The organism is Aeromonas sp. R9-2 (assembly GCF_040908025.1).
Taxonomy (GTDB): domain Bacteria; phylum Pseudomonadota; class Gammaproteobacteria; order Enterobacterales; family Aeromonadaceae; genus Aeromonas; species Aeromonas veronii.
The window spans coordinates 1-112,395 of sequence record NZ_JBFOCX010000031.1; the positions used below are offsets into that span (position 1 = coordinate 1).

Sequence of the window (112,395 nt, forward strand, 5' to 3'; positions counted from 1 at the left end):
GGAGCGGTAGTTCAGTCGGTTAGAATACCGGCCTGTCACGCCGGGGGTCGCGGGTTCGAGTCCCGTCCGCTCCGCCACTAATTTGAAGGCCTTCCAGATTGGGAAGGCCTTTTTGCTATGTACGATTTTTGCCCAGAGACCCAAGACTTTCACACCAGAACGAGTACAAAAGCCCAGTCTCACGACCGGGCTTTGTGTTTTTAGCGTGTTAAACAGCCAGTGTTAGCATTTATCTAGAGGAAGAGAACTAAAACCTTGTCATCTCCTCCATTTTGTATCCATATCAAGCCCTTATCTAATGGATTACTGGCCATTTTAACTGGTTTACTTTTGGCCAAACTCTGTTCATGGCGCGCGATTAGGGTTGTATCTCGCTTATAACTCGGTAGAGTAAGGGCATCTTGAGTTTGCCTGTCCCGCGCCGAGTTTGCAGGGTTCCAGGTGTAACTTGGCCAGTTTTTATCAACCTTAAGTCAGTGGTATCGATATGGAACAAGTAAACAAGTCCACCTTCAGCGATGTACTGGAATATGTGCGTATGTCCCGTCGCCAGAACAAACTCAAGCGTGAAATTGCGGATAACGAGAAGAAGATCCGTGACAACCAGAAGCGCGTGCTGCTGCTCGACAACCTGAGCGACTACATCAAGCCGGGCATGAGCATTGATGATGTGCAGGCGATCATTGCCAATATGCGTGCCGACTATGAAGAGCGCGTGGATGATCACATCATCAAGAACGCCGAGCTCTCCAAAGAGCGTAAAGAGCTGAGTACCAAACTGAAGGGCATGAGCTCTCACAAATAAGCGTTCAGCTTTCGCTTAAGAGACACCGGCCACTGGCCGGTGTTTTGTTATCAGCTCGGATCTCTGCCACTCCTGCAACAATCGGCTCCCCTTTTTAGAATTGCCCTGTTACCATCACTACAAAGCGGTCAATAGTTTCAAGCCATTGACTTGAAAAGACTAAGCTTGAGTGAAACACAATAAATTGCGCAACCATGGTGGGGCTGATATGGGCGCATCAGAACAGACGGATTTGACACAAGTGGCATCTCAAGATTCATCTGTCCAGACCTCGGACGGGAACCCAAAGCGTAAGCGTCGTCCCTGGTGGCGTTGGCTGTTCTGTTTTCTCTTTTTATTGTGCCTGGGGGCGGTGATCGCTCTGGTTGGCTATGAGATGAAAACCTCGAAGCTGCAATCTCAGGAGATTTCCCGCTATGCCGCCAAGCTCACGTATCAGGTCGAGCCTGGTCAGAGCAAGCAGATCGCTTTCCCTGAGGATGGCCCGTTCGACAAGCGGCTCGGCTATGTGCAACTGCCGATGATGCAGGAGCGTTTGCTGCAGCGGGGCTATGAAGTCAGCAAGCAGGTGCATTTCTCCGACGCGCTCTATGACTACGCCAGTCGAGGCTTCTTCGTGCCCTATACCGAGAAGGTGCAGGCTGGCCTGACGTTGCACGATTGCCGCGCCGAGCCCTTCTATCAATTCAAGTATCCGACCCATCACTATCCGGATTTTGACTCCATTCCGCCTCTTGTCATCCAGTCGCTGCTGTTTATCGAGAACCGCGACTTGCTGAGCAACGAAGAGCCGTTGGCCAACCCGGCGGTCGACTGGCCCCGTTTTGCCAAGGCCGCGCTCTCTCAAGTGGGCAAGGCGCTCGATATGCAGGATCAATCTGCCGGTGGCAGTACCCTGGCGACCCAGGTGGAGAAGTACCGCCACTCGCCGGACGGGCTGACCCTGTCGCCGACCGAGAAGATCCGTCAGATGGCCTCTGCCAGCGTGCGGGCCTATCGTCTCGGGCCGGAAACCCTCGAAGCGCGCAAACTGGTCGCCTGGGCCTACCTCAACTCGGTACCGCTCTCGGCTGCGCCGGGATATGGTGAAGTGCATGGTCTGGGAGATGGTCTCTGGGTCTGGTTTGGTGCCAATGTCGATGACGTGAACCGTCTGCTGGATCCTGCCCGCAACCAGAACGCACCGCTGGCCGAACAGGGGCTTGCCCTGCGTCAGGTGGTCTCGCTGATGATTGCGCACCGCCGTCCCTCTTACTATCTGGCTCAGGGGCGAGAGGCATTGGCTACCCTGACCGACAGCTACCTGCGCCTGTTTGTGCAGGAGGGGATGATCACGCCACCTCTGATGGAGGCGGCGCTCAAGGCCAAGATTACGTTCCGTGACTTCCTGCAGTCCCCTGCTATCACCCGGGTGAACAATAACAAGGGGTTGCAGGTTGCCCGTACTCGCCTGAGCCGCCAGCTCGGGGTGCAGCTCTATGACCTCGACCGGATGGATCTGACCGCCGATACCAGCCTCAACATGCCGTTGCAGAACGAAATCTCCCGTTATCTGCAACAGCTGGCCGACCCGACGTTTGCCGCTCAGGTAGGGCTGTTTGGTGAGCGCCTGCTCTCGCCGGAGAAGACTGGCGATGTGCGCTACAGCTTCACCTTGTTCGAGAAGTCGCCGGAAGGGTTCAAGGTGCGGGTACAGACCGACAACACCGATCAGCCGTTCGATATCAACGAAGGTTCCAAGCTGGAGTTGGGCTCAACCGCCAAGTTGCGGGTGCTGACTACCTATCTGGAGATCGTGGCCGAGCTGCACGACAACTATGCCGGGATGCCGGTCGAGAATCTGCGCAAGCTGGCTGCCGTCTCTCAGGACAACCTCAGCCGCTGGGCCATCTCCTATCTGATGACGGCTCAGGACAAGAGCCTGCCTGTAATGCTGGAAGCGGCGCTGGATCGCAAATACTCCGCCAGCCCCAACGAAGGGTTCTTTACCGGTGGCGGCATGCACACCTTCAACAACTTCCGCCGCGAGGATAACAATCGCATTCCGACGTTGCGTGACTCTCTGCGTGAGTCGATTAACTTGCCCTTTGTACGGCTGATGCGCGATATCGTGCGCTACAGCCTCTACAAGGAGGGCAACCGTGCCCAGTTGCTGAAGGATGACAAGGATCCCCGTCGTCAGGAGTATCTGGCCAAATTTGCTGACAAAGAGGGCCAGACCTATCTGCTGCGCTTCTGGCGCAAATATCGCGGCAAGACTCCCGAGGAGCAGCTCGATACCTTCCTCGACGGTCTCAAGCCGAGTGCGGTACGTCTGGCGGCGGTTCACCGCTACCTGATGCCGGAAGCCAGCGAAGCCGCATTTGCTGCCTTCCTGGCGGAGCGGTTGCCGCGGGAGAAGTTGAGTGCGAAACGGGTTAATCAGCTCTACGTCAGCTATGGCCCGGGCAAGTATTCACTGCCGGATCAGGGCTACATCGCCCGGGTTCACCCGCTGGAGCTGTGGCTGCTGGCCTATCTCAAGGAGTTCGACAAGGCGACCTTTGCCGACGCGGTAGCGGCCAGTCGTGACGAGCGGCAGGAGGTCTACAGCTGGCTGTTCAAGACCCGTCATCGCAGTGCCCGTGACAGCCGGATCCGCACCATGCTGGAGGTGGAAGCTTTCCTCGATATCCATCAGCGCTGGGCCAAGCTCGGTTATCCGTTCGACCATCTGGTGCCTTCGCTGGCGACTGCCTTGGGTAGCTCCGGCGATCGCCCGGCTGCACTGGCCGAGCTGATGGGGATTATCCAGAATGGCGGTATCCGCTCGCCAACCTTGCGTATCGAACACCTCTCGTTCGCCAAGGGGACGCCCTTCGAGACCGAGTTTGAGCCGCAGCATACCGAGGGAACCCGGGTGATGCCGGCAGAGGTGGCGGCAGCCCTGCGCAGTGCGCTCTCCAAGGTGGTTGAAGGGGGCACGGCAAGACGTATCGCCGGTGCCTTTACCCTGCCGGATGGCACTGTGCTGCAGATGGGGGGCAAGACCGGCACCGGGGATAACCGGATTGAAACCGTGGGCCGTTATGGCAACGTGACCAGCTCGCTGGCGCGCAACCGCACCGCGACCTTCGTTTTCTATCTGGGTGAGGATCACTTCGGTACCCTGACCGCCTATGTACCGGGTAGCCAGTCTGACAAGTTCCGTTTCACCTCGGCACTGCCGGTGCAGGTGCTCAAGGGGATGGCTCCTCTGCTGACGCCTTACCTGCAACCGGGCTCCCATACCCAGTGTCTGGCGAACCAGTGATGCGAGCGAATTACCGCTCATCACGCAGATAACTAACCAGAGAAAAAACGGGGAGGCTGACAGCCTCCCCGTTTTTATTTCCTTATCGGACGCAGCGGCGCTCGATTATGATCAGGCGCTCAGTACGAACTGCTCGATCACCTGAGCCACACCATCTTCATCGTTGCGGGCGGTGGTGTGCTGGGCGAGAGCCTTGATCTCGTCGGTGGCATTGCCCATCGCCACACCGAGGCCTGCGTATTCGATCATGTGGCGATCGTTGCCCGCATCCCCGACGCAGATCACCTGATCGGCGGTCAGGCCAAGGTGCTCGGCCAGTGCGGCCACGCCGGTTCCCTTGTTGCTCTGCTTGTTCATGAATTCGAGGAAGAAGGGGGCGCTCTGTACCACGGTATAGCGCTCATAGAGCTCAGCAGGCAGTCGCTCGATGGCGCGGGAGAGCTGGGGCGGCTCGTCGATCATCATCACCTTCATGATCTGCTCGTCGGCAGGCAGGGTAGCGAAGTCGATCAGATTGATCGGCATGCCGATCAGGCGGGATTCGTGCTCGGTGTAGGTGCTGACACGGGGACTGATCAGGCCCTGGGTGACTGAGAAACCGTGGACGTTCACCTCCAGCTCGTCAGCCAGTTTGGCGACGGCGCTGGCGTCACTGCCGGTCAGCAGCTGGCTGCGGATGATGCGCTGATCGGCAACCTGCTGTACCAGAGCGCCGTTGTAGCAGATGACGTAGTCATGCTCTGTGGTGAGGCCGAGCTCTTCCAGATAGCGGCTCATCCCTTCCAGCGGGCGGCCGGAGGCCAGCACAACGGTTACCCCTTTGGCGCGCGCGGCGCTGATGGCGGCGTGGGTGCGGGGAGTAATCTGGCCCTGCGGGTTGAGCAGGGTGCCATCCATATCCAATGCGATCAGCTTGTACATCTCTCACTACCTGAGTCTGGGTGGCCCGCCCGGTGGGGCCAAGGAAGTGGCGAGTGTAGCGAAAATCGGCGGCGGGATCACGGCCGGTTCAGCGATGGGGCCGTGCCGGTTGAGCTATTTGTGTCCCTCGTAAGGGGTCATCTCCAGGGTTTCATCATGGATGATCAGGCGGGTAGGGCCTCGGGTGATGGTAACCTTGCGTTTGAAGCTGGCCATCTCGACCTCGAGGCCGGAGTAGAGGTGCTGGGTGGCAATGACCTCCATCTGAGCCATCAAGTTTCGCAGCTCCTCCTGGTTGGCGGTGAGCTGCTCATCGAGCTGGGCCAGTTCGGCCAGCTGATGGTCCCGGATCGGTTTGAGCTTGAGCAGGGTATCCGGATTGCGCTTGTCGCCGGGCAGTTGCAGCAACTTCATGACCAGCTCCTTGATTTTCTCCAGCTGGGCCTGACACGCCTGCTGGCGTAGCTTGAGCTGGTGTTCCTGCTCCTTGTGGGTGAAGTAGCCGCCAAGGATCTGCAGCCGGGTATGGTTGGCGGCCTCGGCCCCCAGGCTGGGGGCCATGATCAGGCGATTGGCAATGCTGGTGCCCCCCAGCAGAGTGCCTTTGCGCATGTTGCTATCGCCCACCTTGATGTCTTGTCCGCTGCGGGAGTAGCAGTGGCTGAGCTGGCTCTGGATCTGGATATCCCCCCCCGCTTCCAGCTGGGCATACTGGGCGTAGCTCGCGTGGATCTCCCCCTGCGCATTGAGTTGGCAAAGGTACTCCCCCTGCTCGTTGCGGCGGCCAATGATGCCGTGGCGTACCGTAATGCTGCCCCCCGCCTCGATCCAGCCCCCTTCGATAAAGCCGCCAATCACGATGTCACCGCTGACCCGGATCTTCATGCCCGGGTTGACGTCGCCGCTGACGATTAAGCCCCCTTCAAAATCAATATGGCCGTGGCGGGCATCCACCTGTTTTACGCTGAGCACCTCGTCCACCTTCATGCCTGCTTTCTCCTGACAGGGCAGGCCAGCCCGACCGGCAATCAGCAGGTCGGGATCGTCGGGGGAGATAAAGGTACCCTCGCCAGCACTCATCGGACTGTCTTTGCCATCCTTGGCTGGTAGGTCCTGACCGGTCACGGTAAAACCGGGCACCCCGACGGTGGCCGGATGACGGCGCATCAGCGGAGCGCCGGCCTTGACGGTGACGATGGAGCCGAGATCCCGCAGGTCGACCTTGCCATGACCCAACTCCTGCGGTTTGAGGATCCGTTCGGCCGGGGTCTCCACCAGCCGCTCATAGCGAGTGTCCTGACCATTGACGGCTGGCTGGCCGTTGGCAATCACCAGCTTGAGCTGACTGCCGGGGGCGGCCTCCTTGGCCGACTGGATGGCAGCGGTGAGCAGTTGCTCACTCACCCCCTGTTTGATTTCGCTGATGGCGATCGCCTCTTTCAGCTGTTCCAGCGTCACATACTTGCCCCCCCAGTCGGCAGTGATCTGGGCGATGGCGCTCATGCGATCCTTCTCCACTATTACGGCGAGTCGGGCATCCTGACGCTTGCCGACAGGGATGGGGTTGGCGGGGACGGGGGCGGCAGGGTTGGTGAGCAGGGTGTTGAGCAGGCTGATGGCCTGTTTGATCCCCTCGGGCAGCGGCTGATAGCGGCGACAGTTGGAAGCGAGCAGCAGAGCCTGCACATCCTGTTCCGTGACAGGTTTGGTGAGACCGGCGGCAATCCGCAGGCAGACCAGTTCCATATCGCTTGATAGCAGCAACCACTCTTTGCTTAACACCGCATCTCCTTGCTGGATGAGAACGGAGCGATCGGCTCGCTCCTCTACTGTCATTTAATCTCTCAATGATTAATAAAGCGAGTCGCCAACCCTGAGAGTGGGCAGTATTCAGATATTTCCTCTGAATGGTCAATGAATTGAAGTCAAATCGGTGATGGCGGCCAGATAAATGTGGGCGCTGTTTGGAAACGGAGTGAAAAGACGGATCGCAGCGCCAGCGACATAGGGTCGCTGGCAGGGGGGAGGTGGTTATCAGCTGCGCTGGGCTGTTCTGGCCAGGGTGAGGTAATCGCCGAGCACCGGTTCACCCAGCATATGGCGGCGCAGCATGTCGAGGGCGGCAAAGGCGAGGATCTTGCGGCGGCTCTCCGGGTCGGGGTGGCGGACCTTGACCGTCTGACCGACGTGTTTTCCATCGGCGCTGAGCAGCAGTGGCACCCCCTCTGCGCCCTCTCGCCCTATGGTCAGTTGCAGGCCCGCATCGGCGGTCGGCAGTTGCGCCAGCTCATCGGCCAGTAGCGTACTGAAGTTGGCCTCCAGCCGGGAATGGCCGTGACAAAGCGCCAGCAGAGCGCCGCCACTCTCTCCCTCCAGCAGAGCCAGCGGTTTGCCTTGCAGCAGCGCGAGGATCTGCTGCGCCGGTTCCGTATCTCCGCTGCCAACCAGCCAGGGGCGGATCGTATCCAGCAGTCGGCGCTCGGCACTCTCCATATCAGCGGCACTGGCGCTGTGGCCGATCAGTTTCAGCTCGATAAGGGGCATGGAGGATCGGTAACCCAGCTCGATACCCATCGGCCAGGGGGCGCCATCCAGCATATCGCTGAGGGCTGATTCCGAGATGCCGAAGGTGTAAAAGCGACGCAGCTCGGTATCGATCTGCGCACCGGCCAGCTGTTTGAGGCGCGGCAGAATTTGCTCGCGCACCATCTGCTTGAATTCGAACGGCACGCCCGGGGTGAAGAAGAGCTGGCTCTGGCCACTTCGCACCACAAAGCCGCAGGCGGTGCCGACCGGGTTGTCGAGGATTTCGCTCCCCTGCGGCAACCAGGCCTGTTTGGCATTGCTTTGTGCCATGGGGCGACCACGGCTGGCGTAGCGGGCTGTGATGGTAGCAAGCCAGTCGGGGAAAAGGGTGAGCGGCTGTTCAAAGGCTTCAGCTGCCGCCTGAGCAGTGAGGTCGTCGGCAGTGGGCCCGAGCCCGCCACACACCAGCACCACCTCGGCGCGGCTGGCACTCTCTTGCAGCACCGTTTTCAGGTCGGCGAGGTTGTCCCCCACCGTCAGGCGACGGCGCACCTGCCAGCCCTGCTCCAGCAGCAGAGCGCTGAGCCAGGCCGCGTTGGTATCCACCACCAGACCCGTCACTATTTCGTCTCCGGTACTGATGATCTCGATACGCATGGCAGGCTCCTTGGATTAAACGGGTGGCAATGGTTGGCCTCGGGCCAACACAATCAGGCTTTGTTGTGCTCGAAGTAGTAGCTGATCCGGGTACGCGGATTGAGGTACTCGAACACGGCGGGTGGCAGCCGTTTGGGGTGGATCACCTTGGCGATCGACAGTTCGGCTTGCTGCAGGTCGATGATGGCCGCTTCCTGACGGGGAATGCGCGGATCGTAGACCAGCACCGAGGGGTAGAGCAGGCGGGAAGCGTTGACCGACATCACCAGCCCCACCTGACCGTTGGAGAGTTGCACCACGCTGCCGGGGGGATAGATCCCCATCAACCGGATCAGCATGCTGAGGTACTCCGGATTGAACTGCGCCTTGCGCTGCTTGTAGAGGCCGCTCAGGGCCGAGTAGGGCACCTTGGCCTGCATGTGGCAGAGGTTATCGTACTCGTTGATCAGCGACACCATCTGAGTCAGCGGATCGAGCTGGCCACCCTTGAGCCCTTCCGGCCCGCTGCCATCGAGATATTCATGGTGATGGAGCACGATCCCCTTCGCCTCGGCCGGGAAATCCTTGGCCAGATTGAGCAGATCCAGCCCGTAGCGCGGGTGCTGGGCCATCAGGTTCTGCTCCGGCTTGGTCAGCGGCTCGGTCTTGCGCAGGATCTGGCTCGGGATCTTCAGCTTGCCGATATCGTGGAACAGCGCCCCCATGCCGACCTGACGGATCTCGTCGGCCGTCATGCAGCACTCCTTGGCCAGCAGCATGCTGAGCACGCTCACATTGAGGGAGTGGAAGTAGAGGTTGTTGCCATCCTCGCTGTCGGAGACCAGATGAAGCACCATCTCGTCAACCGAGAGCAGCTGCTCGGTCATGGCGTTGACCAGCTCCTGCGCCTCGCCGATGGCATTGAGGGGGCGTGACTGGATCTTGCTCATCACGCTGCGCACCTGCGCCAGCGACTGCTGGAACTGCTTCTCGCACTGCTGCAGATTGCGGCGATAGAGTTGCAACTGCTCGATGCGGCGATCTTTCTCCTGCTGCATCTGGGCCTGGCGCTGGGCGGCGTCTGCGCTCTCTTGTTGCTGAGGCTGTACCTGATTGAGGGGCTTGGGCGGAACGTCGCTCTTGTCGGGAATGATGGTGACCAGTTTCAGGCCGAGACGGCGGATCAGCTCGATCTCTTCTTCACTTTTGATCTTGAAGCTGGAAAACAGGAACGGGTGTTCGCGCCACCCCAGTGGCAGGGATACATAGTTGCCGACTTGCAGTCGATCTACGGAAATCTTGATACCGGTCATTATCTTGGAAGCAGGAGACACACTGAGCCGTATGCTAGTCAAAGGCGGGGGTGAATACAAAAGGTATCTGATGACAGGGCAGGAGCTTTATTATAGGCTTCTGGATGTCCAGACATATTTACTGATGCAGTACAGGGAGTAAGCATGCCGATCAAGATCCCGGATCAGTTACCCGCCGCCGAAGTGCTGGGGCAGGAGAACATCTTCGTGATGACGGAATCCCGGGCCGTCACCCAGAACATCCGTCCGCTGCGGGTGCTCATCCTCAACCTGATGCCAAAGAAGATTGAGACCGAGATCCAGCTGATGCGGATGCTCTCCAACTCGCCGCTGCAGGTGGATGTGGATCTGCTGCGCATCGATGACAGGGAGTCAAAGAATACGCCGCAGGCCCATCTGGAGAACTTCTATCACGACTTCGATCAGGTGCGTGGCAACAACTACGATGGCATGATCATTACCGGCGCGCCGCTCGGGCTGGTGGAATTCGAGGAGGTGGTCTACTGGCCGCGCATCGTAGAGATCATCGAGTGGTCCCATCAGCATGTCACCTCCACCCTGTTCCTCTGCTGGGCGGTGCAGGCCGCGCTGAAAGCCTTGTATGGTATGGAGAAGCAGACCCACGGCGAGAAGCTCTCCGGGGTTTACCGCCACCATCGTCTCGATGAGCATGAGCCGCTGCTGCGTGGTTTCGATGACGAGTTCGTCGCCCCGCACTCCCGTTATGCGGCGTTTGATGGCGATCTGATCCGTGCCCATACCGACTTGCAGATTTTTGCCGAGTCAGAAGAGGCGGGGGTCTATCTGGCGGCGACCAAGGATTGTCGTCAGGTGTTTGTCACCGGGCACCCGGAGTACGATGCCCTGACGCTGGACGGGGAGTATCAGCGGGATCTGGCGGCAGGGCTCGCCCCGGCCATTCCGGTCAACTACTACCCGAATAACGATCCGAGCCGGACGCCGCGCGCCAGCTGGCGCAGCCACGGTCATCTGCTGTTTGCCAACTGGCTCAACTACTACGTCTATCAGCTCACCAGCTATCGGGTGGAAGATATCGGCAAGGTCTTTACCTACGCTCAGGGAGGCAAGTAGTCAGTCGCCCTGCGCCAGCCGCTCGGCCAGCTGGTCGAGCCATTGGTGGTGGCAGGCCAGGGTAAACGCCTTGGGTCTGTGGGCCTTGATGGCGGCCATCGCCTCTTTCTGTGGCTGGCCGAGGGTCATCAGCAGCGCGGCGGCGACCAGACCGGTACGACCGCTGCCCCCTTTGCAGTGGATGACCAGATGTTTGCCATCCCCCAGCAGCTCGCGCAGCTGCGGCAGCGCCTGTTGCCAGGCCGCCTCGAAGTCGGTGTCGGGGGCCAGATCATCCTCGATGGGCAGATGGAACCAGCGCATCCCTTCGTGCTCGACCTGCTGGCCGAGCTGCGCCAGTTCGAGTCGGATCAACTCGGCGCTTGTCATCAGGGTCACCACTCCGTGGGCACCGGCCAACCGCAGTTGATCGAGCGCCAGGGTCAGCGGCACCTGCTGGGTGCCGGGGCAGGGGGTCAGCAGCAGCTGACCGTCGACACGGGGAACCTCAAGGCTCCAGAAGGGGTGATACGGGTGCATGGCGGATCCTCGCGTGGTGGCCGCAGGGCTGCGGCCGGTGAATGGCGCCAAGGATAGGCGGGGCAGGGGGGATGTCAATGGCCGTTGTGTTTGCCCCGGTTTACGGGCAGAGTCTAAAAAATTGAGCGGTTCAAGGAGTTAAGATGAGAAACCTGGATCAACTGGATTTGGATATCCTGGCCCATCTGTTTCGGGATGCGGGCATGACCAACAAGGATCTGGCCGCGCTGGTGGGCGTTGCCCCCTCCACCTGTCTGGAGCGGGTGCGCAAGTTGCAGCAGGATGGCGTGCTCAAGGGGGCGCACTGCGAAGTGGATTATCAGGCCCTCGGTGGTCACATTCAGGCCATGGTCTCCCTGCAGCTGGCCCGCCACAGCCGTCAGATCATCGATGCCTTCCGCGATGCCATTCTGGCGCTGCCTGAAGTGATCAGTCTGTTCCACATGGGCGGCAAGGATGATTTTCTGGTGCACCTCTGTGTCTCCGATACCGAGCACCTGCGCAACTTCGTCTTTGATCACTTCACCTCCCGCGAAGAGGTGGTGCACCTCGAAACCTCGCTGGTATTCGAGCACAAGTTCAGCCGCTCCCTTCCCTGCTTTCCCCAGCCATAACGGCCTGCGGGCTGACAGTATGAATAGATGGAAAAACCGCCAGCTGGCGGTTTTTCCATTCTGCTATCGGCTGAATCAGCACGGGCGGCTCAATTGGCGGCGGTGCGTTCATCCTTGGCCGTCTGATAGAGACTCTTCTGATAGGCCATGCTGCCCCACAGGGCAAGACCAAGGGCATCCTCTTTCAAAGCGTCCGGCTGCGCCGCCAGTGTCAGCTTCTCGCTGGCATTGTCGTAGACATAGCCCTCTGCCGCCCGCTCCGGTTGCAGGATCACCACATCCTTGCCGCGCATCAGGGCGAAGTTCTTGTCGTACTGCATGATGGCCCGACCCGGCCAGTCGGCAGGCATGCGGGTCAGATCCTTGCCGAGCATGGGGTAGTCGGCACTGATACCCATCAGGGAGAGCAGGGTCGGCGCCATGTCGATCTGGCTGACGATGCGCGGATCCTTTCTCGGCGCAATACCGTCGCCCACGATAACCCCCGGAATATGGAAGCGGGGAATGGGCACCAGACTGGCGCCACTGACCCGGCTGTCGTGATCGGCGATGACCAGGAACAGGGTGTCCTGCCAGTATTCGGACTGTTTCGCCCTCTTGAAGAATTCGCCGATGGCGTAATCCGCATACTTGGCCGCGTTGTTGCGGGTCTGTTTGGGTTGTTCGAACAGTTCGATGCGCTTGTCCGGGAATTCGAACGGATCGTGATTGCTGGAGCTGAACACCAGACTGAAGAAGGGTTTACCCTCCTTGTGCAACGCCTTGAAGGTCTCGTCGGCCTTGGCCATCAGATCCTCGTCGGAAGCCCCCCATGACCCTTTGAACACCGGATTGTCGAAATCCTTCTGCTCGACGATGGTGGTGAAGCCATTGCCGAGGAAGAAGCTGCGCATGTTGTCGAAGTGACTCTCGCCGCCATAAATAAAGCTGGTGTCGTAACCCCGTTGTTTGAGCAGATCCGCGATGGTGAAGAAGTTGGTCTGGCTCTTGCCGAGTTTGACCACCGACTGTGCCGGGGTTGGCGTGAAGCCGGTCAGTACTGCCTCGATACCGCGCACCGAGCGGGTGCCGGTGGCGTAGAGCTGCTCGAAGGCCCAGCCCTGCTGCGACAGGGCATCGATGTTGGGGGTGAGCGGCAGGCCACCGAGGGAGCCGACAAACTGGGCACCCAGACTCTCCTGCAGCAGGATCACCAGATTCTTCGGTTTACCCTGGAAGCTCGCCTCGTTGAAGGTCTGGCTGGGCAGCAGCTCGGAGTTGAAATCACTGGCCGGACGGCCACTCTCCTTGCGCATGACCTCGAGCACCTTCTGAGGGGTCATCTCGCCGTAAAACTGGCCGGCATCCTCCTCGGCGCCCATCTGCTTCATGGCAAAGAAGAGGGAGTAGGCGGAGTTGACGGTGAGCGAGTTGACCAGCGGATCCTCGGCAAAGGCGACCATGGCCGGGTTCAGGGCGCGGTGGCCGAGACTGGAGCGGGCACCGAGAAAACCTATGGCCAGAATGAGCAGGGCGAAGGCCGGACGCAGATACCAGCGGGGGAAGCCGATGCCACGCACCAGACGGCCGCTCAACCACCAACCGCCGGTCAGCACGGCGCCACTGAAGAGTACAGCCAGCAGCAGTTCGGCTTTGCGGCCCGCCCACAGCATGGCGAATACCTCTTTTGGATAGATGAGGTACTCCACATAGAGGCGGTTGGGGCGCACGCCATACTCGGTGACAAACGAGGGGGTGGAGATCTCGAGGAACAGCATCAGCCAGAGTCCGACGGTCAGCCAGACGCGCATCAGTTGCAGCCAGCCTCGGCCGATGGCATTGGGGCCTGCCAGCAGCAGAGTGAGCATGGCGGGGACACCCCAGACCCAGCAGAGGGTCGCAAAGTCGACCCGGATCCCTTGCAGCAGCATCTCCTGCCAACCGGCCACGGCATCCACCCGTTCCAGTTGCCAGAGACCGAGGGCGATTCGGCTGAAAGAGAGAGAGAAAAGCGCGAGCGCGCAGAAGACGGCGAAGGGCCAAAACGGGCCGAGTCGCTGTTTTAGGTCTGTCATGTTTGTTCCTGAATGAGACTGTAAACGTCTGTCCACAGACGTTTTTTTAGTTGTTGTGAGGTTATGACAGATCGAATTGGTTAAGGTTGCATTCAAGTTTGTTAAAAGTTGGCATTAACACATTTATCATCTAAAAATGTGATGTCGCGCCACTAATGAGCACAGAATAATCTGCTGGATAAAATGTGAGCCACAGCGTGTATGGATGGGGAACCGGTGTTTATAATTGCCGCGAATTATCTCAATCGGAGCCGAAGGGATGCCGGTCTTTATCGATGTCGAGTATGTGCGGGGATGGCGCCTGTTTCTGGTGTTATCGGATGGCACCACGGGGGTGCTGGATCTGACCCCCTGGCGAACCCAGCCGCTGTTTGCAAAGCTGGAGAGCGAGCGTCACTGCGCCCGGGTCTTCATCAACCGTCACCACCAGCTGGAGTGGCCTGTTGGCTGCACGCTATCCGCTCATGAGGTCTATCACCTCATCTCTCCCATTGATGAGCGGGAAGCCTTCAGCTAATCCCCATTTTTTGTGAGCCAACGCCAGATTCCTGTTGCTGGAATGTTTGCCCGTTTGCCTTTCTGAGCCAACTTGGGTAAAACCTGCGCAACATTTTGCCAACTTGCCTTCGCTTCACCTGACAGAGGCTTGCCGCTTTCGCGCCGCAGGCCTTTTTTGCGGCCAGATGGCAAACCTTTCCCTTGCTGAAAGGTTTGGTTGGTTGAATGAAAATAACAAAACAAACAAATACATAAGGAAAATGTATGGCTTGTCATATGCGCACCCCCCTTGCCCTGCTGGTTGGTGGGCTCGCCTGTCACGGCGCTGCCGGTCAGGAGTCGGTTCAACAGCTGGATCCCATGGTGGTGGTGGCAACCCGCCCCGCCAGCACCCTGGAGGTGACACTGGATCCCAAGAAGCCCGGTTCCCCTATGCCCGCTGCCGACGGCGCCGGTTATCTGAAGAATGTCACCGGCATGAGCATGGTGCGCAAAGGGGGGCTCGGTGGCGACCCTGTACTGCGGGGGATGGGGATGTCCCGTCTCAACGTGCAGATGGATGGCGGCATGCTGGCCGGTGGGTGTGGCGGTCGGATGGACCCGCCCACGGCCTATGTGTTCCCCCAATCCTTTGACCGGATCCGGGTGCTGAAGGGGCCGCAATCCCTCGAGCAGGGTGCCACCCTAGCGGGAACCGTGCTGTTCGAGCGGGACAGACCCGAGTTCACCGCACCGGGTCTCAAGGCCGATGCCTCGGCCCTTTATGGCAGCTTTGGCCGTGATGACCAGATGGTGGATATGACGGCGGGTTCGACCGATGGTTATCTGCGCGGTCAGTTCACCCACTCCGACAGCGACGATTACCGCGATGGTCACGGTAACAAGGTGCGATCTTTCTATCGCCGCGAGAACGGCACCGCCCAGCTGGGCTGGACGCCGGGGGAGCACACCTGGCTGGAGCTCACCGCCGAGCGCAGCAACGCCCGCGCCGCCTATGCGGATCGCACCATGGATGGCCCCATGTTTGATCGCGAATCCTTCGGGCTGAAGCTCAAGCAGGAGCAGATCACCACTCACTGGCAGCGCAGCGAGCTGACCCTGTGGGACAACTACATAGACCACATCATGGACAACTTCAGCCTGCGGCAAAACAGCGGCATGAAGATGCTCTCCAACCCGGATCGCCGCAACACCGGCGGTCGCTGGGCCAACGACATCGCCTTGCCAGCAGACTGGCTGCTGACCGCCGGGCTCGACAGCAACCGGGATCAGCACCGCAGTCGGAGTGGGGTCGACTATGCCACCAAGGATCGCCAGCGCACCCTGCGTTTCGAGCAGCAGGGCGGCTTCGCCGAACTGGGTCGTCAGCAGGGGGCTCACAGCTACAAGGGTGGTTATCGTCAGGATAGGGTCGAGACCACCCGCTATGGCGCCGGTGAACAGACCCTCTACAGCGATACCCTGAGTCTGAACAGCGGGTTTGGCCGCTATGAGTACCAGTGGTCGCCCCGCTGGTCCAGCTATCTGGCCTGGGGGCAGGCGGAGCGGGTGCCGGACTACTGGGAGCGCAGCAAGGACAGTACCCCGTTTACCCTCAACCCGGAGCGCAGCCGTCAGTGGGATGCGGGGCTGGCTTTGCGCAGCCGCGAGCTGGACCTGACCCTCTCCCTCTTTAGCGCTGACATCAAGGACTACCTGCTCTACAACAGCAAGTCGAACAAGGTGCGCAATATCGATGCCCAGACCCGAGGTGGCGAGTTGGAAGGGCGCTGGCAGTTTGCCGAGCAGTGGCGTCTCGATGGTGGTCTGGCGGTGGTCTATGGCGAAAACCAGAGCGACAACAAACCGCTGGCCCAGATGCCACCGCTCGATGGCAAGTTGGCGCTGGGCTGGCAGCCGGACGAGGCGCTGAACTTCACCCTGCTGGGACGCGCCCTAGCGGCGCAGGATCGGGTTGATCTCTGGTCCGGCACCGTTGCGGGTCAGGATCAGGGGGAGACTCCGGGCTTCTTCACCATGAACCTGAGCGGCGCTTGGCAGTTTGCCAAAGGGTGGCAGCTTTCGGCCGGGGTGGACAACCTGTTCGACACCTTCTACTACGAGCACCTCTCCAAGTCGGTGCACGCCAGTCAGGCCGGGTTGGGCTATGAGCAGAGCGGCCGCATCCCCGAGCCGGGTCGCTCCTACTGGCTCTCTGTCAACTACCGCTTTGCCTCGGCAGGTGTGCTCTAACCAGTTGAGTCAGATAACGTTTTCAGTCACAGACACCGCTGTGTGAGCATCGCTATCATGGTGAAAAACAGGCGTATAAGACGCCTGCTCTCACAGCGGGAACATAACAATGAAACAGGGAACGTTGCGCTATGGCGGCCTGCTCGGGGCCGCCCTGTTACTTGCGGCTTGCGGCGGCAGCGGGAGTTCAGGCGGGGAGAGCGCTCCCCCCGTCGTCAATCCGCCGGTCACCCACCCTCCGGTCGCCACGGCCAGTCGTGCCTGCTATGGCGACGATCAACCCGCCTGCAACCTGCGCATCTATCAGGTGATGGTGGAGTCGTTTGCCGATGGTGACGGCAGCGCCAACTACGGCGTTGGCTATGGCCCCTCCCAGCACAACGGCGATCTGCAGGGGATCATCGACAGTCTCGACCACATCAAGAGTCTCAACGTCAACGCTATCTGGCTCACCCCGGTGTTCGACTCCTGCGCGGGGCAAGGCGGCGATAACAAGCTCGATGCCACCGGCTACTTCGCCTGCGACTTTTTCACCGTGGACCCCAACTTCGGCAGCAATGCCAAGCTCAAGCAGCTGGTGGACGGGGCGCACCAGCGCGGCCTCCATGTCTTCCTCGACGGGGTGTTTGGCCACGTCAACAAGGTGGGGGTGAGCAAGCCCTCGCCAGAGGGGCGTCTGCCAGCCCTCACCAGCGGCGGTGCAGGTTATCCCGGCCAACTGGTGGATTACAGCAAGCCGGAGAGCCTCGCTTACTTCAAGGAGGTAGCCCGCTACTGGGTCGAGCAGTACGGCATCGACGGCTGGCGCCTCGATCAGGCCTATCAGCTTGGGCTGGATGATTGGCGCGCCATTCGCAGCGAGGTGGAGCAGGCCAGCGCAGCGCGCAAGGCGGCAGGGCAGCAGTGGGGCACTCTCGGCTATATGGTGGGCGAGGTGTGGAAGGGGGCTGACGACATTCGCGCCCAGGCTTACGGCAGCAGCGACAATCCGGCGCTCTCCTCAGCCTTTGACTTCCCGTTGCGCTACGGCATCGTGCAGGCGCTGGCAGTGGAGGAGTCCGGCAAGGGCGGGCAGGGGGCCAGCGTGCTCGACGCCAGCTGGAACAAGGTGGAGAACTACCCGAATCACGCCATGCCGAACCTGATGCTGGGCAACCACGATCTGGTGCGTTTTGGTGATCTGCTGGAGCGTGGCAACTTCAAGTCGACCGAGTACTGGCAGCGCCACAAGGCGGCCTTCAGTTTCCTCGCTGCCCGCTCCGGCCCCATCACCTTCTACTATGGCGAGGAGTTTGGCGACGAGGTGCCGGGCTTTGCCGCCAAGGTTGGTGGTGACTGCGCAGCGCAGGGCTTGTGCGACGATCATGTGGCCCGCAGCGATGGCAAGGTGCCCGCTGTCACCGGTTTTGTGCCAAGTAGCGAACAGGCCGAGCTGAAAGAGTGGCTGGCCCAGCTGCTGGCGATGCGTGCCGCGCACCCCGCTCTCTATCAGGGAGAGCGAGTCAAACTGGTGGCCGAGGGCAGTCTCTATGGTGACATCAAGCAGACGGCGGGGGAGCAGATAGTCTACCTGCTCAACCTCTCCACCACGGCGCTCAGCTACAACCTGCCGGCGGGCAAACTGCGCAGCGGCAGCGCGCTGGTGGATCTGCAAAGCGGCGAGAGTCTGGCCATTGGCGGCAGCAGCGTGACGGTGGAGATACTGCCCTTGAGCGGGCGTTTCCTGCGTCTGCAATAAGTCAGCCACAGCACGCTTTGATATGAGAGAGGGTCCCATCGCGGGGCCCTCTCTGTCATTGTGGGCGACAAAGTCATGGCGGGGTTATGCGGTGCTCTGGCCCCGGTTTTCCAGCCGCTGGCGGAAGGCGCGGGCCAGTCGCTCGTAGAGATCCTGCGCCTCCTTGTCTTCGATATCGCCGCGGATCCAGGGGTTGTCGACGATCTCCAGCAGCACGCAGTCGCGCCCCTGCTGGCGCAAATCGAGCCCGTAGAGGCCATTACCGAGCTGATGGACGGCGCGGCGAGCGGTCTGCAGTACCCGCTCCGGCACCTCGTTAAGCGGCAGCGCCTCGATGCGGCTCATGTCGAGGGGGTGCTTGCGGCGGCGGATGCGGTTGCCGGGTTCGGGCCGGTAGCGGCGGCAGGCAAACAGCGGCGAGCCGTCGAGAAAGCCGATGCGCCAGTCGAACTCGGCGGGGATCCGGCTCTGCACCAAGAGCAGGGCGGAGCGGCCCAGCCCCTCGTCCAGCAGGCGGGCCAGCTGCTGCTCATCGCTGGCCATGGCCAGATCCCGTCCCTGCGCCCCGTCGGGCACCTTCACCATCAGCGGCAGGCCGAGCCGCTGTACCAGCTCGTCCACATGGTGGCGGCCGCGGCGGGTGACCACCATGGTGGGCGGCATGGGCACGCCGCTGCGCACCATCAGCTCGTAGAGGTAGAGTTTGTTGCTGCAGGCCAAGATGGCGCGGGAGCTGTCGATCACCGGCATCTTGAGCTGTTCGGCGCGATGGGCAAATTCGAAGGTGTAGTGGCCGACTGCGGTTTCGGCGCGCAGCCAGAGGGTATCGAACTCCGGCAGCCGCTCTATGGCCGACGGTGGCAGGATCTCGGCCCGGATGCCTTGGGCTGCAGCAGCACGGATAAAGCGCTCCAGCGCCAGCCCGTCACTGCTGGCACGGCCGTCATCGGGATCCACCAGAATGGCGAGCTGGTAGAGCTGCGCCGCCTGCTCCTCGTCACCGGTCCCCACCAGTGCCTGAGCGTGGTGCAGCATCAACTCTTTCTCGCTTGGGCTCAGCTCCAGCGGCGACAGGCTCTGCTGCTGGCGCACCGACCAGCCGTGGCGGCCGCGCTTGAGGGTCAGCTCCTGCAGCGGCAGCTGGCTCAGGCCATAGTAGTAGCGGGCCAGCCCCGCCAGCTCGCTCTGTTCACACTGGCCGAAGATGGCGCGTACCCGGATCCGATCCTCGCTCTGCTGGGCCAGCCACCCCTGTGCCTTGCGCCACAGCTTGGCCGGTGGCTGCTGGGGTTGCAGTCGGCTGATGGCCTGCAGACCCGGCAGGCAGTGGTGGCCGCGGGCCTGGGCCAGCAGCGAGCAGTAGTAGCCTGCGCTCAGGTGCTCCAGATTGCGGCAGAGGTTGATGATGCGGGGTCGGCCGCCGGTGGTCGGCACGCCATGTTGCAGATAGGTGCGGGCGGTCAGCAGATAATCGGCATGGCAAGGCCAGTCGCCCAGCTCTTCGACGATGACATAGGTACTCATATTTTCGGCTCCACAGATCAGACTGCCTGAACAGGCAGGATCCCCAGTGGGCTTCGATGCACCGACAAGCACGACAATGGCGCGAGGGGAAACAAGAGGTTACAGTGCCTAATATGACGCCTTGGTAACTTGTGATACAAGTCGCATTTTTGGTGCTGAGGATAAATAACCGAACAAGGACTCCCCGTGTTGACCGTACGTGCGGCCCGAACCGATGATCTGGGCGCCATCGTGAATCTGGAACGCTATTGTTTTCCTCCCGAAGTCGCCTTTGGCCGCAGCCGCTGGCACTATCTGCTGGCCCACGCCAAGGGGCGCACCCTGTTGCTGCTGGACGAGAAACATCAGCTGATGGGCTATCTCTGCCTGCTGGAGCACAGAGGCTGGGATCGGCTGGTCATTCAGGCGCTGGCCATCCGCTGGACGGTGCGCCGTCTGGGCTGGGCCCGCCGTCTGCTGGAGCAGGTGATCCGCGAGGGCAAGGCCGCTGGCTGGGGGGCGATTCGCCTCGAAGTGGGGGACGCCAACGAAGAGGCGCTGGCGCTCTATCAGGGATTGGGATTTCGCCCCCAGCAGCGGCTGGCGGACTACTATGGCCGCGACCAGCACGCCCACCGGCTGGTGCTGCCGCTGGTGAGCGACGAGGAGCGTGAGCGGCGCAGAGTGGCTCGCACTCAGGCGCGCAAGCCCTCTGCGCAGGCCAACTGATCATGTTGAACGAGCAGAATCGAGGAGCAGGATGAGCTGCGACAACTGTCTTGCCACCGCCATAAGGGCCAAGCTGGGGCGCTGTCCGGTCTGCGCCATCCAGACCTTCGTCATCGGCCTGATTGGCTGGCTGGTCTGGTGGTGGTGCGGTGCCGACACTTCGGTCAACGCCCTCACCGGCCTGTTGTTTGCGCTGGGTGGCTCGGGCTTGTTGCTGCTCCATCTGGCGGTTTTTGTCTGGCGCAAGGCGACCGGACGTGAATTGAGCGATGAATAAATCAGATTGGTTTCAACAACATAAATAACAATATCGGTTGAGATAATGGAGGTTCAGATGATAGCAATGGTAACGGGCGCCTCGTCCGGTTTTGGTGAGTCCATCAGCCGCCAGCTGGTGCAGGCGGGCTACAAGGTGATCGGTACCGGTCGCCGTGCCGAGCGGCTGGCTGCGCTGGCCGACGAGCTGGGCGAACAGTTCCTGCCGCTGGCATTCGATGTGCAGGACAAGGCGGCTACCCGCGCCGCCATCGCCGCTCTGCCAGCCGAGTGGAGCGAAGTGGATCTGCTGGTCAACAACGCCGGTCTGGCGCTGGGGCTGGAGCCGGCCCACAAGGCGGATCTGGAAGATTGGGAGCAGATGATTGCCACCAACATCAGCGGCCTGACCCTGCTCACCCGACTGCTGCTGCCGGGCATGGTGGCGCGCAATCGCGGCCACGTCATCAACATCGGCTCCATCGCGGGCACCTACCCCTATCCGGGCGGCAACGTCTACGGCGCCACCAAGGCGTTCGTGAAGCAGTTCAGCCTCAACCTGCGCGCCGATCTGGCGGGCACCGCCATCCGCGTCACCAACGTGGAGCCGGGCCTGTGCGGCGGCACCGAGTTCTCCAACGTGCGCTTCCACGGTGACGATGCCAAGGCGGCCTCCGTCTATCAGGGGGTGGAGGCGATCCAGCCGGAAGATATCGCCAATACCGTGCTCTGGGTGAGCCAGCAACCGGCCCACGTCAACATCAACAGCATCGAAATCATGCCGGTGGCGCAGACCTTCGGCCCGCTCAATATCAGCCGTCGCTGATCGCTGCATTGGTTGAAACAAAGAGGCTCCCGTGGGAGCCTCTTTGCATTGGCGAGCCGATTACAGGCTCATGATCTTCTTGAACTCCTCCGGCGAATACTTCTTCTCGCTGCGCTTGGTCAGGTCCGTCATCAGCTTGTAGCGCAGCGTTTTGGCCATCTGATAGGTCTGCTCCAACTGGCCATAGGAGTAGTCGGCAGCCAGCCCGATGGCGGTAGCCTTGTCGCTGGCATAGGCCTGCTTCAGGCTCTGGTCGAGCACGGCGACCTCCTTGTAGAGCTTGTTGCTCTCCTTGCTCCAGACGCCGCGCAGCAGCGGCAGATACTTGTCCGGATCGGCGCTGGCCAGCGCAGTCAGGCTGCGGAACTGCCAGTAGGCGGAATCATCGGAGTAGCTGTCGCTGCCGGTGCGATAGGGCAGGGGGTAGGATTCCAGCGCGTTGTAGATCGGCACCATCACAGATTCGGCCAGCACGCCGTAACTCTGCCAGATCAATCCCTGCAGCTCTTTGGGCATCTCCTTGCGCAGCTGGATGACGTGGGATTCCAGCTGGCGATCGACGCGGATCGGCCGCTCCGCCTTGCCTGCCAGCAACGTGCCGTCATAGGTGGCGCTCAGCAGTCTGGCCACGTCCGGCACGGCGATGGGGGAATCCGGCTTCATAAAGAGCGGATATTGTGCCTGCCGGGTCGCCTGTTTGTGGGAGGCGGTCAGCATGTTCTGGCCGAGCCACTCCCGATCCACGTTGTAGGGATCGGCAATCACCCCGAACGCTTTGGCGAAGTTGAAATCTTTCGGATCGGCGTTATCCAGCAGTTTGTGTGCGCGTACAAATTCCAGCAGCTTGGGCGAGTGCAGCACATCGGCGCTGTCGAGATTGACGCCGTGGATGCGCAGGCCGTTGGCCACCATGGCGTAGCTGTCGTCCGGCACCCGCACCGCGATCCAGTGGTGGCCGGAGCCGATCTCCATCAGCCAGGCTTCGTTCACATCTGCCAGATAGAGGCTGTTGCCCTCACCGGCGCCATATTGCTCCACATAGCGTCCAAGCAGCTCGACCCCCTCTTTGGCCGTCTTGGCCTGCGGCAGGATCAGGGTCGGGATGATGGCTTCAATCACTCCCTTCTCGATCAGCGGATCGGCTTTCCGGGCCTTGTCGTTGACCTCGGCACTGGTGGTGGCCGAGATGGCGACGTTGAACTCGTTGATGCCGCGCTCCTCATAATATTTGCCTGCCGGGTCGTTGGTTGTGGCATCCCAGTCGTGGATGGCGGAGTAGGCGAAAAATGCCTTGGGCATCGGCACTTCCAGCCCGTTGCCCAACTTCCAGAGTTTGCCCTCGTTCTGCTGCGCGGGCCGGAAGGCGAGGTACTTGTTCCAGTTGTTGACGCCAAAATCCTCGTTTCTGGCGATCATCACGCTGCCATCGGCACTGGCGCCCTTGCCGACGATAAGGCCGGTACAGGCGTCGGCACTGGTGCCAAGCAGGGTGAGCAGGGTGGCTGAGAGAAGACTCAAGGTGTGTTTTTTCATAGGTGTACCCGAAGGGTTGCGGTGAGTGAGAGTCAGACGAGGGGATGAGGTGTGGGGAGGCTGCAACTCCGAACTGGCAGCGGAGCGAGCACGGCAGATTGGTCTGCCTGTTATTGGTTTGACGAACAGATCATCCATGACACGGCTGGCTGGTTGTGATGTGCGCTAAAATTGTATGCCTCGCTGGTTGTTTGTTTTGTGATCGAACGGCTGTTCCTGACTTTTCTCTGGCGTCGTGGTGCGTGGACGGCGAAATGTGCCAAAACAGCGAGAACCGGCAGCAGATGAGTCATGATTCTGACGCCAGCCTTGCGTGTGGGGCGTGGTGAGATCCGCCATAGCGCGGGATCTTGCACCATCTGACAAGTTGGCCTGTAACTTGCTGGTTTAATTGATAATGGTGGGGCATGACGCCCCATGTGACCGGATCAGCCTGTGCCCATTGCCGCAGATGCGCACTGAATTGGAGCCCCCATGGATATCAAACCCTACAGCCAGCAGCTTGCCCAGAGCGCATCCAACAACCGCGCCCTCGCTACCCTCAACAGTGCCAGTAGCGGCGGTCAGGGCGGTGGCTGGGAGGAGATGGTCAGCCTCTCCACCCAACGCATGACCGGTCAGGCCCAGCAGGTGCTGACCTATGAACATCTGGCCAAGAACAACAAGTTGCCGCCGGCGCTCGATATGAGCTCCGACAAGGGGGGCGTGGTGCAGCAGTTGGTGGACAAGGCGCTTGGTTTCGATCGCAAGAAGTTCAACGAGATCGAAGAGAAGCTCAAGACCATCGCCGATAACAAGAAGCTGACGCCGGAAGAGCGGGCGGAGCAGAGCAAGCCGCTCAACGAGCAGCGAGAGGCGATGCTCAAGGAGGCGATGGATCGCCTGACCGGCAAGAAGAGCTCATCCAAAGATGAGGCCAAAACTGCCTGATCCTGCCGCTGTTCTGAGATCTACCCGGTCGGCACCGATGGGCCAGTGTCGACCGCCGATGGGCAAGCTTCTGCCACCTCTTTTGACCTCACCTCCCCACAGGCGCACAATGTCCGCGCATTGAGCCAGTCGAGGAGTCCGCCGTGTACAACTTCCAATATGCCAATCCGACCCGCATCTGTTTCGGCGAGGGGCAGATCGCCAGCCTGCCCGAACTGATCCCGTCCGGCAGCCGGCTGCTGGTGCTCTACGGTGGCGGCAGCATCAAGCAAAACGGCGTCTATGAGCAGCTGACCCGGGCGCTGGAAGGGGTGACGTGGCAGGAGTTTTCCGGCATCGGCGCCAATCCCAGATACGAGCTGTTGATGGAGGCGGTGGCGCAGGTGAAGCGCGAGCGCATCGACTTCCTGCTGGCGGTCGGTGGCGGCTCGGTAGTCGATGGCACCAAGTTTGTTGCGGCGGCCGCCTGCTACGAGGGGGATGATCCTTGGGATATCTGTGGCAAGCAGGCGAGCGTGCACAAGGCGCTGCCGATGGGCTGCGTGCTGACCCTGCCGGCGACCGGCTCCGAGAGCAATCCCACCTCGGTGGTGAGCCGGGGGGATGTGAAGATCTCCTTCAGAAGCTCGCTGGTGCAGCCGCAATTTGCGGTGCTCGATCCGGCGACCACCTACAGTCTGCCGCCTCGCCAGACCGGCAATGGAGTGGTGGATGCCTTCGTCCATATTGCCGAGCAGTACCTCACCTTTCCGGTGGGAGGCGAGGTACAGGATCGGCTGGCGGAAGGTTTGCTGCAGGTGCTGGTGGAGAATGGCCCCAGGGCGCTGGCGGAGCCTACCAACTATCAGGTGCGGGCCAATCTGATGTGGGCGGCCAGTCTGGCACTCAACGGCCTTATCGGTTGTGGAGTGCCGCAGGATTGGGCCTCTCACGCCATCGGCCATCAGCTGACGGCGCTCTACGGGTTGGATCATGGCCAGAGTCTGGCGGTGGTGCTCCCTTCGCTGCTCCGTGAGCGGGCGAGCCAGAAGCAGGACAAGCTGGCCCAGTTTGCCGAGCGGGTGTGGCATTCGACCCGCGAGGACAAGGCCCTGCGCATCGAAGAGGCGATTATCCGCACCGAGCAGTTCTTCCAGAAGATGGGACTGAGTACCCGGCTGGCCGACTATGGCCTCAGCGAAAGTTGCATTCCGGCGGTCTGCTCCAACCTCAAGCGGGTGGGGCGCACTGCGCTCGGTGAGCAGCAGGATATCGACCCGGATCGGGTGGCACGCATTCTCGCCCGCGCGCTATAAGCCAGCGTCGATTTGTTTCCCTGGCTGATGCATTTTCCCAATTAAAGAGGGCCGCTTGTTGCGGCCCTCTTGCATGACGGGTTAGCCGATCACTCGGTACGCGCCTTGAGGTAGCCGGCGTAGTCCGGGATCTGCACGCTGAACGCCTGTCGCATATGGGGGCTGTCCATGATGAAGTCGGCGGTCGCTTCGTTGGTGGCAACCGGGATGTTCCACACCGCAGCAAGTCGCAGCAGCGCCTTCACATCCGGGTCGTGCGGCACCGCATTGAGGGGATCCCAAAAGAAGATCAGCACATCGATCTTCCCTTCGGCAATCAGTGCGCCAAGCTGCTGGTCGCCACCCATGGGGCCGGAGAAGAGGCAGGTGATGGGCAGCTCGGCCTTTTTGCCGAGCATGGTGCCGGTGGTGCCGGTGGCATAGATGTGGTGGAGCTTGAGCTCCTCCTTGCGGCGCATGACCCAGTTCAGCAGAGGGTTTTTCATGTTGTCGTGAGCGACCAGTGCCACCCGTTTGTGGGGCGCCATCTCGCGTGCAATCTGTTCCATGGAAATCGTCCGTAGCATTGTTATTGGAAGAGAGTCGTATCCTAATCGAAAGCCATGACAGATGCTGTGTCGGGCGTATTAACTGTGATCCTGTCGAAAAGTTTTCGGGTCATGGCTGCTCAAATGAAGAGACCCGCGCTGGCGGGTCTCTTTGCTTGCTGGCCTGCTGGCTCAGGAGCCGTGATGCAGTTGCGACTGCTGGTAGTTCTCCAGCCCGATGCGATCGATAAGATCGAGCTGGGTCTCCAGCCAGTCCACGTGCTCCTCCTCATCCTCCAGGATCTCCTGGAACAGGTCGCGGCTGATGTAGTCCTGCACCGACTCGGCGTAGGCGATGGCTACCTTGAGGTCGGGGATGGCATCCATCTCCAGCGAGAGGTCGCAGCGCAGCATCTCTTCCACCGTTTCACCGATACGCAGCTTGCCCAGATCCTGCAAATTGGGCAGCCCTTCGAGAAACAGCACGCGCTTGACCAGCTCGTCGGCGTGTTTCATCTCATCGATAGACTCGTGATACTCCTTGTGCCCGAGCGCCTTGAGGCCCCAGTCATCGTAGATGCGGGCGTGCAGGAAGTATTGGTTGATGGCAATCAGCTCATTGGCCAGCACCTTGTTGAGGTGGGCAATGATCTTGGGATCTCCTTTCATCGACAGTGCTCCTTGGTTCGTGCCTGAGGCTCCGATCGTTAGAGCTTAGTCCAGAAAAGTGACAACAAGAGGTCTGGCGAGCCAGCTCGCCTGAGAAAAGGGGTGATCCTGTTGGCGGGTCACATCAGAAAAGAGGTGTCCGGATCAGGCCACTTCGTAGTAGAGCACGTGTTGCTCCTGCTCCATCTTGTCGAGCTCGGCGGCAATGATCTCCATGGTCATGCGCACGCATTTGCCACATTGGGCGCCCACCTCGAGCGACTGCTTGAGTTGGCGGAATTCGCTTTTACCTGACTGCACCGCTTTGCGGATCTGGGTATCTGTGATGCCGCGGCACAAACAGACGTACATGATGATCACCTCTTGTGTAATGAGATGAAATCTAAATGAGAATGGTTCGTAGTGCAAATAACCATTGGTAATAAGATCCCCTGCTTGCCACTGTGCAACCCCTTGGGGACAATGCTGGCAACCAGAGGAGATCACCATGCTCAAGAAACTGTTCAGCGCCCTGTTCGGGGGGGAGCCGACCAAGGCGCCGGAAGTCACTCCCACCGAATATGCCGGCTATCTCATCTATCCGGAACCCATGGCCGAAGGTGGCCAGTATCGGCTGGCAGGCCGCATCACCAAAGAGGTGGACGGCGTGCTGCAAACCCACCGCTTTATCCGCTCCGATCTGTTTGCCAACCCGGCCGATGCCGAGCGCTTCATGGTGCAGAAGGCTCACACCTTTATCGATCAGATGGGGGAGCGCATGTTCGAGCCCCGCAAACCGGCTGACAGCCAGGCTTCATGACGCCGCAAGAGCTCAACAGCCTGCGCGAGGCGCTGGCCCGCGCCGGTGAACGGCGCCTGATCTGGCTGGAGGGGGAGGAGGCCGACTGCATTGCCCGCGCCCAATCCCTGCTCGGCGAGACGGTCTTCTGGCTGGGAGCCGGGCCCGAGTGCTATGCCCCGCAACCGGCCGCCAAGGCGCTGCAGCGGCTTGGTCAGGAGTGCGACACGCTGGTGTTCAACGCCTTCAGCGGCTTTCATCCCGACGCCTTCGGGGCGCTGGCTGGCACTCTGCGCGCCGGTGGCTTGCTGTTGCTGTTGACGCCACCCAGAGCGCAGTGGCCCGCATGGCCGGATCCCGACCGGATCCGGCTGGTGGCCCAGCCGGAGGAGGCCAGTCGGGCCGGTCACGGCTTTATCGCCCGGCTGGTGCGGTTGCTGGACGGGGATCCTGCCCTCTCGCTGGCGCCGCCGATTTGCTCGCAGCCGTGGCAACCGCTTGGGCCCGAGCAGCCATTGAGCTGCGATCAGGCGCGGGCACTGCCCGCCATCCACAAGGTGTTGCACGGTCATCGCCGCCGGCCGCAGGTGCTGAGTGCCGACCGCGGTCGTGGCAAGAGTGCGCTGCTGGGGCTGGCCGCCGCCGAACTGCTGCGTCAGCAGCCCGCGCTGAACATAGTGGTGACTGCCCCATCGCAGGCAACAGTGGCGACCCTGTTTGCCCACGCCGCTCGCGGGCTCGATACCACGCCTGAACAGCTGAGTGGGCTGAGCTACTGTTCGCCGGATCGGCTGGTGCACGAGGCGATGAATCCCGATCTGCTGCTGGTGGATGAAGCGGCCGCCATTCCGACACCGCTGCTTGAAGCCATGCTGGCCCGCCATAGCCGCATTGTGTTTGCCACCACCGAGCACGGTTACGAAGGGACGGGGCGCGGTTTTCATCTGCGCTTCAAGCGGGTGCTCGATAGCCAGACCCCGGAGTGGCAGGAGATCCACCTCTCTGAGCCCATTCGCTGGAGTGAGCGCGATCCGCTGGAGCCGCTGATCTTCCGCCTGCTCGGCCTCAATGCCGAAGTAGCAACTCCCTTGCCGCCGATCAGCCCGAGCTGGCGTCTGGTCAACCAGGAGGCGCTGGCGAGCGACGAGGCGTTGCTCAACCAGCTGTTCGGCTTGCTGGTGCTGGCTCACTACCAGACCACACCGAGCGATCTCAGGTCCCTGCTGGAGAGCCCGGATCTCGATATCCATCTGCTGGAGCAGGATGCGAGCCTGCTGGGAGTGGCCTTGGTGGCGCGGGAAGGGGGGATAGAGCCCGAGCTGGCCGAGGCGATCTGGGCCGGGCGTCGCCGTCCTCGCGGCCATCTGCTGCCCCAGTCGCTGCTGGCCCACGCCGGTTTCAAAACGGCGGGGGGGCGCAGCTACGCCCGGGTGATGCGCATCGCCATCCACCCCGAGCTGCATCGCCACGGTCTGGGGTCGCTGCTGCTTGGCAAGCTTGAGGATCACTATCGCCAGATTGACACCGACTACCTCGGCTCGGCCTTTTCGGCCAGCGCCGACCTGCTTCCCTTCTGGCGCAAGGCCGGACTGGCGGTGCTGCGCATCGGCCTGCAGCGGGATGCCGCCAGCGGCTGCCACGCAGCTCTGCTGCTCAAAGCGCTGAAACCCGAGCATGAGCCCGAGCTGGATCTGTGGCAGCAGCGTTTTGTACGCCAGCTGCCGACCCTGCTGGCCGGCGAGTTGAGCTTGTTGGATCCCGAGTTGGTATGGCAATGCCTGCAAGGCAGTGCCGTCACCGCGCCGGAGCTTGGCGAGTTCGAGCGCGACGAGATTGAATGCTTTGCCCTGCACCACAAGCCGTTCGAACTGAGCCAATCCAGCCTGCAGTTGTGGCTGGCGGGCAATCTGGATGTGTTGGCTTCACTGACTCCTGACGAGCGTGCTCTGCTGATTGCCCCCATCTGGCAATACGCAGAGTGGGGGGCGCTGGCTGCGAGGTTGCAACTGGCGGGCAAGCCCGCAGTGATCAAGAGTTTGCGGGCACTGCTGGCGCGTCTCCTGATCTCCCCTACCACTCGATAGGTTTGCCTTGCCAGTCGAGAAAGCTCAGTTCGCCATCCGGTTGCAGCCGGTTCATCAGGTTAACCAGATGGCCGGCCACCAGCTCGGGACTCTGCACATTTCCCGCCGGTACATTGGCGTGAAACGGGCGGGAGAGTTGGGTATCCACGGTGCCGGGATGGAAGGCCAGCAATTTGACGCCGGGGGCCCGCCGGGCCAGCTCGATGGCGGCACACCTGAGCAGCATGTTGAGGGCTGCCTTGGATGCGCGATAGCCATACCAGCCGCCTGCTCGGTTGTCGCCAATGCTGCCGACCCGGGCACTGAGAACGGCCAAGGTGCAAGGCTCGCGGCCAAACAGCGGTAACAACTGGCTGATCCAGCGCAGCGGCAGCAAGGCATTGGTCTGGTAGACGCGGGTCATGGCATCGAGATTGATTGCTTCGAGTCGCTTCTCTGGCTGGATCTCCCCCTGATGCAGGATGCCATTGCAGATCACCACCCTGTGCGGTCTCGGCACCACTTCCGCGATGCGCGCCACCACTTCTGTCATCTGCTCATCGCTGTAATCACAACATAGCCAGTGCAGACTCGGCGATGAGAGGCCAGCAGGTGCGGGCTGGCGGCTGATGGCAATCACTGGCCCGACACCCGCCGCCAGCCAGTGTGTCACCAGAGCCGCCCCGATACCGCCAGAAGCGCCAATCACGACGATACCTTCACTCATCTCAGGCTCCTTGTGAGTGCATGATGGATTTCACCATCCGCCAATGTTGTTCTGATTGGCAGATACGCTCCCGCCAGTCTGCGGGATCAAGCGGTTAACGGTGCAATCTTGCCGAGATCCGAGCCGTTGGGTGAAATCCATTCCTATACTGAGGGAAAACCGCAGCGGTCTGCTGCCCGCGCAACCAGAATGAGAGTCACCATGATGTCCAAAGATGGGGAAGAGCGTAAATCTATCCTGACCGAAAGTGGCACCAACGAGCTTGAGATCATCGAGTTTCACCTCAAGAAGCAGCTACCGGACGGTCGTGAAAAAACCGCTTATTACGGGATAAACGTCGCCAAGGTGCGCGAGGTGATCCGGGTGCCGGAGACCACAGATTACCCCAATGCCCAGCGTCATATGGTGGGGGTATTCTCCCTGCGGGATCGCCTCATCCCGCTGGTGGATCTGGCGGGGTGGCTCGGCATCAAGACCAACCCTGACCCCAGCCACAAGGTGGTGATCGTCACTGACTTCAACAAGATGGCCAACGGTTTTCTGATCGACAGTGTCAGCAGGATCCATCGGGTCTCCTGGGAGGATGTGGAGTCCCCCAGCCAGTTTCTGGAGGCGGGGGAGAACGACTGCGTGGTGGCCGTGGTCAGGCGCGATGGCAACCTTATCATGATCCTCGATTTCGAGAAGATCATCGCCGACATCAACCCCGAGCTCAGCATGGAGAAGTACGACGTCACTCAGGATCGCAAGGTGCTCATCGACGATCGCATGATGGCGCTGCGCCAGGGAAAAACCATTCTGGTAGTGGACGACTCGGCCTTTATCCGCAAGATGATCGAGACCACCCTGCGCACCGCCGGTTACAACGTGATCACGGCCAAGGACGGGGGAGAGGGGCTGGAGATGATGACGGATTTCGATCGTCTGGCCCAGGAGGAGAGAATGCCGGTGACCGGCTTCGTCAATGCGGTGATCACCGATGTGGAGATGCCGCGCATGGATGGCATGCACCTGCTCAAGCGTCTGCGGGATACCCCCTCCTACAAGGAGATGCCCATCGTGATGTTCTCCTCCCTGATGAGCGATGACAACCGCCAGAAAGCGCTGCAACTTGGGGCCAACGATACCATCACCAAGCCCGAGATAGGGCGCATGGTGGGGATGATGGATCACATGCTGCTTGGAATTGCCCCGCCCTCGCCCGCCAACAACATCTGACCTGCCATTAACTTGCCATTGGCCGGTCGAATCCACTGACCGGTTGCCTCAAGCGGCCACTCCTTGCCAAGGAGTGGCCGCGCTGTTTTGGCTGTTTACTGCGATCCCGACGCCCCTTGTCTCCCGGACATGATTCATGTAATGATAATTATTATCATTTGTTGGTGTGAAGCATATGACAGCAACCTGGGTGAAGGGGTGGGTCGAGTCGACCGAAGGTGGCAGCAGCATGAGTCACTGGAAACAGCAGACCCGAGAGGGCAACCGGCTGTTTGACTGCGGCGAGTATCATCAGGCGTTGGCCCATTATCAGCAGGCGCTGTGGCTGGCTCGTCAGCAATTGGTGCAGTGGCATGACGCCGATGAGGCGGTGGCGGCGCTGGTTGTGGCTCACCACAATCTGGCGGATCTGCTGGTGGCCATGACTCTGCCCGATCGCGCCGCCGACCTGCTCTGCTATGTGCACGACTGCCTGCTGGCGACCTGTCACTCCCCCGCTTGCTCCTCTCGCCTGCGAGAGGCTGCTTTGCGCCATACCCGCACAACCCGTGCCGAGTTGCTGACGTTCGTACAGCGCCACGGCAGCCACGCCGGGATCATGCGTTCGCTCGGTCACTGCCTGTGTCAGAGCGAGCCCTCATCCCGGCTCCATTAAGCCGAACAGAGGTCATCATGAGTCATACCCTGCCAGCCCTGAACTATGCCTACGACGCACTGGAACCCCATCTCGATGCCTTGACCATGGAGATCCACCATAGCCGTCATCACCAGACCTATATCAACAACCTCAATGCCGCACTGGAAACGGCGCCCGAGCTGGCCGCAATGCCGGTTGAAGAGCTGCTGCGCCGCTTCGATACTCTGCCAACCGCCCTGCAGGGGGCGGTCCGCAACCATGGCGGCGGCCATGCCAACCACTCCCTGTTCTGGCTGGTGATGAGCCCGCAGGGGGGCGGTGAGCCGGGTGGTGAACTGGCTCTGGCCATCGAGCGGGAATTGGGGGGATTCGATGCCTTCAAGCAGGCCTTCACTCAGGCTGCCCTGAGCCGCTTTGGCAGCGGCTGGGCCTGGCTTGTGGTGGACAAGGCAGGTAGATTGCAGGTGGAGAGCAGTGCCAATCAGGATAGTCCCCTGATGCATGGCCATACCCCGATCCTGGGGCTGGATGTGTGGGAGCACGCCTACTATCTCAAGTACCAGAACAAGCGTCCTGACTATATCGCAGCCTTCTATCAGGTGGTGGATTGGGCCGAAGTGGCCTGCCGCTATCAGGCGGCGCGAGGCTGACCTGTCGCTGGGTATGGGTGTGCAGGCTCACCGCCACAACCTGCGCTGTAATAACAAGACCTGCCAGTTGGCGGGTCGTCTGTTTATGGTGCGGCTGTGCTGGCGCTGGCGGCTGAAGGGGCCACCGGCAATGTGGGCAAGGCCGCGCTGGGCGTCTCGGCGGCGGTTTCTGCCGCGGGTTTGGCGGGAGTGACCGGCTCAGTCGTTGCCGCTGCGGATAAAGCAGGAGTGACTTGTTCAGTCGTGGCCGAGGCAGACGAAGTTGCCGACTCGGTGGCAACCGCGGCAGAAACTGCCGCTGGCTTGGCCTCATCCACCGCCGGTTTGGGCTGTTTGAGGCAGGGTTGCAGGCTGCCGATGGTGCTCAATGACTGGCAAGGCACAGGCAGACCGATGGGGACCGGTGCCCCGAGGAACTTGGGCCCCTTGTCCAGTACATAGAGGTCGAGCAGCCCCATCAGGCGGGCAAAGACTTCCCGCACCCGGGTGCGGATCCCCTGATAGGCGCTGGGATCCTCGGCATTGAAGCCGACCGTATCGATACCGAAATGGCGGGCGATGAAAATGGCCCGCTCGTTATGAAAGCCCTGGGAGACCACGGTAAAGCGATCCTGGCCGAACACCTCTTTGGCGCGAACAACTGAGTCGAGGGTGCGGAATCCGGCGAAATCCATATAGATGGCGGAGGCGGGGATGCCCGCCTTGATCAGGGCGCGGCGCATCTGGCGTGGCTCGTTGTACTGCACGGTGGCGTTGTCACCGGAGACGATGATGAAGTCCACCTTGGCATTGTTGTAGAGCTCGGCCGCCGCCTTGATGCGGTATTTGAAGTAGTGGTTGGGGCCGCCACCGGAGAGATATTTGGAGGTACCCAGCACGACCGCAACCCGGTTGTAGGGCACCTTGTCCACCTGATCGTAGGTGTAGTGACGGGCATCCGAGACGATCCACTCGCTGTAGCCCAGCAGCATGGCAATCAGGGCCAGCAGCAAAACGAGGCAGGCGAGGAGGATCTTGGCAAACTTCTTCATGCGCGGTGCGGTCAGGGTCTGAAGTTGGGAGTGGCTATCGGCATTCTATTACAACTCGGCCGCTGGCGTCAGGCTTGATAACGGGCGGGCACCTCATTCGGGCAGAGGTTGTCGCAGCAGAGGCCGGGAGAGCGGGAGGATAAAGAGAGGGGCTGCGGTGGCAGCCCCTCTGTTAGGTGAAGGTCTATCAGTGGGCGGAGTCGTTACCCTTGCAGGCGTCTGACTCCTTGTTGGCTTGCCACCAGGGCAGCAGATCCCGGGCGAGCCACGCCTGATAGGCGTCGCTGTCGTTGGCGATCAGCCGGTCCAGCTCCCCTTCGAAGTTGCTCATCGCCTGCTGGCGATCCGGATTACGCAGCGCCTGTGCCAGCGCCAGCCAGCTGGCGCCGCGACCGGTATCGTTGAGGAAACGGTGCACGGTATAGGACCAGGAGTAGACCATCTCGCCACCCTGGTCGTAGTCAAGGTGGAGGATCGCCGCCAGTGTCGGACGCTGGTTGGCGGGGCGGTTTGCCACGTTATCCAGACCCCGGGCAAAGCACTGGCCGTGGGCGATGTACTCTGCAATCCCCTCTGCCCACCAGGTAGTGCGGTTGAGCGGATAGTGGCCGAAACTGCCGTACTGGTTGAAGCGGCCATCCAGATAGTGAACGTACTCGTGGCGCAGGTTCCACACCTGGAAGGCAGGGCGTTTCCACTCCGCCTCATAGGCGAAGAAGCGGGCCTGATTGTCGGGGCGAGCCGGATCCCCCTCGATATAGATGCCGCCATTGTCGGTGGATACGCCAAACAGCGCGCTGCCGTAGCGGCCCCAGTCGGCGGAGGAGTTGAAGATCACCAGCTCCAGCGCTTCGTTGTGATCATCGGCCACCGGTTGCCAGCCTGTCTCCATCTGCTGGTGGAAGCGCTGCTCTTCATCACCCAGCTCGCGGCAGATCCCTTCGGCCTGAGCCTGGGTCAGATCCTGAGCGCGCAGACGCAGGGTTGGCGAGCAGGTGTGCTCGAACGGCAGAATATCTTCCATGCGGATCGGGGTACAAAGCCCGGCGAACTCGCCGCTGACACAGGCTTCGCTGGTGCGATCCGTGTAGGTGAGGTAGTAGCTGGAGAGGGTCAGGGATACCTCTTCCAGCATGGCAGCCGAATGCTGGCCGCCCGGGACCAGCCCCTGCTGGCGCATGATGGCGATGACATCGCGATCCAGCTGCTGGCGATAGGCGATCGCCTTATCCGGGCTGGTGTGATGGAGGTAGCGCATCATCTGGTAGAGGCGGCTGTGGGCATCGAGGATGTTGTTGAAGATAAACAGATCCCGTGAGCCATCGCGCTGTTTCCAGAGGGCCAGCTCGCTCAGGCCCAGTTGCAGCAGGCTCTGGCGCAATGCCGCCTCCTGTTGCAGCACAGCTGCGCTGAAGTCAGCCTGCTGACCGTAAGAGGCGCTCTGATCGACCAGATTGAGCAGCTCGAACAGGCCATCGGCCCAGGGTTTGTGGCCATTGATCTGCGCCGCATGTTGCACCGCATAGCCGAGCGCCTGGTTGAGCTGGGCCAGCATGGGGGCGGCACTCTGGCGGAAGGCGGCTTGGCCAAGCTGTCCCTGCGCCGCCACGCTCCAGGCTTCCAGCACTGTGCCAGCCTGATCCTGCGGTTCAGCTCCCAGCAGCAATGGGTGATTGAGCAGATCAATCATCACCCCCGCCAGAGCCCGGGCGGCCTGATCACTCTCTTTGCCAACGCCGCCGTGGTAGTTGTGGGCGCGCACATAGTAGAGCAGCTTGTCCATTGCCGGATGGGTCGGCTGGTTGGCCGCCAGCAGGGCACGCATGCCGCGCACCACCGCCATCAGCTTGGCGTCATCGTGGCCGTAATCCGCCTGCCAGGCAGGGCTGTTCTGGCCGCTCACGTCGGCCACCAGTTTGGCGGCATCGCTGTCGAGCAGATCCACATCGGGCTGCTCTGGCTCGGAGCAGAGACGACCGTTGGCGCGACGGCACTCCAGCTGCTCCTCCTTGCTGGCCAGCACGATGGGGCGATTGAGCACCCGGCTCTCCTGCCACTCTTTGCTCTCTGGCAGGGGTTGCCACTCGCCGCCGGCGACCGGGTATTGGTAGCCGCTATCTTGCAACGTTACCTGAACCTCGCTGCCAGCGGGGATCACCTGACGGCAGATGCGATAGCGGATGGTGTTGCTCCCCTCCTTGCGCTCCTGTGGCTCATCACACTCTTGCTGAGGCGTGAGCTGATCCAGCTGCCACTGATAGCGGCGCCAGACGTGGATCTCGCTGACCTGAGCGGCAGCCTGACTGCCTGCCACCGGCTGCAGACGGAAAAAGATCTGCTCCAACCGGCCATCCCGCTCACTCGGGGTCTCTTCAAGTACCTGCAACTGCTGCCAATCCTGCGGCTGATAGTGCCACTCCGACTCGGCGCAGCGGCCTTGTGCGTTGAGTTCGCAGCGATCCAGCTCCCTTTCGCTCTGACCCAGGATGATGGCTTGTGGCAGCGGCAGACGATCCTGCCGCTGGGCGGTCGGCGTGCCCGCCAGCTGCTCCCAGCGACCCTGCTTGAGGCCATAACCGAAGTCATAACTGCTGGCGGGAATGAGCTTGCCCGCCGGAATCCGATCTTCACAGCGAACGAAGCGGATCTGCCAGCCCGCATCTACCTTGAGCTGCGGCTCGCCACACTGCTGTTCGGCGAGGGCCGCGAGATCGCTGCTCTGCCAGTCGAAGCGACGGTAGACCCTAAGCTGCTGGTAAGGAGCATTGCTGCTGCGCGCCTTGAGCTCGTAGGTGAGCTCGGTGATGCGCGCGGCCAGTTGCCGGCTCGATTCGCCAGTCAGCTGATACTGTCGCCAGTCATTGGGGGAGTAGTTGGCTTGCGCCGAGGATGTCGCCAAAAGCAGGGGGCCTGCCAGCAGCAGCCACCCGGTACCTGAACGGTTCATTTTTATCCCTTTGTTGTTGTTTGTGTATTGTCTTGCGAGTAATCGCAAGGCAATTTAAACGGTTCCAAAGGGATATCAATTGCCAATTAAAAATCAGATAAATCAATAAGATGGTGACTTTTTGAGTCTGATCGAATTATCGTGGGTTGGCGCCGCAGTAAGGACTCACATGTTTCTTTTTTTGTTTTCAAAGAAGATCGGTAAATTGTGAGTCCGATCTCATTCAGCTTGTCGTGCCCGAGTGGTTTGTTGTCGGGCTACCTTGCCCAGCAGTTGGCGGGAGGGTTTGAGATTGCCGCCAAGATCGGGCCAGGGGAGCCAGTGGTCGGGCACCATAAAGCCGGGCAGGGTGCTGCGGAGCCAGGCTGCCAGTTCGGAGTCGGGAACCGGCTCGCCGTGCCAGTCGATAAAGGCGGCGGGGCGTTGTCCCCACTCATCGCTCGTCACCGGCACCACCAGCGCCTGGGCGACAGCGGGATGATCTACCAGTCGCTGCTCGATGGTTTCTGGCTGGATATTCTCCCCGCCCGAGATGAAGAGGTTATCGAGCCGTCCCTCTACCAGCAGCTCCCCTGCCGCAGTGAACCTCCCCTTGTCGCGAGTATGAAACCAGCCTTCGCCATCGAGGGGCAGATCCAGCTCGCCAGCCCGGTAGTAACCGGCAAACAGGGTGGCGCCGCGCACGCAGATCTCCTGCTCCCTGATGCACACTTCCCGTCCCGGTAGCGGTTTGCCAACTATGCCTGCATCGCCGGGGATAGCGGTGCAGACCTGGCTCCCCATCTCGGAGAGACCATAGCTCACCTTGGGTTCCAGCCCCATGGCGCAGAGGCGCTTCACCAGCGGTTGCGGGATGGCGGCGCCACCGAGCAGCAGCTCGCGCAGGCGGGTACGGGCGGGATCAAAACCCTCTGCCAGCAGACGCCAGAGCTGGGTTGGCACCAGCGAGAGGTGAGTGATGGGCTGGCACTCCAGCCGCTCCTTGAGGGAGCGTTCACGTTGATCCAGTACCAGAGTTGCGCCCGCCAGAAAGACCCGAAACAGGATGGCGTAGCCGCCCACATGAAACAGCGGCAGGGAGAGTAGCCAGCCGGACTTCTCATCGAGGGGAATGAGGGTGGCAGAGCCGCGCGCCGAGGCAAGGTGGTTGCAGAGCCGATGCACCACCGCTTTCGGTGTGCCGCTGGATCCTGAGGTGAGGATCATGTTGTTGAGCTGGGTCGATGCCAGCGGCCATGTTTCCTCGCTTGCTGGCAGTTCGCGCGTGAAGTCGAGCTGCAGGAGCTGCCAGTTGCCTGCCGGGATCTCCCCTGCCGACCAGAAGGCATCGGCATCGAGTTGTACCGCCAGCTCGCGCTGCTTTTCGAGGGGGAAGGCGGGGTTGAGCGGGCAGAACACCACGCCGCTGCGCACGCAGGCCCACGCCAGCAGTACATCTTCCAGCGCACCGCGCACCACCGTCGCCAGATGAGCGCCACGACGCACTCCGGCTTGTTCCAGCTGTTGGCACAGGCTGTTGAGGCGGGCATCGAGCTGGCGATAACTGAGAGGCGAGGCGGCGTGGATGGCAATGCGGTTCGGGGCTGTGATTGCCCGGTGGCGTACCGGGCAAGGTGTCTGTTCGGGTGAACGTGTGGGTTCAATCACGGTAATACAGTTGCTCCAGTCGGCTCAGGTCCGGTTTGCCATCTTCCCCCAGCAGGTTGCCCGCCATCCAGCGGCGGGTATCCAGACCCGGCGCCTGTTCGGGAGCCCATTCGCTCGCCAGATGAAAGAGCTGGTTCAGGCCCAGATCCGATTCGAAGCAGGAGGAGATGATCACCTTGAGCCGCAGTTCGCGGGCGCGGGCGATCAGCGCTTCGCAGTTGGCGAGTGAACCGAGCAGGGTAGGCTTGAGCACCAGCGCGCGCAGTTGCGGGATCGGCTCCCACGGCTTGCCTTGCGCCAGCAGCTCGTCCAGCGCCACCGGCATGCCGGTGCGGTTGGCGACAAAGGCGATGTCGGCAAAGTCGGCGCAAGGGTCTTCCAGATACTCGATGCGGTTCGGGTCGAGGTGGCCGCAGAAGGTCCACGCCTCCTCGCGTGTCCAGCCCTGGTTGGCGTCCAGCACCAGCTTGAGGGAGGGGAGGCGATCGCACAGCAGGCGGATCAGCGCCAGCTCGTCACGCATCGGGTAGCGCGCCACTTTCAGCTTGGCCTTGCCGGGCGTGCGGTGCAGCCACTCTTTCCAGTTGCGCAGCAGCTCCTGGGGGGAGCCTTGAATGAGGGGATAGGGCTCCGGCAGCGGGTTGCTCTGTTCGGGCCATGTCCGGCGCGCGCAGTCGAGGCCAAATTGCACCGACGGCAGCACGGGGTTCAGGTTGTCGCCGGCGGCCAGGGCTGCCAGCGCGGCAAGGGCTTCTGCCTCTGCCTGTTGCAGGCTCTCTTTCGAGAAGCCGGGCAGGGGGGCGATTTCCCCCCAGCCGTCGTTGATGCGCACCAACAGCCCCTCTCGCGCCACCTCCACCTTGCCGTGAAAGGTCAGGGGCTGGGTAAAAGGCAGTTGATAGCGATACAGGGCGAGTGTCATCAGGGGTTCCGCTTGTATTTGGAGAAGTCGGGGCGACGCTTTTCGTTGAAGGCGTTGCGGCCTTCCTGACCCTCTTCGGTCATGTAGAACAGCATGGTGGCATTGCCCGCCAGCTCCTGCAAGCCCGCCTGACCATCACAGTCAGCGTTGAGGGCGGCTTTCAGGCAGCGCAGCGCCATCGGGCTGTTTTGCAGCATTTCGCGGCACCAACGCACGGTTTCACGCTCCAGTTCCGCCAGCGGCACGACAGTGTTGACCAGACCCATGTCGAGGGCTTGCTGGGCATCGTACATGCGGCAGAGGAACCAGATTTCGCGGGCCTTCTTCTGGCCGACGATACGAGCCATGTAGGAAGCACCCCAACCGCCGTCGAAGGAGCCCACTTTCGGGCCGGTCTGGCCAAACTGGGCGTTGTCGGCGGCGATGGTCAGGTCACACATCATGTGCAGCACGTGGCCGCCACCGACCGCGTAACCGGCCACCATGGCAACCACAGGTTTCGGGCAGGTGCGGATGTCGCGCTGGAAGTCGAGCACGTTGAGGTGGTGAGTCCCCTCGTCATCGCGGTATCCACCGTAGTCGCCACGGATCTTCTGGTCGCCGCCGGCGCAGAAGGCTTTCTCGCCAAAACCGGTCAGGATGATGGTGCCGATCTGATCGTCATAACGGGCATCGGCCAGCGCCTGCAGCATCTCTTTGACGGTGCGGGGGCGGAAGGCGTTGCGCACCTGGGGACGGTTGATGGTGATCTTGGCAATGCCATCGTTGGACTTGTGATAGAGGATGTCCTCGTAACCGGCGGAGCAATCCTGCCATTCAACAGGTGCGTACAGTTCAGCTTCCGTCATTGCTTCAATCATGACTCGTCTCTTCTTGTTGGTTGACCCACTCCGCGAGGAGTCGGGCAAAGTTATCAGGCTGATGGGCGTGCAGATTATGGCCGCCATCCAGCACCAAGTGGTTGATTCTGCGATCCTGGTTCGCCAGCTGGCAAGCCAGCTGATGGAATTTGTGATCCCGCTTGCCACTCACATAAGTAACCGGCAGCTGGCTCGCCATGAGCCAGGGGGCGAGATCCGGCTGCTTGCCTAGCGAGGTGGCGCGCAGCATGGTGGCGATGCCCTGACCGTCGTTGCCAAGGCGGCGGGCGATCTGGCGGGCCCGGGCCGCATCGTCAAGATCGGCAAATACCCCTTGCCGGTACCAGTCTGCCAGCACGTCAGCCAGGGGCTCACGCTCGAAGCGCTGCGCCCACTGTTCATCGTGCTGGATGCGGGCGGCCCGTTCACAGGCCGGTAACCCCGGGTTGCAGTTCTCCAGTAGCAGCCCCCGCAGCCCGGCGGGCTCGCGGCTGGCGTGATAGAGGGCCAGTCGCCCACCCAGCGAGTAACCCGCCAGCAGATAGCGTTCAATGTTGCGGTTGGCCAGCTCGGCGACCAGCCACTGGTGGCTCTGCTCAAAGTCGCTGACGGTGAGAGCGCTATGCAGGCCGTGACCCGGCAGATCGAGGGCGATGCATCGGTTGGCGGGCAGCCGGTCGATCACCGGTTGCCAGTCGCCGCTATCCCCCAGCAGGCCGTGCAGCAGCACCAGCGGTACATTGGCATCTTTATTTGCCACGGATGGCGGCCCCCAGCGCCTTGAGATCATCGGCCACCTGCTCGCTCGGTACCCGGATCTCGATCAAGGTAACGCCATGTTGGAGAGCGGCGCTGTAATCGCGTTCGAACTCGGCCAGTGTGGTCGGCGCCCGATAGGCGAGGCCAAACATGGCGGCGGCATGTTCAAAGCTGAGACCGTGGGGCAGCCGGTAGTAGCTCTCCAGCAGCTCCCCTTCGGTGGGCACCGGCAACATACGGAAGATGCTGCCGCCATCGTTGTTGAGCAGGATCACCACCAGCGGTCGGCTCGCCTTGCTGAGCAGGGCCAGGCTGTTGAGATCGTGCAGGGCGCTGAGATCGCCAAGCAGCAGGGTAGTGGGCTCATCACTGTCCTGCTCGATTGATTGGGCAAACCCGTAGGCGGTGGCGATGAGGCCATCGATGCCGGAGGCGCCGCGGTTGGTCATCACCCGGCTCGGCCCCTTGCCCGTTTCGCCGAGCATATCCATCAGTCGGGCTGGCATGCTGTTGCCGACAAACAGTTGCCCTTCGATAAGGGAATTGAGGCGATGGCAGACCCCGAGTTCCGAGAAGTGCTCGCAGGCAGCGGCGATCTGCTGGCTGGCGTTGTGTTGCAGCTCGGCGAATGTGTGCCAAGGGGCCTGGGTGGTGACCGGATGGGCCGCAGCAAAGGCGCTGGCACTGCAGAGCAGCCGGTTGCGCAACCGGTAGTCGGGATCGAGCCGCGCCGGTTGCGGATCCACCAGCCAGTAATCTAGCCATGAATGGTGTTTTATGAACTGGCCAAGCCGCTTGGAGACAAGTCGCGCGCCAAATTGCAGCAGCACCTCGGCGCGGCCCAGCTCGGCGACGAATTCAGGGTCGTTGAGCGCCATATCCATGTGGATGAGGTTGCGGCTATCGAAGCGGATCTGGCTCTGCAGATCTGCCAGCAATGGCCAGCCAAGTTGCTCTGCCAGTTCGGCGACCACCTGTGCCTGTTCGGGGTCAGTGATCCTGCCGGCGACAATAATGCCGCGCTGTTGGCGAAAGGTTTCCCACTCCGCCTGAGGTGGGCAGCTCGGCTCGCTTTGTTGCCACGGGCTCCATGGCTTTCGCGAGCCGAGCCAGTCGCCGAGGGGGGCCAGATAGTCGGAGAAATCCTGATAGTGCTCGCCCGGGTAGAGGGGCTCGGGGTACATGCAGTTGAAGTGCACCACCCCGGGAGTGAGCGCCTGTTTGGCCAGCGCCTGATCCACCGAACTCAGCACAAACGCTGCTGGAATGGTCGGGGTGGGGCTCGGCAGGTTCTGTTGATAGACGGGGTAGCGGCCGAAGATCCCCTGCTGGTCGATCGCCTGATTGGCGCCGTTGTCGATCAGTTCGTGAGGACGATCGGCGGAGAGAATAATCAGCGGCACGCCGGTGAGCTGTGCCTCCGCCACGGCAGGCCAGAGATTGGCCACCGCGGTGCCCGACGTCATGATCACCGCCACCGGCCGGTTGCTCCCCTTGGCTAGCCCGAGCGCCATAAAGCCGAGACCGCGCTCGTCAAAATGCAGATGACGACTAAAGCCCTGATGGGCCGCGGCGGCCATGGTCAGCGGCGCAGAGCGGGAGCCGGGGGCCAGCGCGATGTCGCGCACCCCGAGGCGAAAGAGCTCCTCCAGCAAGAGGGAGGACCAGACGTGGTTGAAGGTGGCGTGCTGGCTCGAAAACGGTGTGCAGGCAAACTCTTCGCTGGCAGGCTCTTTACGGGTGGGCATAGGGGCTCTCGTAGCGTGAAAAGGGTGAATGACTATCCCAGCAGGGAGAGCACATTGGCGATCTTGTTGTCGAGTTCGGCCCACTCGGCGACAGGCTCGGAACCGGCGACAATGCCGGCACCGGCAAACAGGGTGACGCTGCCCGGCTGAATGCGGGCGCTGCGAATGGCGACCGAGAACTCGGACGTCTCCCGACTCAGCATGCCGCAGGCTCCGGCGTACCAGCCCCGATCGTAGGGCTCGAACTCGCGGATAAAGGCGAGCGCTGCCTCGCGCGGAGCGCCGCCCACCGCCGGAGTCGGGTGGAGGGCGTCGAGCAACAGCCAGTCGCAGACGCCGGGCTTGAGCTCGGCTTCGATATCGCACTTGAGGTGTTGCAGCAGTCGCAGTTTGAGAATGCGCGGCTCGGTCAGGGTGGCATCGTGGGTCAGTGGCGCCAGACGGCTGAGTATGTCGGCGTGTACCAGCCGGTTCTCCAGCCGGTTCTTGCTGTCGGCCAGCAGCTCGGCGGCCAGTTGGGCATCCACCTCTTCATCACCGGAGCGGCGAATGGTGCCCGCCAGCGCCTCGGTAAAGAGGTGGCGATCTTCCCGGCGGTAGAGCCGCTCGGGGGAGCAGGCGATAAAGGCCTGCTCGGGGGAGAATTGAAAACCGAAGTGGAAGCAGTCCTGGGCGTGGCGGGCCCACTGGTCGAGCATGGCCCAGGGATTGATATCCGCATCATGGTTCGGACTGGTCAGCACGCTCTCCCGCGACAGTACCACCTTGGGAGTGTGCGCCTGAAAATCGGAGGCGGTGACGCGCTCCACCAGCGTCTGCCACTGGGCGGGGCCGGGGCAATCCTGTCGCTGCCAGGGCTGCTTTTGCAGGGCGGGCAGCGGGGCTTCCGGGCGCAGGGCATCGAGGGCGACTTCGGCCGCCTGCAGTTCGGCCTCGAGATTGTCGTCATCCAGCCAGAGGTTGAGGCAGAGACTGACGCACTCGCCACGGCGCACCAGCTCGATGCGGGGCAGCACGAAACGGCAGGGGCCAAACCCTTGCCAGCCGGACTGGACCGGATCGAACGCCAGTCCACCATAGTAGCGAGGGCTGTCGTCATGATGCTGGTTGGCTGTGTTTGTGCACACCTGCTTGATGGCGTGCGGCTCGGTCAGTTCATGGATGGCGCCCAGCGCGACATACTCGGGACGAGCCTCTCCACGGGCCTGCCAGTAGATACGGGGATAGAGGGTTTGCGCCGCGAGCCAGCCCAGAAAGGAGCGGATTTCGATCGCCACTCGCAACCGTACGAAGCCGCTGACGTTGCTGTGACGCAGGGCGTCCAGTTGTTGCTTGATATGGGTCTGAGCCAACATGGATTCTTGTCTGAGCCGGGTAGTAACGAGCGATCCGGTAGCTGGATGCCGTAGGTTTATGCCAAAGGGCGATGATTTCCTATATATTATCTGCCCATTCGTCCATGTAAATCGCCCGCGGGAGCTTCACTCTCCGGGGCCAAGTATACCCAAATCCGGTTCGATAACCCTTAACACGATCAATATCCGATTGTTTGGCCATCACAAAATGACAAATACCTTCTCTGTTTGGTTGCTGGCGGCGCGTTTGCGAACATTGCCGCTCGCCTGCTCTTCCATCCTGCTGGGCTCGGGGCTGGCTGCCAGTCGTGGTGCCTTCGATGGCACCATCATGGTGCTCTCCCTGCTGACCGCCATCCTGCTGCAGATCCTCTCCAATCTGGCCAATGATTACGGCGATGCGGTCTCCGGCGCCGACAACGGTGAGCGGATCGGCCCGCAGCGGGCGGTGGTCTCCGGTCTTATCACCAAAAAACAGATGTGCGTGGCGATGGGGCTGACCGCGCTGGCGGCGGTGGCCAGTGGCCTGCTGCTGCTGGGCTGTGCCTTCGGCGGCCAGTGGCTGCAGATTTTGGCATTTGTGGTGCTGGGTGGCGCGGCCATTGTCGCGGCGGTGACCTACACGGTCGGCAAGACTCCCTACGGTTATCGCGGGTTTGGCGATATCTCGGTGTTCCTCTTCTTCGGCCTGCTCGGGGTGCTCGGCTCCTACTACCTCTTCACCAAGACGCTGGAGTGGGAGCTGCTGCTGCCTGCCACCGCCTGTGGCCTGCTGGCGACCGCCGTGCTCAATATCAACAATGTGCGCGACATCGAGACCGACGCCGCCAGCGGCAAGATCACTCTGGCGGTGCGCCTTGGCCGCAACCGTGCCATCGCCTATCACTGGGTACTGCTGGGGGCGGCGTTGCTGGCAACCATCGCCTTTATCCTGATCCAGCCCGCCAGTTTCTGGCCGTGGATCTTCTTGCCCGCCATGAAGCCTCTCAGCGATGCGGCCCGTACCTTGCGCGAAAGCTACGATGGCGAGGTGCTGACCGGTTCCCTCAAGAAGACCGCCATCAGCGCCTTTCTGTTCAGTCTGCTGCTCTCCATCGGGTTGGCGCTCTCCTGATGAGCGACCGGCTTGTTGTTATGTGAAACGGGCTCCCGAGGCGGGAGTCTTTTTGTGTGCCGATGCGACGCGTTGGTACTGAATCAGTCAGACAGGAAGACTGCCATGCGTGCATCACTCAAACAGAAAATCATTCAGGTATGCCAGCAGAAAATCACCCAGAAGGGGGAGACGGTCGGGCTCTCCTTTTATGCTTTTTTTGCCAATCGCAATGACAATCCCGATTTGTTGATGGAGGCGGCGACCTGGTGGATCCAGACCCACAAGCTCGATCACTTCGAGAAGGCCAAGAAAATTCTCTTGTTGGTCGAACAGGAGCGATAGTCGGCTGCCATGAAACAGAGAGGGCTCCCAAGCGGGAGCCCTCTCTGTTGGTGAATGATGTTATCGACTAGCTGGCGCGCGCCACCTTGAGGGGGCGACGGGAGAAGAGCAGGGTATCCAGCAGCCAGATGACAACCATGGAGGTGCCCACCAGCGGGAAGGCGATCCCCAGCAGGATCAGCAGGGCGATGGCACCACGCATCGGCGGGAGTTTGGCGGGCAGCGGCGGCGCGGCGAGACGGCCCTGCGGACGGCGGCACCACCAGATCCACAGGCCGCTTACGGCACTGGCCAGCACCATCAGGCAGATGAGCAGCATGGCGAGCTGATGGGGCCAGCCGTAGAGTTTGCCCATGTGCAGCATGACGCCGCTCTCCACCGTCTTGGCGACCGGGCCGTAATCCTGCCAGCGCACATCGGCCAGCACCTTGCCGCTGTATTGATCGATATGCAGGGTGGCGTCGTTGCGCGGATCGTCGGCAAACAGGGCGATGGTGTAGACGCCGGTATCGCCGACCGGCGGCGTGATGCTGTAACCCGGTTTGACGCCCCGTTCACTGGCTGTCTCGACCACCTGTTGCAGCGCAATGCGCTGGCTTGCCATCACCACTCCCTCATGTTCGCCGTGGTTCATGGCGCCATGATCGTGCGCCTCATCGACCGGCTGCGAGCTGGGCATGGGGGTGTTCTCCACCGCCCAGGGGACTGTTTGCTCGTGGGCCTGATTCAGGCTGCGGGCCAGTGGCGCCGATTTGGGCACCTCGTTCCACATGGCGGCGGGGAAGCGGTTCCAGACTGCGGCAAACTGATCGCCCCAAAAACCGGTCCAGGTCATGCCGCTCAGCAGCAACAGCAGCAGGAAACCGGCTCCCCAGAAGCCGACCACAGCGTGCAGATCCCGCCACCAGAGGCGTCCGCGCTGGCTTACTCTGGGCCAGAGGATGCCGCCCACCCTGGGCCCCTTGCGTGGCCACCAGAGGTAGAGACCGCTTAGCAGTAACACCAGTCCCCAGCCTGCAGCCAGCTCGATCAGCCGATCTCCGGTGGTGCCGAGCAGCAGGTCGGCGTGCAGGGAGCGAGCCACCGCTTGCAGATTCCACTTGTTATCCATGGTGCCGAGCAGGGCGCCGCTGGCGGGATCCATAAACAGGGTCAGTTCCTGTTCACCCCGATTGACGATGAACTGAGCGCTCAGGTCGGGAGCGACAGGTGGCAGGTATTTACGCAGGCTGGCATCGGGCATGGTCATCATCGCCTTGGCCAGCAGTTGGTCGGCACTCAGGGTCTGGCTGGCTGGGGCGACCTTCATCAGCTCGGGGTACATCAGGTTGTCGAGCTGGGGTTTGAACAGATAGACGATCCCGGTCAGTGACAGCAGGATCAGGAAAGGGGCGACAAAGAGACCGGCGTAGAAGTGCCAGCGCCAGATCCGTTGATAATGACTCGAGTCCCTGTTTTTCATTGCACATCCTTGTTGGGGTGCCAAACCTTTCGGCTGGTGGAATGTTTGTGGCGGCGCGGATAATAGCAGTAACGTTTCGTTAACTGCAATCACACATCTTGAGATCGATTCGGTGCGGGGTGTCTGTAACATGAGGTGCAGACGGTTTGCAGGATAGGATGATTACGCTTTGGGGAAAGCCTGTTTGCTGCTGGACTTTTCCTTATAAATTATTACCTTGTGGTAACAATTTGCAGGCGATGGTGGTGGTAACGGAATGGGAGCAGTCATGCAGCCACACGGGCAATTTGACATGGAGCGCAGGGGCCAGATGCTGATCTGCCGCCCGAGTGGCCCCTTCAATCTGGCAGGTGCCATGGCCTATGAGGCGCGTTTTCGTCACGAACTGGCCGGTCTGATGGATGGCCCCTGGGGGATTGTCGAGGTCGCGACCGAGTTTGAAGCGGCCGGGCCCGAGGTGTTGGCCCGTTTTCGTCGCCAGTTTGGCTGGTGTGCCGAGAGTGGCTGTCAGTTTCTGGCGGTGGTTTTCGTAGGGGGCTTCAAGCGCTATCTGGCGGATAACATCTTCAAGGGATTGCCCTTTCGGGCGGTACGTTACTTCGAGCAGGAGGCAGCGGCCATCCAGTGGCTGGGGGAGCAGCTCAACACCGCTTCCTGTGAACCTGCGAGCGCTTGACCACCCCGCTCACCGCGTGGACGGTTTTTACTCCAGCTTGATAAACCACTTGTCCCGCTCGTCAACGCAGTCGGGTTCACCCATTTCGAATTCGCGGCAGATCAGCGGTCGCACCTCGTAGATACGGCACATCATGGTGTTGCGGTCGAGGGCGGCGCACCAGCCATCGTCCAGCCGGCGCATGACCGGTATCTCGCCTTCCCGTTCCAGTACATAACGGTCCGGCACGCCGGTATCGGTAAAGAGCATCACTTCGAGGCGGCAGCAGCAGGCTTCGCAGTTCTGGCAGCTCACATCGGTTTGGATTGCTTGGGTCATGGTGCCTGTCTTGCCGCATGGCGGCATCGGAGATATGAAACAGGCGCCTGTCAGGCGCCTGTGGTCTGGCTAATGGCTTGCAAAAAAACCTTAGCCCAGTTTGCGGGCGCGGTAGCTTCGACCCTTGATCTTGCCTTCCTGCAACCGCTTGAGGGCGGCGCTCGCCACGCTGCGCTTCACGGCGACGTAGGAGTACTGCTCGGAGATCTGGATCTTGCCCACATCGGCGCCGGCAATGCCGCCTTCACCGGTCAGGGCGCCCAGAATGTCACCGGCCCGCACCTTGGTCTTGCGACCTGCATCGATGGAGAGGGTCACCATCAGCGGGGCGATCGGCTTGATGTCGCGGCCGATGCTGTCGAGATCACCCAGCGGCATCGGGGCCTGCTGGTACTCTTCGATAAAGTTGACGCGCTGGGCCTCGTTCGGTTGATAGAGGCTCAGAGCCAGACCCTGCTGGCCGGCACGACCGGTACGACCGATGCGGTGCACGTGCACTTCCGGGTCATAGGTCAGCTCGTAGTTGATGACGGCGCCCAGCTCCTTGATGTCGAGGCCGCGGGCCGCCACATCGGTGGCCACCAGAATGGTGGCGCTGCCGTTGGCAAAGCGCACCAACACCTGATCCCGCTCGCGCTGCTCCAGATCGCCGTTCAGCGCCAGCGCCGAGAAGCCCTTGGCGGCCAGATGGTCGGCTACGTCGTTACAGGCGCGCTTGGTGTTGCAGAACACCACGCAGGAGCTGGGCTGGTAGTGGCTCAACAACCAAGTGAGGGCGTCGAGGCGCTGACCGGCAGGCACTTCATAGAGCTTCTGTTCGATGGCGCTCCCCTCGTGCAGGGACTCCACGCTCACCTCGACCGGATTGCGCTGCACGCCGCGGCTCATCTGGGCGATCCCTTCCGGATAGGTCGCGGAGAAGAGCAGGGTCTGACGCTGCTGAGGGGCATAGCTGATGACCCGGTTGATATCTTCGCCAAAGCCCATGTCCAGCATACGATCCGCTTCGTCCAGCACCAGCGTCTTGAGGCCGGATAGCTCCAGCGTGCCTTGCTCCAGATGCTTGAGAATACGACCCGGGGTGCCGACGGCGATGTGGGCACCAAAGCTCAGGGTAGCGGACTGCGGTGCGGTCGGGGTGCCGCCGCACAGGGTCACCAGCTTGACGTTGGGCAGGGCGCGCGCCAGACGACGGATCTCCTGAGCCACCTGATCCGCCAGTTCGCGGGTCGGGCAGAGCACCAGCGCCTGCACTTCGAGGCGGTTGACGTTGAGCTTGGCCAGCAGGCCGAGGCCGAAGGCGGCGGTCTTGCCGCTGCCGGTTTTTGCCTTGGCGATCAGGTCTTTGCCATCGAGCACCAGGGGCAGGCTCTGGGCCTGGATCGGGGTCATCTGCAGGTAACCCAGGCTGGTGAGGTTCTCTTGCAGGGCGGGGGAGAGATTGAGGCTGCTAAATTCGCTGTTGTTCACAAAAGGACTCTATTTCGGAGAAAACGGGGATGCGCGAGCGCTAAGGCCGCGCATCATACCAGAATGTGGCACCGGATGTGGCGGATTTTTGAACGGCTGGCCACGAGGGGCCATGAAAGGTTCATTTGTTGCCAAATCGATCGCTGGCGATCACCGACATAGCAATAAGGACTATTTTTCAAACACTCATCTAATTATTTATCGCGGATAAACGTTTTCTATTTTCAGTATTTTAATATAATGACTGGAAAATATTTCACGAGTAGTTATTGCGCCATAGGGAATGTTGCAAAAATGCTGATGAAATATTTTCAAAGAACATGAAAACGGCGCCGCCATTACTCAACATGATGTTTTAAAAGGATTTATGTTATCCGTGTTGCGCGATTAATATCAGTTCATTGCACAATTAATTTAAAAACGTTTGTATTATCCTGCCTCCATAATATTGCGCGGGATTGTGATGGCTATCTGATTTTTAAATGTGCAAATGTCTATGATGGCGCCGGTCAAAAATTACAATTTACTCAGGTGCTACAGGTATGGAATACGTTCACTTTGTGCTCGGACTGGTGATGGTCCTCGCTCTCTCTCTGCTGGCTAACCGCCACAACTGGAAACAGATCAAACTGCGTTATATCGGCCAACTGCTGGTGGTCGAACTGGCGCTGGCCTGGTTCATGCTGAACTCCGAAGTGGGTCTGGCGGTGGTGGGTGGCTTCGCGGCCGGCTTCACCAAGTTGATGGAGTTTGCTAAACAGGGTACCGACTTCGTGTTCGGTGGTCTGGTCAACGAAGGGGCCTTCTCCTTCTTCCTGATGGTGCTGATGCCCATCGTCTTCATCTCCGTGCTGATCGGTATTCTGCAGTACATCCGCCTGCTGCCGCTGGTGATCCGCGGTATCGGTACCGTGCTGGCCAAGATCAACGGCATGGGCAAGCTGGAGTCTTTCAATGCCATCAGCTCGATGATCGTCGGCCAGTCCGAGAACTTCATCGCCCTCAAGAACATCCTGCCGCACCTGAACGAGAAGCAGATGTACACCCTGGCGGCGACTGCCATGTCTACCGTCTCCATGTCCATCGTCGGTGCCTACATGCAGCTGATCGAGCCGCGCTACGTGGTTGCCGCGCTGGTGCTCAACATGTTCAGTACCTTCGTGGTGCTCTCGCTGATCAACCCCTACGAGCCGGATAACTCCGTGACCGACATCAAGGCCATTGCCGAAGGTGACGAGCACCACACCCCGAAGAAAGAGAACTTCTTCGAGATGCTGGGTGAGTACATCATGGCCGGTTTCACCGTTGCCGTGATCGTGGGTGCCATGCTGGTGGGCTTTATCGCCCTGATTGCCCTGATCAACTACCTGTTCGAGATGGCATTTGGCGTGAACTTCCAGTTCGTCATGGGCTACCTTTTCTACCCGATCGCCTGGATCTTGGGTATCCCGAGTGGTGAAGCGCTGCAAGCGGGCTCCATCATGGCGACCAAGCTGGTGACCAACGAGTTTGTGGCGATGATGGATCTGGGCAAGGTGGCTGCCGAGCTCTCTCCGCGTACCGTCGGCATCCTCTCCATCTTCATGGTCTCTTTCGCCAACTTCAGCTCCATCGGCATCATCGCCGGTGCGGTAAAAGCGCTGAACGAAGAGAAGGGCAACATGGTTTCCCGCTTCGGTCTGAAGCTGGTCTACGGTTCTACCCTGGTCAGCCTGCTCTCTGCTGTTATCGCAGGCATCATGATCTGATCCTCTAGTGGTTCGCACCACTGCTTGGGCCCCTGACCTTGTCAGGGGCTTTTTTATTTCTGGCTTACAGCCGCCAGCCGCACCACCAGCCAGCGACCAGCAAGGTTAGAGTGCAAAAGCCGGTTTCGATGGCGCCGCCGCTGCGCAGCGGCCAGCCCGGCAGGCGGTAACGGCGCTTGATGGGCCAGAAGAGCGGAATGCCTGCCGGGGTGAGCCAGTCCCCCAGCAGATGGCTGAGGTAGCCGACGATAAGTGCATCCTTGACTCCCATGGGCAGGGTGTCCGGCGGCAGGCTCTGGTTCAGCCCCCAGACGGCAGCGGCGACCGCCAGCAGACTGTGGGTGAAGCCGCGATGGCCGAACAGCCGCGACAGAGGTTTCGAGATCCACGGCAGGCGCTGCCCCAGCACCGATTTGGGGTGGTCGAGGTCGGGCAACAGGGCGCTGGACAGCGCGGCAGGGATGGTCTGCCACAGGCTGGCATCGGCCAGTGCCGGAGTGAGCTGCAGTTTATGGGCGAGCAGGGTGCAGGTAACGGAGAAGAGCAGGTGCCCTTGGGCGGTCATGATGATTACGGCGTGGACAAGATGGCGGCGCATCTTACCAGCCTGACGGTTGTGGTCAGCTCTTATTTTAAAAATCAGGATGTTACGGCGAAAAAGCGCCCAAGTAGGGCGCCTTTAGGGTCTCTTTACAGCTTGCCTTTGACCAGCCACTTGTCGAGGGCGTTGGCGAAGCGCTGTTTGTCGGCAGCATTGAAGGGGGCCGGGCCGCCGGTCTGCACGCCGGCTGAACGCAGCTCTTCCATAAAGTTGCGCATGCCGAGCCGCGCCTTGATGGTCTCGCGGGTGTAGATCTCGCCGCGGGGATTGAGTGCCTCGCCGCCAGCATCGATCACCCAGGAGGCGAGGGGGATATCGCCGGTGATCACCAGATCGCCGGGTTGAACCTGCTGGGCGATGACATGATCTGCCACATCGAATCCCTTTTCCACCTGCTGGGTTTTGATGAAAGGCGAGGGGGGCACCCGCAACCCCTGATTGGCCACCAGGGTGGTGACGACCTGGGCGCGGTGGGCGGCGCGGTAGAGGATCTCCTTGACCGGAATGGGGCAGGCATCGGCATCAACCCAGATGGGCATGGCATGTTTTCCTGTAGTGAAAGCGGATAAAAAACGAGAGCGGCCATGTTAACACAGGCCTCCCTTCCCGGCGCGGGGCTGAGTCGGCCCAACCTTTGGTGTAAGCTGGGGCCAGCACATGAAACGAGAAGGAGACGAGATGGATCGGGTGCCCGGTGAAGTGATTTATGCCCTGACCCTGGATGGCAAGGGGGGCATGGCGCCGCTGACGGCGGGAAGCGAAGTCCCGGCGGCGCATCCCGGCTGGCTGCATCTGGATTACGGTAATCCCGATTCGGCGCGCTGGCTGTTGCAGACCCCCTTGCTCAGCGAGGCGGCCAGGGAGTCGCTGCTCGGCCAGAGCAATCGTCCCAAGCTGGTGCGGATGGGGGAGACGGTGCTGCTGATCCTGCGCGGCATCAACCACAACAAGGATCACAGGCCCGAAGAGATGGTGGCGCTGCGCATCTTCATCACCCCGGATCTCATCATCAGCAGCCGTCGTCGTCCGCTGCTCTCCGAACAGGATGTCTTCAACCAGCTCAAGCTGGGGGGCGGCGCCGATACCCCGGCCGACTGGCTGGTGGAGATCTGCGATGCCCTGACCGATCGGGCAGGGGAGTTTGTCGAGGAGCTGCACGACAAGATCCTCGATCTGGAGGAGATGGTGCTGATGCGCGACATGCCCGCCAATGGCCGCTTGGCGCTGATCCGCAAGCAGCTCATCATGATCCGCCGCTACCTCTCCCCCCAGCGGGATCTGGTGGCGCGCCTCGCCAACGAGAAGATCAGCTGGCTGGATGAGGATGATCGCCGCCGTCTGCTCGATATCGCCGACCGGCTGCGGCGCTGGCTCGATGACCTCGATGCCGGAGTGGCACGCACCGCCGTGTTGGCAGACGAGATCAACAATCTGATGGCGGAGGCGACTAACCGCCGCGCCTACCAGATGTCGGTGATGGCACTGCTCTTTTTACCTGCCAGCTTCCTGACCGGTCTGTTTGGCATCAACCTCGGCGGTATCCCCGGGGCCGAGAATCCGACTGCCTTCTGGGTCTTCTGCGGATCCTTGGTGGCGCTGGCCAGCGGGCTGGCTATCTGGCTCAAGCATCGGCGCTGGTGGTAAGGAGGCATAACCCATGTGGCAATCAATTGGCCTGACCCTGCTGTTGTTGCTGGGGCATACCCTGATCCGTCGGCTGATTCACAAGAGCCTGCTGGCGCTCGGTCAGAGCAGGCAGGTGAGCGAGAACCGGGTGCTCTACGTGGCCCATGTATTCCACTTCCTGCTCGGTTGCGCCACCTTGCTGGTGCTGGCCGGGGTGTGGGGGCTCGACTTCTCCCGACTGGTAGTGCTCGCCTCCTCCTTCTTTGCGGTACTGGGGGTCGCCATGGTCGCCCAGTGGTCGATCCTCTCCAACATCACCGCCAGCATCACCATCTTCTTCGCCTTCCCCTACAAGATTGGCGACCGGATCCGCATCCTCGACAAGGATGATTCGGTCACCGGCGTCATCACCGAGATCGGTCTCTTCTATGTGCGGGTGCGTGATGACAACGGCGATCTGGTCACCTATCCGGCCAACCTGATCCTGCAAAAGCCGGTCAGGAAGCTGGAGGGCAGGGTGGCGGAACCGCTGCAACCGGAATAGAAAGCAACCGGAATAACAAAAGGCTCCCTCGAGAGCCTTTTTACTGTGCGGTGGGTGGCGCTAGCGTTCGAAGAAGCGGTAGAGGTGCTCCACCTGAACCGGGCAGTCGGCCACCTGATGCAGATGTTCGCGGGCCTGCTCAACGGTGCCGAAACTGACCGGGCAGCCGAGGGTGTCGGTCAGCTCGTAGAGGGCGCCATCCTTGCCTCTGAATTCAATGATCCATCCGGGGATGGCCACGTCGTGGAGTATTTCGGCCTCTTGCAGGATCTGTTGCTGATAGAGCTTACGAAGTTCACTGACTGTCATGATGCTCTCCTGTGGGGAATATCCAGCTCCAGTCTATGCCTGCCCTTTATGTGCGGCAACAGTGGTGCGGCAACGGGATCATCCCCGCAGGACCTCCCATGCCCAGCGGATGCGGATAAAGGTATCTGCATTGCCGCCCCGATCCGGATGGTGCTGCAATGCCAGCTCCCGCCAGCGGCGGCGGATCGCCTCCTGACTCGCCCCTTCATTCAACTCGAACAGGGCTAGCGCCTCGGTTTTGTGCCCCTCACCGTCATAAGCGCGCCAGAAGCGGTTGAGCAGGGCCTCAACTTCAGCACGGTCGGTCTGCCAGAACACCTGCCAGTCGAGATAGTAGCTACGCAGATTTTCGCCAACAGCAAAGCCGTGGTTGGCCTCCTGGTTCCCGGCCAGCGGTTCGAGCCGGATATCCAGTGTGCTGATCACCAGCCACCATCCTTCTTGCCAGAGCTCGGCCTGCAACTGGTAGAGGGCGTTCATGATCAGGAAGTTGACCCGAAACAGCTGCAGCTGCTCATCGTCGGTCAGTACCGGAATTGCCCCCTGCTGGCGCAGAGCAGCCATCAGTTCATGCACCTTGTAGCTGCCCGCCGCCTGTTGCAATAGCACCAGCAGAGGGGCGATCAGCGGATTGTGGTTGGCTTCGTTCATTCGGCGCCCTGCTCTCTGGGCGGCTGCAGGGCGATCAGCAGCTCACCCGCCTGCGGGGTGACGGGGCCGGTAACGATCTGGGGCTTGCCCTTGCCATCCATGATGAAGAGCGGGATGGCGCCGGGATTGGCGGTCTGATACTGGGCCCAGTCGAACTCCTCGCTCAGGCGGGTCGCCTTGATCTGGCCACCCCGGCTCAGCAGGCTGCTCAGCCGGGCATAGTTGATGTCGGGGCCGAACAGGTTCTGGCGAGCGCGAAAGGTGGCACTCTCCCGGTTGGCCTTGCCGTGCTGCTCGCTGGAGCGCAGGGAGTAGACCTGCTCCTCGCCGTAGAGGTGGGCGAAGTGCAGCACCCCGAGGGCGTTGTTGTGGCGGTTGGGGGAGAGCGCCAGCACGGTACTGATGCTGGTGAGCGGCAGGTGCAGCTCGGCATGTTCCGACTGGGGGTTGCCGAAGTAGCAGGGGAGGTTGCTCATCCGCGCCTGCTTGCAGAACTCCCAGGCGGGATCGCAGAGTTGCACCGGCACCCCCTGATCCGCCAGCGCCTTGCCAATGGCCCGCGCCACCGAGTTGGCCCCTATGATGAGCCAGGTGTTGGGGGCGCTCTGGCGCATCTTGAGCAGGCTGGCCAGCGGTGCCGAGGTGAGGCTCTGCAACACCACGGTGGAGATGATCACCGCAAATACCAGCGGCACCAATTTGTCGGCATCGGGGATCTCGGCCTGATGCAGGCTGATGGCAAACGAGGCACTGACCGCCGCCGCAACGATACCGCGCGGGGCGATCCAGCTCAGCAGGGCGCGAGCCCGCCAGGAGAGATCCGAGCCCCAGGTCGAGACCAGAATACAGAGCGGGCGTGCCACGAACTGAACCACGCAGAGCAGTGCCAACACCATGGGGCCGAGCTGCCAGAGCTGGGCCAGATCGAGGCGGGCCGCCAGCAGGATAAACAGGCTGGAGATAAGGATGACCGCGAGATCCTCCTTGAACGCCAGCACCTCCTCCAGATCCAGCCCCTCCTGATTGGCGAGCCAGATGCCGAACACGGTCACCGCCAGCAGGCCGGACTCGTGGCTGAGCCAGTTGGAAAGGCTGAAGGTGACCAGTACCAGCGCCAGCACCCCGAACTTGTGCAGGCTGACCGGTAGCCAGTCCTTGCGAATGAGCAGGGTGGTGAGCCAGCCTGCCGCCACCCCGATCAGGGAGCCGACCAGCACTGTCTTGCCCAGCGCCAGCAGGGTATGGCTGATGAGATCCCCCTGACTGCCGAGGCGTACCGCCTCGAACACCAGCACTGCAAACAGGGCGCCGATAGGGTCGATGACGATCCCCTCCCAGCGCAGGATGCGGTCCACCTCCCGGGTGGGGCGGATCACGTTGAGCATGGGGGCGATCACCGTCGGGCCCGTTACCACCAGTACCGCGCCGAGCATGGTGGCGACCCGCCAGTCCAGCCCCAGCAGGAAGTAACCGGCGCTGCCGATGACGGCGAAGCTGACCAGCATGCCGGTGGAGCAGAGATTGCGCACCACCTTGCCGATCCCCTTGAGCTCGGCCAGATGGAGGGTCAGCGCCCCCTCGAACAGGATGATTGCCACCGACAGGGAGACCAGCGGGAACAGCAGATCCCCGAGCAGGGCATCGGGATCGAGCAGGCCGCTGACCGGGCCCAGAGTCAGGCCGGTAAGAAGTAGAAACAGGATGGCGGGCACCCGCAGCGACCAGGCAAGCCATTGGGCCAGCACGGAGACCAGGGCGATCCCGGCCAGAGAGAGGGCAATCATGCAGACCTCGATTCAGGCAGTGAGTATGGAGCTAGTGTAGTGGCTAAGTTGGTCAGATTGACACCTGAAGGAGCGTGCATCATGGCCGGGATGGGGAGATGTGCGACAGTCGGCGTCATGGTGGCTGGCGCTGGTATGAAGGGCGCCAGCCAGACGCCAACCGTGGTGACGGGTTGGCCTTGGGGCCGGATTAGATGGGGCTCTCCTTGTGGAGCTCGCCGACACAGTCGGCCAGCGCCAGTACCAGTGCGGAGCGCACCATCTGATCGAGCCGGTTGAGCTGCATTTGGTAGAAGGCCCAATCCTCTTCGCTGGCGGGGGGCTCCAGCTTCATCATGCCGCCCTGATTGACCCCGTGCAGGCGCTCGAGCAGGTCGCGGATCGGTTTGTCGCTGAAGCGGTAATCCTTGGGGTCGCGCACCAGAAAGTCGCGGATCTTGATATAGGCTTCGATATCCTGATAGCGCTCGAGGGAGATGAGGCCGAGGGCGAAGATGAGCTTGAGGCGCACCTCCAGCTGGCCGAGGGGGCCGCTCTGGTTGAGCAGGGGTTCGATGGCGTATTTGACGGCATACTCCTCCTGACGGAACGCGCGTCGCATCAGGGAGTCGACCGCCTCTTCCAGGATGGTCACGGCTTCGAGAAAGAAGCCGCGGGGGCCATCCTGCTCGTTCAGTCGTTCCAGTACTTCATCTTCCTGGTGTGTGGTCATAGGTGCATTGGGTCCAGCTGACAGGGAGAGAGTCAGCCTCTCTCCCGGTTTTTATCATATGGGGCACATTCCCTTGCCATTCAAGCGCTTGGCGCGCTATCAGTGGTGGCTGAATGCGCCGCAAGCAGGGTCATTACAGGGTTTCGTAACGGGCGACGATGGCGCGAACCACCTCGCTCTCTTCATCCAGTCCGGTGACGCGGGCCAGCGCTTTGGCCGGGCCCAGCTCCGCCAGCAGGGCTTGCAGCTCCACCGCCTGCGGGTCATCGGCATTGCGATAGTGGAGCGCAGCGGCGATCCCCTCCTGCAGTTGCTCGTTGGGCAGGCCGTACTCCAGGGTGCCCAGCAGCGGCTTCACCAGTCGATCTCCCGCCGCCAGCTTGCGCAGCGGCTGACGACCGACCCGGTCAATCTCGTCCACCAGATAGGGGTTGGCGAAGCGGGCCAGGATCTTCTCGATGTAGGCGGCGTGCAGACGCGGGTCGAAGCCGTAGCGTTTCACCAGCACGGCACCGCTCTCCTCCATGGCGCGGCGCACCTTGCTGCGGATCACCGGATCCTCGATCGCCTCGCGCACTGTGCGGTAGCCCCGCAACTTGCCGAGATAGGCGGTGACGATGTGGCCGGTGTTGAGGGTGAACAGCTTGCGCTCGACGAAGGCCATCAGATTGTCGGTGGGCTCCATGCCCGCCACCTGTGGCAGCTCTCCCTTGAACTGGGTCTGGTCGACGATCCACTCGCTGAAGCTCTCTACCGTCACTTCCAGCGGGTCATCGTTGGCAGCCGCGGCGGGCGGCACGATGCGATCCACCGCCGAGTCGACGAAGCCGATACAGGATTCGAGCGTGGCATGATACGCGACTGGCAGGTACTTGAGTACCTCCTGCTTGAGGTGGCTGGTGCCGCGCACCATGTTTTCGCAGGCGATGACGTTGAGCGGCGTCAGGTTGCCGGCATCGAAGCGGGCCTGCAGCCCCTTGGCCAGGGTGCTGGCAATCTTGTCCAGAATGTTGGGGCCGACGGCGGTGGTGACCAGATCGGCGGTGATGATGCGGGCGATCACCTCGTGACCGGCGGAGCTCACCGCTGCCACGTTGCGCACCACATCCAGCTTCTGATCCGCTCCCACCACATGAACCTTGTACTCCTGACGGTGGTTGAGCTGGTCGATCAGGGTGTCGTTGACGTCGGCGAAGGTGACCTGGTGGCTGGCATCCGCCAGCACTTTGCCGATAAAGCCGCGACCGATGTTACCAGCACCAAAATGCAATGTTTTCATGATATTAACCTCTTGAACCAAAGACGATGAAAGATGATTACGCAGCCTGTTCGGCACCCAGCAGATCCAGGAAGGCCTGGGGATCCGTGGTGCTGGCCAGCCGGTCGATGAGACCGGGTTCATCCAGTGCATTGGTCAGGCGGGTTATTACCTGCATGTGTTCGTCGTTGCGAGCGGCGATACCGATCACCAGCCGCGCCACCTCATCGGCGGCTTCGCCAAAGGCGACCCCGGCCGGGTACTGGCAGATGACGATGCCGGTACGTTTCACAAACTCCTTGGCGGCGATGGTGCCGTGGGGCACGGCGATGGATTCGCCGAGGTAGGTAGAGACCAGCTGTTCCCGCTCCAGCATGGCGTTGACGTAGTCGGGCGCCACGTAGCCCCGCTCCGCCAGCAGTCGGCCTGCGGTCAGGATGGCGGCCTCCTTGTTGTCCGCTTTCAGTCCCAGATGCACGTCATGACGGCTCAGGGTAAAGACTTCGGCCGCTTGCGGCTCGTAGCTGTCGTCGTTGGCCGCCACCAGCAGCTGCGGGTTGGCAACGTCATCGTTGGCAGCGCGGCTCAGACTCTGTACCAGCTCCTGATAGAGGCCGTTGTCGAGGAAGTTGGTCAGGGAAATATGGTGAGCGTTCGGCGCATGGCGACGGGCCCGTTCGGTCAAATCCTTGTGGGTAATGACCCAATCCACCTGATCGTCGAGCTGATCGATGGCGCGGTTGGTGACGCTGATATCGAGTCCGGCGGCCTGTACCCGCTTGCGCAGCATGCCGGCGCCCATGGCGCTGGAGCCCATGCCCGCATCGCAGGCGACCACGATATTGCGTACCGCCATCAGTTCGCCGCCCGGCTTCTTGGCCGCTGCGGTTTCAGGCTTGCCGCCCTTCATGGCTTTCATCTTGCGAGTGGCTTCACCGAGGGCATCGGCCTCGTCGGCTTCCGGCTGCTGGGCGCGGACGAACACGGCGGCGACCAGGAAAGAGACCAGAGTAGCGCTGATGATGGAGAGGGCGACCCCGATCAGGGAGGCTTTCGGCGTCATCAACAACACGGCGAAGATGGAGCCCGGCGACGCGGGGGAGACCAGACCGGCATTGAACAGGGTCAGGGTGAAGACCCCGGTCATGCCACCGGCGATCACCGCCAGAATGAGGCGCGGGTTCATCAGCACATACGGGAAGTAGATCTCGTGGATGCCGCCGAAGAAGTGAATGATGGAGGCACCTGCAGCGGACTGCTTGGCCGCACCACGACCGAACACCATGTAGGCCAGCAGCACGCCCATGCCCGGGCCCGGGTTCGCTTCAATCAGGAAGAAGATGGAGCTGCCGTGCTCGGTCGCCTGCTGGATCCCCAGCGGCGAGAAGATGCCGTGGTTGATGGCGTTGTTGAGGAACAGGATCTTGGCCGGTTCGACGAAGATGGAGGTGAGCGGCAGCATGTGGTTTTCCACCAGGAAGCCGACGCCACTGGCCAGCAGGCCGGAGAGCACCTTGACGAAGGGGCCGATCACGAAGAAAGCGAGGATCGCCAGCAGCATGCCGATAAGCCCGGCGGAGAAGTTGTTGACCAGCATCTCGAAGCCGCTCTTGACGCGACCGTCCATCGCCTTGTCGAAGCGCTTGATGGCCCAGCCACCGAGCGGGCCGACCATCATGGCGCCCATAAACATCGGGATATCGGTTCCCACGATGACACCCATGGTGGTGATGGCACCAACCACGCCGCCGCGCTCACCGCCCATCAGCTTGCCGCCGGTGTAGCCAATCAGCAGCGGCAGCAGGTAGGTGATCATGGGGCCGACCAGCTTGGCCAAGGTTTCATTGGGCAGCCAGCCGGTGGGGATGAAGAGGGCGGTGATAAAGCCCCAGGCGATAAAGGCGCCTATGTTGGGCATGACCATATTGGACAGGAAGCGTCCAAAATTCTGTATCTTGACTTTGGTATCCGGTGATAACATGTCGGGACCCCGTTTTAAGCCTGTTTGATTAAAAGTGGTAGTCGGGATGGCCGGTTTTGCCGAACCGCCATCCCGGTCGTCTAAGCAACTTCAATCTACCAGCTTGCGATCAAATTAGGCTGAAAACGGGGTATCTTGTGATCCAGCTCTCAGATACCCAGCCATACCCCCTCCATAACCAGTGATCCTCATCACATACCCATGCTGTAATTCGGCTACATTTCGATCTTTTCTGTTTTGCATGGTCATTTTTTGTGACTTAAATCACTTAAGTTGCTTTGTGGTCCTCTTGTGGAATGGTGATTGGCGTCACAAGTTCGATTTTTGTATTCGAATGGGACAAATCACTCAGTCACTCATCAGCGGGTGGTGACGATGGATCTATCGAAACACTCCATTGCTTACCAATGAATCAATAAATTTGTAACCCGCTTTCAGTTTTTACGGTTGGTGATGAGCTCTCTTTTGCTGTTGGTCGATGGGAATGGGCGCCAACATGCAGGATGTTATCGAGCGGCAGATGTTCGGGGCGCTTGCTTGCCGCGCAGGGCTGATAGCAGATAAAAACAAACCGCCAGCAGGCGGTTTGTCGGTTTTTGCGATCTGAGCCCTGTCGGGGCTGCGGCTTAGTAGAAGCCGGCATCCTCGGGGGAGGGGCGGGTCTTGAAGCGGCGATGGAGCCACATGTACTGCTCCGGCGCCTTGCGCACGGCGGCTTCAATCTCGCGGTTGGCGCGGGCGGCATCGACCATGTCATCCCCGCTGGGATAGTCGGCGAGCGGCGCCCCGATATGCAGGGTGTAACCCTCGCTGGTGCGGATGTTGTAGCAGGGCAGGGTGACGGTGTTCTTCACCCGCGCCAAGGTGGCTGTGCCGGTGATGGTGGCCGCCTGCTCTACCGCGAAGTAAGGCACGAACACACTGGCGTGGCTGCCGTAGTCGTGATCCGGCGCGTACCAGAGGGCGTCACCGTTGCGCAGTGCCTTGATCATCCCCTTCACGTCCATCCGGTCTACCAGATATTTGTTGGAAGCGCAGCGACCGTGATACTGGGCATACTCCAGCACCGGATTGGTGTTGGGGCGATAGACCCCCACGCCGGGGCGCACCAGCCCGAAACAGCGGGCGTTGAGTTCCAGCGTCAGGAAATGGCAGGAGAGCAGCAGCATGCCCTGACCTTTTTCCATGGCGGCGATGACGTGCTCTTCCCCTTCCACCTTCATCAGGTTGCGCATCCGCCAGTCTGGCCAGAACCAGGCGATCCCCACCTCGAACACGGCGCAGCCCACGCTCTCGAAGTTGGCCTTAAGCAGTTTCTCCCGCTCATCCCGGGTCAGCTCGGGCATCGCCAGCTCCAGATTGCGACGGGCAATCTTGACCCGGGACTTCAATATCCTGGCGGCGAGACGACCGAGCTGACGGCCCAGCCACATCTGGCTACGCCACGGCAGCAGGGTCAGCAGCCAGAGCAGGCCTAGGCCGAACCAGCTGGCCCAGTAACGGGGATGAAACAGGCGGGGCTCCAGGCGGGGAGCGTTGTCGTGGGCCATGGCTAATCTCTTGTTCGCAAACACAATCGGGGGATTCTAGCCGAAAAGGGGGGGCGGGGGCGAATGGCTGTGTGCTGGTCAGAGGGGTAGCCTGCGTCCGGTTAGCGTGACAGCGGCGGCAACTGCGGTCGGCTTTTTCTACACCGGATAAAAGAGTGTGATAAAATCGCCAGCTGATTTTTCAGGTTTTGAGAGTCGATACAGATGAAGATCACCCTGCCCGATTTTGAAAAAGCCCGCGTTCTGGTCGTTGGCGATGTCATGTTGGACCGTTACTGGCATGGCCCTACCGGTCGGATCTCCCCCGAGGCGCCGGTGCCCGTGGTCAAGGTTGAACACATTGAGGAGCGTCCCGGTGGCGCGGCCAACGTGGCCCTCAACTCCGCCGCCCTTGGCGCTCATGCCGTGCTGCTTGGCCTGACCGGTCAGGATGAAGCGGCCGATGCGCTGGCTGGCCAGATGGCTGGCGTCAAGGTGGCCTGTGATTTCGTTCGTCTGGCCGACTTCCCGACCATCACCAAGCTGCGGGTGCTGTCCCGCAACCAGCAACTGCTGCGTCTGGACTTTGAAGAGCCCTTCCACTCCGTCGATGCCACCCTGCTGATGAGCAAGGTCGAGCAGGCGCTGCCGAATAGCGACGTGATGATCCTCTCCGACTACGGCAAGGGTGCTCTCAACGATGTGCCCGGCATGATCCAGCGCGCCCGTGCCGCCGGCATTCCTGTGTTGGTCGATCCCAAGGGGACCGACTTCGAGAAGTATCGCGGTGCTACCTTGCTGACCCCCAACATGTCCGAGTTCGAGGCCGTGGTGGGCAAGGTGAAGAGCGAAGAAGAGCTGGTCGCCAAGGGGCTGGATCTGGTCAAGCGTTTCGAGCTGGATGCCCTGCTGGTCACCCGTTCCGAGAACGGCATGACCCTGATCCGCGAAGGTCAGCCGGAGCTGCATCTGCCGGCTCAGGCCCACGAGGTTTATGATGTGACCGGTGCCGGTGATACCGTCATCTCCACTCTGGCTACCTCACTGGCGGCAGGCAAGAGCCTGGACGAAGCCTGTGCGCTGGCCAATACCGCAGCCGGTATCGTGGTCGGCAAGCTGGGTACCTCTACCGTTAGCCCGGTCGAGCTGGCCAACGCCCTCTATACCGAGCAGGAGACCGGCTTCGGCGTCATGTCTGAAGCCCAACTGAAAGTGGCGGTTCGTGCCGCCCGTCTGCGCGGCGAGAAGGTGGTGATGACCAACGGTTGCTTCGACATCCTGCACGCCGGCCACGTCTCCTATCTGGCCAACGCCGGCAAGCTGGGGGATCGCCTGATCGTGGCGGTCAACACCGACGAGTCGGTTCGCCGTCTGAAAGGGCCGGGTCGTCCGGTCAACCCGACCGAGCGCCGCATGGCGGTGCTGGCTGCGCTGGGCGCAGTGGATTGGGTTGTGCCATTTGGTGAAGATACCCCGCAGCGCCTGATCGCCGAAATCCTGCCCGACCTGTTGGTCAAGGGCGGCGACTACAAGCCGGAAGATATCGCCGGTTACGCCGAGGTGACCGCCAATGGCGGCGAGGTGCGCGTTCTCAACTTCGAGGATGGCTGCTCTACCACCGACATCATCAAGACGATCCGCGAGCGCGGCTAACGTTCTGCTGGCCCCGCAATCTGGCGGGGCTCATTATCGGTCGTAGCAAGCCGACAGAAATACGGATAACAAAAAGGCGACCTTGCGGTCGCCTTTTTCATGTCCGATAGCGGCTATCAGCCTTTGGCTTTTGCCGTGGCAGGCATCAGACCCTGGTTTACTTCCACCAGATCCTGCGCTTCCAGAATACCGGCAGCCTGTTTCAGGCTCAGGATATTGAGAATGTAGTTGTAACGGGCTTCGGAGAGCTTCTGCTTGGCCTCGTACAGCTTGCGAGTGGAGTCCAGCACGTCGACGATGGTACGGGTACCCACTTCGTAACCGGCTTCGGTCGCCTTCAGGGCGCTGTCGGCGGAAACCACAGACTGGCTGTAGGCGCGCACCGAGCCGATGCTGGCGTTCACGTTGTTGTAGGAGGAGCGCACTGTGCTCTGCACCGAGCGGAAGTTCTTCTCCAGCAGTTCGCTGGCCGCTACGTAGTTGTATTGAGCCTGCTTCACCTTGGAGCTGGTGGCGCCACCGCTGTAGATGGGCAGCTTGAAGGTCAGACCGATATTGGCCTGATTGTCATTGCCGCCCGGAATGCTATCCAGCTTGTAATCGGTATTGCTGGTTTGCAGTCCGGCACCCAGATCCAGAGTCGGCTCATGGCCGGTTTTGGCCAGATCGATCTGCTCCTTGGCAATGTCCTTGCTGATGCGGGCACTGTGCAGTTGCAGGTTCTTGTCCAGCGCCAGCTCCAGCCACTTGTCGGAGCCGAAGGCGGTCTTCTGCGGGCTGAAACGATCGGTGTTCAGCACGTCCAGATTGCGGTGATCGATACCGGTCAGCTCGCGCAGGGTCTCGTAGCTGTTGTCCAGCGAGTTTTCTGCATTGATCTCGTCAGCCAGCGCCTGGTCGCGAGAGGCTTCCGCTTCATGGACGTCGGTGATGGCGGTCAGGCCCACTTCGAAACGCTGCTGGGTTTGCTCCAGCTGACGCTCTACCGCAACCTTGTTGGCACGAACGAACTCCAGGGTATCCATCGCCTTGAGCACATCAAAGTAGGCTTTGGCGGTGCGCACCATCAGGTTCTGGATTTCGAGGTTGTAGGCAACATCTGACTGGGTAGCCTGCTTCTCGCTGATATCCAGATTGACCCAGTTACTGCGACGATAGAGGGATTGCGACAGCGTCACTTCACCCTTGGCGTTGGTATTGCTCTGGGTATCGTTCTTGTTTTGCAGATAATTGAGCCCGGCACCCAGATCGATCTGGGGTAGCAGAGGGGCGCGGGATTCGTTGATCTTCTCGAAGGCCTGGTCGCGAACGGCTTTGGACTGCAGCAACTGCGGGTCTTTGATCTGGGCTTGCTGGTAGATGTCGAGCAGGTTTTCGGCATGGGCACCGGCACTGACGCCCAGCAACACCATGACTGACAAAAGTGTTCTTTTCATAGATCGTTTTAACCTTATGTAGTAACCCAAACTGGTTGCTGGAGAGGCAAATATTGTCACCGACCAAGCTTGATTGCAGCTTAATCACTCTACTATAAGCAAAATTTAATGCTAAGAGTCTCAGGTCCGGTGACGGGAACGTCAAGAACCGGAGGCAGTTTTCTCCCCGCGCGCCTAGCCAAATGGTCTGTGGCTGCTAAAATCCACCCCTCATTACCATGGCACGCTGAGTGAATGAACGTTCATTCATGTTCCTCGGATTTTATGGTCAAACTGATACAAGTCAAGCTGACGGGAGCCCCGGATGTCGCAGCAACCCTTGCCGCAAGATCGGCATTACGCCGCCGATGATGTGAAAATCATTGAAAAATCAGCTGGATATAACGGCTTCTTCAAGGTGAATGTCTATCGTCTGCAGCATCGGTTATTTGCTGGCGGCTGGAATCAGCCCATCGTGCGCGAGCTGTTCGAGCGGGGCCATGCTGCCGCGCTGCTGCCCTATGATCCAGTACGCGACCAGATCGTGCTGGTGGAGCAGTTCCGTATCGGCGCCATGGAGACCAGTCCGACCCCCTGGCTGCTGGAGCTGGTGGCCGGCATCATAGACCCAGGCGAGGTCGCTGAAGACGTGGTGCGTCGCGAAGCGGTGGAAGAGGCCGGTATCGAGGTTGCCCGCTGCGAGCATGCCATCAGCTATCTGGTGAGCCCGGGCGGCAGCACCGAGCGGATCGAGGTCTTTGTGGGCGAGGTGGATGCCAGCAAGGCCGAGGGACTGCACGGTCTGGCTGATGAGGGCGAGGATATCCGGGTGCATGTGGTGAGCCGCGAACAGGCCTACGCCTGGCTCAAAGAGGGGCGCATCGACAATGCGGCCTCGGTCATTGCCCTGCAGTGGTTGGCCCTCAACCATGGCGAGCTGCGCGCCCGCTGGCTGGCGGATCGCTGAGGTGGCGCTGACCCTGCAACAGAGCAGGCGCTATGTGCCTGATCTGATGTCCTTGCAGCGTACCTGCGAGGTCAATTACATGGCATTGATGAAACTGCTGCCGCCAGATGGGGAAGTCGGGGCCGAGCGCCGCTATCGGGTCGGCAACGATCTGCAGTTCCAGCTCACCATCATTGGCGAGAGTCGCTTCACCAATCAGGTGATCCTGAGCCAGCACAACCCCGAATTGCCCGAATATTTACAAGCTCAGATAGAGATTCGTTTGTATCATGACGTGCGGATGGCGGAAGTGTGTGCAGCGCAACAGATTTCCCGTTTGCAACCACGTTATGATTATCCCAATAAAAAGATGCACCAGCGGGACGAAAAGGAGCAGGTAAATCTGTTTCTGGCCGAATGGCTAAAATTTTGTCTCAGACATGGTACCAGCCCGATCAATATCTCCAGTTGAACAAATAAAAAGAAGCGTGATTTTGGAAACAGAGCTCCCCCAGGCGCAGGACGGCAGTGTGCGCCTGTTGCAAATTACCGACACCCACCTCTTCGCGAGTGCCGAAGGGCGGCTGTTGGCTGTGCGCACCGCAGAGAGTCTGGCCGCCGTGCTGGAACAGGTGCAGGCCAATGAACACCCCTACGAGGTGATTCTGGCGACCGGCGATCTGTCGCAGGATCACAGTCCGGAATCCTATCAGCGTTTCGCCTCCATGATGGCGCCCCTTGGCCGCCCCATCTACTGGCTGCCGGGCAATCACGATGACAGCCCGCTGATGACCGAATATCTCCATGCCGCCGGGATCAGCGAATCCAAACAGCTGGTGGGCGACCACTGGCAGGTGATCCTGCTCGACACCCAGGTGCGCGGCAAACCCCACGGCATGATTGGCGATCACCAGCTGGCCGCTCTCGACCGTGCCCTGCGTCAATATCCTGATCGCCACGCCCTTATCACCCTGCACCATCAGGCGGTACCGGTGGGCTGCGCCTGGCTGGATCAGCACAATCTCAAGAATGCCGATGACCTGTTCGCCGTGCTGGCCCGTCATCCACAGCAGAAGACCATCCTGTTCGGTCACGTCCATCAGGAGTTTGACGAGGTGCACCGCGGGGTGCGGCTGATTGCCAGCCCCTCCACCTGCATTCAGTTCAAACCGCTATCCGACGGCTTCGCGCTGGATGAATCCGGCCCGGGCTGGCGCTATCTCACCCTCTATCCGGATGGGCGGGTGGCCAGTGAGGTGTGGCGCCTGCCGGTGGGGCAGTTTGTGCCCGACCCCAACGCCACCGGTTATTGAGGAGCGCATTCCATGAAATCGGTTCTCCTTTATCTGCACGGTTTCAACTCCTCACCGGGCTCCGCCAAGGCGCAGCAGATGGCTGCCTGGGTGGCCGCCAATCGGCCCGACATCGAGGTGATCATTCCGGCTCAGCCCAATACGCCGGCGGCGGCCTGGGCGGCTATCGAACAGACCATTGCTGATCTGCAGCGTCGTTATGGTAGTGACTACAAGCTCGGCGCCGTGGGCAGCTCCCTCGGCGGCTTTATGGCGACCCGGGTCAGCGAGCAGTACGGCTGCCACGCGGCACTGATCAATCCGGCGGTGCGCCCCCACGAGCTGCTCTGTGACTACCTCGGCACCCAGACCAATCCCTATACGGGTGAGCAGTACGAACTGCTGCCTGAACATATGGACGAGCTGCGGGCACTGGCTGTACCGGTGACGGCGCCGGAGCGACTCTGGATCCTGCAACAGCAGGGGGATGAGGTGCTCGACTACCGCAAGGCGCTGGATGAATACCGCTTTGCCCGCCTCTCGCTGGAGTGCGGCGGCAACCACGCCTTTGTCGCGTTCGAGCGCTACCCCGCCCAGATCATCCGTTTCCTCGGGTTATAGTCAGGTTTGAGTCAATAAGGGCGGTCTCGCCCTGCTTGTTCTTCTCCAGATCAAGCTTTCGGTGCGGGGAGTTTGTTCTACCCCCGCCTAGCAGTTAAGATTCCCTCCAAACGTCAATTCGCAAGGCCCTCCATGTCTACTCAATACAATGCGGATGCCATTGAGGTCCTCAATGGCCTTGAGCCGGTGCGTCGCCGCCCCGGCATGTATACCGACACCACCCGGCCCAACCACCTCGGCCAAGAGGTCATCGACAACAGCGTCGATGAAGCGCTGGCAGGTCACGCCCGCAATCTGGAGGTGATCCTGCATGAAGACCAGTCCCTCGAAGTGATCGACGACGGCCGCGGCATGCCGGTCGATATCCACCCGGAAGAGGGGGTCAGCGGGGTGGAGCTGATCCTCTGCAAGCTGCACGCGGGCGGCAAATTCTCCAACAAGAACTACCAGTTCTCCGGCGGTCTGCACGGGGTGGGTATTTCGGTTGTAAACGCCCTCTCCGATCGGGTCGAGGTGACGGTGCGTCGCGACGGTCAGGTCTACGACATCGCCTTCGAGCGTGGCGAGAAGGTGCAGGAGCTGACCATCACCGGCACCTGCGGTCGTCGCAACACCGGCACCCGGGTGCGCTTCTGGCCGCAGGCGAGCTACTTCGATTCGCCCAAGTTCTCGGTCACCAAGCTGGAGCACCTGCTCAAAGCCAAGGCCGTGCTCTGCCCCGGTCTCACCATCAAGTTCCTCGACAAGAACACCGGCATCAAGCTGGAGTGGTGCTACGAAGATGGCCTCAAGGATTATCTGGTCGATGCGGTCAAGCAGTACACCTGCCTGCCGGAGCAGCCCTTTATCGGCTCGTTCAGCTCCGAACAGTCGGCGGTGGACTGGGCGCTCTGCTGGTTGCCGGAAGGGGGCGAATGCCTCGCCGAATCCTATGTGAACCTCATTCCTACCGCGCAGGGCGGCACCCACGTCAACGGTCTGCGTCAGGGCCTGCTCGACGCCATGCGCGAGTTCTGCGAGTTCCGCAACCTGTTGCCGCGCGGGGTCAAGCTGACCCCGGAAGATATCTGGGATCGCTGCGCCTACATCCTCTCCATCAAGATGCAGGATCCGCAGTTTGCCGGTCAGACCAAGGAGCGCCTCTCCTCCCGCCAGAGCTCTGCGTTTGTCTCCGGCGTGGTGAAGGATGCCTTCAGCCTCTATCTGAACAGCAACACCGAGCTGGCGGAGCAGATCGCCGAGATCTGTATCAGCAGCGCCCAGCGCCGGATGCGCGCCGCCAAGACGGTGGTGCGCAAGAAGATTACCCAAGGCCCGGCGCTGCCCGGCAAGCTGACTGACTGTAACTGCGCCGACCCCATGCAGGGGGAGCTGTTCCTGGTGGAGGGTGACTCCGCAGGCGGCAGCGCCAAGCAGGCGCGGGATCGCGAGTTTCAGGCCATCATGCCGCTGCGCGGCAAGATCCTGAACACCTGGGAGGTGGAGGCCGGTCAGGTGCTCGCCTCACAGGAAGTGCACGATATCTCGGTCGCCATCGGGCTCGATCCCGACTCCGAGGATCTCAGTGGCCTGCGCTACGGCAAGGTGTGCATCCTCGCGGATGCGGACTCGGACGGTCTGCACATCGCCACTCTGCTCTGCGCCCTCTTTGTGAAGCACTTCCGCACGCTGGTGGAGAAGGGCCACGTCTATGTCGCCATGCCGCCCCTCTACCGGATCGATATCGGTAAAGAGGTCTACTACGCCCTCGACGAGGACGAGAAGAACGGCGTGCTGCAACGGGTCGAAGCCGAGAAGAAGAAGGGCAAGGTGATGGTGACCCGATTCAAGGGGCTGGGTGAAATGAACCCGAAACAGCTGCGGGAAACCACCATGGATCCCAACACCCGCCGTCTGGTGCAGCTCACCATGGAGCCGGCAGGAGAGAGTGAAGGGGATGCGGCTGACGAGACCCTGCAGCTGATGGACATGCTGCTGGCCAAGAAGCGGGCGAGCGATCGCCGCGAATGGCTCGAAGAGAAGGGCAACCTCGCCATCATTTAAGCCGTCGGCTGGCCCGCACTGGGCCAGCAAGCATTTAGCCGGAGTCGCCCTGTGGCGGCTCCCGAACCGAAAGAGAAAATCACATGAGTGATGCTATCGAGCTCAGTCTGGACGGGGTAGAGCGCCAGCCAATGCGCACCTTTACCGAACAGGCTTACTTGAACTACTCCATGTACGTCATCATGGATCGGGCCTTGCCGCATATTGGCGACGGCCTCAAACCGGTGCAGCGGCGCATCATCTACGCCATGAGCGAGCTGGGGCTGTCGGCACTGTCCAAGCACAAGAAGTCCGCCCGTACCGTGGGTGACGTGCTGGGTAAGTACCATCCGCACGGCGACAGCGCCTGTTATGAAGCCATGGTGCTGATGGCCCAGCCCTTCTCCTACCGCTACCCGCTGGTGGACGGTCAGGGTAACTGGGGTGCGCCGGACGATCCCAAATCCTTCGCGGCCATGCGATATACCGAAGCGCGCTTGTCGCGCTTCTCCGAGCTGCTGCTCTCCGAGCTGGGCCAAGGCACGGTGGAGTGGACGCCGAACTTCGACGGCACCATGAAGGAGCCGGTGGTGCTGCCCGCCCGTCTGCCGCACATCCTGCTCAACGGGGTGACCGGTATCGCGGTGGGCATGGCGACCGACATCCCGCCCCACAACGCGCGGGAAGTGGCCTACGCCTGTGCCGAGCTGCTCGACAACCCCAATGCGGGGCTCGATGTGTTGATGCAGCACATTCAGGGGCCGGACTACCCGACCAACGCCGAGATCATCACCCCGCGCGATGACATCCGCAAAATCTACGAGACCGGCAAGGGCTCCATCAAGCAGCGGGCGGTCTGGAGCGAGGAGGATGGCGACATCGTCATCACCGCGCTGCCCCATCAGGCCTCCGGCGCCAAGATCATGGAGCAGATCGCCGCCCAGATGGTGGCGAAAAAGCTGCCGATGGTCACCGACCTGCGCGATGAATCGGACCACGAGAACCCGACCCGTCTGGTGATCGTGCCGCGCTCCAATCGGGTGGATGTGGAGGGGCTGATGGCCCACCTGTTCGCCACCACGGATCTGGAGAAGAACTACCGGGTCAACCTCAACATCCTCGGCCTCGACAACCGGCCGCAGGTGAAGTGCCTCAAGACCATCCTCAGCGAGTGGATCCAGTTCCGTCGCGAGACCGTGCGTCGCCGTCTGCAGTTCCGCCTCGACAAGGTGCTGGCTCGCCTGCACATCCTCGAAGGCTTGCTGATCGCCTATCTCAACATCGACGAGGTGATCGAGATCATCCGTACCGAGGATGAGCCGGGCAAGGTGATGGTGGAGCGCTTCAACATTACCGAGACCCAGGCCGAAGCGATCCTCGAGCTGAAACTGCGCCACCTGGCCAAGCTCGAAGAGTTCAAGCTGCGCGCCGAACAGAACGAACTGGCCGAAGAGCGCGACAAGCTGGAGCTGATCCTGGGGTCCGAGCGTCGCCTCAACACCCTGCTCAAGAAAGAGCTGCTGGCCGATGCCGAGAAGTACGGCGACGATCGCCGCACCCCGCTGGTGGAGCGGGCTACCGCCGTGGCGCTGACCGAGAAAGAGCTGGTGCCGAGCGAGCCGGTCACCGTCATCCTCTCCGACAAGGGGTGGGTGCGCGCTGCCAAGGGCCACGACGTGGATGTCGAGGGGCTCTCCTACAAGGCGGGGGACAACTACCTCACCCACGCCTTTGGCCGCAGCAACCAGCAGGCGGTGTTCCTGTCGAGCTTTGGCCGCACCTACTCGCTGGAGGCGCACACCCTGCCCTCCGCCCGCAGTCAGGGCGAACCGCTCACCGGCCGCTTTGCGCTGGGTGCCGGTGAAGAGGTGCGTCATCTGGTGATGGGCAATGAAGGCGAGCCGTATCTGATCGCAAGCGACGCCGGTTACGGCTTTGTCTGCACCTATGACGATCTCATCGGCAAGAACAAGAACGGCAAGGCGCTGCTCACCGTGCCGGAAGGGGGGCTGGTGATGGCACCCCAGAAGATTGGCTCACCGGAGACCGATCTCTGCATGGCTATCTCCAACGAGGGGCGCATGCTGCTGTTTCCGATGAACACCCTGCCGGTGCTCGGCAAGGGCAAGGGCAACAAGCTCATCAGCATCCCCTCTGCTCGCGTCAAGGCGCGGGAGGAGTTTGTGGTGATGGCCGCCGTGATCCCGCAGGGCCAGTCGGTCACCCTGTTTGCCGGCAAGCGCAAGCTGACCCTCAAACCGTCCGATCTCGACTACTACCGTGGCGAGCGCGGCCGCCGCGGCGCCAAGCTGCCCCGCGGTTTGCAGCGGGTCGATCGCATCGAGATTGAACCCGCCGCCGGCGCCGAGCCGGTAGCCGGGGAAAATCAGGAAGGGTAGTCAACGGATCTATACAAGATGGGAGCGAATTATTCGCTCCCATTTTTAATTGGGGTGATATGTATATATTTGTTGCACTATTGCAACTGGATAGAATGCCTCACCTACGATAGTTAACCAACTTTCTTATACGGGTAGCCACCTTTTTTGACATGAGCATCAAAATATCCCCCGTGAGATGATGCATTCATTAGACCAGAATAGACGGATTCAGGTACTCGGGAATACTGATAGATGCCGCTGTTATGGAATTCGACTTCCAGTATTTGCGAGGTTGCATCGTAACCAACCGATCTAAGATTTGATGATCTAACAGGTGTTCTGTTCATGTATGCTCCTAGTTGCACTGTCTATAGCTAGTTTGTATGAGCTGTGGTAATGCAGCCCGACGATATTGAATTGGCAGGTTATAAAACAAACTGATTGCTTGTTGTGATGGATGTCACAGCATTTCGCTAATGTTAAAATTAGCAATATTAATTTTTAGAAAAAATCGTAGCTAGATTGTTTAGTCACAAGCTAATAATACATTCCGTTATTATAATATCGGGTAGGATTGTAAGTTTGATTCGCGAAGCGTTATCAGAAGTTCTCGAATGATAAAAGCTAGAGGTTAAACCTAGTGATATTGCTATGGCTTAGAGTCATATATTTAGACTTTAGCGGTTATAGTTACTTTACTGATAACCCATGATGTTTTGCCGTATAAAGTCAATGAATACGCGCGTTTTAGCAGGAAGATATTGGCGATTTGCATAAACAGCAAACAACTGCAATGGGGCGGCGGGTAGCTCAAGTTCAATATCAACCAAGCTGCCATCATCAATAAACTCTTGGCAAGATACCTTGGCAAGAATGGCAAACCCTACACCAGCTATGGCTGCTTTTAACGCCAGTTCACCACTATTGACCCGGTAGTGTTCATTCACCTGGATGGTGGAAAATTCACTGCTCGTGCGAGTAAATTGCCAAGGCATCCCTTTTAGTGCGCTCACCGTTGTTATGCAGGGGAGAGTTTTGAGTTGTGATGTGTGGTTGGGAAGTCCCCACTTCTGGATCAATGACGGGGAGCCAACAACAGTACAGGGAATGGTGGTCAAATGGCTGGCTATGTAATCGCAGTCATCCATCTTGCCTCTGTGAATGATGATTGCCATGTCCAAATCCTCTCTTAATGATTCAAGTCCAGAGAGATTGGTAATGCAGCTGATCGTTATTTCAGGATGCTGGCAGGCAAAGTCGGCAATGGCTGTACCGAGCAGTTTTGGCCCAGCCTCATTGGGGATGCAGATGCGTAATGGCCCTTTCAGCTGAATCTGCTGTGATGTCAATTCAGCCTCGGTTTGCTCCAGTGATTCCAGCAGTGGTTTTACTCGGGTATAGAGCAGTTGCCCTGACTGTGTGAGCTTCATATGGCGGGTTGAGCGCTCAATCAGTTGAAGGTTCAAGGCTTCTTCCAATTGAGAAATACTGCGGCTCACATTTGAGGTGGGGATTTGAAGGGTTTTAGATGCCCCGACAAAACTGCTGTTTTCAACCACTGCAATGAAAATTTTCAGCGCATTCAATTCCATGCCGGTACGCATTGATTATCCCTAATCTGATAACAATTCATGCCATTTTAACGAATAAAATTAAAATGTGATAGTGGGTATACTTTCTATCTCTAAAGATTGAGAGTAAACATTATTATGCTAGATGAAAATAATATGGGTGAAAAAACTCACAGTAATTGTCCGGTTATGGATTTTAACGTTGTCTGGTTGGCGGCATTGATTCAATTGGTCAGTGCGCTTGATTTCATGATGATTATGCCGCTTGGGCCTGATTTATCTCGCGCACTAAATATAAGTCCAACCAATATAGGATATTTAGGTGGTGGTTATGCACTGGCCGCCGCACTATCATCGTTGTTATGTGCCAGATATCTCGACCGATTTGATAGAAAGCATGTCGCACTGATCACATTGTTGGGAATATCGCTATCCACTTGGGCCTGTGCATTGGTATGGAATATGGAAAGTTTATTCTTTACCCGCTTGCTGGCCGGTGTGTTTGCTGGCCCTGCAACATCCATTGCTCTGGCGATCGTTGTGGATGCCACACCAATAGATCAACGTGGTCGAGCGATGGCCATCGTGATGGGGGCATTTTCTTTGTCAGCGATAGCCGGTGTGCCGTTGGGATTGGAGCTGGCAATGTTGAAAGGATGGAATGCACCTTTCTATGTTGTCGGTGGCTTGGGATTGGGAGTTTGCGTGGCGGTATATACAAGGCTGCCTGGAATGACGGCCCACTTGGGATTGAATCAGAAGGCTTTTTCATCCATTGAAATGTTGAAGCGACCTGTGGTGTTGAATGCGTTTATGGCAATTGGGTTGGCAATTTTCAGCACCTTCCTTATTGTTCCCAACATAGCTGCTTATTTTCAATTTAACCTTGATGTCCCTCGTGTTGATATGAGTTATTACTATGTCATGGGTGGTATATTTAGCCTGTTTTCAATGCAGCTTGGCGGATTGTTTATTGACCGTTTTGGCGCAATGAAAGTGACGATATTGATGGGGGCATTGACGATAGCGGTTGTTTGGGATGGTTTTTTGCATGAGCCTTGGTTGCCGACCATAGTGATTTTCACGTTATTCATGGTGGTTACATCGACCCGAACGATCACCGTTGTTGCTGTTAATAGTCAAGTGGCAGCGCCTTGGGAAAGGGCGGGATTCATGTCATTACAAAATGTTTTTCAACATATATTTAGTGGCTCGGCTGCCGTCGTCTCTTCGATGATTTTAACAAATGTCGATGGTCACCTTGGCAACATAACTCTATTGGCTTGGCTAACCATAGTGTTGACGATTATTCAGCCACTTTTTCTATATCGATTGCTCAAGCTGCTGCGTTTGGGAACCCCAAGTCGGATGTTTGAGAAACGAGACCTGTAGGGAAATAGGCTTGATTGACGAAGCCTAAACGGGGGCTCGCCAGCCAGACGCGGGTCATCCATCCCACCAAACAAGAAGGGCCCCGCCATCCATGATGGCGGGGCCCTTCGCATTATCAGCCTCGTTGCTGATTCAACCGTTCGCGCTGGCAGGGGTCACTGAAAAGGCTGGCCCGAATCCAATTAGACAGGAATGGCTGTCGCCGCCGGTGGTGGGGTGATCTTGGAGGCGATCAGCTGGCGCAGGCGGGGCACCAGCAGCAGCAACACCACGCCGCCCGCCAGCGAGCCCCAGCCCAGCATGTTGAATACCGAGCTGTAGCCCGGGTTGGTGGCGACCGGGGTGCTGCCGATATTCTGCGGCATGGCGCCGGAGACATAGCCCGCCAGCACAGAGGCGACGCCGGTTACCATCATCCAGCAGCCCATCATCAAGCCTTGCAGGCTGGCGGGGGCCAGCTTGCCAATCATGGCGTAACCGATGGGGGAGATGAGCAGCTCGCCAAAGCTCTGCAGCACATAGCTGATGGCGATCCACTTGAAGGCGACCAGCCCGTCGGCCCCCGCCAGATGGATGCCGAGCGGCAGCACCAGCATACCGAGCCCCATGCAGAACAGGGAGGCGGCAAACTGGGAGGGGATGTCGATATTCCACCCCTGTTCACGCAGTCGTTTGAACAGCAGCGCCATCAGGGGGCCACCGATGACGATGACGAGGGTGTTGATGTTCTGGATCCACTGGGGCGCTACCCGCAGCCCGAACACGTTGAGGTTGATGTTGTGTTCGGAGAAGAGCATCAACCCCATGGGCGCCAGCTGGTAGAGCGACCAGAAGATGAGGGAGCCGAGGGCGAGGATCAGGTAGGCCACCATGCGGCTGCGCTCGGCGGCGTCTGGGTGACGGGCGGTCATCACGCAGAGCAGCACCAGCACCACGGCCCCCAGGATCAGCACGAAGCTGCCGCTGAAGCTGGCGTGGGTCAGCAGCAGGCGCAGCGCCGGCACCAGCATGGCCAGAATGGCGATACCCGCCAGCATGCGGCGGTAGAAGCCGCTCCCTTTGACATGGCGCAGCGGGGTGCTGATATCCGCCAGAATCGGCCAGCAGGCGAAGGTGGCGATGATGGCAATGATGTTGCCCAGCGTCGCAAACAGGAACAGGGTGCGGTAATCCTCGGTGAGCTGGAAGTATCCCGCCACCGTGAAGCCGATAAAGAAGCCCAGATTCATCCCGGCGTAGTTCCACAGGAAGGCGCTCTCGCGGCGGTGATCATCCGGGGCGAAGCGCTGGGTCAGCATCATGTTGAGGCAGGTGACGTTGAGGCCGCTGCCGGTAAGGAACATGGCGAGCCCCCAGTAGAGGCCGGTGATCCCCATCTCGGCGATGAAGTAGCAGCCGATCACCTGCAGCACCATCCCCATCACGAACAGGTTGCGGTTGCTGAGGTAGCGCCCGCCGAGATAACCGCCAAACAGGTGCAGGCCATAGTTGAAGGCCCCGAAGACCCCCATCATGGCGTTGGCCTGGGATTCGCTAAAGCCGAGCCGCTTGGTGGCGTAGAGCACCAGCGTGGAGTAGAGCACGGCAAACCCCAGGGTCGAGAAGGTCTGGATAAAGAACAGCGCCCCGGAGCCGGGGGGAATGGTGGGGTGTTGATTCGAAGCGCTCACGGTCTGTCTCCTGTGAGAGAAGAAAGTCATAACTCGTCCTGAGAGCGTACCGGTCTGCTGCCGGCTAGCCTTGTGCGCTTCCATGCTGGTCTGAAGGCCGGTCTGTCATTTAGCGGCCAAGCGGTGCAAATAGCCATACCTGAAATTTAATCCGGCGCGATTAATTGCTTTTTATTGATCTATTCCGCCTTTTTATGCGTGATTGAGTCGTGGTTTTAGCTCGGCTTACCACGCGGTTGCGGCACGGTTGATGTGATCCAGTCGGCTATTTGGTGCCGATTATGGCGCTGTGGCGGGATCTGCGTCCCGCTTTTTTGTCCCGAAACGCAGCTGGCGCCAAGTTGTTGTATTGCAGGTTGTTTATTCATTCCTGGGCATTGAGTGAATAAATATCGGGAAGAGAAGGGGCAGCCCCGGGGTGACTTTCGCGTGTTACCTCACTGCTGTCGAGAGGGGAGGATAGAACAACGCCCGGCGGGCCGGGCGTTGTGGTGCGACTGATGGGCGGCGAAAGCGGCCTTAGAAGTCGTGGTAGAGCGGCCAGCCGAGCAGCGGGTGCTTGAGACCGGCGCGCATCTCGATGTTGTCGAGCTTCTCCGGCGAGGCGTTCTCTTTTTGCAGCAGCTGGTACTGGCGCACAAAGCCGAGGGTGTGGAGCAGGTTCGGCACAAAGCCCGGGCTCAGCTCCTGGCGCAGGGCGGCGGCCATATCGGCGGGTAGCGCGCTCAGCATCAGGGCGAGCTGGGCGGCGAGGTAGTCGGTGTCGTACCAGTTCTCGTCGAGCTCAATCTCCCGCGCCAGTTTGCGCTTGAGATCCTGCTTCACCTTGAGCGGGGCGGCGCCACTGCCCTTGCCGCAGAGGATGCGGTAGAGCAGCGCTTCGGCCAGCTTGTCCTCCATGGTGGGGTGGTCGCTCTCGCAGGCGAAGAAGTGCTGGTCGATGAGTTCCATCAGGCGGCTCTTGTTGTGCTCGGTCAGCGCCTTCTCGTACTCCTGCCACCCTTGCCACTCCTCCACATCGGGCGGGCTCGAGATCTTGTCCAGCAGGCGGGCATCCACGTCACCGTAGAGGCTGTTGCCAGCCTGCTTGGGGCTGACGGTAATGAGCATTGACCAGCCCTTCTGGAACGGCTTGATGGGGCCTTCCGGCGCCTGCAGCAGCGCCAGCGCCTTGGCCGGATCCCGCGCCGAGAGCTCCTGCAGGCCGAGGCTCACTACGCCGATGACGTCGTGGGCGGCCTGCTCCAGCAGGTGCATCTTGTACTTGTTGTAGTACTTGTCGGCGAATTTGAGGCTCATCAGCACCGCCTTGCCCTTGATGGCGGCCAGCTGTTGCTGACTCAAGAGTTCGTTGTCGCGGCCAAAGCGCAGCACCTGGGTCAGAAAGGGGCCCTGGTTGGCATCGCGAATGACTAACTGCATGAATGGGCTCCTTAATCCAGAAAGCTGAACATGTCGTCGACGTCGCCGTACTCGTCTTCCTCGACCTTGTTCTTCTCTTTGGCCTGCATCACCAGTTCGGCGGCAAACTTGTTGATGATGCCGTCCCAGCTGGAGTGCTCGTTGCGCAGCAGCGCCTTGATGGCTTTCTCCACCTCGGGGGCCAGCTCGCGAATGAGCATCAACAGGCTGCGCGGGTCATCCAGCGCGTAGTCGTGGACATCCTCGCTCTGCTGCCGCTCGCTGTAGCGCAGGGACTCTTCGAGATCTTCCTCTTCTGCGTGCAGCACGTCGCGATAGCCTTCGTCCTCTTCATAGCGATCGCCGCGATAGAACTCGATAAAGGGGATGGCGAGGTAGAAGAGACCTGCCGGATCTTCGGCCACGCACTCGAGGATCTCGCGCTGCTTGGCTTCGCTATCCTGGGTGCGGATCAGGTAGTTGAGGAAGTCGAAGGTGTGCTGTTGCAGCTCGTCGGCGTTGTTCTTGATCGCCTCTTCCCAGTAGAGCGGCTGCTGGCAGACGATGTCGCGGATCCGCTCCGGGGTCATCAGCTCGGAGATGATGGAGGGGAAGGAGATATCGTGCTGGCCGTTAATCTGAGTCAGGGTAACGATATCAATGTTTTCAATCACTTCTGCCAGCTGGTCGTCAGACATGGTCTTGGCGATCAGCTCGAACTTCTCGCTGGCCTGCTTCGGCTCGATAACGGCCAGCTCTTTGATCTCGATGGCGGTAATTTCTATCAGACTGTTGCTCATGCCTTGCCCCAATTAGAAACGGACTTCGTCGTACATATCCTGATCGCCGTCGTCATCACCATAGCGGTCACTGCCGCCGTGGTAGTCGGCGTCGGCATCTTCCCCGTCTTCATCTTCTTCGTCGCGCAGCTCATAGTCGTCATCGCTGCGGTGGCTACCGCGCGGTAGCGGGTTGTCGAGCAGGAACAGCACGGCGCAGGCTTCCATCAGCTGATCTTCGCTCTGTGCCCGCACCGCCTTGACCAGCGGCAGGGCGGCGTTGTTGAAGCCGACGCTCACCTTGAACTCGTCCCAGCTTGGCTGCTCGCCGCTGGTGAGCCACTTGTTCCACTGCGACTTGGCCTTGGCCGGGAACTGCACCCGGCCATAGAGGGCCAGCGGCAGATACTCGGGCATAAACTCCAGCATGCTCATATCGGCCAGCAGCAGGCTCTTCATCTGGTCGGTGAACTGTTCCAGCCCCTTGGGGTCGTCCTGATCCCGGTAGGATTCGATGTTTTCGCTGGCATCGCTTTGCAGCGACTTGAGCCGCGCCTGGTCCCATCTCTTTTGCATAGTTGCTCTTTCTGCCTGCTGTTTCAGGGGTAGAACTGATCCCACATCTCCTGCATGGCGGAGGCGGGGTCGGTCACGATGACGTTGTTGAAATCCTTGATAAAGGCGGCCCGCTGTTTCGGATCGGATAGCACTTCATAGGCCTGCTTTACCTGGTGCAGCTTGATGGCTGCCTGCTCTTTCTCTTCTTCACTGGCCCCGTGCAGCTTGTCGGGGTGGTACTGGTTCGACAGCCGACGATAGGCTTTCTTGATGTCGTTTTCGCTGGCGTTGGACTTGACGCCCAGCACCCGAAAGTAGTTGTTCATGGCAGATCCTGCATCACTGGCATCATAGGATTCACGCTGCGAGTGCCTGATGGTGGGGATTGGCAAACCAGGCACGGCAAAAACCCGTCATTTTAACGGAAACAGCCCGCCAACGCGATGAGTTGGGCGATCAATTAACGGGCGAGATGAAGAGGGGTCAGTTGAGCGTCTATTGTTGCCAGTCGGTCTGGCCAGTGCAAGGGCGGCGGGGCAAAAGCGATGAAAAAACGGGCAGGAAAGGGGCGGGCGGCAGGCCGGGGCGAGGCTGCCGCCGCAGGGGTTACTCCTCCCAGAAGGAGGCGGAGGTGTGGTAGATCATCTTCTTGCTCATCCCGCCATCGACCACCAGATTGGCACCGTTGATAAAGTCGTTGCGAGGATCCGCCAGAAAGAGGCAGGCGCGGGTGATGTCGTCGGGGCGCCCGACCCGGCCGCTCGGGTGCTGGCGATGATCTGCCTCGGTCAGGGTGTGGTAATCCTCCGCCTGGATCCAGCCCGGACTGATGGCATTGACTGTGACGGGGTAGTCGGCCAGCGAGTTGGCGAGGGACTGGGTGAGGGCGACCAGCGCCCCCTTGGAGGCGCCATAGGCATCCCAACCCGGCTCGTTCTGCTGCCAGCGGGTGGAGGCGATATTGATGATGCGGCCATACGGCAGATCGCGGTTGGCCTGCACAAAGGCGCGGGCGCAGAGCATGGCGCCGCGCACATTGACCGTCATCACCTGATCGAACTGGGCTGCGCTCAGCTCCTCGAAGCGGGTGTGGAACTTGCTGATGGCGCCGTTGTTGATCAGCAGATGGATGCCGCCGTGCTGCGCGCGTACCTCGGCAAAGAGCTGCACGATGGCCTGCTCGTCCCGCAGATCGAGGGGGTGAAAGTGGATCTCGGGATGGTCGAAAGCGTGAGGAGCCAGATCGGTGGCGATCACCCGATAACCCGCCTCGGCCAGCCCGATGCAGAGCTGGCGGCCAATCCCGCCAGCGGCGCCGGTGACCAGTGCAATTGGGGTGTGGTTGGTCAACTCGTTCATTGTGCCGCTCCATTGCGTGCCCGCAGCACCTTGATGAGGGCCGACACCTCCTGCTGACCAAACCCTTGCGCCACCCCTTCCTCAAACAGATCGGCGGCAAAACGCGGGAAGCGGCTGTCGATCCCGGCATCGGTGGCATGACCGGCGAGGCGGCTGATGGCGGCGCTCCAGGTTTTCAGGCTGGCGTAGGGGTGATCGAAATCGCCGCTCGCCAGCGTCTTGCCCAGATGGGCCACATCGCCACCGAGAATGGGCGAGAGCTCGCTGAACTGGGCGCACACCTTGGCTACCGGCAGCCCTTCCGCCTCGCAGATCAGCGCGCCGTGCAGGGCACCGAGCAGACCACCGGCAAAGTAGGCGGCAACGGCACAATCTTGCGCCGCGGCGGCTCCCACCGCCTCGGCCACATGGTCGAGGGTAGGGGCGAGCAGGCGCAGCACCGGCTCGGCCTCGCTAAAGGCGACGCTGGCCCCCGAGCAGATGATGCTGGCATCAGTGGTGCCGATCTGATCCGGGAAGCAGAGGATGGCGCCATCGAGATAACGGGCGCCGCGGGCGTGGCTCCAGCTCTCCAGCGCTCGGGCCCCCTGCGGACTGCCGGTGGAGAGCTGCACCAGCAGCTTGCCCGCCACCGCATCGCGCGCTTCGTCCAGCAACTGCTGGCTGACGGCGTAGTTATCGACGCAGACAAGGGTGATATCGCTTGCGGCGATGGCTGCACCAACCGAGGGGGCGAGTGTTGCACCCAGCGCTTGCAGCGGGGCCGCCTTGGCGGCGCTGCGATTCCAGACGGTGACCGGATGGCCCGCCTTGAGCAATGTGGTGGCGAGGGCGGAGCCCATTGCCCCGAGGCCGATGACAGAGAGATGGCGCATGATGGCTCCTGGCTGTGTTGATAGACGCTGATATAGGAAATTGGGATGCCTTGTGGCAGGTAAGCCACTATATTTGCCCCGTGTCGCCGTGAAAAATGGCTTTTATGACTGTCTGGTATAGGTGAATTCTATGGATGTGCGAACCCTGCGTGCGTTTGTGGCTGTATTCGAGGAGCGCAACATCACGGCGGCGGCCACCCGCCTCTTCATTACCCAGCCCACCCTCTCCACCACCATCAAAACGCTGGAGGATGAGCTGGGGGTGACCCTGTTTGTGCGGCAGGCGCGCGGGGTGGAGGGGACCGAAGCGGCGCACCGGCTCTATCCCCGCGCCAAGCGGCTGATCGCCGATACCGACTCCCTCGCCCGCGAGTTTCGTGAAACCTCCCCCTGCCTCGAGCTGACGGTGGGAATTGAGGCGGATCTGGGTGATGGCGTGGTGGGGGCGCTGGTGCAAGGGGCGCTCGCCCACGAGGAGATCCTGCTGACTCTGGAGGAGGGCTGTTGTGGCGATGTGCGGCTGGGCTGTGAATCCCTGCGCTGTGGCGACGAGCTCTTTATCCCTCTGCTGGAGGAGGAGTTTGTGCTGGTGCTGCCGCCGGATCATCCGCTAGCGGGCAAGGGGGCGCTAACGCCGGCTGAGCTGGCGGATGAGCCCTGGGTCACTTGCTCGCGCCACGATTCCCACCTGCGGCTGATCGCCATCCTCGGTAATCAGGCGCCGCTCTATCCACGGCGGGCGGGGTCGCTGCGACTGGCGGCGACTATGGTGGCTGCCGGGGCGGGGATCGCCTGGCTTCCCCGTTCGCTTTGTCCGTCCGGCTGTACAGTCGCCGAGCTGGCGGCCTCTTCCTTCAAGCGGCGGGTGGGGCTCTGCTACGCCCCCGATGCGTTGCGCTCGATGGCGGTGACCGCCCTGCTGGAGCAGGTACGCGGGATGCAGCTCACCGCCTGATGTCGGCATAAAAAAGGGCCATCCGGTGGGATGGCCCTGTTGCAGGCAACGAAGTTGCGTGGCTAGAGCGACGCCCACCAGAGCCGCAGCTGCAAGCCCCACTTCGAGCTCCAGCCGGTGGTGCTGCTCACAAGCGTCCCATCCTTGATGACGAGGAAAGTGGGTGTGACCCCTACCTGCCACTTGGCGGCCAGCGCTCCCGACTCGTCGTTGTGGGTCGGGAAGGTGAGCCTTTTCTTGCTCATCCCCTTGGCTAACTGCTCCGAATTGCCGGAGCGCAGCGCCACCGTCAGCACGTGTTCCCCCTCTTGCCAGAGCTGCTGTACCGCCGGGGTGGTGAAACGGCAGACACCGCACCAGCTGGCCCAGTAGTAGACCAGCAGCGGCTTGCCGCGGCTAAGGGTGGCGAGATCCGTGCTGCTGCCATCCTGCAGGGTGACGGGGGCGCTCATCGCCCCCTCTGGCAGGGTCGGGCTGCGCCACAGATCCAGCAGGGTCGAGATGACCAGCGCCATCAGCAGCAGCCAGAGCGCCTCCTTTCCCCAGCGTCGCCAGCGGGGTTGAGGGTTGGTAGTCATCCTTTACCCCTGCTTGGCCAGTTCGGCCTGCACCAGCTGCTCCAGCTCCTCATAGGGGATGGCGCCCGGCACCAGCTGGTTGCCGATAAGCGTCGCCGGTGTGCCCTGTACCCCCAGAATGGTGCCGATGCGCAGGCTGTTGCGCAGCTCCTCGGTCGCCTTGGCGGCCGGTTTGAGCGCGGTATTGCCGGTGGCGGCCAGCGCCTTGTTGATGTCCGCCTCGGTCAGCATCCCCTGCTTGCTCATCAGCTTGTCGTGCAGGGTGAGGAAGCGGGCGGGATCCTGTTGCCACAGAGTCAGGCTGTATTGGGCCGCCTTGGCGGAGGTCTGCCCCTTGAACGGCAGCAGCTTGATCACCAGCCCCAGATCGTCCGGATAGGCCTTGAGCAGCTTGGTCAGCTGGGGATCGAACTGCTTGCAGTAGGGGCAGTTGTAGTCGGTGAACAGTACCAGCGTCAGCTTGGGGTTCTTGGCGCCGAGGCGCGGGCTGGTGGCGCTGTTGAACAGCACATCCTTGTTGCCCTTGATGAAGTTGCCAAGCTGCGCCTCCTGGGCTGCCGCGTTCTGTTTCTCCCAGGATTCGGCGGCCTCGTCGAGGATCTTGGGGTTGGCGATCAGGGTCTCGCGGATCAGCTCCTTGATGCGCGCCTCCTGCTCCGGGGTGAAGGGGGCTGCGTGCAGGGCCGGAGCCAGCAGGGTTGCGGAAAGGGAGGCCAGCAGGGTCAGGGCGCTAAGAGTCGGTTTCATGGTTGCTCCTTAAAATCGGGTGGTGCCAGCCTGAAGCAGGCCAGCCTTGTGCAATGTGGTCAGCAGATCGTCCTTATCGAGCAGGGGTGACAGCGTGACCCCTTGCGGCAACTCCGGGCCGTAAATCTGGTTGAAGGGGACGGCCGCCGCGCCCCGCTTACGCAGGAAGGCGGCGATGGCGTCGCTCGGTTTGCTCCAGTCGCCGCGCAGGGCCACCACATCGGGGGCAGAGAGGGCCTGTTGTACCTCATCGCGCAGCAACACGTTGTATTTGTTGGCCTTGCAGGTGACGCACCAGTCGGCGGTGACATCGATAAAGACCCGCTTGTTCTGGGCCAGCGCATCTGTGATGGCGCGTTCGGAGAGCGGCTGCCAGACCACCTTGTCAACACTGGCCGAGCCCTGCGCGCTAAAGGCGCCACTCAGCAGCAGGGGGCTGCCAATCAGTGCGGCGAGGGCGATCGCCAGCGTGAAGCCGCGCATGCCGTAACGCCAGATGATGCCACTCAGCAGCGCCAGCAGCATGGCAACTATCAGCCAGCCGGTGGCATAAGTGCCGAGATGATTGTCGAGCAGGCTGGTGAGCCAGAGGCTGGAGCCCAGCATCATCAGGCCGAGCAGGATGCGCAGATGGTTCATCCAGCGCCCCGGTTTCGGCAGCCAGAGGGCGAGCCGTGGCAGGGCCGCCACCAGCAGCCAGGGCAGGCTCATGCCAATTCCCAATGCCGTGAAGATCAGCCAGAGCTGGCCAAGTGGCGCCGCCAGCGCAAAGGCCACCGCGGTACCGAGGAAGGGAGCCGAGCAGGGGGTAGCCAGCAGAGTGGCGAAGCTCCCCTGCAGGAAGTGACCGCCGAGGCCGTTGCCGCCGCTGGTGGCGAGGCGGGTGCTGAGGGCGCTGGGCAGGCGGATCTCGAACAGCCCCAACAGGTTGGCGCAAAACAGCATGGTGACCAGCACCATCAAGCCGATAAAACCGGCGCTCTGGAACTGGATGCCCCAGCCAACGGCCCCTTGCGTGGCGCGTAGCAGGCTGTTCATGGCCGCTAGCACCCAGAAGGAGGCGATGATCCCGGCGCTGGCGGCGAGGAACTGCTTGCGCACCGCTCCCTGTTCACGCTTCTGATGTTGCAACACAGTTCCCAGCTTGAGCGCCAGCACCGGCAGCACGCAGGGCATCAGGTTGAGGATCAGGCCGCCGAGCAGCGCTGCTCCCAGCAGCCAGAACAGCGAATGGCTCTGGTTGGGCAGTGCAAGTGGCGCGCCGATCGTCCCCTTGCCCTGCCACGCCTGTTCGCCGCTGGTGAGCAGCAGGCCGAGGGATTGGCCGCGCAGATCCGGCGCATCCCCCTGCCAGCCATCGCTCACCGGCACCCGGGCGATCAGGGTGTTGCCCTCGACCTCAAGCGCCGGTTTGCCAAACTCGGCCCCCTCCAGAGCGTCGATAAAGAGCGCTGGTGATTGCCAGCCCTCTGCCCGCTCGGCGCGCAGTTGCAGTTGGTTGTGCTGATAACCGAGCTCGATCCGGGTCTCAGCAGGCAGCGGCTGGGGCAGGTTGCTGATGGCCTTGGCCCAGCCGAAGTCGAAACCGGCTGGCGCTCGCCCATCCACCGCCAGGGTGAAGGGAAAGTCGGTCAGGATGCAGACATTGCTGCAGGTGGAGAGGCGTAGAGTTCCCTTGAGCGGTTGCCCTGCGGGATAGTTGAGGCTGAGGGGGAAGGTCACATCCCCCTGATAACCCTGGGTGCTGAGCCCGGCTACCTCGAAGTGGCGTGGCACCGGCCAGCGCCACTGAAAGTCACCGACCGGTTCGTCCCACAGGATCTGGGGAGCAATGCCCCCTTCTCCCGGACTGTGCCAGTAGGTCTTCCAGCCCGACTCCAGCTCGACATCGAGCAGGATGCGGGTCTGATCTGCCGTGCTGCGGTCGGCCTGCAGCCGTACCCGGGCGTGATCATTCTGTGGGCTGGTGAGCCAGCCCGTGTCGCTGGCCAATCCCATGGATTGCCACAGCAGACCGCCCAGTAGCAGGGCCGCCTTGAAGAGATTCGACATCTTTTTGGTCTCGCAATAATTGAGTGACAGCTAACGGAAGAACGCTGCCGAACTCATTCCCGCCAGACGCAGAGGGTGAGGTGCAGACGCCGCTCGGGCGGCGAGATGACTCTGGGAGGGGGCAGTGGCGGTGTGTAGCGCCAAAGGGGAGCCAGCAGGGCGATCAGCACGGCCACGGCAAAGAAGAGCTGTTCGACGCAGAGCAGGGTGGCGGCGCTTAGCCACTTGCCGTTGAGCTGGCAGCTGGTGGGCTGCGGGCTGGCCGGTTTGGCATCCTCTTGATCCGTTGCCGAGCCTGGAACGGGCAGTGCTTGACAGCTGAGGGCGTGATCGAGCAGGGCAAGCCGGGCCAGCGGCTGGGCCGCACAATTGAGCACCAGCAGGCAGACCAGCAGCAGGAGATGTTTCGCTACCCGTTGTTGCAACATCATGTTCGCCCCGTCCATCAAGATGGGGCCATCCTAACGACCAATGGCGGGTGGGGCAAGTCGGCGGCGTCGTATTGATGTGCAGGAGTGTGGGGGGCGCGACGGGGAGGGTGGTCGGTTCTGTTTGGCGAACGCTTGTTCGCTAAAAGGGGGATCAGTATACTGCGCCGAGTTAAAACTCGAGGTGTTCGATGCTCAAAATTGCCCGTGTGCTGCTGCTTGGTCTGCTGCTCATTTTCTGGTTCCTGTTCGGCCTGCTGCTCTGTCTGGTTCGTCCGCGCCATCCCAACAACGTCTATGTCTTCGCCCGCATGTATCACGCGGTCTGCCCGCTGATCGGGCTGCGAGTCAAGGTGACGGTGGCCGACGAGGTCAAATCGGTCGGCCCGGCGGTCTACGTCTGCAACCACCAGAGCAACTTCGACATCTTCACCGTGACCGGTGCGGTGCAGCCCGGTGTGGTAGCGGTGGGCAAGAAGAGCCTGCTCTGGCTGCCGCTGTTCGGCCTTATCTTCTGGCTCTCCGGCAACGTGCTGATCGACCGCTCCAACCGCTCCCGTGCCATCGGCACCATAGGTCAGGTGGTGGATCGCATCAAGAACCGCGGCACCTCCATCTGGATGTTCCCGGAAGGGACCCGCTCCCAGGGACGTGGCCTGCTGCCGTTCAAGGCGGGCGCTTTCCACACTGCGGTACAGGCTGAAGTGCCCGTGGTGCCCATCGTCTGCTCCAGCTACTTCGGTCAGGTCGACCTCAATCGCTGGGATAACGGCGAAGTGCTGGTGGAAGTGATGGCCCCGGTCTGCAGCAAGGAACACGGTGCCAGCGGCATTCGCGATCTCTCCGACACCTGCCGTGCCCGGATGGAGGCCAAGCTGACCGAACTGGACAGCAAGCTGGGCCACAGCCACGCCGCCTGACGGATAGCGCAGACGAATCGACAAGGGAGCCACAGGCTCCCTTTTTTGTTGGTAAAAATCACCACCAGGTTGGCTATTCTCACCAACAAGCCCTTCTTGAATTTCCTCAGTAAATTCCCATCTATATGTAAAACAACAATAATTTTTCTTGGCACGGCTCTTGTAATGCTATGGGAAGAGATAGCCATCCCATCAACAAGGAGCCAGACCATGAGCGTATTCAGCCGCCTGACCGACGTGATAAATGCCAACCTGCACAGCCTGCTCGACAAGAGTGAAGAGCCGGAGAAAATGCTGCGCCTGATGATCGAAGAGATGGAGCAGGTGCAGGTCGAGATGCGTACCCAGGCTGCCCGCGTGATTGCCGAACAGAAGCAGCTGGAGCGTCACCTGCAGGCGTTGCAGGCGCAGATCCTGGAGTGGTCGGCCAAGGCCGAGCTCGCCATCCAGAAGGGACGTGAGGATCTGGCCCGCGCCGCCCTTACCGAGAAGCTGGCGGAGGTCAAAAAATGTGAACAGCTGGAGCAGGATAAGGTCCGAGTGGCCGAGGTGCTGGCCCAGCTCACCGCCGACAGCGAGCGGCTGGCGGCCAAGCTGAGCGAGGCTCGCGAGAAGCAGAAACTGCTGACCCTGCGCGAGCAGACGGCCCACAGCCGCATTCGTGCCCGCGCCCAGGTGGACAACCAGCGTATGCATGAGCTGATGGCGCGCTTTGACGGTTTTCAGGGCCGGGTCGATCAGCTGGAAGCCCAGCTGGAGGCGGCCACCCTGGGGCAGAATCCCTCGCTGGAGGCCCAGTTCCGCGAGCTGGAGCTCAATGACGAGATCGAGCGCGAGCTGGCTCGCCTCAAAGGCCAGAAGGCGGAGGTGTAATCATGAGCCCCTGGCCCAAGGATCTGGTGCATCGCAAGCTGACCGGGGTCTGCGCCGGTATTGCCAGGCGGTTGGGGGTCTCCAGAGTCACGGTGCGGGTGGTGGCACTGCTCGCCCTGATCCTGATGCCGCCGCTGGCACTGGCCGCCTATCTGCTGGCGGTGCTGGTGATGCCGCCCCGTTATGAATTGAAGCGCTGGCTGGATTGACCGAAGGGTTGATCAGCCGGCAGACAAGGTACTGATAAGGAGCAAGTTATGCTGGAATTTTTCATCTTGCTGGTGGTGCTGCTGGTCATGGCACTGACCGGTTTTACCCTGGTAGCCATGTTGCTGGTGAGCGGCCTGTTCGTGCTGCTTGGGGCGCTGGGCGGCATGCTTGCTCTGATCATCAAGCTGGCCCCCTGGTTGCTGCTGGTGCTGGCGGTTTGCTGGCTGATCAGTAACCGCAGCAAGCGTTCCAATACCTACCTCTAACCCGCCTGAGGTTGTGCAAGACGTTGTGTGATGCTCCCTGATTTCCCCTTTCCGGCCACTCATCGAGTGGCCTTTTTTTGCCTGTCGTCCTCAAGGCTGGGTGGCTGCGGGTAACCACTGGGGGCTCCAGCTCTGCCAGAGTGCCGGGCTTTTTATCAGCTGTTCTTTGAAGGATTTTGGCTGCTGCTTGAGGCGATATTCGATGCGCAGGGCCGCCCCCTTCTCGCCGACTTCCTGTTGCCACGCCAGCGTCAGTGGCCCCTTGCCGCGCAGGGCGCGAGCGCCCTTGCCACTCTGGTGCTGGCGCAGGCGGCGCAGTGGGTCCGTGCTGATCCCGGTATAGAGCAGGCCGGTGGCGGTGCGCACCATATAGACAGACCAGCGGGAAGGGGCGGAAGGTTGCTGTACCGGTGTGGTGGTCGCGGGTTCTCTCATTCAAATTCTCTGTGCCAAACTCAGAGGCAGCTCAAGGAGGTGCGATGAGAGTCTGGTTTTGGTTGTGGTTATTGTTGTCGGTCCCGGCTCTGGGGGAGACGATCCGTCTCTACGATTACCATCAGCATCCCCCCTTCAACACCGGAGTGGATGCAGGGCTGAGCCGCGAGCTGGTCAAGTATCTCAATGAAAAGCTGGGGGGTGAACCCAGAATCGAGCTTTGGCTGGTCAATCGCGCCCGACTGGCGCTGGAGATGGGGGATCCCGACTTTGACGGTCTGGTGGTCTGGGTCAATCCCGCCTGGGTGGGGGATCCCCATCGCGAGCGCTATCTCTGGACCTTTCCAGTGATGCGCGACACCAACGAGCTGGTCTCGAACATTGACAACCCGGTCACCTATCGCGGGCCAGACTCCCTCAAGGGGTTGGTGTTTGGCGGGGTGGAGGGTTACCGCTATCAGGGGATCGATGATGCAGCTGGCCGCGGGGAGCTGGTGCGTCAGGATGCCAAGAAGGTGAAGACCAACCTCGAGCTGCTGGTGCGCGGCCGCATCGATGTGACGCTGGTTAGTGGTTCATCGCTGGGCTTTTTCATCGACGCACAGCATTATCAGGGCAAGCTGTTTATCTCGCCCTTCCCCCAATCCAGCTATACCCGCCATATCCTGTTGCCCAAATCCCGTCCCGAGCTGCATGCCACCCTCAACGACATCGCCGAGCAGATGGACAGGGATCCCCGTTGGCACAAGGTGCTGGAGTCCTATCGCGGTACGCCCTGAGGGCGGCGCTTGAGCCGGTGCAGTGGCAACAGGCTCACCAGCAGACCTGCCCAGACAAAGGCGAAACCGACTGCCTTGATGGGGTCCGGCGCCTCACCAAACCAGTAGATGGCGAGCAGGAAGGCGAGGCTGGGCTCGATATATTGCAACAGTCCCACCGTGCTCATCCGGGTTCTCGCCACCGCATAGCAGAAGAGCCCCACCGGCAGCAGAGTAGCGGGCGCACTGCCCATCAGCAGCAGCTTGTCGGCCAAATCCCCGTTCACGAATGCCCCTTCCCCGTGCCACGCCAGTGTGCCGATGATGATCAGCGCGACGGGCAGTTGCACCATGGCTTCCAGATAGAGGCTGGTGCCGGTGTCGTAGTGGATCTTCTTCTTGATAAGGCCATAGCAGGCGAAGTTGGCCCCCATGATGAGGGAGAACCAGGGGAGTTGGCCGTAGCAGAAGAGCATGTAGGCGAGCCCCGCTAGTGCCAGGGCGACCGCCAGATGCTTTTGCGGGGTGAGTCGCTCTTTGAGGAAGATGACGGCGAATACGATATTGAACAGCGGGGTCATAAAGAAGGCGAGGCTGGTGGTCAGCACTTGCCCGGTAGTGAGGCACCAGGTGAACATGCACCAGCTGATGGACATCACGGGGCCCGCCAGCAGAATGAGGCCGAGCTGGCGCGGCTCGCTGCGCAGTTGTGCCCAGGGCACCTTGTGGCCAAGCAGCAAAAACAGGGCACCCAGCAGCACCACAGACCAGAGCACCCGGTGGGAGATCAGCTCCCACATGTTGACCTCAGGCATGAATTGATAATAGAGCGGCAGCATCCCCCACAGGATGAAGGAGAGGGTCGCGGTGCCGGTACCTAGCCAGTTTTTCATTATTGTCCGTTTATTAAATTAAACACTCATGGCGATAGTATGGGGCGCGCCCTGTTTCCACAAGAGGGAAAACAGGGAAATGCTGGTACTATCAACGTCATGCAGCGAATCGATAAGTTGTTTGAGCAAATCAGGGCCTGCCGTCTGTGTGAGGCTCATCTGCCGCTGGGGCCTCGTCCGGTGATCCGCGGGGCCGAGAGTGCCCGCTTGCTGATCATCGGTCAGGCGCCCGGCACCCGGGTGCATGCCAGCGGTATCCCGTGGGATGACCCCTCCGGTGACAGGCTGCGTCAGTGGCTCGGGGTCGATAAGGCCACCTTTTACGACGAATCCCGCATCGCCATCATGCCGATGGGGCTCTGTTATCCCGGCAGGGGAAAATCCGGCGATCTGCCGCCGCGCCCAGAATGTGCGCCCACCTGGCACGACAAGGTATTGATGCTGTTGCCCAATATCGAACTGACCCTGCTGATCGGCCAGTATGCACAAGCCCATTACCTGCGGGGAGCTGCCAAGGGATCGCTCACCGACACGGTGCGCAGCTGGGCTGACTATGGCCCAGGCTGGCTGCCGTTGCCTCACCCTTCACCGCGCAACACCCTCTGGCTCAAAAAGAATCCCTGGTTCGAGCAGGAGGTCATCCCTCATCTGCAGCAAAGGGTCGCCCCTTTGCTGAAACGACCCTGAGTATTAGACCGCTGGCTCGGCCAGCGGCTTTGGCTTGCTGCGCGCCATGGCGATAAGCGGCAGGACGATACAGATACAGCCCAGCAGCAGCGGCAGACCCGGCTGCTCGTCAAACAGCCATACCCCGATGGCTACCGCCATCAGCAGACCGGTGTACTCCGCCGAGGCGATCTTGCTCGCTTCCGCCTTGCGATAGGCCACCACGCACAATCCCGCATAGACCATGATCAGCGCCGAGGAGCCGAAGGCGGGCCACCACATCTGCCACTGCCAGTCGCCCCCTTCCCACAAGGCCAGCGCGAGAATGAAGGGCATGCTCAGCACGTTGGTGAAAAACAGGGTCTGGGCGATGGGCTGCTTAAGCGGGATCCGCTTGATCAGCAGATTGTTGAGCGCCATCGACAGCGCTACCCCGAGCGCCGCCAGTGCGGCCCAGTTCACTTCGGTCGGGCGCAGCACGATCAGTACCCCGATAAAGCCGATCAGCGCGGTCAGCACCTTCTGGCGCGAGATCGCTTCCCCCGCCATCCACACCGCCAGCGGCACCATCATCAGGGGGGCGGCATAGAAGAGGGCATTGGCAGTGGCGAGCGGCAAGCGGGTGAGGGCCACTACCATCAGGCAGACGCCGACCGCCCAGATATGGGCCCGCAGCAGGTGCCACTTGATGGCCACCGGTGGATTGCGGCGCCATGACCAGAGCAGCCAGGGCATCAGCAGAATGGCGGCCGAGAGCTGGCGGAAAAAGACAAACTGGAAGATGGGCTGATCCGGCTCCAGCACCTTGACCAGCGCATCGGAAAAAACCGCCACCATATTGCCTAGCACCAGATAAAGGATGCCGATCCCTACTGCATTCATACCACCTCCCACTTCAGATGAGGGGAGGGTAGCGTGCCGGTTGATATCCAGTAAAATGATAAAAAATGACCATTCATGAGATATTTAGATAATGAAGCTTCCTCCCCTGCGTGCGGTGCAATATTTCGAGGTGGTGGCCCGGCTGCTCAGCTTCTCCCGCGCCGCTCTGGAACTGAACGTCAGCCAGAGTGCGGTCAGCCACCAGATCCGTCTGCTGGAGGATTTTCTGGGTGAGCGCTTGCTGCTGCGTCAGGGGCGGTTGCTCTCGCTGACAACCCAGGGGGAGAGCTACTTCGAGGGGATTGCCGCTGGGCTCAGCCAGATTGCCCAAAGCAGCGAACAGTTGCGCGGGGGCGGCGAGATGCGAGTCCGGCTCGCGGTCTACAGCTCCTTTGCGGTGAAGTGGCTGATCCCCCGCCTGGCCGGATTACGCCAGCTCTACCCCGAGCTGGATTTGAGTCTGGAGATGGTGGCGGAGGATCCCGAACTCTCCGATAGGGTGGCGGACTGCTTTATCACCGTCTCACCCCACGGGCGTGGTTACTGTCACGATCTTATCTATCAGGAGCGGCTCTTTCCGGTCTGCAGTCGCCGTCTGTTGCAGCAGGTCAGCGGGGAGTGGCCTGATGCCATCTGGCAGCTGCCGCTGCTCTCGGTGCAGTCCATTTACAAGGCGCGGGGCGAGGATTGGCAGCGCTGGGCCAAGGCGGGTGGGCTGGTGATCCCAGACGAGGCGCGGATGCACCACTTCAGCCATGTGTTGTTGGCGATGGAGGCGGCGGCCTGGGATCAGGGGGTGGCGTTCGTGAATGACTACATGCTGCGCCCCGATGATCCCCAGCTGGTGGCCTTGCCAGTACACCAGCTGGAGACGGGGGATGCCTTCTACTTTACCTGCAAGCGCTCGCGGGCCCATGAGCCCGCCATCAGCCGGTTGCGCCAGTGGCTGATGATGGAGACACGCCAGAGCATGCCGCTCTAGCCTGCACCGTTACGCTCTCTTGAACTGGCTCAGCACAAACAGGCTGGTGGCGCAGACGACGACCGAAGGTCCTGCTGGAGTATCCTGATACCAGGAGAGGGTCAATCCACCCAGCACGGCGAGACAGCCGATCAGCGCGGCAAAGCCAGCCATCTGCTCCGGCGTCTGGCTGAAGCGGCGAGCGGTGGCGGCGGGGATGATCAGCAGGGAGGTGATGATCAGCGCCCCGACAAATTTCATCGCCACGGCGATCACCAGCCCGATCAGCAGCATCAATACGCAGCGCAGCACATCGACCCGGATCCCCTCTACCCGTGCCAGCTCTTCCGAGATGGTCATGGAGAGCAGGGGATCCCACAGTCGCCACAGGGTGAGCAGTACCAGCGCGCCACCGCCGTAGATCCAGAGCAGATCCATCGGTTGTACCGAGAGCAGGTCGCCGAACAGGTAGGCCATCAGATCCACCCGCACGTTATCCATAAAACTCAAGGTAACCAGACCGAGGGACAGGGCGCTGTGGGCCAGAATGCCGAGCAGGGTATCAGTTGCCACCTGCTGGTTGCGACTCATGATCACCAGCAGCATCGCCATGGCGAGGCAGCAGACCACCACCGCCAGGGTGAGATCGACCTGCAGCAGGATGCCCAGCGCGATGCCGAACAGACAGGCATGGGAGAGGGTGTCTCCAAAATAGGCCATCTTGCGCCATACCACGAAGCTGCCGAGGGGACCGGCCAGCAGGGCGATGCCGAGACCGGCCGCGAGGGCGTATAACAGAAAGCTGTCCACTTGAATGTCCTGTTGCTTGCGCTATTAGCTGTGAGTGTTGTTGCGAGAAGGCAGGCGGATGACGGGGGCCTGCGGTTCATGATGATGGTGTTCGCCGTCGCAATGGTGATGGTGGGTATAGACCGCCAGCACCTCCTGCTCCGGTCGCCCGAACAGACGGGCAAATTCGGGGTGGCGGGCCACGCTTTCCGGCTCGCCATGACAGCAGACGTGGCGATTGAGGCAGATCACCTCGTGGGTGCTGGCCATCACCAGATGCAGATCGTGGGAGACCATCAGCACGGCGCAATTAAATTCGGCGGCGAGTTGACCGATCAGGGCGTAGAGCTCGATCTGGCCGGTGATATCGACCCCTTGCACCGGCTCATCCAGCACCAGCAGCTCGGGTTTGACCAGCAGGGCGCGAGCCAACAGCACCCGCTGCATCTCGCCGCCGGAGAGTTTTTGCATCCGGTTTTCCAGCAATCCCTCTGCGCCAACCCGGGCCAGTGCCTCCTCGATGGAGAGGCGGCTATTTTTGCCCAGTTGCAGGAAGCGGCGCACCGTCAGCGGCAGGGTGGGATCCAGATAGAGGCGCTGTGGCACATAGCCGACTCTCAGATCGCGGCTGCGGGTGATCTTGCCCGAGTCCGGGGTGAGCAGACCCAGCACCAGCTTGCTCAGGGTGCTCTTGCCTGCCCCGTTGGGGCCGACTAACGTGGTGATTTTGCCTTTATTGAGGGTAAAGGAGACCTTGTCGAGCACAGAGCGTCCATCAAACGAGAGAGAGACCTCTTTCAGCTCTACCAGTTGGCTCATGACAACTCCGGGGTTTACAGCCAGTGAGAGTTATAATATAACAAAAAGCAGCTGTTATATTATCACATACTCACCCCCTGACGAGATTCACCAATGAGAATTATTGCGCTTTTCACTGCCCTGCTGGCGGTGAGTTTGCCTGTTCGTGCCATTGAGGTACTGACCACCATCAAGCCCCTTGGCTTCATCGCTGCGGCGATCACTGACGGGGTGAGCGAGCCCAAGGTATTGCTGCCGACCGGAGCCTCTCCCCACGATTTCTCCCTGCGCCCTTCCGATATTCGCAACATCAACAGTGCTGGGCTGGTGGTGTGGGTTGGCCCCGAGCTGGAAGGTTTTATGGCCAAGCCGCTGGCCAATCATCCCCATGCTCTGGCCCTGACTCAGGTTGAGGGGATGCCGCTGTTCAACTACGCGAGTCAGGATAGTCATGACTCCCATGACCATGATGATCACGTTCATGCCTCCCACGAGCACGGTAACCATGATCATGATGAAGGGCATGAGGGACATCATCACGAAGGGGTCGATCCCCATATCTGGCTTGGCCCGACGCAGGCCAAGGTGATTGCCAAGGCGATCGCAAGTGAATTGGGCAAGCTGGATCCGGCCAATCAGGCTCGCTATGACGCCAACCTCGCGGCATTTGATGCCAACGTGGATGCCAAGGACAAGGTGATTGCCGGCCAGATGAAGGCAGTGAATGAGAAGGGGTACTTTGTCTTCCACGAGGCGTATGGCTACTGGGAGCGCCATTACGGCATGAGTTCAAAAGGTCACTTTACCGTGAGCCCTGAGCGTCGCCCGGGCGCCAAGACGCTAGTGGATATCCGCAAGGCACTGGAAGAGAAGCAGGCGAGCTGCATTTATGCCGAGCCGCAATTTTCACCGGCAGTGATCGAATCGGTGGCACGCAATACTGGCGCCAAGGTGCTGTTGCTTGATGAGGTGGGTGAACAGGTGCCGCTTGGCCCGGATGGTTATCCCCAATTCATGCAACAACTGGCAGACGCATTTGCCCAATGTCGCTGATTAGCGGCTGAGTCTCTCATCCGGACGGACTATACTGACCTCCAGCATCTGACATGGAGTGTCCGGTATGAAATGGTTGTTGATCCCGGCCTGCACACTGGCGCTATGTTGCGCCAGTGTGCAGGCTTCGCGCCTTTCCGAATATATTGCCAGCCCCGATCTGCGGGCCAAGCTGCAGGAAGTGTATGGTGGCAGGGCCATCCAGCGGGCCGAGGCATTTTCTCGCTTGCTCACCCCCAGAGCGGGTACAACCGACCAGCAGAAGATCGAGCTGGTGAACAACTACTTCAACAATCTCACCTACAGCGAGGATCCCAAGCTGTGGGGGGATGAGGATTACTGGGCCAATCCGCTGGAGTTCATCGGTGCCCGGGGTGGGGATTGCGAGGATTACAGCATCTCCAAGTACTACACCCTGATGGAGCTGGGGGTGGATGAGAAGAAGCTGCGGCTGGCCTACGTCAAGGCGGTGCGTTACAACCAATTCCACATGGTGACGCTCTACTTCCCGACGCCCAAGGCTGATCCACTGGTGCTCGACAACATCAACAGCCGGATCCTGCCAGGCAGCAAGCGTACCGACCTCATTCCCGTTTACAGTTTCGATGCCAAAAGCATCTGGATCATGAAGTCACGGCGGGAAGGGACGCTGGCGGGGAGTGCCGATCGGTTGGCGCAGTGGACATCGATGAAGACCCGTTTCTCCAGCGAGCAACTGCGCTCTCCTCGTCGTCAGCTATAGCTTGCCCGCCGCCTTCAACTCATCGAAATATTTCGCCGCGCCCGGATGCTGCTCAATACTCAGCACCGGGCCGGTTTTATTGCGTGCCCGGTGAAACATATTGGCGTAGCCATAAGTCTGCTCATTGAACTTGGTCTGCTGGGTCAGCATGGCCTTGGTCAGGCGATAGACAGACTCTTCCGGCATGGTGGCATTGGTGACCAGGGTGGCGGCAATGGCAAAGGTGGGAGTCGCCTTCAGATTGCCGGGGTAGATGCGGGCGGGCACCTGACTACGTTGGTAATATTTGACCCCTTTGAGTAGCTGATCACGGGTGGCCCCATCGATGGGGAGGAAACTGACCGCGCAACGTTTGGCGGTGTCGAGCACAATCCGGTTAGGGTGTCCCATCACCAGTGCAAATGCATCGATCTGCTTGCTACAAAGCGCATCCGGCAGGTTGGCCATGCTTTTCAGATCGAGATCCTGCTCTTTCGCTCCCAAGATGTTGAACAGGGTCAGCGCCGTCTGGCGTGTTCCCGAGCTCTTCAACCCCATGTCGATGGGGGCGAGCTTGAGCTGTTCCAGTGAAGTGATATCGCCATCGGCACGGATCACTATGGTGAAGGGCTCGGCATGGGTGGCAAACAGGGCGCGCAGCTCAGGCTGCGGCTGCGTGGCAAAAGGGCCCAAGCCCTGGCTTGCCTGATATAGCCAGTCTGACTGCACCATGGCGTAGGCGGTCTCGCCACTCTTCAGTCGCGTCAGGTTTTCTATTGAACCCGATGAGCTCTGCAGTGTGCACGCAAGTTGCTCGTCGACCTCATGAGCCAGACGGCAAAACTCTTTGGTTATCTGGTGATAAATCCCCTGCTCACCCCCAGTGGTGATAGTGACGGTTTCAGCCATCAGGCCGGGTTGCCACAGCAGGGGCAACAGCATGGCGAGCTTCTTCATGATTGCGCCTCCTTGGCATAACCATCGATACCCCAGGTCCGCAGTTTGTCGATGTCGCGACACTCTCCCGATTCTGCCAGCAGGGTATAACCGGCAGCATGCATGGTTTGGGAGAGCAGATTCCAGTAGAGCGGCGCATCGGTCAGCTGACAGCTGATAAAAATGGGATTGAGCGGGTCAAGTTGATTGAAGGTATCCGCATTGAGGGGAATGGCGCTGAAGGCGAGCTCACATCCCTGTTCCTGCAACGCAGCCAATGTGGCTTGGCCGTGGGCGGGAAAGGTGACCACATCCCAGCGCCAATCCAGTGTTTTGCTGCGGCCCTGGCTTAGCAGAGGGGCGATCTCGGACCATTGCGGGTGATTGAGCAGGGAGAGGGGCAGCAAGACCCCTTCTATATGAGAGTGCTGCCACTGTTGCAGGGCGCTCTGGATGGTCGCGAGATCGCTGTCGGCTCCGAGGGGCTGGTTGGGCAAGAAACGCTGATAGAGCGCGATCTCCCCTTGTGTGGAGACAAATTTTTGCAGTTGCCCGCCTTCCGGCAGCGGGCTCACTCCTTGCAGCGGCTGTGGGGGCGTCAGTGGCAGCTGTTTTCCCAGCTGGGTGATCTTGAGTCGTTGTTGCAGCAGATCCCGTTTGCGTTCGGAAACCAATTGGTTGATGGAAAGTGCCACTTCTTTGAGGTCTTGCAACCAGGGAGTGGGCAGGGTGCTGTTGAACTGGTGTTTGCGGATACGGATCAGCTGCAGGTTGATCTGCTCCAGGGGCTGCAGCAGGCGTTGGCACACCAGGGAGATGATCAGGGTAAATACGACGAGGCCCGCCAGCAGCGCCAGACCGGTGCGACTGATGGCATTCCACAGATGCTGATAGGCGTAGCCGCTATGCCCCTCAAGGGTCAGAGTGCCCAGCATGCGCCAGCCATCGGTCAACTCTTGCTCAATTTTGACGGGCGGCATGCCGATAACCGAGGGAAGCCAGCCGGGGACATTTTGTTGGGTAGAGTGGAATACCTTCTGAAACAGCACCTGACCATCCGGATCCACCAGAATGACCGAGCTGACGAAGCCGCCGTCGAACATGGCATTGACGATGGTTTCGGCCAGCACATTGTCGTCATTGAGCAGGGTTCCTTGCAGCACCAGCCCGAGAGCGGTGATGGCGGTTTCCAGGTTGGCTGACATCTGGTCGAGGATGGATTGGCGGACTGTCGTGACTTCCAGTGCAAACAGCAGCGCTGCACCGATCAGGAACAGGACGACAATTATTCTGATTAACAGTTTTGCTAACGACATATCCACTCCATGGAAAAGTTATCGCAACATTTTGGGTTTCTATTCAGTATCGAATCCGACCCGGTTCTTAAAAATAGGAAAAAATGGTTAAAAAAGACGATCATTTCTGCCCATCCGGGCGGGTTATGCATAAAATGTGAGGTTCATGCAGATTGTGATGAACTATTTGTAACTATTTGTGTCCAACAAACAGTTTTATACGGTTTTGTCACAACTGACATCGCAACTCACACTCTTTAGATCTAAATACAGGATAGCGGATGAAACGTCTCCGTCCCTTGGTAGTACAGGCTGCCAATTGGGAACCACCGGTTCCCCGCAAACACTTTTACGCCATGCTGATGCTGACGGCCATGACCCTGTCAGCAGTGGCATTATTGCCAGCTCCGGGTGACATCCTTGAGCGGCCGCTGCGTCTTGAGTTGCCCATTGATACCGCAGGTACGGCAACCAACGAAAACAACACCGACTTTAACGAAATTCCCGATCACGAACTGGTTGATCAAAGTGCGCCGGATGACGACATCCCGGTTGATACCACCCCCCAGTGGCAGGATTACCGGGTCCGCAACGGCGAAAACCTGACCGCCATTTTTAACAATCTCGGTCTCTCCACCACCACCCTTTACAAGGTGCTGGACGCGGACAACAAGAACTATCTGGCGCGCCTCAAGCCGGGCCAGAATATCGAGCTGCTGATCGATCAGGACAACATCCTGCAGCAACTCAAAATCCGCCTGAACATCAAGCAGACGCTGGTGATGGCGCGCAGCGATGATGCCTATACCGCCTCCATGATCAATGAGAAGGTCGAGTGGCAACCGCAGCGTTACAACGGCGTGATCAACGGCAGCTTCTATGTCAGTGCCCGCAATGCGGGGATTCCGGCCAACCATATCCAGAAAATTGCCAACCTGTTCCAGTGGCGAATGAATTTCGCCAAGGATCTGCAGAAGGGCGACAAGTTCAAAGTGCTGGTACGCCAGGAGACGGTGGAAGGCAAGAGCACTGGCAACAGCCAGCTGCTGGGTGTGGAAGTGACTAGCCAGGGCAAGACGGTGTCGGCCTGGCTCTCCGATGACGGCAACTATTACGACGGTCAGGGCAACAGTCTGGAGCGCGGATTCCGCCGCTACCCGACCCACAGCCGCTATCGGATCAGCTCCAATTTCAACCCGGCGCGCAAACATCCGGTAACCGGTATGGTGCGTCCTCACGAGGGCACCGACTTTGCGGTGCCGGTGGGCACGCCAGTGCTGGCGACTGGCGATGGTATCGTCCAGAAGGCAACCAGCCACCCGCTAGCGGGCACTTATATCGTCATCAAGCATGGCCGTACTCTCTCTACCCGTTATCTGCACCTGAGCAAGCTGCTGGTCAAAACCGGTCAGCGAGTGAAGATGGGCGACAAGATCGGCCTCTCCGGCAACACTGGTCGTTCTACCGGTGCTCACCTGCACTACGAGCTGCGGATCAACAACCGCCCGGTCAATGCCATGACAGCCAAGCTGCCGATGGCTGAACCGCTCAGCGGCAAGGAGCGTCGTCAGTTCCTTGCCAAGGTGAAGAGCTACCGCAAGGAGCTGGCCGCGGGTTGATTCCTGTCGTCACAGCCTGAAATGAAAGGCCCCGCCAGATTGGCGGGGCCTTTTTACATGCGCCGTGAGGGTCAATAACCCTTGTCGAAGTCGATCTTGCCGTCCAGTGGCTGGCCATCGATAAAGCGGATGTAGTTGCGCACAAAGATCTGGGCTACATCATCCGGGAAGCTGTAGGCGCTGTTGTGGGGGGTGACGATGAGGTTGGGTTGGCCCCACAATGGACTGTCGGCGGGCAGCGGCTCCTGCTCGAACACATCCAGCACTGCCATCGCCAGCTTGCCGGTACGCAGTGCGGTGAGCAGATCGCCAGAGTGCACGGCGCTGCCACGACCGACGTTGAACAGGATGGCGCCCGGTTTGCAGTGTTCGAAGCGGGCGGCATTGAACAGATGACGGGTATCGCGGGTGGCTGGCAGCACGCTGACGATGACATCGGCCTGCGCCAGCATCTTGTTGAGCGCAGGTAGCTGATAAACCTGATCAAACCCGGCCCGCTCCCGACCGCTGCGGCTGATGCCCAGCACCTTCATGCCAAAATGTTTGCCGGTGTGGGCGATATGCTGGCCAATGCTGCCGGTCCCCAGGATCAGCATGGTGCGCCCCTTGAGACCCTGATAGGGGTGGCTTTGCCACAGTCGCTGTTTCTGCTGCTCCCGATAAAGGGGGATTTGGCGCATCAGGCTGAGCAGATGACCAAAGACATACTCGCTCATCAGCGGGCCGAAGATGCCGCGTACATTGGTGAGTTGATAATCACGGCGACTGTCAGGATCGAGCAGCACGTCGACCCCGGCATAGGTGGACTGGAACCAGCTCAGCTTGTTGGCTTTGGGCAGCAGTGGCTTGGCGCGGGCTGGTTCGGCCAGCAGAATATGGGCCTCGCCGATAAATTGTTCGGCATCGCTCGGGTTGTCGGCCCGCAGAATGCGCAGATGAGGGAGGTTGGCCGCTTTTAGCAGACGTTCGTAGTGAGCATTATCCTGGCTGAGCAAAAGAAGGGTACGTTGGCTCATACTCTTGTTCCTTATCAGAATTTGCGGCGCGACAAGATGCCGCTCTCGTCCCATCTTACCCGAGTTGCCAGCGCAACATAGCCGACCAGGGCGCTTTTTCGTTTTCGCCACGCCCCTCGTGGGCTACAATCTGCCCCACATTTTGCAAAGGATCCGACTCCAGTGTTTGGTGACAAGTTTTATAAGCGACTGGCCGAGCTACAGCCTTGGCAACAGACCGTCTACACCCTGGCGCTGGCAGAGCGCATGTACCCCAACTATGCCCTGTTCTGTCAGGCCTCCGGCTTTGGCAATGCTGGTGCTTTCCGGCATGCGCTGGATCAGATGTGGGTCTACCTCACCGTCAAGGGATCCAGGGTCAATCTGGGTGCCATTCTCGAAGAGTTCGAGTCTCACATTCCGGATCCCCGCAAGTTTGAATCCTACGGTGCCTATCCTGCGCTGGATGCCTGTGTTGCGCTGGGCTGCGCCTACAACTCGGTGATCTGCCGGGTCGGCGAAGAGGCCAACGATGCCAGCCATGCGTCAGTCGGTACCGTGGCCGGTTTTATCGAGCTGCTGGAAGAGCGGGATCTGACCGAAGAGGAGCTCTACGAGCACGAGTACATGGAAGCTGAGCTGGAGTTCCAGGTTGAACTGCTCAAGCGGGTTGCCCATGAGCGCGACAGCGATCGTATCCTGGCCATCAGAGCATTCGCCTCTCAGGATGGCGTCTCCAATATCGGGATCAGCCTGGAAGAGTAATCCTCTACGACCCCTGATAGAACAAAGCTCCCTTTCGGGAGCTTTTTTTATGCCTGAAATTGTTCAGCAGCTTATGCCTGCTCTTCGGTGAGGGGTCTGACGCTCAGCACCGGGGCTGCGTCGATTTCGTCTGCATTCATCATGGAGGAGATGCGTTGCAGGGAGGAGAGCAGCAGGGTCTGTTCCCACGCTTCCAGCGCCTGAAAACGCTGGATGAAGCGCTCTTGTAGCGGGGTGGGGGCCTGGGCCAGCAGGGCGCGGCCTGCGTCAGTCAGTGTCGCGTGAACCTTGCGCTTGTCGGTATTGCTGCGAACGCGCTGCACCAGTTGGCGGCTCTCCAATCGGTCCATGATGGTGGTGGCGGTGGCCTGACTCATGTTGGTGTGATCGGCCAGCTGGCGCATGGAGATCTGTCCCAGCTCGTCGATCCCTTTGAGCAGCAAGAGTTGCGGGGAGGTGAGCCCGGCTTCTTTAATCAAGCGCCTGGAGTGCATGTCGATGGCACGAATAATCTGGCGCAGGGCGACCAGCACTTCATCATGTTTTTCCATTGGGTGTGCGTCATTGGAAGGCTATGGAGAGGAGCAAAATTTTCCGCCTAATTCGTCACAAGGTCAATATGGTTTTTGATGTAATAATTTCTGCTCTAACTAATTTTGTGTTAGGTTGACGGGCATTTCACGGAATTCACCCTGACATTTGAGGAGCGAAATGATGAATGACGAGCTGGATATCAAGTCTCTGGTGGCCGAGTTACGTGTTGTCAGAGTGCGCTATGAACTGCCGGATACCTCGGCTTTTGTGCGCTATCAGCCTGCCTATGATGAAGACCCCAACAACCTTAAAGTACACCACTATGATGGTGAGTTACCCCTCTCTTGCAGCGAGACAGGTACTTTCAACCTAAAGGAGTTGGTAAATGAATTGCGCTACGCCTATGTGCTGGTGCACCTCTTTCCTGACGAAAGTGCCATGAACTTCTATCTGACCGGCCTCGATACCGGCCTGGCCCAGCTGGAGTTTATCGGTGGCTCTTACGACTTCAACCGCCTTTGGATCACCAGCGGTATCTCCAATCTGGGCGTCCCCATGGCCATCTTCCTTGGCAAGCGTCACGCCGTGAACGGCCAGCCCTCGGTTTCGCTGGTGGATCACCGCGAACAGGCAGCCGGCAAACTGGTCTATCGCGCCATCGGCGGTGCCGGTGATCATGTAGGCGAAGACTTTTTCAACAACGACTAAGGAGGCTGGATGCGAGCAAGCAAAGGGCTATTGAAAGGCCTCAACCCCACCATGGCCATGACGGCCCTCACCGTGATCACCCTGTTTTTGCTGTTTGGCGTATTTGTTCCCGATACCGCGGCCGCCTGGTTTGTCGGTGCCAAGGATCAGATTATTGCCGGGTTCAAGTGGTACTTCATTCTGGTGGTCGCCCTGTTCCTGTTCTTCGCTGTCTACCTGATGTTCAGCCGTTTTGGCAGCATCCGGCTGGGTGACGACGACCAGGTACCGGAGTTCGGCTACTTCGCCTGGTTCTCCATGCTCTTTAGCGCTGGCATGGGGATCGGTCTGGTGTTCTGGAGCATCGCCGAGCCGATGAACCATCTGCAGGGCAATCCGTTCATTACCGAAGGGATGACCCCGGAAGCGGCCCAGATCGCTATGCGCCTCACCTTCTTCCATTGGGGCCTGCACCCCTGGGCCATCTATGTGATCGTTGGCCTGTCGCTGGCCTTTTTCAGCTACCGGCGCAAGTTGCCGCTGGCGATCCGCTCTGTGCTTTACCCCATCCTTGGCGAGCGGATTTACGGTTTTTGGGGCCATGCGGCCGATGTGCTGGCGGTGTTCGGCACCGTCTTCGGGGTGGCGACCTCCCTGGGTCTGGGGGTCTCCCAGATGAATACCGGCCTCAACCAGATGTTTGGTATGGCGGTGTCGCAGTCCAACCAGCTCTGGCTGATTGGTGGCATCAGCCTGATCGCCACTCTGTCGGCGGTCTCCGGGGTCGGGCGAGGGGTGAAGATCCTCTCCGAGCTCAATATCTGGCTGAGCGTCTTCGTACTTGCGCTCTTTCTGGTGTTGGGGCCGACCACCTATATCCTCAACGCCTATGTGCAGAACATCGGTGATTACCTGCAGAACATCGTCAAACTGAGCTTCTGGACCAACACTGAAGCCAACGGTACTTCGGCCTGGCAGTCGAGCTGGACGGCGTTTTACTGGGGCTGGTGGATTGCCTGGGCGCCGTTTGTCGGCATGTTTATCGCCCGCATTTCCAAGGGACGCACTATCCGCGAGTTTGTGCTCGGTGTGTTGCTGGTACCCTCGCTGCTCGGCATGTTCTGGCTCACCGTGTTTGGCGGTACGGCGATGAATCTGGAGCTGTTTGGCGGTGGCGGCGTGGTCGCTGCGGTCAATCAGGATGTGACGCTGGCGCTCTACAAGACGGTCGAGCTGCTGCACTGGGATACCTTCGGCTGGATCGCCAAGGCCGTGCTGACCCTGCTCATCTGCACCTACTTCATCACCTCCAGTGATTCGGGCACGCTGGTCATCACCACCCTGCTCTCCATCGGTGATCAGGAGCCGCCGGTACTGCACCGCGCCGTATGGGGTCTTGGGCAGGGGCTGGTTGCCGCTATCCTGCTGGTCTCTGGCGGCCTGGCAGCCTTGCAGGCAGCCAGCATCATAGCCGCGCTGCCGTTCTCGGTGATCATGCTGGCGATGTGCTATTCGCTGATGCTGGGGCTCAAGCAGGAGAGCCAGCGCCAGTTCGAATATCGCCAGAATCTCAAGCGTCACGATGGCTCATCCCATATGAGCCTGATGGAGCGAATTGGTCCGGCATAACAGCACCAGCAGGGGTTAGCGCCCCTTTACATATAAACCTGGATGCAAAACGGCCGCCCTGGCGATGCTCTCCTTGCGGAGCTCATCATCAGGGCGGCCGTCTGTTATGGGGCCGAGGTTACTCTTCGATAAAGGTCCACTCATCCTTGATGCGGCTGATGGCATCGGTCCGCTTTTTGGCGAGCTGCTCCTTGATCTCTTCCCCTTTGAAACCGGCCGCCACTATCTCTTTCACCGGCACTGCCTGGGCGGCAGTCAGCGCTTCGGCCACATAGTCCGGCTCGGCGTAGACCCGCTCCTCGAAACCTGTGCGGCCGTGGAAGTCGGCGCGGCAGGCATCCAGCAGCTGGGCAAAGCGCTCGGGGCGGCGCCAGGCATCTGCCTTGTCGAACACCTTGAGCAGGGTGGCGGGCTTGAGCTCAAAGGCGATATGGATGTGGGTGTGCAGATCGCTCACCAGCAGAGCCAGATCCCGGCACTCGTTGGGAACCCGGAACCGCTCGCACAGGGCGCGAATAAGCGGCAGCCCCTTCTGGCCATGACCGTGATGGCTTGGCCAGAACTCCTTGGGGGTCACTCCCTTGCCAAGGTCATGGCAGAGGGCAGCAAAGCGTACCGTCAGCTCGGGGGAGATCCGGCACGCCTGCTCCAGCACCATCAGGGTGTGGATGCCGGTGTCGATCTCCGGGTGCCACTTGGCCGGGGCGGGGACGCCGAATAGAGCGTCGATTTCGGGGAAGAGTGCCTTGAGGGCGCCGCACTGGCGCAGCACCTCGATAAAGATCTGCGGGGTCGGCCCCAGCAGCACTTTTTCCAGCTCCTTCCAGACCCGCTCCGGCGTGAGGTGGGCCAGCTCGCCAGCGGCCGTCATCTCGCTCATCAGTGCGAGGGTCTCCGGCGCTATGGTAAAGCCCTGAGCGTGGAAGCGGGCGGCGAAGCGGGCGACCCGCAGGATGCGCAGCGGATCTTCGGCAAAGGCGGGGGAGACGTGGCGCAGCAGCCGTTTTTCCAAATCCTTGATGCCACCGTAGGGATCGTGGAGTTGGCCCTGATCATCTTCGGCGATGGCGTTGATGGTGAGATCCCGGCGCAGCAGATCTTGCTCGAGCGTCACATCGGGGGCAGCGTGGCAGACAAAGCCGGTGTAGCCCTGACCCTGTTTGCGTTCGGTACGGGCGAGGGCATACTCCTGCTGGGTTTTGGGGTGAAGAAATACCGGAAAGTCACGACCGACCTGGGTAAACCCCAGCGCCAGCATCTGCTCCACGGTGGCGCCGACCACCAGATGATCCCTGTCGCCCTGCGGCAATCCCAGCAGACGATCCCGCACTGCGCCCCCAACCAGATAAGTCTGCAAACCGTCTCTCCCGTCATCAATTGTGGGGCCGAGTATATCGTCTTTGTTACCGCTTTGCTGCTTGACCACCACCTGCCTGCAGCGCCAGTCAGCGCGGCTTTGACTTGGGCGTGACGAGGCCTTACGCTGCCGCACCAGACAGCTGGCGCTGTGCTGCGGGATGACTTTATGCCCGCTCAGGCCAGATGAGCCGAAGGAACCGCAGAGTTCCCCATATATCAACGACATGAGAACAACGTGAATCAATCAACCTTCGCAAGCCGGGTTCTGGAGTGGTACGAGCTTCATGGCCGCAAAACCCTGCCCTGGCAGCAGGAGAAGACCCCTTACCGGGTCTGGGTCTCGGAGATCATGCTGCAGCAGACCCAGGTCGCCACAGTCATCCCCTATTACCAGCGTTTTATGGCGCGCTTCCCCGATGTGGTGGCGCTGGCCGATGCCCCTGTCGACGAGGTGCTGCACCACTGGACCGGGCTGGGCTACTACGCCCGGGCCCGCAACCTGCACAAGGCGGCCCAGCAGATCCGCGATCATCACCATGGTCTCTTTCCCGAGCGCTTTGACGAGGTGATGGCGCTGCCGGGGATTGGTCGTTCTACCGCCGGGGCCGTGTTGTCGCTCTCTCTGGGTCAGCCCCACGCCATCCTTGATGGCAATGTGAAGCGGGTACTCACCCGCTGGCTGGCGCTGCCGGGCTGGCCCGGCCAGAAACAGGTGGAGAACGAGCTGTGGGAGATCGCCATCCGGCTCACCCCCAAGCTGGGGGTGGCGCAATACAATCAGGCAATGATGGATATCGGGGCCACTATCTGCACCCGCAGCAAGCCAGCCTGTGATCGCTGTCCGGTGCGGGCCGATTGCCAGGGGCTGTCGCAAGGCAAGCCTACCGCTTATCCCAACAGCAAGCCCAAGAAGAGCATTCCGGCCCGCGATGGCGTCATGTTGTTGATCCGCCATGGTGACGAGTTATTGCTGGAGAAGCGGCCGCCACAGGGGATCTGGGGCGGGCTCTACTGCTTCCCGCAGGTGGCCTCGCTGGCGGAGGTGGATGGTCTGCTGGCATCCCTCGGCCTGAGCCATCACGGTTATCGGGAACTGGCCGGTTTTCGCCATACCTTCAGCCACTTCCATCTCGATATTCAGCCGCTGCTGATTGACATTGATGAGGCGCAGCCGCTGCGGCTCATGGAAGCAGATAACCGACTCTGGTATAACTTACGCCATCCTGCCGAGGTGGGGCTGGCGGCCGCCACGGCCCGTCTGCTCGCCTATCCAGAGTTACAACCATAGAGGTCAACATGAGCCGTACTGTATTTTGCCAACGCCTGAAAAAAGAGGGCCCGGGTCTGGATTTCCAACTCTATCCCGGTGAGCTCGGCAAGCGGATTTTTGACAACATCAGCAAGGAAGCCTGGGCCGAGTGGCAGAAGAAACAGGTGATGCTGATCAACGAGAAAAAGCTCAACATGATGAATCTTGAGCATCGCCAACTGCTGGAAAAAGAGATGGTCAGCTACCTGTTTGATGCAGGTGAAGTGCAGATCGAAGGTTACACCCCGCCTGCCCAGTAAGCTCTCCGGCTGTTGTACGTGTGAACAGGTGCGGTAATGGCGCCACACTGGCGTGACCGCTCCTGAAGTCGCAGCAAATGAATGATGGGCAGCTCTGCTGCCCGGTTTGAGGATCCTATGGGCCGAATTTTTTGGCTGCTGTGCACCCTGCTGTTTCTCTCTGCCTGCTCATCCTCCCCCAAGCCCAGCGGGAGTGAGGATGACGATCTGGTCAACGGCAAGGACATCCGCGGTTTTGAACACATGATCAGCGCGCTCTCCCATAACGTGAACGAGATATGGGGGCGGGAGGCGCTGTTTGCGGGCAAGTTTGACTACGTCAAATACACGGATCAGTACAAGAGCCGGGCCCACATCGACTTCTCCAGCGGTCACATCATGGTGGAGACGGTCTCGGGCATCGATCCCCGCGCTCACCTGCGTCGCGCCATCATCGAGACCCTGCTGACGCCGGACGATCCGGCCGAAGTGGATCTTTACTCCGACCGGGAAATTCTGACCGGCGGCGAGCCTTTCCTCTACGGTCAGGTGCTGGACAATCAGCGCCAGCCAATCCGCGCCTCTTGGCGCGCCGAGCGTTATGCCGATTACCTGCTCAACACTGCGATGAAGAAGCGCACTTTGGGGATTCGCACCATCTTCTTCGTCGATATTCCCATGGTGGCCAACCATGAAGACCGACGGGGCTACAAGTATGCGGGGATCATCCGGGAAGCGTCGCGCAAATACGGCGTGCCGGAGAGCCTGATCTATGCGGTGATCAAGACCGAGAGCAGCTTCAACCCCTATGCGGTGAGCCATGCCAACGCTTATGGCCTGATGCAGGTGATCCCGGCTACCGCCGGTCGTGACGTCTATGTGCGGGTCAAGGGCAAGAACGGCCAGCCAACCCGGGAGGAGCTGTTCAACCCGGCCTACAACATCGATGTTGGTACCGCCTATCTGCACCTGTTGCAGACCGTCTATCTGGCGGATATCGAGGACCCGCGCTCCCGTCGCTATGCGGTGATCTCCGCCTATAACGGTGGTGCGGGCGGGGTACTCAATACCTTCTCCAGCGATCGCAAGGCGGCGCCGGGCCGGATCAACCGGCTCTCCCCCGAGGCGGTCTATCAGGTGTTGACCGAACAACATCCCAAAGAGGAGGCGCGCCGTTACCTCTACAAGGTCAATCAGGCCGAGAAGGGGTTCAAGAGAGCCTTTGCCAGTCGGGCCGGTTAAGCGGTGACGCTGGGTTAACCATGCAAAAGGGCGCTTGATATCAAGCGCCCTTTTAACGTCTGGCCAGTTCGTCGTTGAAGTGACCTTATTTGGCAATAAAGCCGCCCTTGGTCTGCGGGGCCGCGCCCACTTTCTCCAGGGTTTTGACTTCCACTTCGGTCTTGTTCCAGCTGTGGTCCACTTCACCACGGATGCGGATCTGATCATCCGGGCCCACTTCGGTGCCACGCCACACATCCTGATCCACTTCGACCTCCACCTCACCGCTGGCATCGCGGAACAGATAGTTCTCGCCGCCCAGGTGCTTGACCAGTTTCCCTTCCAGGGTGGCCCAGCTGTCATCGGCCAGATCTTTCAGTTGAGCAACGGAAACCTTGTTCTGCTCTTGCGGGCCGGTATAGGCCGCCATGGCGAAAGAGGATACGGACATCAGGGTCAACATTCCGATAATGGCTGCGCTTGCTTTGTTCATTTCATGCTCCTGTCGTTGGGATGGGGGCATTGTGCAGAGAGGGGCGTGAAACAAGCGTGAAAGAAATAGGCTGGTGTGATTGTCTGTTTTGTGAGCGCAAGCGATTTCATCGGTGGCGGAACATGTGTGATTTCATCTGGAACAGTAATCTGTCGCCTTCACCAGAAGTCAGTGGTAGCAGACTCTTCCCATGCCTGTAGCCACTCGAGGAGAAGTCCGCAGGTCTCACCTGCTTAATCGAAGAGCATAACAATATGAAAAAATGGCTTGTTTGTTTATTGGGGTTAATGGCATTGACCGCGCAAGCGGCAGAGGGACGCCAACCTTTTTCCCGGGTTGTGATGTTTGGTGACAGCCTCTCCGACACCGGCAAGATGTACAAGAAGATGAGGGGGTATCTCCCCTCCAGCCCACCCTACTTCAACGGGCGCTTCAGCAACGGCCCGGTGTGGCTGGAGCAGTTGGGTAACGAGCGTTTCCCCGGTCTGGTCGTGGCCAACGAGGCGGAAGGCGGTGCAACCGCGGTGGCCTATAACCATTTGGGCGCCCTGAACGGCTGGCTCGGTTTCTGGTCCTGGGACCCCAAATATCAGGTGATCAACAACCTCGATTACGAGATCGATCAGTTCCTGAAAAAGGACAAGTTCCGTCCCGATGATCTGGTGGTGATCTGGGTCGGTGCCAATGACTATCTGGCTTATGGCTGGAACACCGAGCGGGATGCAGATCGGGTGATCGATACCATCCGGCTGGCATCCAACCGATTGGTGCTCAACGGTGCGCAGCAGATCCTGCTGTTCAACATTCCTGATCTGGGGCAGACTCCGTCAGCCCGCAGCATGAAGGTGGTGGAGAAGGTGCGCCATGTGGCCAGCTACCACAACCAGAAGTTGCAGAACCTCACTCGCGAGCTGGCTCCCCTTGGCATCGTGAAGCTGTTCGAAGTGGACAAGCAGTTTGACGAGATGATGCGCGATCCTCAGCAGTTCGGGCTGAGTGACACTGAACACGCCTGCTACGGTGGTGGCTATACATGGAAGCCGTTCTCCGGCAGCGCCGCCGAGGTGGCTGCGACCCCGGCTTTGAGTGTCTCCGAAAGAGTGGCTATTGCCGGTAACCCGATCCTGGCGCAGGCGGTGGTGAGCGGGCAGGCAAAAGGGCGAGCAGCGACTCTCAACTGCGATGAGCATATGTTCTGGGATCAGGTGCATCCGACCAAGACGGTGCACAAGGTACTGAGCCAGCGTGTTGCTGACTTTATCGATCAGCACTACGAGTTTGTTCGTCACTGATATCGCTTCGGGCCAGCATGTTGCTGGCCTTTTTCTCCTATCCGCCCTCATTTGTGCGTCTTTTTGCGTCACATTCAGTTCAAATAACAAACGTTTGTTGCTGTTTTTGTAACGTGGTTGCGTTAGAGTGTTTTTTGTTAATTGATATCAGTGACTTGAAAATAGGCTAACGTTGATATGCTGCGATCGCTTTTGGGTGGTTGCACCTATAAGACGAGGTGATATCAATCAACCTCCTCCTACATAAAGTTGCAGAGGCTCAAACATGAAAAAATCATTGATTACCTTGCTGGTTACCGGCTTGCTGGCGGCCAATGCCCAGGCTGCCGGTCAAGACAACACCTGGTATGGCGGTGCCAAACTGGGTTGGTCCAACTTCTACGGCATTGATGAAAGCAATGCCCTGACCCTTGGCAATGAGACCAACGATGCCTTGGGTGCAGGCGTGTTTGGCGGTTATCAGATCAATAAGAATCTGGGACTGGAGCTGGGTTACGACTATCTGGGCAATTACAAATACGATGCCACTACGGCGGCAGGCGCTTTCAGTGATGAAGTAAAAGCACAGCTGGCTCAACTGACCCTGAAACTGGGCTTCCCGGTTACCGATAATCTGGATCTGTATGGTCGTGTCGGTGGCGGTTATGGCTGGGCTGATACCAAGAGCGATGTCTACAAAGATGACAGCCGCTTTGTCATGGTCGGTGCACTGGGTGCCGAGTATGCATTCAACCTCGACTGGGCTGCTCGCCTGGAGTATCAGTACACCACCCCGTATGGCAGTCGTGACGATACCGGTCTGAGAATGGATAACGGCTTGCTCTCGCTGGCAGCGGTTTATCGCTTTGGTCAGGTTGCCCCTGTGGCGCCCGCTCCGGCTCCGGAACCTGCTCCTGCACCTGTGATGGTTGAGAAGCAGTTCACCCTGAGCTCCGATGTGCTGTTTGACTTCAACAAGGCGACCCTCAAGCCAGAGGCCAGTCAGGCACTGGATAGCCTCTATAGCCAGATTGAAGAGGCGCGACCCAAAGATGGCGTGGCAACCGTAATTGGTCACACCGACCGTATCGGTTCCGATGCCTACAACCAGAAGCTCTCCGAGCAGCGTGCCCAGACCGTTGCCAACTATCTGGTTGGTAAAGGGAT

108 protein-coding genes and 1 tRNA gene (1 of these 109 only partly in view) are annotated in these 112,395 nt (G+C 60.3%); 51 read left to right on the forward strand and 58 right to left on the reverse strand.

Annotated features, from left to right (window positions below):
• From AB5Y71_RS17245 to AB5Y71_RS17255, 3 genes are all read left to right on the forward strand, one after another.
• Positions 1-77 (forward strand) — tRNA-Asp (locus AB5Y71_RS17245).
• A gap of 410 nt (positions 78-487) precedes the next feature.
• Positions 488-805 (forward strand): PTS system regulator TmaR, encoded by a 318-nt coding sequence (tmaR, locus tag AB5Y71_RS17250; RefSeq protein WP_005336024.1) that lies wholly within the window; start codon positions 488-490, stop codon positions 803-805.
• A gap of 208 nt (positions 806-1,013) precedes the next feature.
• Positions 1,014-4,097 carry a transglycosylase domain-containing protein gene (locus AB5Y71_RS17255; RefSeq protein ID WP_047436640.1) on the forward strand — a complete coding sequence of 1,028 codons (3,084 nt, stop codon included), beginning with the start codon at positions 1,014-1,016 and terminating at the stop codon, positions 4,095-4,097.
• 111 nt (positions 4,098-4,208) lie between these two features.
• On the opposite strand, the gene yidA is transcribed toward AB5Y71_RS17255, so the two are convergent.
• The 4 genes from yidA to AB5Y71_RS17275 all read right to left on the reverse strand — a co-directional run bounded on the left by yidA (position 4,209) and on the right by AB5Y71_RS17275 (position 9,493).
• Positions 4,209-5,018, reverse strand: a complete 810-nt coding sequence (yidA, locus tag AB5Y71_RS17260) for a sugar-phosphatase (RefSeq protein WP_368172077.1) — start codon at positions 5,016-5,018, stop codon at positions 4,209-4,211.
• 114 nt (positions 5,019-5,132) lie between these two features.
• Entirely contained in the window at positions 5,133-6,800 is a 1,668-nt protein-coding gene (locus tag AB5Y71_RS17265) for a FapA family protein (RefSeq protein WP_368172078.1), read from the reverse strand.
• A 252-nt stretch (positions 6,801-7,052) separates the two neighbouring features.
• Complete coding sequence (locus tag AB5Y71_RS17270; RefSeq protein ID WP_368172079.1) at positions 7,053-8,201, reverse strand: CinA family nicotinamide mononucleotide deamidase-related protein; 1,149 nt, start codon at positions 8,199-8,201, stop codon at positions 7,053-7,055.
• Positions 8,202-8,254: 53 nt separating this feature from the next.
• A complete protein-coding gene (locus tag AB5Y71_RS17275; protein WP_005336014.1) occupies positions 8,255-9,493 on the reverse strand; it encodes a DUF3391 domain-containing protein in 1,239 nt (412 codons plus the stop codon).
• A 144-nt stretch (positions 9,494-9,637) separates the two neighbouring features.
• On the opposite strand from AB5Y71_RS17275, the gene metA reads away from it, so the two are divergent.
• Positions 9,638-10,585: a homoserine O-succinyltransferase gene (gene metA / locus AB5Y71_RS17280; RefSeq protein WP_368172080.1), complete on the forward strand. Its 948-nt coding sequence runs from the start codon at positions 9,638-9,640 to the stop codon at positions 10,583-10,585.
• Here the strand turns inward: metA and AB5Y71_RS17285 are convergent, their stop codons facing one another.
• Positions 10,586-11,104: a cyclin-dependent kinase inhibitor 3 family protein gene (locus AB5Y71_RS17285; RefSeq protein ID WP_368172081.1), complete on the reverse strand. Its 519-nt coding sequence runs from the start codon at positions 11,102-11,104 to the stop codon at positions 10,586-10,588. It abuts the gene before it with no gap.
• A gap of 143 nt (positions 11,105-11,247) precedes the next feature.
• On the opposite strand from AB5Y71_RS17285, the gene AB5Y71_RS17290 reads away from it, so the two are divergent.
• Positions 11,248-11,718 (forward strand): Lrp/AsnC family transcriptional regulator, encoded by a 471-nt coding sequence (locus AB5Y71_RS17290; RefSeq protein WP_005336001.1) that lies wholly within the window; start codon positions 11,248-11,250, stop codon positions 11,716-11,718.
• Positions 11,719-11,807: 89 nt separating this feature from the next.
• Here the strand turns inward: AB5Y71_RS17290 and AB5Y71_RS17295 are convergent, their stop codons facing one another.
• Positions 11,808-13,772: an LTA synthase family protein gene (locus tag AB5Y71_RS17295; RefSeq protein ID WP_368172082.1), complete on the reverse strand. Its 1,965-nt coding sequence runs from the start codon at positions 13,770-13,772 to the stop codon at positions 11,808-11,810.
• A gap of 259 nt (positions 13,773-14,031) precedes the next feature.
• On the opposite strand from AB5Y71_RS17295, the gene AB5Y71_RS17300 reads away from it, so the two are divergent.
• Complete coding sequence (locus AB5Y71_RS17300; protein WP_005335997.1) at positions 14,032-14,289, forward strand: DUF2442 domain-containing protein; 258 nt, start codon at positions 14,032-14,034, stop codon at positions 14,287-14,289.
• On the opposite strand, the gene AB5Y71_RS17305 is transcribed toward AB5Y71_RS17300, so the two are convergent.
• A complete protein-coding gene (locus tag AB5Y71_RS17305; RefSeq protein ID WP_127006022.1) occupies positions 14,286-14,546 on the reverse strand; it encodes a hypothetical protein in 261 nt (86 codons plus the stop codon). The genes AB5Y71_RS17300 and AB5Y71_RS17305 overlap by 4 nt on opposite strands.
• On the opposite strand from AB5Y71_RS17305, the gene AB5Y71_RS17310 reads away from it, so the two are divergent.
• On the forward strand, positions 14,535-16,502 hold the full coding sequence (locus tag AB5Y71_RS17310) for a TonB-dependent copper receptor (RefSeq protein WP_368172083.1): 1,968 nt from the start codon (positions 14,535-14,537) through the stop codon (positions 16,500-16,502). The genes AB5Y71_RS17305 and AB5Y71_RS17310 overlap by 12 nt on opposite strands.
• 109 nt (positions 16,503-16,611) lie before the next feature.
• A complete protein-coding gene (locus tag AB5Y71_RS17315) occupies positions 16,612-18,240 on the forward strand; it encodes an alpha-amylase family glycosyl hydrolase (protein WP_368172084.1) in 1,629 nt (542 codons plus the stop codon).
• 84 nt (positions 18,241-18,324) lie between these two features.
• Here AB5Y71_RS17315 and AB5Y71_RS17320 read toward each other — a convergent pair whose 3' ends face one another.
• Entirely contained in the window at positions 18,325-19,764 is a 1,440-nt protein-coding gene (locus AB5Y71_RS17320; protein WP_139495140.1) for a RimK family protein, read from the reverse strand.
• A gap of 186 nt (positions 19,765-19,950) precedes the next feature.
• On the opposite strand from AB5Y71_RS17320, the gene AB5Y71_RS17325 reads away from it, so the two are divergent.
• Genes AB5Y71_RS17325 through AB5Y71_RS17335 form a run of 3 tightly spaced genes read left to right on the forward strand, consistent with a single transcriptional unit; the run spans position 19,951 to position 21,553 of the window.
• Positions 19,951-20,472 (forward strand): GNAT family N-acetyltransferase, encoded by a 522-nt coding sequence (locus AB5Y71_RS17325; protein WP_005363198.1) that lies wholly within the window; start codon positions 19,951-19,953, stop codon positions 20,470-20,472.
• Positions 20,473-20,503: 31 nt separating this feature from the next.
• Positions 20,504-20,749, forward strand: a complete 246-nt coding sequence (locus AB5Y71_RS17330; protein WP_139495139.1) for a DUF3624 domain-containing protein — start codon at positions 20,504-20,506, stop codon at positions 20,747-20,749.
• A gap of 57 nt (positions 20,750-20,806) precedes the next feature.
• Positions 20,807-21,553: an SDR family oxidoreductase gene (locus AB5Y71_RS17335; RefSeq protein ID WP_123172293.1), complete on the forward strand. Its 747-nt coding sequence runs from the start codon at positions 20,807-20,809 to the stop codon at positions 21,551-21,553.
• A 60-nt stretch (positions 21,554-21,613) separates the two neighbouring features.
• Here the strand turns inward: AB5Y71_RS17335 and AB5Y71_RS17340 are convergent, their stop codons facing one another.
• Complete coding sequence (locus AB5Y71_RS17340; RefSeq protein WP_368172085.1) at positions 21,614-23,086, reverse strand: C69 family dipeptidase; 1,473 nt, start codon at positions 23,084-23,086, stop codon at positions 21,614-21,616.
• 474 nt (positions 23,087-23,560) lie between these two features.
• On the opposite strand from AB5Y71_RS17340, the gene AB5Y71_RS17345 reads away from it, so the two are divergent.
• Positions 23,561-24,016 carry a hypothetical protein gene (locus AB5Y71_RS17345; RefSeq protein WP_019446593.1) on the forward strand — a complete coding sequence of 152 codons (456 nt, stop codon included), beginning with the start codon at positions 23,561-23,563 and terminating at the stop codon, positions 24,014-24,016.
• Between the two features lie 143 nt (positions 24,017-24,159).
• A complete protein-coding gene (locus AB5Y71_RS17350; RefSeq protein ID WP_368172086.1) occupies positions 24,160-25,311 on the forward strand; it encodes an iron-containing alcohol dehydrogenase in 1,152 nt (383 codons plus the stop codon).
• An 89-nt stretch (positions 25,312-25,400) separates the two neighbouring features.
• Here the strand turns inward: AB5Y71_RS17350 and AB5Y71_RS17355 are convergent, their stop codons facing one another.
• The 3 genes from AB5Y71_RS17355 to AB5Y71_RS17365 all read right to left on the reverse strand — a co-directional run bounded on the left by AB5Y71_RS17355 (position 25,401) and on the right by AB5Y71_RS17365 (position 26,858).
• On the reverse strand, positions 25,401-25,859 hold the full coding sequence (locus tag AB5Y71_RS17355; RefSeq protein WP_368172087.1) for a methylglyoxal synthase: 459 nt from the start codon (positions 25,857-25,859) through the stop codon (positions 25,401-25,403).
• Positions 25,860-26,030: 171 nt separating this feature from the next.
• The gene (bfr, locus tag AB5Y71_RS17360) at positions 26,031-26,507 is read right to left on the reverse strand and encodes a bacterioferritin (protein ID WP_005354959.1); all 477 of its coding nucleotides are present in this window, start codon (positions 26,505-26,507) and stop codon (positions 26,031-26,033) included.
• Between the two features lie 144 nt (positions 26,508-26,651).
• Positions 26,652-26,858, reverse strand: coding sequence for a bacterioferritin-associated ferredoxin (locus AB5Y71_RS17365; protein WP_150389779.1), 207 nt, complete (start codon positions 26,856-26,858; stop codon positions 26,652-26,654).
• Positions 26,859-26,994: 136 nt separating this feature from the next.
• Between AB5Y71_RS17365 and AB5Y71_RS17370 the strand changes: the two genes are divergently transcribed.
• Entirely contained in the window at positions 26,995-27,306 is a 312-nt protein-coding gene (locus tag AB5Y71_RS17370) for an HlyU family transcriptional regulator (RefSeq protein ID WP_150389778.1), read from the forward strand.
• Positions 27,303-29,369 (forward strand): tRNA(Met) cytidine acetyltransferase TmcA, encoded by a 2,067-nt coding sequence (locus AB5Y71_RS17375; protein ID WP_368172088.1) that lies wholly within the window; start codon positions 27,303-27,305, stop codon positions 29,367-29,369. The genes AB5Y71_RS17370 and AB5Y71_RS17375 overlap by 4 nt, the downstream gene beginning before the upstream one ends.
• Here AB5Y71_RS17375 and AB5Y71_RS17380 read toward each other — a convergent pair.
• On the reverse strand, positions 29,356-30,075 hold the full coding sequence (locus AB5Y71_RS17380) for an SDR family NAD(P)-dependent oxidoreductase (protein WP_368172089.1): 720 nt from the start codon (positions 30,073-30,075) through the stop codon (positions 29,356-29,358). The two genes, AB5Y71_RS17375 and AB5Y71_RS17380, sit on opposite strands and share 14 nt — an antisense overlap.
• A 201-nt stretch (positions 30,076-30,276) precedes the next feature.
• Here AB5Y71_RS17380 and AB5Y71_RS17385 point away from each other — a divergent pair, with 201 nt between their 5' ends.
• The 3 genes from AB5Y71_RS17385 (at position 30,277) to AB5Y71_RS17395 (ending at position 32,580) form a co-directional block, all read left to right on the forward strand.
• On the forward strand, positions 30,277-31,293 hold the full coding sequence (locus AB5Y71_RS17385; RefSeq protein ID WP_005335957.1) for a chemotaxis protein: 1,017 nt from the start codon (positions 30,277-30,279) through the stop codon (positions 31,291-31,293).
• A 175-nt stretch (positions 31,294-31,468) separates the two neighbouring features.
• A complete protein-coding gene (locus tag AB5Y71_RS17390; RefSeq protein ID WP_005354955.1) occupies positions 31,469-31,948 on the forward strand; it encodes a hypothetical protein in 480 nt (159 codons plus the stop codon).
• A gap of 17 nt (positions 31,949-31,965) precedes the next feature.
• Entirely contained in the window at positions 31,966-32,580 is a 615-nt protein-coding gene (locus tag AB5Y71_RS17395; RefSeq protein ID WP_368172090.1) for a superoxide dismutase, read from the forward strand.
• A gap of 83 nt (positions 32,581-32,663) precedes the next feature.
• Here AB5Y71_RS17395 and AB5Y71_RS17400 read toward each other — a convergent pair whose 3' ends face one another.
• The 8 genes from AB5Y71_RS17400 to AB5Y71_RS17435 form a co-directional block, all read right to left on the reverse strand.
• Positions 32,664-33,611, reverse strand: a complete 948-nt coding sequence (locus AB5Y71_RS17400; protein ID WP_368172091.1) for a vancomycin high temperature exclusion protein — start codon at positions 33,609-33,611, stop codon at positions 32,664-32,666.
• Positions 33,612-33,798: 187 nt separating this feature from the next.
• Entirely contained in the window at positions 33,799-36,558 is a 2,760-nt protein-coding gene (locus AB5Y71_RS17405; RefSeq protein WP_368172092.1) for a collagenase, read from the reverse strand.
• Positions 36,559-36,777: 219 nt separating this feature from the next.
• On the reverse strand, positions 36,778-38,205 hold the full coding sequence (gene menE, locus AB5Y71_RS17410; RefSeq protein WP_368172093.1) for an o-succinylbenzoate--CoA ligase: 1,428 nt from the start codon (positions 38,203-38,205) through the stop codon (positions 36,778-36,780).
• On the reverse strand, positions 38,198-39,127 hold the full coding sequence (gene menC / locus AB5Y71_RS17415) for an o-succinylbenzoate synthase (protein ID WP_236358172.1): 930 nt from the start codon (positions 39,125-39,127) through the stop codon (positions 38,198-38,200). Before menC ends, menE begins: the two co-directional genes overlap by 8 nt.
• Positions 39,127-39,975: a 1,4-dihydroxy-2-naphthoyl-CoA synthase gene (gene menB / locus AB5Y71_RS17420; RefSeq protein ID WP_197971580.1), complete on the reverse strand. Its 849-nt coding sequence runs from the start codon at positions 39,973-39,975 to the stop codon at positions 39,127-39,129. Before menB ends, menC begins: the two co-directional genes overlap by 1 nt.
• A 4-nt stretch (positions 39,976-39,979) precedes the next feature.
• Complete coding sequence (menH, locus tag AB5Y71_RS17425) at positions 39,980-40,777, reverse strand: 2-succinyl-6-hydroxy-2,4-cyclohexadiene-1-carboxylate synthase (RefSeq protein ID WP_368172094.1); 798 nt, start codon at positions 40,775-40,777, stop codon at positions 39,980-39,982.
• Positions 40,737-42,494 carry a 2-succinyl-5-enolpyruvyl-6-hydroxy-3-cyclohexene-1-carboxylic-acid synthase gene (menD, locus tag AB5Y71_RS17430; protein ID WP_368172095.1) on the reverse strand — a complete coding sequence of 586 codons (1,758 nt, stop codon included), beginning with the start codon at positions 42,492-42,494 and terminating at the stop codon, positions 40,737-40,739. The genes menH and menD overlap by 41 nt, the downstream gene beginning before the upstream one ends.
• Before the next feature lie 32 nt (positions 42,495-42,526).
• Positions 42,527-43,849 carry an isochorismate synthase MenF gene (locus AB5Y71_RS17435; RefSeq protein ID WP_368172096.1) on the reverse strand — a complete coding sequence of 441 codons (1,323 nt, stop codon included), beginning with the start codon at positions 43,847-43,849 and terminating at the stop codon, positions 42,527-42,529.
• 208 nt (positions 43,850-44,057) lie between these two features.
• On the opposite strand from AB5Y71_RS17435, the gene AB5Y71_RS17440 reads away from it, so the two are divergent.
• Entirely contained in the window at positions 44,058-44,963 is a 906-nt protein-coding gene (locus AB5Y71_RS17440; protein WP_368172097.1) for a 1,4-dihydroxy-2-naphthoate polyprenyltransferase, read from the forward strand.
• 105 nt (positions 44,964-45,068) lie between these two features.
• On the forward strand, positions 45,069-45,287 hold the full coding sequence (locus AB5Y71_RS17445) for a DUF6500 family protein (RefSeq protein ID WP_368172098.1): 219 nt from the start codon (positions 45,069-45,071) through the stop codon (positions 45,285-45,287).
• 67 nt (positions 45,288-45,354) lie between these two features.
• On the opposite strand, the gene AB5Y71_RS17450 is transcribed toward AB5Y71_RS17445, so the two are convergent.
• Positions 45,355-46,749 (reverse strand): PepSY-associated TM helix domain-containing protein, encoded by a 1,395-nt coding sequence (locus AB5Y71_RS17450; RefSeq protein WP_368172099.1) that lies wholly within the window; start codon positions 46,747-46,749, stop codon positions 45,355-45,357.
• 268 nt (positions 46,750-47,017) lie between these two features.
• Here AB5Y71_RS17450 and AB5Y71_RS17455 point away from each other — a divergent pair, with 268 nt between their 5' ends.
• Positions 47,018-47,425: a hypothetical protein gene (locus tag AB5Y71_RS17455; RefSeq protein ID WP_368172100.1), complete on the forward strand. Its 408-nt coding sequence runs from the start codon at positions 47,018-47,020 to the stop codon at positions 47,423-47,425.
• A 27-nt stretch (positions 47,426-47,452) separates the two neighbouring features.
• On the opposite strand, the gene AB5Y71_RS17460 is transcribed toward AB5Y71_RS17455, so the two are convergent.
• Together AB5Y71_RS17460 and dbpA are read right to left on the reverse strand one after the other, a co-directional pair.
• Entirely contained in the window at positions 47,453-47,743 is a 291-nt protein-coding gene (locus AB5Y71_RS17460; RefSeq protein WP_058059358.1) for a YkgJ family cysteine cluster protein, read from the reverse strand.
• A gap of 90 nt (positions 47,744-47,833) precedes the next feature.
• Entirely contained in the window at positions 47,834-49,213 is a 1,380-nt protein-coding gene (gene dbpA / locus AB5Y71_RS17465) for an ATP-dependent RNA helicase DbpA (protein WP_368172101.1), read from the reverse strand.
• 542 nt (positions 49,214-49,755) lie between these two features.
• Between dbpA and AB5Y71_RS17470 the strand changes: the two genes are divergently transcribed.
• Entirely contained in the window at positions 49,756-50,961 is a 1,206-nt protein-coding gene (locus tag AB5Y71_RS17470; protein WP_005363118.1) for a NupC/NupG family nucleoside CNT transporter, read from the forward strand.
• A gap of 64 nt (positions 50,962-51,025) precedes the next feature.
• On the opposite strand, the gene AB5Y71_RS17475 is transcribed toward AB5Y71_RS17470, so the two are convergent.
• Both AB5Y71_RS17475 and AB5Y71_RS17480 read right to left on the reverse strand, forming a co-directional pair.
• Positions 51,026-51,526, reverse strand: a complete 501-nt coding sequence (locus AB5Y71_RS17475; protein ID WP_368172133.1) for a metal-dependent hydrolase — start codon at positions 51,524-51,526, stop codon at positions 51,026-51,028.
• Positions 51,527-51,651: 125 nt separating this feature from the next.
• Positions 51,652-52,101: a YaiI/YqxD family protein gene (locus AB5Y71_RS17480; RefSeq protein ID WP_005335916.1), complete on the reverse strand. Its 450-nt coding sequence runs from the start codon at positions 52,099-52,101 to the stop codon at positions 51,652-51,654.
• Positions 52,102-52,240: 139 nt separating this feature from the next.
• On the opposite strand from AB5Y71_RS17480, the gene zntB reads away from it, so the two are divergent.
• Entirely contained in the window at positions 52,241-53,206 is a 966-nt protein-coding gene (gene zntB / locus AB5Y71_RS17485; RefSeq protein ID WP_005341467.1) for a zinc transporter ZntB, read from the forward strand.
• 13 nt (positions 53,207-53,219) lie between these two features.
• On the forward strand, positions 53,220-53,732 hold the full coding sequence (locus tag AB5Y71_RS17490) for a mechanosensitive ion channel domain-containing protein (RefSeq protein ID WP_159158131.1): 513 nt from the start codon (positions 53,220-53,222) through the stop codon (positions 53,730-53,732).
• Positions 53,733-53,792: 60 nt separating this feature from the next.
• Here AB5Y71_RS17490 and AB5Y71_RS17495 read toward each other — a convergent pair whose 3' ends face one another.
• The 7 genes from AB5Y71_RS17495 to lpxL form a co-directional block, all read right to left on the reverse strand.
• Positions 53,793-54,041, reverse strand: coding sequence for a hypothetical protein (locus AB5Y71_RS17495; RefSeq protein ID WP_005354919.1), 249 nt, complete (start codon positions 54,039-54,041; stop codon positions 53,793-53,795).
• Between the two features lie 78 nt (positions 54,042-54,119).
• Positions 54,120-54,692, reverse strand: coding sequence for a DNA-J related domain-containing protein (locus tag AB5Y71_RS17500; RefSeq protein ID WP_368172102.1), 573 nt, complete (start codon positions 54,690-54,692; stop codon positions 54,120-54,122).
• Entirely contained in the window at positions 54,689-56,476 is a 1,788-nt protein-coding gene (locus AB5Y71_RS17505) for a cation:proton antiporter (RefSeq protein ID WP_368172103.1), read from the reverse strand. The genes AB5Y71_RS17500 and AB5Y71_RS17505 overlap by 4 nt, the downstream gene beginning before the upstream one ends.
• 190 nt (positions 56,477-56,666) lie before the next feature.
• Positions 56,667-57,188, reverse strand: coding sequence for an MltR family transcriptional regulator (locus AB5Y71_RS17510; protein ID WP_043826041.1), 522 nt, complete (start codon positions 57,186-57,188; stop codon positions 56,667-56,669).
• Positions 57,189-57,321: 133 nt separating this feature from the next.
• A complete protein-coding gene (locus AB5Y71_RS17515) occupies positions 57,322-58,467 on the reverse strand; it encodes a mannitol-1-phosphate 5-dehydrogenase (protein ID WP_201988015.1) in 1,146 nt (381 codons plus the stop codon).
• Positions 58,468-58,504: 37 nt separating this feature from the next.
• Complete coding sequence (locus AB5Y71_RS17520) at positions 58,505-60,427, reverse strand: PTS mannitol transporter subunit IICBA (RefSeq protein WP_368172104.1); 1,923 nt, start codon at positions 60,425-60,427, stop codon at positions 58,505-58,507.
• A 626-nt stretch (positions 60,428-61,053) separates the two neighbouring features.
• Positions 61,054-61,977, reverse strand: a complete 924-nt coding sequence (gene lpxL, locus AB5Y71_RS17525) for an LpxL/LpxP family Kdo(2)-lipid IV(A) lauroyl/palmitoleoyl acyltransferase (protein ID WP_021231687.1) — start codon at positions 61,975-61,977, stop codon at positions 61,054-61,056.
• Between the two features lie 204 nt (positions 61,978-62,181).
• On the opposite strand from lpxL, the gene hldE reads away from it, so the two are divergent.
• Positions 62,182-63,609 carry a bifunctional D-glycero-beta-D-manno-heptose-7-phosphate kinase/D-glycero-beta-D-manno-heptose 1-phosphate adenylyltransferase HldE gene (gene hldE / locus AB5Y71_RS17530; RefSeq protein ID WP_005335903.1) on the forward strand — a complete coding sequence of 476 codons (1,428 nt, stop codon included), beginning with the start codon at positions 62,182-62,184 and terminating at the stop codon, positions 63,607-63,609.
• A 116-nt stretch (positions 63,610-63,725) separates the two neighbouring features.
• Here hldE and tolC read toward each other — a convergent pair whose 3' ends face one another.
• Entirely contained in the window at positions 63,726-65,045 is a 1,320-nt protein-coding gene (gene tolC, locus AB5Y71_RS17535; RefSeq protein ID WP_005335902.1) for an outer membrane channel protein TolC, read from the reverse strand.
• 304 nt (positions 65,046-65,349) lie between these two features.
• Here tolC and nudF point away from each other — a divergent pair, with 304 nt between their 5' ends.
• The 6 genes from nudF to parC all read left to right on the forward strand — a co-directional run bounded on the left by nudF (position 65,350) and on the right by parC (position 72,304).
• On the forward strand, positions 65,350-65,991 hold the full coding sequence (nudF, locus tag AB5Y71_RS17540; protein ID WP_058057940.1) for an ADP-ribose diphosphatase: 642 nt from the start codon (positions 65,350-65,352) through the stop codon (positions 65,989-65,991).
• Between the two features lies 1 nt (position 65,992).
• Positions 65,993-66,442: a DUF1249 domain-containing protein gene (locus tag AB5Y71_RS17545; RefSeq protein ID WP_005335899.1), complete on the forward strand. Its 450-nt coding sequence runs from the start codon at positions 65,993-65,995 to the stop codon at positions 66,440-66,442.
• Between the two features lie 22 nt (positions 66,443-66,464).
• Positions 66,465-67,283, forward strand: a complete 819-nt coding sequence (gene cpdA / locus AB5Y71_RS17550; RefSeq protein ID WP_041202814.1) for a 3',5'-cyclic-AMP phosphodiesterase — start codon at positions 66,465-66,467, stop codon at positions 67,281-67,283.
• Between the two features lie 12 nt (positions 67,284-67,295).
• The gene (locus AB5Y71_RS17555; RefSeq protein ID WP_368172105.1) at positions 67,296-67,883 is read left to right on the forward strand and encodes a YqiA/YcfP family alpha/beta fold hydrolase; all 588 of its coding nucleotides are present in this window, start codon (positions 67,296-67,298) and stop codon (positions 67,881-67,883) included.
• A 132-nt stretch (positions 67,884-68,015) separates the two neighbouring features.
• Positions 68,016-69,926: a DNA topoisomerase IV subunit B gene (gene parE / locus AB5Y71_RS17560; RefSeq protein WP_100645015.1), complete on the forward strand. Its 1,911-nt coding sequence runs from the start codon at positions 68,016-68,018 to the stop codon at positions 69,924-69,926.
• Positions 69,927-70,009: 83 nt separating this feature from the next.
• Entirely contained in the window at positions 70,010-72,304 is a 2,295-nt protein-coding gene (gene parC / locus AB5Y71_RS17565) for a DNA topoisomerase IV subunit A (protein ID WP_043826057.1), read from the forward strand.
• A gap of 113 nt (positions 72,305-72,417) precedes the next feature.
• Here parC and AB5Y71_RS17570 read toward each other — a convergent pair whose 3' ends face one another.
• Together AB5Y71_RS17570 and AB5Y71_RS17575 are read right to left on the reverse strand one after the other, a co-directional pair.
• A complete protein-coding gene (locus tag AB5Y71_RS17570; RefSeq protein ID WP_080741311.1) occupies positions 72,418-72,633 on the reverse strand; it encodes a KTSC domain-containing protein in 216 nt (71 codons plus the stop codon).
• Positions 72,634-72,981: 348 nt separating this feature from the next.
• On the reverse strand, positions 72,982-73,890 hold the full coding sequence (locus AB5Y71_RS17575; RefSeq protein ID WP_043826058.1) for a LysR family transcriptional regulator: 909 nt from the start codon (positions 73,888-73,890) through the stop codon (positions 72,982-72,984).
• A gap of 123 nt (positions 73,891-74,013) precedes the next feature.
• Here AB5Y71_RS17575 and AB5Y71_RS17580 point away from each other — a divergent pair, with 123 nt between their 5' ends.
• A complete protein-coding gene (locus tag AB5Y71_RS17580; protein WP_368172106.1) occupies positions 74,014-75,249 on the forward strand; it encodes an MFS transporter in 1,236 nt (411 codons plus the stop codon).
• A gap of 182 nt (positions 75,250-75,431) precedes the next feature.
• Here the strand turns inward: AB5Y71_RS17580 and AB5Y71_RS17585 are convergent, their stop codons facing one another.
• The 7 genes from AB5Y71_RS17585 to AB5Y71_RS17615 form a co-directional block, all read right to left on the reverse strand.
• Positions 75,432-76,919 carry a peptide MFS transporter gene (locus AB5Y71_RS17585; protein WP_368172107.1) on the reverse strand — a complete coding sequence of 496 codons (1,488 nt, stop codon included), beginning with the start codon at positions 76,917-76,919 and terminating at the stop codon, positions 75,432-75,434.
• A 519-nt stretch (positions 76,920-77,438) separates the two neighbouring features.
• On the reverse strand, positions 77,439-78,341 hold the full coding sequence (locus tag AB5Y71_RS17590; protein ID WP_101530208.1) for a hypothetical protein: 903 nt from the start codon (positions 78,339-78,341) through the stop codon (positions 77,439-77,441).
• A gap of 11 nt (positions 78,342-78,352) precedes the next feature.
• A complete protein-coding gene (locus tag AB5Y71_RS17595) occupies positions 78,353-79,120 on the reverse strand; it encodes a hypothetical protein (protein ID WP_005343119.1) in 768 nt (255 codons plus the stop codon).
• A 12-nt stretch (positions 79,121-79,132) separates the two neighbouring features.
• The gene (locus AB5Y71_RS17600; RefSeq protein ID WP_128834221.1) at positions 79,133-79,675 is read right to left on the reverse strand and encodes a hypothetical protein; all 543 of its coding nucleotides are present in this window, start codon (positions 79,673-79,675) and stop codon (positions 79,133-79,135) included.
• A 23-nt stretch (positions 79,676-79,698) separates the two neighbouring features.
• Complete coding sequence (locus AB5Y71_RS17605) at positions 79,699-79,983, reverse strand: DnaJ domain-containing protein (RefSeq protein ID WP_005343121.1); 285 nt, start codon at positions 79,981-79,983, stop codon at positions 79,699-79,701.
• Positions 79,984-80,263: 280 nt separating this feature from the next.
• Positions 80,264-81,016 carry an SDR family NAD(P)-dependent oxidoreductase gene (locus tag AB5Y71_RS17610; protein ID WP_368172108.1) on the reverse strand — a complete coding sequence of 251 codons (753 nt, stop codon included), beginning with the start codon at positions 81,014-81,016 and terminating at the stop codon, positions 80,264-80,266.
• A complete protein-coding gene (locus AB5Y71_RS17615) occupies positions 81,013-81,891 on the reverse strand; it encodes an NAD(P)-dependent oxidoreductase (RefSeq protein ID WP_368172109.1) in 879 nt (292 codons plus the stop codon). The genes AB5Y71_RS17610 and AB5Y71_RS17615 overlap by 4 nt, the downstream gene beginning before the upstream one ends.
• A gap of 130 nt (positions 81,892-82,021) precedes the next feature.
• On the opposite strand from AB5Y71_RS17615, the gene AB5Y71_RS17620 reads away from it, so the two are divergent.
• Positions 82,022-82,846, forward strand: a complete 825-nt coding sequence (locus AB5Y71_RS17620; RefSeq protein WP_368172110.1) for a LysR family transcriptional regulator — start codon at positions 82,022-82,024, stop codon at positions 82,844-82,846.
• A 62-nt stretch (positions 82,847-82,908) separates the two neighbouring features.
• On the opposite strand, the gene AB5Y71_RS17625 is transcribed toward AB5Y71_RS17620, so the two are convergent.
• The 4 genes from AB5Y71_RS17625 to AB5Y71_RS17640 are packed head-to-tail and all read right to left on the reverse strand — an operon-like array spanning position 82,909 to position 86,654.
• Entirely contained in the window at positions 82,909-83,424 is a 516-nt protein-coding gene (locus tag AB5Y71_RS17625) for a protein disulfide oxidoreductase (RefSeq protein ID WP_199416248.1), read from the reverse strand.
• 3 nt (positions 83,425-83,427) lie between these two features.
• On the reverse strand, positions 83,428-84,171 hold the full coding sequence (locus AB5Y71_RS17630; protein ID WP_005363069.1) for a DsbA family protein: 744 nt from the start codon (positions 84,169-84,171) through the stop codon (positions 83,428-83,430).
• Between the two features lie 9 nt (positions 84,172-84,180).
• Entirely contained in the window at positions 84,181-86,223 is a 2,043-nt protein-coding gene (locus tag AB5Y71_RS17635; RefSeq protein ID WP_368172111.1) for a protein-disulfide reductase DsbD family protein, read from the reverse strand.
• A gap of 53 nt (positions 86,224-86,276) precedes the next feature.
• Positions 86,277-86,654 carry a hypothetical protein gene (locus AB5Y71_RS17640; RefSeq protein WP_005354882.1) on the reverse strand — a complete coding sequence of 126 codons (378 nt, stop codon included), beginning with the start codon at positions 86,652-86,654 and terminating at the stop codon, positions 86,277-86,279.
• 188 nt (positions 86,655-86,842) lie between these two features.
• Here AB5Y71_RS17640 and AB5Y71_RS17645 point away from each other — a divergent pair, with 188 nt between their 5' ends.
• From AB5Y71_RS17645 to pspG, 4 genes are all read left to right on the forward strand, one after another.
• Entirely contained in the window at positions 86,843-87,571 is a 729-nt protein-coding gene (locus AB5Y71_RS17645) for a 1-acylglycerol-3-phosphate O-acyltransferase (RefSeq protein WP_005335875.1), read from the forward strand.
• Positions 87,572-87,781: 210 nt separating this feature from the next.
• A complete protein-coding gene (gene pspA / locus AB5Y71_RS17650; RefSeq protein ID WP_368172112.1) occupies positions 87,782-88,444 on the forward strand; it encodes a phage shock protein PspA in 663 nt (220 codons plus the stop codon).
• Positions 88,445-88,446: 2 nt separating this feature from the next.
• Positions 88,447-88,653, forward strand: a complete 207-nt coding sequence (locus AB5Y71_RS17655; RefSeq protein ID WP_005335873.1) for a PspC domain-containing protein — start codon at positions 88,447-88,449, stop codon at positions 88,651-88,653.
• A gap of 48 nt (positions 88,654-88,701) precedes the next feature.
• The gene (gene pspG, locus AB5Y71_RS17660; RefSeq protein ID WP_005335871.1) at positions 88,702-88,920 is read left to right on the forward strand and encodes an envelope stress response protein PspG; all 219 of its coding nucleotides are present in this window, start codon (positions 88,702-88,704) and stop codon (positions 88,918-88,920) included.
• A 90-nt stretch (positions 88,921-89,010) separates the two neighbouring features.
• On the opposite strand, the gene AB5Y71_RS17665 is transcribed toward pspG, so the two are convergent.
• Positions 89,011-89,355, reverse strand: a complete 345-nt coding sequence (locus tag AB5Y71_RS17665) for a GIY-YIG nuclease family protein (RefSeq protein WP_368172113.1) — start codon at positions 89,353-89,355, stop codon at positions 89,011-89,013.
• Positions 89,356-89,399: 44 nt separating this feature from the next.
• Here AB5Y71_RS17665 and AB5Y71_RS17670 point away from each other — a divergent pair, with 44 nt between their 5' ends.
• Positions 89,400-90,134, forward strand: coding sequence for a substrate-binding periplasmic protein (locus tag AB5Y71_RS17670; protein WP_368172114.1), 735 nt, complete (start codon positions 89,400-89,402; stop codon positions 90,132-90,134).
• On the opposite strand, the gene rarD is transcribed toward AB5Y71_RS17670, so the two are convergent.
• The gene (gene rarD, locus AB5Y71_RS17675; RefSeq protein WP_042052465.1) at positions 90,116-91,006 is read right to left on the reverse strand and encodes an EamA family transporter RarD; all 891 of its coding nucleotides are present in this window, start codon (positions 91,004-91,006) and stop codon (positions 90,116-90,118) included. The two genes, AB5Y71_RS17670 and rarD, sit on opposite strands and share 19 nt — an antisense overlap.
• A gap of 99 nt (positions 91,007-91,105) precedes the next feature.
• On the opposite strand from rarD, the gene AB5Y71_RS17680 reads away from it, so the two are divergent.
• Positions 91,106-91,693 (forward strand): uracil-DNA glycosylase family protein, encoded by a 588-nt coding sequence (locus tag AB5Y71_RS17680; protein ID WP_043826081.1) that lies wholly within the window; start codon positions 91,106-91,108, stop codon positions 91,691-91,693.
• 3 nt (positions 91,694-91,696) lie between these two features.
• On the opposite strand, the gene AB5Y71_RS17685 is transcribed toward AB5Y71_RS17680, so the two are convergent.
• Entirely contained in the window at positions 91,697-92,554 is an 858-nt protein-coding gene (locus tag AB5Y71_RS17685) for a DMT family transporter (RefSeq protein ID WP_323876127.1), read from the reverse strand.
• 91 nt (positions 92,555-92,645) lie between these two features.
• On the opposite strand from AB5Y71_RS17685, the gene AB5Y71_RS17690 reads away from it, so the two are divergent.
• The gene (locus AB5Y71_RS17690; RefSeq protein ID WP_368172115.1) at positions 92,646-93,536 is read left to right on the forward strand and encodes a LysR substrate-binding domain-containing protein; all 891 of its coding nucleotides are present in this window, start codon (positions 92,646-92,648) and stop codon (positions 93,534-93,536) included.
• A 9-nt stretch (positions 93,537-93,545) separates the two neighbouring features.
• Here the strand turns inward: AB5Y71_RS17690 and znuB are convergent, their stop codons facing one another.
• Positions 93,546-94,325 (reverse strand): zinc ABC transporter permease subunit ZnuB, encoded by a 780-nt coding sequence (gene znuB, locus AB5Y71_RS17695; RefSeq protein WP_005354863.1) that lies wholly within the window; start codon positions 94,323-94,325, stop codon positions 93,546-93,548.
• A gap of 24 nt (positions 94,326-94,349) precedes the next feature.
• On the reverse strand, positions 94,350-95,123 hold the full coding sequence (gene znuC / locus AB5Y71_RS17700; RefSeq protein WP_088868438.1) for a zinc ABC transporter ATP-binding protein ZnuC: 774 nt from the start codon (positions 95,121-95,123) through the stop codon (positions 94,350-94,352).
• Between the two features lie 93 nt (positions 95,124-95,216).
• Between znuC and znuA the strand changes: the two genes are divergently transcribed.
• Both znuA and AB5Y71_RS17710 read left to right on the forward strand, forming a co-directional pair.
• A complete protein-coding gene (znuA, locus tag AB5Y71_RS17705) occupies positions 95,217-96,155 on the forward strand; it encodes a zinc ABC transporter substrate-binding protein ZnuA (RefSeq protein WP_368172116.1) in 939 nt (312 codons plus the stop codon).
• Positions 96,156-96,222: 67 nt separating this feature from the next.
• Entirely contained in the window at positions 96,223-96,897 is a 675-nt protein-coding gene (locus AB5Y71_RS17710) for a transglutaminase-like cysteine peptidase (RefSeq protein WP_042052461.1), read from the forward strand.
• Here the strand turns inward: AB5Y71_RS17710 and AB5Y71_RS17715 are convergent.
• Positions 96,892-97,833 carry a TAXI family TRAP transporter solute-binding subunit gene (locus AB5Y71_RS17715; RefSeq protein ID WP_362786263.1) on the reverse strand — a complete coding sequence of 314 codons (942 nt, stop codon included), beginning with the start codon at positions 97,831-97,833 and terminating at the stop codon, positions 96,892-96,894. The two genes, AB5Y71_RS17710 and AB5Y71_RS17715, sit on opposite strands and share 6 nt — an antisense overlap.
• Positions 97,830-99,128 (reverse strand): LapD/MoxY N-terminal periplasmic domain-containing protein, encoded by a 1,299-nt coding sequence (locus AB5Y71_RS17720; protein WP_368172117.1) that lies wholly within the window; start codon positions 99,126-99,128, stop codon positions 97,830-97,832. Before AB5Y71_RS17720 ends, AB5Y71_RS17715 begins: the two co-directional genes overlap by 4 nt.
• Before the next feature lie 260 nt (positions 99,129-99,388).
• Between AB5Y71_RS17720 and mepM the strand changes: the two genes are divergently transcribed.
• Positions 99,389-100,726, forward strand: coding sequence for a murein DD-endopeptidase MepM (gene mepM, locus AB5Y71_RS17725; RefSeq protein WP_005354854.1), 1,338 nt, complete (start codon positions 99,389-99,391; stop codon positions 100,724-100,726).
• A gap of 71 nt (positions 100,727-100,797) precedes the next feature.
• Here mepM and AB5Y71_RS17730 read toward each other — a convergent pair whose 3' ends face one another.
• Positions 100,798-101,742: a D-2-hydroxyacid dehydrogenase gene (locus AB5Y71_RS17730; RefSeq protein WP_368172118.1), complete on the reverse strand. Its 945-nt coding sequence runs from the start codon at positions 101,740-101,742 to the stop codon at positions 100,798-100,800.
• Between the two features lie 162 nt (positions 101,743-101,904).
• On the opposite strand from AB5Y71_RS17730, the gene AB5Y71_RS17735 reads away from it, so the two are divergent.
• Positions 101,905-102,486, forward strand: coding sequence for a YjaG family protein (locus tag AB5Y71_RS17735; RefSeq protein WP_021231718.1), 582 nt, complete (start codon positions 101,905-101,907; stop codon positions 102,484-102,486).
• 71 nt (positions 102,487-102,557) lie between these two features.
• On the opposite strand, the gene AB5Y71_RS17740 is transcribed toward AB5Y71_RS17735, so the two are convergent.
• Positions 102,558-103,037 (reverse strand): MarR family winged helix-turn-helix transcriptional regulator, encoded by a 480-nt coding sequence (locus AB5Y71_RS17740; RefSeq protein ID WP_013723454.1) that lies wholly within the window; start codon positions 103,035-103,037, stop codon positions 102,558-102,560.
• A gap of 163 nt (positions 103,038-103,200) precedes the next feature.
• On the opposite strand from AB5Y71_RS17740, the gene AB5Y71_RS17745 reads away from it, so the two are divergent.
• Together AB5Y71_RS17745 and AB5Y71_RS17750 are read left to right on the forward strand one after the other, a co-directional pair.
• Complete coding sequence (locus AB5Y71_RS17745) at positions 103,201-103,728, forward strand: hypothetical protein (protein WP_005335836.1); 528 nt, start codon at positions 103,201-103,203, stop codon at positions 103,726-103,728.
• A 9-nt stretch (positions 103,729-103,737) separates the two neighbouring features.
• Positions 103,738-105,336 (forward strand): BCCT family transporter, encoded by a 1,599-nt coding sequence (locus AB5Y71_RS17750; protein ID WP_368172119.1) that lies wholly within the window; start codon positions 103,738-103,740, stop codon positions 105,334-105,336.
• Positions 105,337-105,454: 118 nt separating this feature from the next.
• On the opposite strand, the gene AB5Y71_RS17755 is transcribed toward AB5Y71_RS17750, so the two are convergent.
• Entirely contained in the window at positions 105,455-106,693 is a 1,239-nt protein-coding gene (locus AB5Y71_RS17755; protein ID WP_368172120.1) for a multifunctional CCA addition/repair protein, read from the reverse strand.
• A 237-nt stretch (positions 106,694-106,930) separates the two neighbouring features.
• Here AB5Y71_RS17755 and mutY point away from each other — a divergent pair, with 237 nt between their 5' ends.
• The 3 genes from mutY (at position 106,931) to mltC (ending at position 109,485) form a co-directional block, all read left to right on the forward strand.
• Complete coding sequence (mutY, locus tag AB5Y71_RS17760; RefSeq protein WP_100652745.1) at positions 106,931-107,983, forward strand: A/G-specific adenine glycosylase; 1,053 nt, start codon at positions 106,931-106,933, stop codon at positions 107,981-107,983.
• A gap of 8 nt (positions 107,984-107,991) precedes the next feature.
• The gene (locus AB5Y71_RS17765; protein WP_005335828.1) at positions 107,992-108,264 is read left to right on the forward strand and encodes an oxidative damage protection protein; all 273 of its coding nucleotides are present in this window, start codon (positions 107,992-107,994) and stop codon (positions 108,262-108,264) included.
• Between the two features lie 117 nt (positions 108,265-108,381).
• Entirely contained in the window at positions 108,382-109,485 is a 1,104-nt protein-coding gene (gene mltC / locus AB5Y71_RS17770; RefSeq protein WP_042052484.1) for a membrane-bound lytic murein transglycosylase MltC, read from the forward strand.
• A gap of 85 nt (positions 109,486-109,570) precedes the next feature.
• On the opposite strand, the gene AB5Y71_RS17775 is transcribed toward mltC, so the two are convergent.
• Positions 109,571-109,957, reverse strand: a complete 387-nt coding sequence (locus AB5Y71_RS17775) for a YgiW/YdeI family stress tolerance OB fold protein (RefSeq protein WP_368172121.1) — start codon at positions 109,955-109,957, stop codon at positions 109,571-109,573.
• A 254-nt stretch (positions 109,958-110,211) separates the two neighbouring features.
• On the opposite strand from AB5Y71_RS17775, the gene AB5Y71_RS17780 reads away from it, so the two are divergent.
• Both AB5Y71_RS17780 and ompA read left to right on the forward strand, forming a co-directional pair.
• A complete protein-coding gene (locus tag AB5Y71_RS17780) occupies positions 110,212-111,249 on the forward strand; it encodes an SGNH/GDSL hydrolase family protein (RefSeq protein ID WP_368172122.1) in 1,038 nt (345 codons plus the stop codon).
• 265 nt (positions 111,250-111,514) lie between these two features.
• Positions 111,515-112,395, forward strand: partial view of a porin OmpA gene (ompA, locus tag AB5Y71_RS17785; RefSeq protein ID WP_005335824.1) — the 5' portion only. The gene runs 157 nt beyond the window's last position; the window shows 881 of its 1,038 coding nt (coding positions 1-881); its start codon is at positions 111,515-111,517; the stop codon falls past the right edge of the window.

Coding starts and splice junctions, on each gene's coding strand:
- tmaR (WP_005336024.1), top strand. CDS start 488: ATGGAACAAGTAAACAAGTCCACCTTCAGCGATGTACTGGAATATGTG.
- AB5Y71_RS17255 (WP_047436640.1), top strand. CDS start 1,014: ATGGGCGCATCAGAACAGACGGATTTGACACAAGTGGCATCTCAAGAT.
- yidA (WP_368172077.1), bottom strand. CDS start 5,018: ATGTACAAGCTGATCGCATTGGATATGGATGGCACCCTGCTCAACCCG.
- AB5Y71_RS17270 (WP_368172079.1), bottom strand. CDS start 8,201: ATGCGTATCGAGATCATCAGTACCGGAGACGAAATAGTGACGGGTCTG.
- AB5Y71_RS17275 (WP_005336014.1), bottom strand. CDS start 9,493: ATGACCGGTATCAAGATTTCCGTAGATCGACTGCAAGTCGGCAACTAT.
- metA (WP_368172080.1), top strand. CDS start 9,638: ATGCCGATCAAGATCCCGGATCAGTTACCCGCCGCCGAAGTGCTGGGG.
- AB5Y71_RS17285 (WP_368172081.1), bottom strand. CDS start 11,104: ATGCACCCGTATCACCCCTTCTGGAGCCTTGAGGTTCCCCGTGTCGAC.
- AB5Y71_RS17290 (WP_005336001.1), top strand. CDS start 11,248: ATGAGAAACCTGGATCAACTGGATTTGGATATCCTGGCCCATCTGTTT.
- AB5Y71_RS17295 (WP_368172082.1), bottom strand. CDS start 13,772: ATGACAGACCTAAAACAGCGACTCGGCCCGTTTTGGCCCTTCGCCGTC.
- AB5Y71_RS17300 (WP_005335997.1), top strand. CDS start 14,032: ATGCCGGTCTTTATCGATGTCGAGTATGTGCGGGGATGGCGCCTGTTT.
- AB5Y71_RS17310 (WP_368172083.1), top strand. CDS start 14,535: ATGGCTTGTCATATGCGCACCCCCCTTGCCCTGCTGGTTGGTGGGCTC.
- AB5Y71_RS17305 (WP_127006022.1), bottom strand. CDS start 14,546: ATGACAAGCCATACATTTTCCTTATGTATTTGTTTGTTTTGTTATTTT.
- AB5Y71_RS17315 (WP_368172084.1), top strand. CDS start 16,612: ATGAAACAGGGAACGTTGCGCTATGGCGGCCTGCTCGGGGCCGCCCTG.
- AB5Y71_RS17320 (WP_139495140.1), bottom strand. CDS start 19,764: ATGAGTACCTATGTCATCGTCGAAGAGCTGGGCGACTGGCCTTGCCAT.
- AB5Y71_RS17330 (WP_139495139.1), top strand. CDS start 20,504: ATGAGCTGCGACAACTGTCTTGCCACCGCCATAAGGGCCAAGCTGGGG.
- AB5Y71_RS17335 (WP_123172293.1), top strand. CDS start 20,807: ATGATAGCAATGGTAACGGGCGCCTCGTCCGGTTTTGGTGAGTCCATC.
- AB5Y71_RS17340 (WP_368172085.1), bottom strand. CDS start 23,086: ATGAAAAAACACACCTTGAGTCTTCTCTCAGCCACCCTGCTCACCCTG.
- AB5Y71_RS17345 (WP_019446593.1), top strand. CDS start 23,561: ATGGATATCAAACCCTACAGCCAGCAGCTTGCCCAGAGCGCATCCAAC.
- AB5Y71_RS17355 (WP_368172087.1), bottom strand. CDS start 25,859: ATGGAACAGATTGCACGCGAGATGGCGCCCCACAAACGGGTGGCACTG.
- bfr (WP_005354959.1), bottom strand. CDS start 26,507: ATGAAAGGAGATCCCAAGATCATTGCCCACCTCAACAAGGTGCTGGCC.
- AB5Y71_RS17365 (WP_150389779.1), bottom strand. CDS start 26,858: ATGTACGTCTGTTTGTGCCGCGGCATCACAGATACCCAGATCCGCAAA.
- AB5Y71_RS17370 (WP_150389778.1), top strand. CDS start 26,995: ATGCTCAAGAAACTGTTCAGCGCCCTGTTCGGGGGGGAGCCGACCAAG.
- AB5Y71_RS17375 (WP_368172088.1), top strand. CDS start 27,303: ATGACGCCGCAAGAGCTCAACAGCCTGCGCGAGGCGCTGGCCCGCGCC.
- AB5Y71_RS17380 (WP_368172089.1), bottom strand. CDS start 30,075: ATGAGTGAAGGTATCGTCGTGATTGGCGCTTCTGGCGGTATCGGGGCG.
- AB5Y71_RS17385 (WP_005335957.1), top strand. CDS start 30,277: ATGATGTCCAAAGATGGGGAAGAGCGTAAATCTATCCTGACCGAAAGT.
- AB5Y71_RS17390 (WP_005354955.1), top strand. CDS start 31,469: ATGACAGCAACCTGGGTGAAGGGGTGGGTCGAGTCGACCGAAGGTGGC.
- AB5Y71_RS17395 (WP_368172090.1), top strand. CDS start 31,966: ATGAGTCATACCCTGCCAGCCCTGAACTATGCCTACGACGCACTGGAA.
- AB5Y71_RS17400 (WP_368172091.1), bottom strand. CDS start 33,611: ATGAAGAAGTTTGCCAAGATCCTCCTCGCCTGCCTCGTTTTGCTGCTG.
- AB5Y71_RS17405 (WP_368172092.1), bottom strand. CDS start 36,558: ATGAACCGTTCAGGTACCGGGTGGCTGCTGCTGGCAGGCCCCCTGCTT.
- menC (WP_236358172.1), bottom strand. CDS start 39,127: ATGACACTCGCCCTGTATCGCTATCAACTGCCTTTTACCCAGCCCCTG.
- menB (WP_197971580.1), bottom strand. CDS start 39,975: ATGACGGAAGCTGAACTGTACGCACCTGTTGAATGGCAGGATTGCTCC.
- menH (WP_368172094.1), bottom strand. CDS start 40,777: ATGATCTCAAGGCGCTGGGGGCCGCCATCCGTGGCAAATAAAGATGCC.
- menD (WP_368172095.1), bottom strand. CDS start 42,494: ATGCCCACCCGTAAAGAGCCTGCCAGCGAAGAGTTTGCCTGCACACCG.
- AB5Y71_RS17435 (WP_368172096.1), bottom strand. CDS start 43,849: ATGTTGGCTCAGACCCATATCAAGCAACAACTGGACGCCCTGCGTCAC.
- AB5Y71_RS17440 (WP_368172097.1), top strand. CDS start 44,058: ATGACAAATACCTTCTCTGTTTGGTTGCTGGCGGCGCGTTTGCGAACA.
- AB5Y71_RS17445 (WP_368172098.1), top strand. CDS start 45,069: ATGCGTGCATCACTCAAACAGAAAATCATTCAGGTATGCCAGCAGAAA.
- AB5Y71_RS17450 (WP_368172099.1), bottom strand. CDS start 46,749: ATGAAAAACAGGGACTCGAGTCATTATCAACGGATCTGGCGCTGGCAC.
- AB5Y71_RS17455 (WP_368172100.1), top strand. CDS start 47,018: ATGCAGCCACACGGGCAATTTGACATGGAGCGCAGGGGCCAGATGCTG.
- AB5Y71_RS17460 (WP_058059358.1), bottom strand. CDS start 47,743: ATGACCCAAGCAATCCAAACCGATGTGAGCTGCCAGAACTGCGAAGCC.
- AB5Y71_RS17470 (WP_005363118.1), top strand. CDS start 49,756: ATGGAATACGTTCACTTTGTGCTCGGACTGGTGATGGTCCTCGCTCTC.
- AB5Y71_RS17475 (WP_368172133.1), bottom strand. CDS start 51,526: ATGACCGCCCAAGGGCACCTGCTCTTCTCCGTTACCTGCACCCTGCTC.
- AB5Y71_RS17480 (WP_005335916.1), bottom strand. CDS start 52,101: ATGCCCATCTGGGTTGATGCCGATGCCTGCCCCATTCCGGTCAAGGAG.
- zntB (WP_005341467.1), top strand. CDS start 52,241: ATGGATCGGGTGCCCGGTGAAGTGATTTATGCCCTGACCCTGGATGGC.
- AB5Y71_RS17490 (WP_159158131.1), top strand. CDS start 53,220: ATGTGGCAATCAATTGGCCTGACCCTGCTGTTGTTGCTGGGGCATACC.
- AB5Y71_RS17495 (WP_005354919.1), bottom strand. CDS start 54,041: ATGACAGTCAGTGAACTTCGTAAGCTCTATCAGCAACAGATCCTGCAA.
- AB5Y71_RS17500 (WP_368172102.1), bottom strand. CDS start 54,692: ATGAACGAAGCCAACCACAATCCGCTGATCGCCCCTCTGCTGGTGCTA.
- AB5Y71_RS17505 (WP_368172103.1), bottom strand. CDS start 56,476: ATGATTGCCCTCTCTCTGGCCGGGATCGCCCTGGTCTCCGTGCTGGCC.
- AB5Y71_RS17510 (WP_043826041.1), bottom strand. CDS start 57,188: ATGACCACACACCAGGAAGATGAAGTACTGGAACGACTGAACGAGCAG.
- AB5Y71_RS17515 (WP_201988015.1), bottom strand. CDS start 58,467: ATGAAAACATTGCATTTTGGTGCTGGTAACATCGGTCGCGGCTTTATC.
- AB5Y71_RS17520 (WP_368172104.1), bottom strand. CDS start 60,427: ATGTTATCACCGGATACCAAAGTCAAGATACAGAATTTTGGACGCTTC.
- lpxL (WP_021231687.1), bottom strand. CDS start 61,977: ATGGCCCACGACAACGCTCCCCGCCTGGAGCCCCGCCTGTTTCATCCC.
- hldE (WP_005335903.1), top strand. CDS start 62,182: ATGAAGATCACCCTGCCCGATTTTGAAAAAGCCCGCGTTCTGGTCGTT.
- tolC (WP_005335902.1), bottom strand. CDS start 65,045: ATGAAAAGAACACTTTTGTCAGTCATGGTGTTGCTGGGCGTCAGTGCC.
- nudF (WP_058057940.1), top strand. CDS start 65,350: ATGTCGCAGCAACCCTTGCCGCAAGATCGGCATTACGCCGCCGATGAT.
- AB5Y71_RS17555 (WP_368172105.1), top strand. CDS start 67,296: ATGAAATCGGTTCTCCTTTATCTGCACGGTTTCAACTCCTCACCGGGC.
- parE (WP_100645015.1), top strand. CDS start 68,016: ATGTCTACTCAATACAATGCGGATGCCATTGAGGTCCTCAATGGCCTT.
- parC (WP_043826057.1), top strand. CDS start 70,010: ATGAGTGATGCTATCGAGCTCAGTCTGGACGGGGTAGAGCGCCAGCCA.
- AB5Y71_RS17570 (WP_080741311.1), bottom strand. CDS start 72,633: ATGAACAGAACACCTGTTAGATCATCAAATCTTAGATCGGTTGGTTAC.
- AB5Y71_RS17575 (WP_043826058.1), bottom strand. CDS start 73,890: ATGCGTACCGGCATGGAATTGAATGCGCTGAAAATTTTCATTGCAGTG.
- AB5Y71_RS17580 (WP_368172106.1), top strand. CDS start 74,014: ATGGGTGAAAAAACTCACAGTAATTGTCCGGTTATGGATTTTAACGTT.
- AB5Y71_RS17590 (WP_101530208.1), bottom strand. CDS start 78,341: ATGCAGTTAGTCATTCGCGATGCCAACCAGGGCCCCTTTCTGACCCAG.
- AB5Y71_RS17595 (WP_005343119.1), bottom strand. CDS start 79,120: ATGAGCAACAGTCTGATAGAAATTACCGCCATCGAGATCAAAGAGCTG.
- AB5Y71_RS17600 (WP_128834221.1), bottom strand. CDS start 79,675: ATGCAAAAGAGATGGGACCAGGCGCGGCTCAAGTCGCTGCAAAGCGAT.
- AB5Y71_RS17605 (WP_005343121.1), bottom strand. CDS start 79,983: ATGAACAACTACTTTCGGGTGCTGGGCGTCAAGTCCAACGCCAGCGAA.
- AB5Y71_RS17610 (WP_368172108.1), bottom strand. CDS start 81,016: ATGAACGAGTTGACCAACCACACCCCAATTGCACTGGTCACCGGCGCC.
- AB5Y71_RS17615 (WP_368172109.1), bottom strand. CDS start 81,891: ATGCGCCATCTCTCTGTCATCGGCCTCGGGGCAATGGGCTCCGCCCTC.
- AB5Y71_RS17620 (WP_368172110.1), top strand. CDS start 82,022: ATGGATGTGCGAACCCTGCGTGCGTTTGTGGCTGTATTCGAGGAGCGC.
- AB5Y71_RS17625 (WP_199416248.1), bottom strand. CDS start 83,424: ATGACTACCAACCCTCAACCCCGCTGGCGACGCTGGGGAAAGGAGGCG.
- AB5Y71_RS17630 (WP_005363069.1), bottom strand. CDS start 84,171: ATGAAACCGACTCTTAGCGCCCTGACCCTGCTGGCCTCCCTTTCCGCA.
- AB5Y71_RS17635 (WP_368172111.1), bottom strand. CDS start 86,223: ATGTCGAATCTCTTCAAGGCGGCCCTGCTACTGGGCGGTCTGCTGTGG.
- AB5Y71_RS17640 (WP_005354882.1), bottom strand. CDS start 86,654: ATGATGTTGCAACAACGGGTAGCGAAACATCTCCTGCTGCTGGTCTGC.
- AB5Y71_RS17645 (WP_005335875.1), top strand. CDS start 86,843: ATGCTCAAAATTGCCCGTGTGCTGCTGCTTGGTCTGCTGCTCATTTTC.
- pspA (WP_368172112.1), top strand. CDS start 87,782: ATGAGCGTATTCAGCCGCCTGACCGACGTGATAAATGCCAACCTGCAC.
- AB5Y71_RS17655 (WP_005335873.1), top strand. CDS start 88,447: ATGAGCCCCTGGCCCAAGGATCTGGTGCATCGCAAGCTGACCGGGGTC.
- pspG (WP_005335871.1), top strand. CDS start 88,702: ATGCTGGAATTTTTCATCTTGCTGGTGGTGCTGCTGGTCATGGCACTG.
- AB5Y71_RS17665 (WP_368172113.1), bottom strand. CDS start 89,355: ATGAGAGAACCCGCGACCACCACACCGGTACAGCAACCTTCCGCCCCT.
- AB5Y71_RS17670 (WP_368172114.1), top strand. CDS start 89,400: ATGAGAGTCTGGTTTTGGTTGTGGTTATTGTTGTCGGTCCCGGCTCTG.
- rarD (WP_042052465.1), bottom strand. CDS start 91,006: ATGAAAAACTGGCTAGGTACCGGCACCGCGACCCTCTCCTTCATCCTG.
- AB5Y71_RS17680 (WP_043826081.1), top strand. CDS start 91,106: ATGCAGCGAATCGATAAGTTGTTTGAGCAAATCAGGGCCTGCCGTCTG.
- AB5Y71_RS17685 (WP_323876127.1), bottom strand. CDS start 92,554: ATGAATGCAGTAGGGATCGGCATCCTTTATCTGGTGCTAGGCAATATG.
- AB5Y71_RS17690 (WP_368172115.1), top strand. CDS start 92,646: ATGAAGCTTCCTCCCCTGCGTGCGGTGCAATATTTCGAGGTGGTGGCC.
- znuC (WP_088868438.1), bottom strand. CDS start 95,123: ATGAGCCAACTGGTAGAGCTGAAAGAGGTCTCTCTCTCGTTTGATGGA.
- znuA (WP_368172116.1), top strand. CDS start 95,217: ATGAGAATTATTGCGCTTTTCACTGCCCTGCTGGCGGTGAGTTTGCCT.
- AB5Y71_RS17710 (WP_042052461.1), top strand. CDS start 96,223: ATGAAATGGTTGTTGATCCCGGCCTGCACACTGGCGCTATGTTGCGCC.
- AB5Y71_RS17715 (WP_362786263.1), bottom strand. CDS start 97,833: ATGAAGAAGCTCGCCATGCTGTTGCCCCTGCTGTGGCAACCCGGCCTG.
- AB5Y71_RS17720 (WP_368172117.1), bottom strand. CDS start 99,128: ATGTCGTTAGCAAAACTGTTAATCAGAATAATTGTCGTCCTGTTCCTG.
- mepM (WP_005354854.1), top strand. CDS start 99,389: ATGAAACGTCTCCGTCCCTTGGTAGTACAGGCTGCCAATTGGGAACCA.
- AB5Y71_RS17730 (WP_368172118.1), bottom strand. CDS start 101,742: ATGAGCCAACGTACCCTTCTTTTGCTCAGCCAGGATAATGCTCACTAC.
- AB5Y71_RS17740 (WP_013723454.1), bottom strand. CDS start 103,037: ATGGAAAAACATGATGAAGTGCTGGTCGCCCTGCGCCAGATTATTCGT.
- AB5Y71_RS17745 (WP_005335836.1), top strand. CDS start 103,201: ATGAATGACGAGCTGGATATCAAGTCTCTGGTGGCCGAGTTACGTGTT.
- AB5Y71_RS17750 (WP_368172119.1), top strand. CDS start 103,738: ATGCGAGCAAGCAAAGGGCTATTGAAAGGCCTCAACCCCACCATGGCC.
- AB5Y71_RS17765 (WP_005335828.1), top strand. CDS start 107,992: ATGAGCCGTACTGTATTTTGCCAACGCCTGAAAAAAGAGGGCCCGGGT.
- mltC (WP_042052484.1), top strand. CDS start 108,382: ATGGGCCGAATTTTTTGGCTGCTGTGCACCCTGCTGTTTCTCTCTGCC.
- AB5Y71_RS17775 (WP_368172121.1), bottom strand. CDS start 109,957: ATGAACAAAGCAAGCGCAGCCATTATCGGAATGTTGACCCTGATGTCC.
- AB5Y71_RS17780 (WP_368172122.1), top strand. CDS start 110,212: ATGAAAAAATGGCTTGTTTGTTTATTGGGGTTAATGGCATTGACCGCG.